This is a genomic window from Rossellomorea sp. FM04394 (genome assembly GCF_041889765.1).
Classification (GTDB): domain Bacteria; phylum Bacillota; class Bacilli; order Bacillales; family Bacillaceae_B; genus Rossellomorea; species Rossellomorea aquimaris_B.
The window spans coordinates 3,347,620-3,462,962 of sequence record NZ_CP168654.1; the positions used below are offsets into that span (position 1 = coordinate 3,347,620).

At 42.7% G+C, this 115,343-nt stretch carries 105 protein-coding genes and 2 other annotated features (2 of these 107 only partly in view); of the genes, 27 read left to right on the plus strand and 78 right to left on the minus strand.

The genetic code is table 11. The features are described 5' to 3' along the window. The 4 genes from ACCB35_RS16900 to ACCB35_RS16915 form a co-directional block, all read right to left on the minus strand. Nucleotides 1-221, minus strand: partial view of a carbohydrate ABC transporter permease gene (locus ACCB35_RS16900; protein WP_374054597.1) — the 5' portion only. It extends 589 nt beyond the left edge of the window; only the first 221 of its 810 coding nucleotides appear in the window; it begins with the start codon at nucleotides 219-221; the stop codon falls past the left edge of the window. 15 nt (nucleotides 222-236) lie between these two features. Then, the gene (locus ACCB35_RS16905; protein ID WP_374054598.1) at nucleotides 237-1,127 is read right to left on the minus strand and encodes a carbohydrate ABC transporter permease; all 891 of its coding nucleotides are present in this window, start codon (nucleotides 1,125-1,127) and stop codon (nucleotides 237-239) included. A gap of 92 nt (nucleotides 1,128-1,219) precedes the next feature. Then, on the minus strand, nucleotides 1,220-2,500 hold the full coding sequence (locus ACCB35_RS16910; protein WP_044339472.1) for an ABC transporter substrate-binding protein: 1,281 nt from the start codon (nucleotides 2,498-2,500) through the stop codon (nucleotides 1,220-1,222). 396 nt (nucleotides 2,501-2,896) lie between these two features. Beyond that, entirely contained in the window at nucleotides 2,897-3,475 is a 579-nt protein-coding gene (locus tag ACCB35_RS16915) for a GNAT family N-acetyltransferase (protein ID WP_374054599.1), read from the minus strand. A 262-nt stretch (nucleotides 3,476-3,737) separates the two neighbouring features. Here ACCB35_RS16915 and ACCB35_RS16920 point away from each other — a divergent pair, with 262 nt between their 5' ends. Then, entirely contained in the window at nucleotides 3,738-4,484 is a 747-nt protein-coding gene (locus tag ACCB35_RS16920; protein WP_374054600.1) for a DUF2087 domain-containing protein, read from the plus strand. A gap of 23 nt (nucleotides 4,485-4,507) precedes the next feature. After that, on the plus strand, nucleotides 4,508-4,858 hold the full coding sequence (locus tag ACCB35_RS16925) for a GIY-YIG nuclease family protein (protein WP_374054601.1): 351 nt from the start codon (nucleotides 4,508-4,510) through the stop codon (nucleotides 4,856-4,858). A gap of 111 nt (nucleotides 4,859-4,969) precedes the next feature. Here the strand turns inward: ACCB35_RS16925 and ileS are convergent, their stop codons facing one another. From ileS to ACCB35_RS16940, 3 genes are all read right to left on the minus strand, one after another. After that, nucleotides 4,970-8,062: an isoleucine--tRNA ligase gene (ileS, locus tag ACCB35_RS16930; protein ID WP_374054602.1), complete on the minus strand. Its 3,093-nt coding sequence runs from the start codon at nucleotides 8,060-8,062 to the stop codon at nucleotides 4,970-4,972. Nucleotides 8,063-8,111: 49 nt separating this feature from the next. Beyond that, nucleotides 8,112-8,368: a binding site (T-box leader), on the minus strand. Nucleotides 8,369-8,645: 277 nt separating this feature from the next. After that, nucleotides 8,646-8,735, minus strand: a complete 90-nt coding sequence (locus ACCB35_RS16935) for a putative holin-like toxin (protein WP_219927342.1) — start codon at nucleotides 8,733-8,735, stop codon at nucleotides 8,646-8,648. Between the two features lie 331 nt (nucleotides 8,736-9,066). Next, entirely contained in the window at nucleotides 9,067-9,549 is a 483-nt protein-coding gene (locus ACCB35_RS16940) for an Lrp/AsnC family transcriptional regulator (RefSeq protein WP_374054603.1), read from the minus strand. Between the two features lie 211 nt (nucleotides 9,550-9,760). Between ACCB35_RS16940 and ACCB35_RS16945 the strand changes: the two genes are divergently transcribed. Then, entirely contained in the window at nucleotides 9,761-10,699 is a 939-nt protein-coding gene (locus ACCB35_RS16945) for a DMT family transporter (RefSeq protein ID WP_374054604.1), read from the plus strand. A 159-nt stretch (nucleotides 10,700-10,858) separates the two neighbouring features. On the opposite strand, the gene ACCB35_RS16950 is transcribed toward ACCB35_RS16945, so the two are convergent. The 10 genes from ACCB35_RS16950 to ACCB35_RS16995 form a co-directional block, all read right to left on the minus strand. Next, nucleotides 10,859-11,590 (minus strand): class I SAM-dependent methyltransferase, encoded by a 732-nt coding sequence (locus ACCB35_RS16950; protein WP_374054605.1) that lies wholly within the window; start codon nucleotides 11,588-11,590, stop codon nucleotides 10,859-10,861. A gap of 193 nt (nucleotides 11,591-11,783) precedes the next feature. Beyond that, a complete protein-coding gene (locus tag ACCB35_RS16955; RefSeq protein ID WP_374054606.1) occupies nucleotides 11,784-12,038 on the minus strand; it encodes a zinc ribbon domain-containing protein in 255 nt (84 codons plus the stop codon). A gap of 25 nt (nucleotides 12,039-12,063) precedes the next feature. Further along, nucleotides 12,064-12,690 carry a hypothetical protein gene (locus ACCB35_RS16960; protein ID WP_374054607.1) on the minus strand — a complete coding sequence of 209 codons (627 nt, stop codon included), beginning with the start codon at nucleotides 12,688-12,690 and terminating at the stop codon, nucleotides 12,064-12,066. A gap of 78 nt (nucleotides 12,691-12,768) precedes the next feature. Then, nucleotides 12,769-13,677, minus strand: coding sequence for a helix-turn-helix transcriptional regulator (locus ACCB35_RS16965; RefSeq protein WP_374054608.1), 909 nt, complete (start codon nucleotides 13,675-13,677; stop codon nucleotides 12,769-12,771). 71 nt (nucleotides 13,678-13,748) lie between these two features. Beyond that, entirely contained in the window at nucleotides 13,749-14,579 is an 831-nt protein-coding gene (locus ACCB35_RS16970; RefSeq protein WP_374054609.1) for a sugar nucleotide-binding protein, read from the minus strand. Between the two features lie 434 nt (nucleotides 14,580-15,013). Beyond that, nucleotides 15,014-15,604, minus strand: coding sequence for a YdeI family protein (locus tag ACCB35_RS16975; RefSeq protein ID WP_374054610.1), 591 nt, complete (start codon nucleotides 15,602-15,604; stop codon nucleotides 15,014-15,016). Between the two features lie 38 nt (nucleotides 15,605-15,642). Then, a complete protein-coding gene (locus ACCB35_RS16980) occupies nucleotides 15,643-16,014 on the minus strand; it encodes an iron chaperone (RefSeq protein ID WP_374054611.1) in 372 nt (123 codons plus the stop codon). A gap of 97 nt (nucleotides 16,015-16,111) precedes the next feature. Further along, complete coding sequence (locus tag ACCB35_RS16985; RefSeq protein WP_374054612.1) at nucleotides 16,112-16,654, minus strand: GNAT family N-acetyltransferase; 543 nt, start codon at nucleotides 16,652-16,654, stop codon at nucleotides 16,112-16,114. 211 nt (nucleotides 16,655-16,865) lie between these two features. Continuing rightward, a complete protein-coding gene (locus tag ACCB35_RS16990; protein ID WP_374054613.1) occupies nucleotides 16,866-18,656 on the minus strand; it encodes a YhgE/Pip domain-containing protein in 1,791 nt (596 codons plus the stop codon). 2 nt (nucleotides 18,657-18,658) lie between these two features. Continuing rightward, entirely contained in the window at nucleotides 18,659-20,716 is a 2,058-nt protein-coding gene (locus tag ACCB35_RS16995; protein WP_374054614.1) for an RND family transporter, read from the minus strand. A 171-nt stretch (nucleotides 20,717-20,887) separates the two neighbouring features. Between ACCB35_RS16995 and ACCB35_RS17000 the strand changes: the two genes are divergently transcribed. Further along, nucleotides 20,888-21,442: a TetR/AcrR family transcriptional regulator gene (locus ACCB35_RS17000; RefSeq protein WP_374054615.1), complete on the plus strand. Its 555-nt coding sequence runs from the start codon at nucleotides 20,888-20,890 to the stop codon at nucleotides 21,440-21,442. A 266-nt stretch (nucleotides 21,443-21,708) separates the two neighbouring features. Here ACCB35_RS17000 and ACCB35_RS17005 read toward each other — a convergent pair whose 3' ends face one another. The 3 genes from ACCB35_RS17005 to ACCB35_RS17015 all read right to left on the minus strand — a co-directional run bounded on the left by ACCB35_RS17005 (nucleotide 21,709) and on the right by ACCB35_RS17015 (nucleotide 23,761). Further along, nucleotides 21,709-22,035 (minus strand): MazG nucleotide pyrophosphohydrolase domain-containing protein, encoded by a 327-nt coding sequence (locus ACCB35_RS17005; RefSeq protein WP_374054616.1) that lies wholly within the window; start codon nucleotides 22,033-22,035, stop codon nucleotides 21,709-21,711. Between the two features lie 364 nt (nucleotides 22,036-22,399). Beyond that, a complete protein-coding gene (locus ACCB35_RS17010; RefSeq protein ID WP_374054617.1) occupies nucleotides 22,400-23,476 on the minus strand; it encodes a flavin monoamine oxidase family protein in 1,077 nt (358 codons plus the stop codon). A 132-nt stretch (nucleotides 23,477-23,608) separates the two neighbouring features. Next, entirely contained in the window at nucleotides 23,609-23,761 is a 153-nt protein-coding gene (locus tag ACCB35_RS17015; protein ID WP_172655772.1) for a hypothetical protein, read from the minus strand. A 108-nt stretch (nucleotides 23,762-23,869) separates the two neighbouring features. Between ACCB35_RS17015 and ACCB35_RS17020 the strand changes: the two genes are divergently transcribed. Further along, complete coding sequence (locus tag ACCB35_RS17020) at nucleotides 23,870-24,322, plus strand: universal stress protein (RefSeq protein ID WP_044339418.1); 453 nt, start codon at nucleotides 23,870-23,872, stop codon at nucleotides 24,320-24,322. A 65-nt stretch (nucleotides 24,323-24,387) separates the two neighbouring features. Here ACCB35_RS17020 and argH read toward each other — a convergent pair whose 3' ends face one another. Beyond that, nucleotides 24,388-25,782, minus strand: coding sequence for an argininosuccinate lyase (gene argH / locus ACCB35_RS17025; protein ID WP_374054618.1), 1,395 nt, complete (start codon nucleotides 25,780-25,782; stop codon nucleotides 24,388-24,390). After that, nucleotides 25,779-26,990, minus strand: a complete 1,212-nt coding sequence (locus tag ACCB35_RS17030; RefSeq protein WP_374054619.1) for an argininosuccinate synthase — start codon at nucleotides 26,988-26,990, stop codon at nucleotides 25,779-25,781. Before ACCB35_RS17030 ends, argH begins: the two co-directional genes overlap by 4 nt. Nucleotides 26,991-27,199: 209 nt before the next feature. Here ACCB35_RS17030 and ACCB35_RS17035 point away from each other — a divergent pair, with 209 nt between their 5' ends. Further along, nucleotides 27,200-27,517 (plus strand): hypothetical protein, encoded by a 318-nt coding sequence (locus ACCB35_RS17035; protein WP_374054620.1) that lies wholly within the window; start codon nucleotides 27,200-27,202, stop codon nucleotides 27,515-27,517. 22 nt (nucleotides 27,518-27,539) lie between these two features. On the opposite strand, the gene ACCB35_RS17040 is transcribed toward ACCB35_RS17035, so the two are convergent. From ACCB35_RS17040 to sppA, 8 genes are all read right to left on the minus strand, one after another. Further along, nucleotides 27,540-28,376 carry an EcsC family protein gene (locus ACCB35_RS17040; RefSeq protein WP_374054621.1) on the minus strand — a complete coding sequence of 279 codons (837 nt, stop codon included), beginning with the start codon at nucleotides 28,374-28,376 and terminating at the stop codon, nucleotides 27,540-27,542. Between the two features lie 803 nt (nucleotides 28,377-29,179). Further along, nucleotides 29,180-30,373 carry an acetate kinase gene (locus ACCB35_RS17045; protein WP_374054622.1) on the minus strand — a complete coding sequence of 398 codons (1,194 nt, stop codon included), beginning with the start codon at nucleotides 30,371-30,373 and terminating at the stop codon, nucleotides 29,180-29,182. 488 nt (nucleotides 30,374-30,861) lie between these two features. Next, nucleotides 30,862-31,851, minus strand: a complete 990-nt coding sequence (locus ACCB35_RS17050; protein ID WP_374054623.1) for a class I SAM-dependent methyltransferase — start codon at nucleotides 31,849-31,851, stop codon at nucleotides 30,862-30,864. Between the two features lie 131 nt (nucleotides 31,852-31,982). Continuing rightward, entirely contained in the window at nucleotides 31,983-32,483 is a 501-nt protein-coding gene (tpx, locus tag ACCB35_RS17055; protein ID WP_374054624.1) for a thiol peroxidase, read from the minus strand. Nucleotides 32,484-32,612: 129 nt separating this feature from the next. Continuing rightward, complete coding sequence (ytfJ, locus tag ACCB35_RS17060) at nucleotides 32,613-33,092, minus strand: GerW family sporulation protein (protein WP_044339424.1); 480 nt, start codon at nucleotides 33,090-33,092, stop codon at nucleotides 32,613-32,615. A 15-nt stretch (nucleotides 33,093-33,107) separates the two neighbouring features. Then, the gene (locus ACCB35_RS17065; RefSeq protein WP_044339425.1) at nucleotides 33,108-33,818 is read right to left on the minus strand and encodes a DUF2953 domain-containing protein; all 711 of its coding nucleotides are present in this window, start codon (nucleotides 33,816-33,818) and stop codon (nucleotides 33,108-33,110) included. A gap of 397 nt (nucleotides 33,819-34,215) precedes the next feature. After that, entirely contained in the window at nucleotides 34,216-34,701 is a 486-nt protein-coding gene (locus ACCB35_RS17070; protein ID WP_374057056.1) for an RDD family protein, read from the minus strand. A gap of 65 nt (nucleotides 34,702-34,766) precedes the next feature. Beyond that, a complete protein-coding gene (gene sppA / locus ACCB35_RS17075) occupies nucleotides 34,767-35,777 on the minus strand; it encodes a signal peptide peptidase SppA (protein ID WP_374054625.1) in 1,011 nt (336 codons plus the stop codon). 157 nt (nucleotides 35,778-35,934) lie between these two features. On the opposite strand from sppA, the gene ACCB35_RS17080 reads away from it, so the two are divergent. Then, a complete protein-coding gene (locus tag ACCB35_RS17080; RefSeq protein ID WP_374054626.1) occupies nucleotides 35,935-36,735 on the plus strand; it encodes an NAD kinase in 801 nt (266 codons plus the stop codon). Between the two features lie 201 nt (nucleotides 36,736-36,936). Here the strand turns inward: ACCB35_RS17080 and rarD are convergent, their stop codons facing one another. The 6 genes from rarD to ACCB35_RS17110 form a co-directional block, all read right to left on the minus strand. Next, nucleotides 36,937-37,854 (minus strand): EamA family transporter RarD, encoded by a 918-nt coding sequence (gene rarD, locus ACCB35_RS17085; RefSeq protein ID WP_374054627.1) that lies wholly within the window; start codon nucleotides 37,852-37,854, stop codon nucleotides 36,937-36,939. 72 nt (nucleotides 37,855-37,926) lie between these two features. Next, nucleotides 37,927-39,528, minus strand: coding sequence for an amidohydrolase (locus ACCB35_RS17090; RefSeq protein ID WP_374054628.1), 1,602 nt, complete (start codon nucleotides 39,526-39,528; stop codon nucleotides 37,927-37,929). Between the two features lie 651 nt (nucleotides 39,529-40,179). Continuing rightward, on the minus strand, nucleotides 40,180-41,763 hold the full coding sequence (gene mbcS, locus ACCB35_RS17095) for an acyl-CoA synthetase MbcS (RefSeq protein WP_374054629.1): 1,584 nt from the start codon (nucleotides 41,761-41,763) through the stop codon (nucleotides 40,180-40,182). 907 nt (nucleotides 41,764-42,670) lie between these two features. After that, nucleotides 42,671-42,874 (minus strand): alpha/beta-type small acid-soluble spore protein, encoded by a 204-nt coding sequence (locus tag ACCB35_RS17100; protein WP_044339433.1) that lies wholly within the window; start codon nucleotides 42,872-42,874, stop codon nucleotides 42,671-42,673. Between the two features lie 84 nt (nucleotides 42,875-42,958). Beyond that, entirely contained in the window at nucleotides 42,959-44,170 is a 1,212-nt protein-coding gene (gene thiI / locus ACCB35_RS17105; RefSeq protein WP_044339434.1) for a tRNA uracil 4-sulfurtransferase ThiI, read from the minus strand. Beyond that, on the minus strand, nucleotides 44,167-45,318 hold the full coding sequence (locus ACCB35_RS17110; protein ID WP_374054630.1) for a cysteine desulfurase family protein: 1,152 nt from the start codon (nucleotides 45,316-45,318) through the stop codon (nucleotides 44,167-44,169). Before ACCB35_RS17110 ends, thiI begins: the two co-directional genes overlap by 4 nt. Nucleotides 45,319-45,658: 340 nt before the next feature. On the opposite strand from ACCB35_RS17110, the gene brnQ reads away from it, so the two are divergent. Beyond that, entirely contained in the window at nucleotides 45,659-46,999 is a 1,341-nt protein-coding gene (gene brnQ / locus ACCB35_RS17115; RefSeq protein ID WP_374054631.1) for a branched-chain amino acid transport system II carrier protein, read from the plus strand. Between the two features lie 88 nt (nucleotides 47,000-47,087). On the opposite strand, the gene ezrA is transcribed toward brnQ, so the two are convergent. After that, the gene (gene ezrA / locus ACCB35_RS17120; protein ID WP_374054632.1) at nucleotides 47,088-48,782 is read right to left on the minus strand and encodes a septation ring formation regulator EzrA; all 1,695 of its coding nucleotides are present in this window, start codon (nucleotides 48,780-48,782) and stop codon (nucleotides 47,088-47,090) included. Nucleotides 48,783-49,070: 288 nt separating this feature from the next. Between ezrA and hisJ the strand changes: the two genes are divergently transcribed. Then, a complete protein-coding gene (hisJ, locus tag ACCB35_RS17125; protein ID WP_374057057.1) occupies nucleotides 49,071-49,862 on the plus strand; it encodes a histidinol-phosphatase HisJ in 792 nt (263 codons plus the stop codon). 54 nt (nucleotides 49,863-49,916) lie between these two features. On the opposite strand, the gene refZ is transcribed toward hisJ, so the two are convergent. Continuing rightward, entirely contained in the window at nucleotides 49,917-50,570 is a 654-nt protein-coding gene (gene refZ, locus ACCB35_RS17130; protein WP_044339438.1) for a forespore capture DNA-binding protein RefZ, read from the minus strand. 284 nt (nucleotides 50,571-50,854) lie between these two features. Here refZ and ACCB35_RS17135 point away from each other — a divergent pair, with 284 nt between their 5' ends. After that, nucleotides 50,855-51,340, plus strand: a complete 486-nt coding sequence (locus ACCB35_RS17135; RefSeq protein WP_374054633.1) for a GAF domain-containing protein — start codon at nucleotides 50,855-50,857, stop codon at nucleotides 51,338-51,340. A 222-nt stretch (nucleotides 51,341-51,562) separates the two neighbouring features. Beyond that, entirely contained in the window at nucleotides 51,563-52,204 is a 642-nt protein-coding gene (locus ACCB35_RS17140) for a phosphatase PAP2 family protein (RefSeq protein ID WP_374054634.1), read from the plus strand. Nucleotides 52,205-52,263: 59 nt separating this feature from the next. Here the strand turns inward: ACCB35_RS17140 and megL are convergent, their stop codons facing one another. The 3 genes from megL to ACCB35_RS17155 all read right to left on the minus strand — a co-directional run bounded on the left by megL (nucleotide 52,264) and on the right by ACCB35_RS17155 (nucleotide 56,098). Then, nucleotides 52,264-53,445, minus strand: coding sequence for a methionine gamma-lyase (gene megL, locus ACCB35_RS17145; RefSeq protein WP_374054635.1), 1,182 nt, complete (start codon nucleotides 53,443-53,445; stop codon nucleotides 52,264-52,266). Nucleotides 53,446-53,616: 171 nt separating this feature from the next. Then, nucleotides 53,617-55,428, minus strand: a complete 1,812-nt coding sequence (locus tag ACCB35_RS17150; RefSeq protein ID WP_374054636.1) for a diguanylate cyclase domain-containing protein — start codon at nucleotides 55,426-55,428, stop codon at nucleotides 53,617-53,619. 61 nt (nucleotides 55,429-55,489) lie between these two features. Next, nucleotides 55,490-56,098, minus strand: coding sequence for a hypothetical protein (locus tag ACCB35_RS17155; protein ID WP_374054637.1), 609 nt, complete (start codon nucleotides 56,096-56,098; stop codon nucleotides 55,490-55,492). A gap of 338 nt (nucleotides 56,099-56,436) precedes the next feature. Here ACCB35_RS17155 and rpsD point away from each other — a divergent pair, with 338 nt between their 5' ends. Further along, nucleotides 56,437-57,039: a 30S ribosomal protein S4 gene (gene rpsD, locus ACCB35_RS17160; protein ID WP_034765742.1), complete on the plus strand. Its 603-nt coding sequence runs from the start codon at nucleotides 56,437-56,439 to the stop codon at nucleotides 57,037-57,039. 338 nt (nucleotides 57,040-57,377) lie between these two features. On the opposite strand, the gene tyrS is transcribed toward rpsD, so the two are convergent. After that, on the minus strand, nucleotides 57,378-58,640 hold the full coding sequence (gene tyrS / locus ACCB35_RS17165; RefSeq protein WP_374054638.1) for a tyrosine--tRNA ligase: 1,263 nt from the start codon (nucleotides 58,638-58,640) through the stop codon (nucleotides 57,378-57,380). Nucleotides 58,641-58,713: 73 nt separating this feature from the next. Beyond that, nucleotides 58,714-58,923, minus strand: a binding site (T-box leader). Between the two features lie 185 nt (nucleotides 58,924-59,108). Here tyrS and ACCB35_RS17170 point away from each other — a divergent pair. Then, complete coding sequence (locus tag ACCB35_RS17170) at nucleotides 59,109-62,072, plus strand: transglycosylase domain-containing protein (RefSeq protein WP_374054639.1); 2,964 nt, start codon at nucleotides 59,109-59,111, stop codon at nucleotides 62,070-62,072. A 307-nt stretch (nucleotides 62,073-62,379) separates the two neighbouring features. Here the strand turns inward: ACCB35_RS17170 and acsA are convergent, their stop codons facing one another. Beyond that, on the minus strand, nucleotides 62,380-64,098 hold the full coding sequence (gene acsA, locus ACCB35_RS17175) for an acetate--CoA ligase (RefSeq protein WP_374054640.1): 1,719 nt from the start codon (nucleotides 64,096-64,098) through the stop codon (nucleotides 62,380-62,382). A gap of 253 nt (nucleotides 64,099-64,351) precedes the next feature. Here acsA and ACCB35_RS17180 point away from each other — a divergent pair, with 253 nt between their 5' ends. From ACCB35_RS17180 to ACCB35_RS17190, 3 genes are read left to right on the plus strand one after another with little or no spacing between them, the layout of a single operon-like run. Then, on the plus strand, nucleotides 64,352-64,984 hold the full coding sequence (locus ACCB35_RS17180; protein WP_044339447.1) for a GNAT family N-acetyltransferase: 633 nt from the start codon (nucleotides 64,352-64,354) through the stop codon (nucleotides 64,982-64,984). Nucleotides 64,985-65,020: 36 nt separating this feature from the next. Continuing rightward, nucleotides 65,021-65,668: an acetoin utilization AcuB family protein gene (locus ACCB35_RS17185; protein ID WP_044339448.1), complete on the plus strand. Its 648-nt coding sequence runs from the start codon at nucleotides 65,021-65,023 to the stop codon at nucleotides 65,666-65,668. Then, nucleotides 65,665-66,840 carry an acetoin utilization protein AcuC gene (locus ACCB35_RS17190; protein ID WP_374057058.1) on the plus strand — a complete coding sequence of 392 codons (1,176 nt, stop codon included), beginning with the start codon at nucleotides 65,665-65,667 and terminating at the stop codon, nucleotides 66,838-66,840. Before ACCB35_RS17185 ends, ACCB35_RS17190 begins: the two co-directional genes overlap by 4 nt. A gap of 46 nt (nucleotides 66,841-66,886) precedes the next feature. Here ACCB35_RS17190 and motS read toward each other — a convergent pair whose 3' ends face one another. The 4 genes from motS to ACCB35_RS17210 form a co-directional block, all read right to left on the minus strand. Further along, nucleotides 66,887-67,624, minus strand: a complete 738-nt coding sequence (gene motS, locus ACCB35_RS17195) for a flagellar motor protein MotS (protein WP_374054641.1) — start codon at nucleotides 67,622-67,624, stop codon at nucleotides 66,887-66,889. Next, entirely contained in the window at nucleotides 67,614-68,429 is an 816-nt protein-coding gene (gene motP, locus ACCB35_RS17200; RefSeq protein ID WP_044339450.1) for a flagellar motor protein MotP, read from the minus strand. The genes motS and motP overlap by 11 nt, the downstream gene beginning before the upstream one ends. A 60-nt stretch (nucleotides 68,430-68,489) precedes the next feature. Further along, nucleotides 68,490-69,488 (minus strand): catabolite control protein A, encoded by a 999-nt coding sequence (ccpA, locus tag ACCB35_RS17205; RefSeq protein WP_044339451.1) that lies wholly within the window; start codon nucleotides 69,486-69,488, stop codon nucleotides 68,490-68,492. Nucleotides 69,489-70,169: 681 nt separating this feature from the next. Then, a complete protein-coding gene (locus ACCB35_RS17210; protein WP_044339452.1) occupies nucleotides 70,170-71,246 on the minus strand; it encodes a bifunctional 3-deoxy-7-phosphoheptulonate synthase/chorismate mutase in 1,077 nt (358 codons plus the stop codon). A 205-nt stretch (nucleotides 71,247-71,451) separates the two neighbouring features. Here ACCB35_RS17210 and ACCB35_RS17215 point away from each other — a divergent pair, with 205 nt between their 5' ends. Then, nucleotides 71,452-73,608 carry a cell division protein FtsA gene (locus tag ACCB35_RS17215; RefSeq protein WP_374054642.1) on the plus strand — a complete coding sequence of 719 codons (2,157 nt, stop codon included), beginning with the start codon at nucleotides 71,452-71,454 and terminating at the stop codon, nucleotides 73,606-73,608. Nucleotides 73,609-73,653: 45 nt separating this feature from the next. Here the strand turns inward: ACCB35_RS17215 and ACCB35_RS17220 are convergent, their stop codons facing one another. The 4 genes from ACCB35_RS17220 to ACCB35_RS17235 form a co-directional block, all read right to left on the minus strand. Beyond that, nucleotides 73,654-74,235 carry a YtxH domain-containing protein gene (locus ACCB35_RS17220; protein ID WP_374054643.1) on the minus strand — a complete coding sequence of 194 codons (582 nt, stop codon included), beginning with the start codon at nucleotides 74,233-74,235 and terminating at the stop codon, nucleotides 73,654-73,656. A gap of 175 nt (nucleotides 74,236-74,410) precedes the next feature. Next, on the minus strand, nucleotides 74,411-74,725 hold the full coding sequence (gene ytxJ / locus ACCB35_RS17225; protein WP_044339481.1) for a bacillithiol system redox-active protein YtxJ: 315 nt from the start codon (nucleotides 74,723-74,725) through the stop codon (nucleotides 74,411-74,413). A gap of 121 nt (nucleotides 74,726-74,846) precedes the next feature. Beyond that, complete coding sequence (locus ACCB35_RS17230; protein ID WP_374054644.1) at nucleotides 74,847-75,329, minus strand: YtxH domain-containing protein; 483 nt, start codon at nucleotides 75,327-75,329, stop codon at nucleotides 74,847-74,849. 16 nt (nucleotides 75,330-75,345) lie between these two features. After that, nucleotides 75,346-75,858 (minus strand): DUF948 domain-containing protein, encoded by a 513-nt coding sequence (locus tag ACCB35_RS17235; RefSeq protein WP_374054645.1) that lies wholly within the window; start codon nucleotides 75,856-75,858, stop codon nucleotides 75,346-75,348. A 206-nt stretch (nucleotides 75,859-76,064) separates the two neighbouring features. On the opposite strand from ACCB35_RS17235, the gene ACCB35_RS17240 reads away from it, so the two are divergent. Continuing rightward, nucleotides 76,065-77,180: an aminopeptidase gene (locus ACCB35_RS17240; protein ID WP_044339457.1), complete on the plus strand. Its 1,116-nt coding sequence runs from the start codon at nucleotides 76,065-76,067 to the stop codon at nucleotides 77,178-77,180. A 417-nt stretch (nucleotides 77,181-77,597) separates the two neighbouring features. Here ACCB35_RS17240 and murC read toward each other — a convergent pair whose 3' ends face one another. The 9 genes from murC to ACCB35_RS17285 form a co-directional block, all read right to left on the minus strand. Next, nucleotides 77,598-78,914: a UDP-N-acetylmuramate--L-alanine ligase gene (gene murC / locus ACCB35_RS17245; RefSeq protein WP_374054646.1), complete on the minus strand. Its 1,317-nt coding sequence runs from the start codon at nucleotides 78,912-78,914 to the stop codon at nucleotides 77,598-77,600. Between the two features lie 157 nt (nucleotides 78,915-79,071). Next, on the minus strand, nucleotides 79,072-79,740 hold the full coding sequence (locus tag ACCB35_RS17250) for a hypothetical protein (protein WP_374054647.1): 669 nt from the start codon (nucleotides 79,738-79,740) through the stop codon (nucleotides 79,072-79,074). An 8-nt stretch (nucleotides 79,741-79,748) separates the two neighbouring features. Beyond that, complete coding sequence (locus ACCB35_RS17255) at nucleotides 79,749-80,852, minus strand: nicotinate phosphoribosyltransferase (protein ID WP_044340696.1); 1,104 nt, start codon at nucleotides 80,850-80,852, stop codon at nucleotides 79,749-79,751. Nucleotides 80,853-80,960: 108 nt separating this feature from the next. Next, complete coding sequence (locus tag ACCB35_RS17260) at nucleotides 80,961-83,750, minus strand: DNA translocase FtsK (protein WP_374054648.1); 2,790 nt, start codon at nucleotides 83,748-83,750, stop codon at nucleotides 80,961-80,963. Between the two features lie 457 nt (nucleotides 83,751-84,207). Further along, nucleotides 84,208-84,813, minus strand: a complete 606-nt coding sequence (gene ytpR, locus ACCB35_RS17265; RefSeq protein WP_374054649.1) for a YtpR family tRNA-binding protein — start codon at nucleotides 84,811-84,813, stop codon at nucleotides 84,208-84,210. Further along, the gene (locus ACCB35_RS17270; RefSeq protein WP_374054650.1) at nucleotides 84,813-85,622 is read right to left on the minus strand and encodes a DUF1444 domain-containing protein; all 810 of its coding nucleotides are present in this window, start codon (nucleotides 85,620-85,622) and stop codon (nucleotides 84,813-84,815) included. The genes ytpR and ACCB35_RS17270 overlap by 1 nt, the downstream gene beginning before the upstream one ends. Before the next feature lie 176 nt (nucleotides 85,623-85,798). Continuing rightward, nucleotides 85,799-86,116 carry a thioredoxin family protein gene (locus ACCB35_RS17275; protein WP_374054651.1) on the minus strand — a complete coding sequence of 106 codons (318 nt, stop codon included), beginning with the start codon at nucleotides 86,114-86,116 and terminating at the stop codon, nucleotides 85,799-85,801. A gap of 1 nt (nucleotide 86,117) precedes the next feature. Continuing rightward, on the minus strand, nucleotides 86,118-87,149 hold the full coding sequence (locus tag ACCB35_RS17280; protein WP_044340700.1) for a PTS transporter subunit IIC: 1,032 nt from the start codon (nucleotides 87,147-87,149) through the stop codon (nucleotides 86,118-86,120). A gap of 183 nt (nucleotides 87,150-87,332) precedes the next feature. Continuing rightward, on the minus strand, nucleotides 87,333-87,839 hold the full coding sequence (locus ACCB35_RS17285; protein ID WP_044340701.1) for a hypothetical protein: 507 nt from the start codon (nucleotides 87,837-87,839) through the stop codon (nucleotides 87,333-87,335). A 173-nt stretch (nucleotides 87,840-88,012) separates the two neighbouring features. Between ACCB35_RS17285 and ACCB35_RS17290 the strand changes: the two genes are divergently transcribed. Continuing rightward, nucleotides 88,013-88,459: a YtoQ family protein gene (locus tag ACCB35_RS17290; RefSeq protein WP_374054652.1), complete on the plus strand. Its 447-nt coding sequence runs from the start codon at nucleotides 88,013-88,015 to the stop codon at nucleotides 88,457-88,459. A 218-nt stretch (nucleotides 88,460-88,677) separates the two neighbouring features. After that, complete coding sequence (locus ACCB35_RS17295) at nucleotides 88,678-90,171, plus strand: peptide MFS transporter (protein ID WP_374054653.1); 1,494 nt, start codon at nucleotides 88,678-88,680, stop codon at nucleotides 90,169-90,171. 182 nt (nucleotides 90,172-90,353) lie between these two features. Here the strand turns inward: ACCB35_RS17295 and ACCB35_RS17300 are convergent, their stop codons facing one another. The 3 genes from ACCB35_RS17300 to ACCB35_RS17310 all read right to left on the minus strand — a co-directional run bounded on the left by ACCB35_RS17300 (nucleotide 90,354) and on the right by ACCB35_RS17310 (nucleotide 92,392). Continuing rightward, nucleotides 90,354-90,524 carry a hypothetical protein gene (locus ACCB35_RS17300; protein ID WP_374054654.1) on the minus strand — a complete coding sequence of 57 codons (171 nt, stop codon included), beginning with the start codon at nucleotides 90,522-90,524 and terminating at the stop codon, nucleotides 90,354-90,356. A gap of 118 nt (nucleotides 90,525-90,642) precedes the next feature. Beyond that, on the minus strand, nucleotides 90,643-91,194 hold the full coding sequence (locus ACCB35_RS17305) for a DUF84 family protein (RefSeq protein ID WP_374054655.1): 552 nt from the start codon (nucleotides 91,192-91,194) through the stop codon (nucleotides 90,643-90,645). 124 nt (nucleotides 91,195-91,318) lie between these two features. Next, nucleotides 91,319-92,392 (minus strand): M42 family metallopeptidase, encoded by a 1,074-nt coding sequence (locus ACCB35_RS17310; protein WP_044340295.1) that lies wholly within the window; start codon nucleotides 92,390-92,392, stop codon nucleotides 91,319-91,321. Nucleotides 92,393-92,654: 262 nt separating this feature from the next. On the opposite strand from ACCB35_RS17310, the gene ACCB35_RS17315 reads away from it, so the two are divergent. Then, nucleotides 92,655-92,969, plus strand: coding sequence for a PepSY domain-containing protein (locus tag ACCB35_RS17315; protein WP_374054656.1), 315 nt, complete (start codon nucleotides 92,655-92,657; stop codon nucleotides 92,967-92,969). A 90-nt stretch (nucleotides 92,970-93,059) separates the two neighbouring features. On the opposite strand, the gene ACCB35_RS17320 is transcribed toward ACCB35_RS17315, so the two are convergent. Continuing rightward, on the minus strand, nucleotides 93,060-93,902 hold the full coding sequence (locus tag ACCB35_RS17320; RefSeq protein ID WP_374054657.1) for an MBL fold metallo-hydrolase: 843 nt from the start codon (nucleotides 93,900-93,902) through the stop codon (nucleotides 93,060-93,062). 268 nt (nucleotides 93,903-94,170) lie between these two features. Beyond that, nucleotides 94,171-94,815: a tRNA (guanosine(46)-N7)-methyltransferase TrmB gene (gene trmB, locus ACCB35_RS17325; RefSeq protein ID WP_374054658.1), complete on the minus strand. Its 645-nt coding sequence runs from the start codon at nucleotides 94,813-94,815 to the stop codon at nucleotides 94,171-94,173. Between the two features lie 241 nt (nucleotides 94,816-95,056). Here trmB and ACCB35_RS17330 point away from each other — a divergent pair, with 241 nt between their 5' ends. Beyond that, nucleotides 95,057-95,335, plus strand: coding sequence for a YtzH-like family protein (locus tag ACCB35_RS17330; protein ID WP_044340299.1), 279 nt, complete (start codon nucleotides 95,057-95,059; stop codon nucleotides 95,333-95,335). Between the two features lie 4 nt (nucleotides 95,336-95,339). Here the strand turns inward: ACCB35_RS17330 and ACCB35_RS17335 are convergent, their stop codons facing one another. From ACCB35_RS17335 to thpR, 5 genes are all read right to left on the minus strand, one after another. Beyond that, nucleotides 95,340-96,113, minus strand: coding sequence for a phosphotransferase family protein (locus ACCB35_RS17335; protein WP_044340300.1), 774 nt, complete (start codon nucleotides 96,111-96,113; stop codon nucleotides 95,340-95,342). A gap of 187 nt (nucleotides 96,114-96,300) precedes the next feature. Beyond that, a complete protein-coding gene (pulA, locus tag ACCB35_RS17340; RefSeq protein WP_374057059.1) occupies nucleotides 96,301-98,445 on the minus strand; it encodes a type I pullulanase in 2,145 nt (714 codons plus the stop codon). After that, complete coding sequence (locus ACCB35_RS17345; RefSeq protein ID WP_374054659.1) at nucleotides 98,439-99,392, minus strand: diacylglycerol kinase family protein; 954 nt, start codon at nucleotides 99,390-99,392, stop codon at nucleotides 98,439-98,441. The genes pulA and ACCB35_RS17345 overlap by 7 nt, the downstream gene beginning before the upstream one ends. After that, a complete protein-coding gene (locus tag ACCB35_RS17350) occupies nucleotides 99,389-100,357 on the minus strand; it encodes a nuclease-related domain-containing protein (RefSeq protein WP_374054660.1) in 969 nt (322 codons plus the stop codon). Before ACCB35_RS17350 ends, ACCB35_RS17345 begins: the two co-directional genes overlap by 4 nt. Before the next feature lie 14 nt (nucleotides 100,358-100,371). Then, a complete protein-coding gene (gene thpR / locus ACCB35_RS17355; RefSeq protein WP_374054661.1) occupies nucleotides 100,372-100,932 on the minus strand; it encodes an RNA 2',3'-cyclic phosphodiesterase in 561 nt (186 codons plus the stop codon). Nucleotides 100,933-101,098: 166 nt separating this feature from the next. Here thpR and cysK point away from each other — a divergent pair, with 166 nt between their 5' ends. Continuing rightward, nucleotides 101,099-102,028, plus strand: a complete 930-nt coding sequence (gene cysK, locus ACCB35_RS17360) for a cysteine synthase A (protein ID WP_044340305.1) — start codon at nucleotides 101,099-101,101, stop codon at nucleotides 102,026-102,028. Nucleotides 102,029-102,104: 76 nt separating this feature from the next. Here cysK and ACCB35_RS17365 read toward each other — a convergent pair whose 3' ends face one another. The 3 genes from ACCB35_RS17365 to pepV are packed head-to-tail and all read right to left on the minus strand — an operon-like array spanning nucleotide 102,105 to nucleotide 104,679. Beyond that, entirely contained in the window at nucleotides 102,105-102,383 is a 279-nt protein-coding gene (locus tag ACCB35_RS17365) for a hypothetical protein (protein WP_044340306.1), read from the minus strand. A gap of 13 nt (nucleotides 102,384-102,396) precedes the next feature. Further along, nucleotides 102,397-103,251, minus strand: a complete 855-nt coding sequence (gene dat, locus ACCB35_RS17370) for a D-amino-acid transaminase (protein ID WP_374054662.1) — start codon at nucleotides 103,249-103,251, stop codon at nucleotides 102,397-102,399. A gap of 21 nt (nucleotides 103,252-103,272) precedes the next feature. Continuing rightward, nucleotides 103,273-104,679 (minus strand): dipeptidase PepV, encoded by a 1,407-nt coding sequence (gene pepV / locus ACCB35_RS17375; RefSeq protein ID WP_374054663.1) that lies wholly within the window; start codon nucleotides 104,677-104,679, stop codon nucleotides 103,273-103,275. A 736-nt stretch (nucleotides 104,680-105,415) separates the two neighbouring features. Here pepV and ACCB35_RS17380 point away from each other — a divergent pair. Next, nucleotides 105,416-105,637 (plus strand): DeoR family transcriptional regulator, encoded by a 222-nt coding sequence (locus ACCB35_RS17380; protein ID WP_206851743.1) that lies wholly within the window; start codon nucleotides 105,416-105,418, stop codon nucleotides 105,635-105,637. A 333-nt stretch (nucleotides 105,638-105,970) separates the two neighbouring features. Here the strand turns inward: ACCB35_RS17380 and ACCB35_RS17385 are convergent, their stop codons facing one another. After that, entirely contained in the window at nucleotides 105,971-106,675 is a 705-nt protein-coding gene (locus tag ACCB35_RS17385; protein WP_374057060.1) for a pseudouridine synthase, read from the minus strand. A 171-nt stretch (nucleotides 106,676-106,846) separates the two neighbouring features. On the opposite strand from ACCB35_RS17385, the gene ACCB35_RS17390 reads away from it, so the two are divergent. Then, the gene (locus ACCB35_RS17390) at nucleotides 106,847-107,074 is read left to right on the plus strand and encodes a hypothetical protein (protein ID WP_374054664.1); all 228 of its coding nucleotides are present in this window, start codon (nucleotides 106,847-106,849) and stop codon (nucleotides 107,072-107,074) included. 138 nt (nucleotides 107,075-107,212) lie between these two features. On the opposite strand, the gene ACCB35_RS17395 is transcribed toward ACCB35_RS17390, so the two are convergent. Further along, nucleotides 107,213-108,832, minus strand: coding sequence for an oligosaccharide flippase family protein (locus tag ACCB35_RS17395; protein WP_374054665.1), 1,620 nt, complete (start codon nucleotides 108,830-108,832; stop codon nucleotides 107,213-107,215). Nucleotides 108,833-109,031: 199 nt separating this feature from the next. On the opposite strand from ACCB35_RS17395, the gene ACCB35_RS17400 reads away from it, so the two are divergent. Next, nucleotides 109,032-110,294, plus strand: coding sequence for an NAD(P)/FAD-dependent oxidoreductase (locus tag ACCB35_RS17400; protein ID WP_374054666.1), 1,263 nt, complete (start codon nucleotides 109,032-109,034; stop codon nucleotides 110,292-110,294). Nucleotides 110,295-110,342: 48 nt separating this feature from the next. On the opposite strand, the gene ACCB35_RS17405 is transcribed toward ACCB35_RS17400, so the two are convergent. Next, nucleotides 110,343-110,525: a sporulation protein Cse60 gene (locus ACCB35_RS17405; protein WP_044340313.1), complete on the minus strand. Its 183-nt coding sequence runs from the start codon at nucleotides 110,523-110,525 to the stop codon at nucleotides 110,343-110,345. Nucleotides 110,526-111,040: 515 nt separating this feature from the next. Here ACCB35_RS17405 and dacB point away from each other — a divergent pair. Next, nucleotides 111,041-112,549 (plus strand): D-alanyl-D-alanine carboxypeptidase/D-alanyl-D-alanine-endopeptidase, encoded by a 1,509-nt coding sequence (gene dacB, locus ACCB35_RS17410; protein WP_374054667.1) that lies wholly within the window; start codon nucleotides 111,041-111,043, stop codon nucleotides 112,547-112,549. A 60-nt stretch (nucleotides 112,550-112,609) separates the two neighbouring features. Here the strand turns inward: dacB and ACCB35_RS17415 are convergent, their stop codons facing one another. Then, complete coding sequence (locus tag ACCB35_RS17415) at nucleotides 112,610-112,924, minus strand: rhodanese-like domain-containing protein (protein ID WP_044340314.1); 315 nt, start codon at nucleotides 112,922-112,924, stop codon at nucleotides 112,610-112,612. A 193-nt stretch (nucleotides 112,925-113,117) separates the two neighbouring features. Then, nucleotides 113,118-115,343 carry the 3' portion of a leucine--tRNA ligase gene (gene leuS, locus ACCB35_RS17420; protein WP_374054668.1) on the minus strand. Its footprint extends 189 nt past the window's final position, so 2,226 of the gene's 2,415 nt are visible here — the last part of the coding sequence; the start codon falls outside the window, past its right edge; its stop codon occupies nucleotides 113,118-113,120.

A 115,343-nucleotide genomic window follows, 5' to 3' on the forward strand; every position in this document is an offset into this window, starting at 1 on the left:
ACCCCAAAAACGATGACGAATGTATTGAAGTAATACTGCAAAAATGGTGCAGTCTTCCACGCGTTGACATAGTTTTCAACCGTTGGATTCGAGACCCAGAACGGAAAGCCTCCATTGATCACTTGATTCCCGGGAGAGAAAGAGGTGATGATGACCCAAAGGAGGGGGATGAATGAAAGTATTCCTAAAAAAATGATGATGCCATAGTTCAATTTTTTCATCGAATCTTCCCCTCCTTAATAATGGATTTTCCGATCAAGGTACAAATAGTTGAATGCTGTGATACCAAGCATGATGACAATCAAAATCACGGTCAGCACCGCTGCTTTACCTAGATCCCAATTCGTGAATGCCGCTTCATAGATATGGTAGAGTAATAGATTGCTGGCGTTATCCGGTCCACCCTTGGTCATTATGTACAGGTGGTCGACGTTTTTGAATGAATTCGTAATCGCCACGATCATGACGAACAGCGTCGTCGGCATCAGCAGTGGGAAGGTGATATGACGGAACATCTGGAACGGTTTCGCCCCTTCCATCTCAGCCGCTTCATACACGTCCCTCGGTAGATTCTGCAAACCTGCCAGATAAAAAATCATGAAGAAACCGGCATCTTTCCATATGATCATGACAATCATCGCGATCATGACGGTATTCGGATCCCCCAGCCAGTTCGTGTCTCCCCTGCCGAACATATGCAGAAAGTTATCGAGCAGTCCATACTGCGGCGTGTAAATGAAAAGCCAAATATTTGCCACCGCAATCAACGGAACGATCGTCGGGTAGAAAAATGACGTACGAAGCAAAGAGCTACCGGCCATTTTTTTATTCAACCAGATGGCAAGATACATCGCCAGGAACAAACTTGTCGGTACTGTACCGATCATGAAGAGGATGTTATTCAGAATGACCTTCCGGAATATCTCATCCTCCAACACTCCTTTATATTGTTCAAGCCCCGAAAATTGCAGCCTGGTCATCGGGCCGCTGTAGAAGCTTAACTGGATCGATTTGAGCGTCGGGTAAAACGTAAATAAACTCAAAAATATGAAAGAAGGAAACAGCAGCCCGTAGGCAAACAGATTATTTCTCGCCCCGGTACTGAGCTTTCTTTGCTTCGTTGTCATCTATCGGCCCCACCTTTCTTGTGAAGCAGGAGCTCAAGTCAGCACAAAGCCCACCTGAGCCTCACTCCATTCACTCTTCGGTCACTATCTTATTACTGAAAAGGCTCCAATACTTTTTCCGCTTTCTTCTGTGCATTGTCCAACCCTTCATCAACCGGGCTTTGACCCGTCAAGATCGATTGTATATGATCATTGAAGATTTTCTGCACTTCACCATTTTGATAGGTTGCGAGTTCACTTTCTGCATACTCGAGCTGCTCGCGGGCAACCAGTGCAGGAGGGAATTCCTCTACATACTTCTTCAACAAGTCTGTCTCATAAGCTGATTCGGTTGTGGCTACATATCCTGTATCGATCGACCACTGGGCAACACGCTCAGGCTCCGTAAGAAATTTCATAAACTTAATGGCCGCTTCCTTATTCTCTTTTGGAAGATCTTTGAACAAGTAGATGTTTCCTCCTCCAGTAGGGGAACCATACTCATTGTTCGCCGGCAGGAAGGACACACCGAAATCAAAATCCGCATTGTTCTTCACGTTCGTCAGATTACCAGTCGTATGGTACATCATCGCCGTTTTTCCACTCAGGAAGTCAGAAGGAACCGTCGCCCATTCAATGACACCCTCCGGCATGATTTTATGTTCCTTTCCAAGGGATAACCAGAAATCCATCGCTTCTTTCGAATATGGTGCATTGAAATGTACTTCCTTACCATCTTGAGACATGATGTTGTCTCCGGTCTGAAGCGCTAAAGCCTGGAACATCCAGTACTGGTAGCCGGTGCTCGGAATTTCTAGTCCCCACTGATCTTTGCCTCCATTTTTCGTCAGCTTCTTCCCATATTCCACCAACTGATCCCAGTTTTCAGGTGGTGCTTCCGGATCCAATCCCGCTTCCTTGAAGGCGTCCTTGTTATAGTAAAGGACGATGGTACTGCGCTGGAATGGCAGGCTGTACACCTTATCATCGATGGAAGAGTTCGCCATGAATCCATCATAAAAATCATTCAAATACTCTTTCTCGAACATCGGCGTCAATTCCTCGATCAAGTCGTTCTCAAGCAACGTGAACAGATCGATGGAGAATAACACAGCAAGCTCAGGTGAATTTCCCGCCTGGGCCGATGCCATGACCTGGGTCATCGTCTCAGCATAACTGCCCCCGTATTTTGCGTTCACTTTGATGTCGGGATTCTCTTTTTCAAAATCAGCCACAAACCCATCAACGATCTTCGCTACATCCCCGCCAACCGCTACCGGAAACCAGAAATCGATTTCCGTCGTCTCACCCCCGGCGGTATCACTGCTGCCACATCCGGCAAGAACAACCATCAACACTAAAACGAATGATAAAACCTTGTTTTTCATGCCCATTCCTCCCCTTTTTTTCATAAAAAAACCCATGAACAATAAACTGCAGCACAAAAATGTGGCATGCATTTTATTGGTCACAGGGATTCTCCGCATCTCTACCCTTAGACTAAAACCTGTCTAATATATATGTCTGATTATTCACAATAATACAATATTAACTAAAAGTTGGCAATGGGATTTCATTTTTTTTACAAAACAATAATATCCAAAATCCCTTTATCGATTGAAATTCCCATAAAAAGATACAGCTGCGATAGCTGTATTGAGAGACGCCTGGCTACTGCCTTATTCGTTTAATAATCTATTTCTAACAAAATTTCAAAACTTAATTCTTCTCTCATTACTCATTCTACTGAAAATACAGCAACAAAAGCGTATCCTTCCAACCCGGATACCCTAAGATGTCATTCCAAACACGCCTCTTTTCCGGACAGTCTTGAACCCTATACGTTCATAAAGTTTTATGGCTCCCGGATTGTTTTGATTCACGTGGAGGGTGACGGATTTCATTCCATCTTGTCGGAGGTCTTCTAAGCATTTGCAAGTCAATACAGCAGCGATCCCTTTTCCCTGCCACTCCGGAATCACACCCACTTGAATGATGTACCCGATAGTATCAGTTTCCTGATCGGTAGCAATGAAACCTAACGTCTGTTCATTGACAGTCGCGATATAGGACCGTTCCGGTAGAAAATCAGTACCGGACGATATCCACTCCACCCACTTTTCCCTGGGCCACCCTGGAAAACCGGGACGTTCCTTAAATGAAGCCTCATAAACGTCATAAAATCGCTCTTTCAATGATGGTGACCAACTTTTGAAAATCAATGGGAATGGTTTTTCGATTCTGGGGATGTCCGTTAAGGAGTGTTCCATCACATATTCCTGGAATACCAACTCATAGCCCTTTTGTTGGTATTCCTGAATGATATCATCTGTTATGTTTTCACATTTAATCTTCTTCACGTCGTTCATCCATTTCGGCCTCCGTTCCATTCACTTTATAGATTTACATACCTTAATAATCTGAAGATACCACGCCCTTTGCATCTGGTCTACGCTTTTAGGTAATCTGCTGATTGATCTATTTGGAGACTGGGATCATTGGTTGGTCATTAACATTTCATTTGAAAAATAACAAACATTTTCATATTATGTTTATAAAATAACAAACACATTTAGATTATGTTTATATATTAATTTTACAAAAGATAAAAAGAATAGGACGTGTTAAGGAATGCAGCTTTCCAACTCGTTTTGGAGTGCCTCTTTGGAAGAAATGAAAAGAGGTTTTATAGAAGAAGAAGATTCCTTTATTTGTCTTATGTGCGGAGAGAACATTGAAAAAGGCATGGTCTATCCTTACAAAGATAAATTTTACCTCGCTGAAAAATATATGGGTGTTCATATTGAGCGTACGCACCTATCGGTATTCGATTATTTAATTGGAATGGATAAAAAGCTTACGGGTCTTACCGATCACCAAAAACGTTTATTAACCCTCTTTTATCAAGAGAAAAATGACAAAGAAATCAAGGAAGAATTGGATATCGGAAGTGCTTCCACTATCCGGCATCACCGGTTTGCCTTAAAAGAAAAGGAGCGTCAGGCCAAGACCTTCCTGACGATGATGGAATTGCTGAAAGAAAAAGACGATAATGCCCCGACGTTTGTCCCTGTTCATAAGACAGCCACCATGGTGGACGAACGGTACAATATTACACAGAACGAACAGGATCAAATCGTGAAGAAGTACTTCTCTGACGGGGCATTGACAAAATTCCCCCCAAAGGAAAAGCAAAGGCTGGTCATTCTTCGTGAGATTTCGAAACAGTTGAAGAAAGACGATATGTACGATGAAAAAGAATTAAATCACGTATTAAAAGGCATTTATGACGATTATGTGCTCATCAGAAGATATCTCATTGAATATGGGTTTATAGACCGTAAACCCGACGGAAGCAAGTACTGGTTAAAAAAGTAACGAACTAACAGGAGGTCTAAAACATGGATCGTAAAAGAGAGTTAAAACAACAGTATAAAGAAACACCGGTTGAAGCAGGTGTCTTTCAAATCTTAAATAAGCAAAACAATAAAATCTATATTGGTAGCACAAAAAACTTGAAGACCCTGAACGGAATCAAGTTCATGCTCGAAAACAATGGCTTCACCACCAGCAAAGGGTTACAAACCGAATGGAACCAGTACGGGAAAGACGCTTTTACATTCGAGCTATTGGAAAAACTAAAAAAGAATGATGATCCATTTGTGACTGAAAAAGAAGCTCTGGAGGAGTTGGAAGAAAAGTGGTTGGAGAAACTGCAACCATATGGAGAACGAGGGTATAATCAGAAGTAGACAAGGTGATCACCATACAATACCTCAGACTTTTTTTCTCTGAGCATTCACATCTCAAGACAAAATAAGGGCTTACCCAAACTCGGATAAGCCCTAAAACGGTTATGTGAATCACACTCCTACAAATATCCCTATGCTGTCACCATCAATCTCGACTGTCTTCATGCTTTCTCTTTTCTCAAACATCATGCTCTTAATTAAGAGACTGCTCTGCAGTAATTCTTCAAATTGCTCCACTACCTCTTTCATTGAATCATTGACATCCAGCACAAGATTCACACGCTCTTCCACAGGCAGGTTCAGTTCTTTTCTGTATTGCTGGACGGCGCGAACAAGCTCTCGGGCTTTTCCTTCTTTCCGCAGATCCTCTGTGATGGTTGTATCCAGGAAAACACTGAAGGTTGAGTTTGAAGACATTTCCAACCCTTTATGTGTTTTTTTATGAACGATGAGATCATCTTTCTCGACTGATACCTTTTCTCCAGTTGGAGACTCAAAGTCAAGATAGCCTTGTTCTACAACTTTGCTTGCTTCTTCATGATCTAATGATTGTAAATGTTTCTGCACAAGGCCCACGAGCTTACCGAGTTTCGGGCCGGCAGTAGGGAAGTTCAGCTTTAATTCATATTGCACGGAATCTCCTGCTTGGTCCTGCAATTCTACATTCTTTACATTGATTTCATCTTGAATGATGTATTCATACTTCTTAAGTAATTCCGTATCATCCTTCGCTCCCACTACCGTAAGCCTGGATAAAGGCTGCTTTGTTTTAATATTCGTCGTATTACGGGCAGACCGGGCAAGTTCGACTACTTGTAAGACGCGATCCATTTCCATTTCCAATGCTGAATTGATGTCTTCTTGATTTACTTTAGGGAAATCAGCCAGATGGACGCTCACATTGGTTAAGTTCATGTGGATATCTTCCGCGATAAACGGCGTGAATGGTGCCAGCAACCGGCTAACATTCACTAATACCTTGTTTAATGTATGGTAAGCAGCCAGTTTATCTTCATTCAGCCCTTCGCTCCAGAAGCGTTCACGCGATCTGCGGATATACCAATTGCTTACTTGATCAACCAAGATGGATAGTTCCCTTGCCCCAGCGGTAAAGTCATATTGATCTAAATGGTCCGTTACGTTTTTGATAACCGAGTTCAGTCGTGATAACATCCACTGATCGAGTAGAGATGGAGTTCCAGCCTCGTGTTGATCAGGGTCGAACCCATCGATCACTGCATACAGGGTGTAAAAGGAATGAACGTTATTCAGGGTGTCGACCAGTTTCGATTTTGCCTGGCTGACGACGTTTTCTGAGAAGCGTTTATTATTCCAAGGGGCACTATCTGCAAGCAACGCCCATCTGAGAGCATCTGCCCCAAACTTCTCAACGAGATCCATTGGATTGATGACATTCCCTTTACTTTTAGACATTTTACGTCCGTCTTCATCCAGTATGTGCCCGAGTGATAAAACACGCCTATATGGAGCTTTTCCTGTGAAGAGGGAGGAAACCGTCAACAGGCTGTAGAACCAGCCCCTCGTTTGGTCCACTCCTTCGGCAATCACATCCGCCGGGAATTGTTGATGAAATAACTCTTCATTCTCAAATGGATAATGATACTGTGCAAACGGCATCGAACCACTGTCAAACCAGACATCGATGACTTCCTTCGTCCTCATCATCTCATGTGAGCATGACGGACATTCCACGGTCACTTCGTCGACATATGGTTTATGAAGCTCAAGATTGTCACTCCAGCCACTTTTCGCATGGTCTTTCAGCTCTTGAACGCTTCCGGGGACGAACTGATGGTCACAGCCCCCGCAAACCCAGACGTTCAGTGGTGTTCCCCAATAGCGGTTCCTTCCCAGATTCCAATCCACCATATTTTCAAGGAATTTCCCAAATCTTCCTTCTTTCATATGATCAGGATACCACTCGACGGATTGGTTGTTCTTTAAGATGGTCTCTTTGATGGCCGTTGTCTTGATGAACCAGCCTTCCATTGCGTAATAGAGGAGCGGTGAGTCACAACGCCAGCAGTGGGGATAGCTGTGTTCATACTTCTCCTTGGAAAAGAGAAGATTACTATCCGCGAGCATCTTGATGATCTTCACGTCGCTGTCCTTTGTGAATTCTCCTGCAAGAGGCTCGAATTCGTTGGTATAACAGCCTTTTTCATCGACAATATTGACAAAATCCAATCCGCTTTCCATGATTGCATTGTAATCATCTTCACCGTGAGCAGGAGCCAGATGGACAATCCCGGTTCCGCTGTCGTCGGTCACAAACGATGCCGCAATCACTTCGTGCCCCCGGTCAAGCGTGAGATTGTTGAATGGCGGCTGATACGAAACCCCTACAAATTCGTGCCCTTTATGCTCACTGACCCATTCGAAGTCGTCTCCCAACACATTGGTCACCAGGTTCTTTGCCAGGATATACGTCTCTTCCCCCCGTTTGGCTTTCACATAATCCACGTCTTTATGGACGGCAAGGGCCACATTGGCAGGAAGCGTCCAAGGTGTTGTCGTCCACCCCAGAAAGTATTCATGCTCTTTTCCTTCCACCTTAAATTTAGCCGTCGCGGATAAATCTTTTACATCCTTATATCCTTGAGCCACCTCATGGGAACTGAGGGAGGTTTGGCAGCTCGGGCAATAAGGAGCGACCCGATGCCCTTGATAGAGCAACCCTTTCTCATGGATCTTCGAAAGAATGTGCCAGACACTTTCGATATAATCATTCTGAAGGGTGACATAGGGATCATCCATATCCACCCAGTATCCGATTGCCTCCGTAAAGGTCCTCCACTGCCTCTCATAATCGAAAACACTCTTTTTACATTCTTCAATGAATTTCTCAACACCGTATTCCTCGATTTCTTGTTTACCGGACACGCCGATTTTCTTTTCGACGCCCAATTCCACCGGGAGACCGTGTGTGTCCCAGCCTGCCTTACGTTTGACCTGATATCCTCGCATAGTCTGATACCTCGCGACAAAATCTTTGATCACACGCCCCAGAACGTGACCGGCATGCGGCAGCCCATTGGCAGTCGGAGGCCCCTCATAGAAGACAAATGCCTTTTGCCCTTCACGGTTTGTCACTGACTTTTCAAAAATATGATTCGAATTCCAGAAATCCTGGATCCGCTGCTCTCTTTCGACCGATTTTTCGTTTACATTCACCTTTTTCATGTCATCACACCTTCTTTTAGATAAATAAAAAAACCCGCCCCTAACCAATGTTAGGGACGAGTTTGTAACCCGCGATACCACCCTGATTCTGTCCATAAACTGTATTTCAAGTTTACATGACAGCGCTCATGCAACGTACAATCATACGCGTTCCTTGTAACGGCGGAAACCCGTCAAAGCTTAAAGTACCTTCAGCTTTGCTTCTCGGAGAGGATATTCAATATGATCTGAACGTTGACTTCCACCAAATCGCCAACTCTCTGTAGAACAGATTCCATACCTACTCGTTCTCGTCATGGAATGTAAGTGATCCAATATATGTTAGAACAAATGTAAATGATACAGGTTGAATTTGTCAATTTATTTATTTTATTATAGACGGCGCTGCATCCATTTATTCACTATTCTTTACTAACGTATTACCTTATGTATATAATAAAAGTAGTTAAGTACACTAAAAAAGGAGCCTGACGGCAATCAGGACCCTCCACAACATAAACTGCATCGAAAGTGCAGCGGCTCACTTTAGAGTCAATCGAAATGAAGTAATCATCAATGATCCTCAGAGCGGTGGGGACGATGGTTACTTCTTTTTTTGTGTAACCGCGACAATTGCTACAATCAATGTTCCAAAGGCAATCATGATTTGTAATACATCTCCTACAGCAATCATTAGCGTATCACCTCCCTTCACTCGGGAGTGTGAGCCGCTACCCCATCTTCCGTATTATGTTGTGTGCTTCCATTATATCACAGGCATTCGATTGATTACGCCCTTCCGATTGGACCAGTCCGGAAATTTGGAAGGGGGGCGATGCTCGTCCTCTATTCTTTTTATAAAGGTAATAGGACAGAACGACAAAGAAATCGGTAGATCGGAATGAGTGGAGAAGCTGCAAAAAGATATATGTAGATCCAACCTCATCATAAACAGCCGGGTCTGCCCCACAGCATTCCGCCAATGGGCTTTGGGGCAGACCCGTAACCATTACCCCGCCGGATTTTTAGTTTTCCTCCTGTATCGGCAACACCGTAGAATCCTTGATTTCCCTCAACGCCAAGCTCGTTTGAATCTTTGTGATCCCCATTTCATTGAGCCTTCTGATGAAGAGCTCCAGCCCCTTGCGATCCTTGCAGGCCACCTTTAAGAGATAATCATATTCCCCGGTCAAGCAATGACATTCCAGGACTTCTTCCATGGATTCCAATGTCTCCTCCACTGCTTCCAGTTTTTCTGTACGGTGTTCATTGGTGCTCATAAACACGAAGCATAATAAATCAAATCCGAGTTTTTCGTGATTCAGAATGGCTACCTGTTTCTTGATATACCCTTCCGTCTCCAGCCGCTTGATTCGTGCGTGTACGGCCGGTGCCGATAAATTGACCCGCTTCGATAATTCAAGATTGCTCAGCTGCCCGTCCTTTTGCAGCAAATCCAATAGCTTGAGATCCATTTGGTCCAAAACCCTGCTGACAATCGATTCCATTCTAGCCCCACCCTTTTCAATTGTTCCAAAAACCACTGATAAAACGATGTTGAAATGAATTAATACAATCTAAAACTCTACTACACTTTCAATTATTTCGATTATTTACCATTATACAATATGTTCTTTTGTATTTTCAGTAAAATGTTAAAATTATTCTTATAGACAATGTCATTGTGCACAGTGGCTCTTTGAAAAGGGGCTGAATGACGTGAAATATTATTATCTATTGTTACTGACAAGTCTTCTCTGGGGAGGCAATTTCATTGTGGGGAAAACACTTGTGGAACACGCATCCCCGGGAACGTTGACCATATTAAGATGGGCGATCGCCATCGTATGCCTGTTCCCGATTGTCTGGTGGAAAGAAAAAAAGCTGGTTCCACCCGTTCAATCGATCCTGCCGTTATTTTTGATGGGCCTGACAGGGGTAGCCCTTTTTCAGGCACTGCAATTCATGGCTTTGGAAAAGACATCCGCCACCAATGTCGGCCTGATCTCCACGTTAAATATGTTCTCCATCGCCGGAATCTCTTTTATTTTTCTGAAGGAAAAGATTAACGCATTTCAACTGTCAACCATGTTCATCTCGCTCTTTGGCGTGTTGCTTGTCCTGTCCAAAGGGAACGTGGAGATGATCTATTCCCTTCAATTTAATGAAGGGGATCTCTATATGCTGGCTGCTGTTGCGATGTGGGGAATCTATTCCGTTTGCAGTAAGTGGGCAATGAAGACCGTCACTCCCATGATGTCCATTTTATACTCAGGTATATTTGGCCTTCTCATCCTCCTTCCTTTTAATCTTTCTACTTTCCGGGTGACCGATGTTGACGCTTCTTTCGTGCAGTCAATCTTATATACCGGCATTATTTCCACGGTTGTCTGCATGGTCTTATGGAATATCGGAGTGAATAACCTGGGACCGAGTACTTCAGGGTTGTTCTTGAATTTCAACCCTGTATTCACAGCCTTATTGGCCTTCGTCTTTTTGGGAGAAAAGATGAATGGACTACAAGCTGTCGGCAGTATCATTGTTATAGCAGGATGTGTCTTGTTCTCTCTTTTCAAGTCTAAGCCTCGTCTCATCAAAGAAAAGGGGATCGAAGTCCCTTCAAAGTTGTTAGCAAGTCAACCTGTAAAGACTTCATAAAAAGAAGCAGTGCCGATTATATATGAAAAGAAGACTCGTCAATTGACGAGTCTTCTGCCATGTTTAAAGATAAGGGACCTTGCATACCGCCTTGCGCTCATAGTCCCTTTAGTGGATGGCGAAAATCGCCCCCACATTTTGTAAGAGTGATGATACGCATTACTTTTCAGCTGAAATGATCAAGAACATAGGTCTGCGGAGTTCGTCTTTCATTTCAGGCGCACTTTCTACCATTTCGTCAGAGGGAATCGGTTCTTTAATCTTCCTTATATTAAAGCCTGCATGTAGTAAGTCATTGACATATGTGGAAAATGTACGGTGATATTTTACAACATTTTCGGTCAGGAACGTTGTTTCACGTAGACCTTCTAATTGGTAATGGTCAACCGGCCAATGTAACCGATTCCCTTGGTCATCACAATACCAATCTTGTTCCTTTCGGGAAGTGAACATTGGATGTTCAACTGAAAATATAAAAGAACCTCCAGGCTGTAAACTATCATAGATCTTTTTACAGATTGCTTCAAAGGACTCAATATAGTGAAAAGCCAATGAACTGATCACAACATCAAATTGGGAATCAGAAAAATCAATGTCTTCGATTGGCATCTTAATGTAAGAAATGAAAGGATCATTCGTCATTTCACGGGCTTGTTGAAGCATCTTTTCAGATATATCTACTCCGATAACAGACTTTGCTTGCTGTTCCCGAGCATAGCGACAATGCCAGCCAAAACCGCATCCCAAATCAAGGACACTCTTATTTCGGAGTTCGGGTAAAAGCTCTTTTAATACGTGCCATTCTCCCGCACTTTCAAGACCTTTAACGGAACGTTCCATATTTTTATATTCAGAAAAAAAATTCACATCATCATACTTATTTTGCTTCATAATATTTCCAACTCCTACTTGATTAGTTAGCCTCCAAAATTTAATACAAATCAAATTGAGGAGGCAATCTATATTCTTCTAACCATCTCTTTCACCTCGTTTAGTTACTCCAACTAAAAAGACAGCCGGTTATATTTAAACACATTAGAGACGCTGCTCCCTCTAACATCCTCTTTACATGAGTGTATAATGACTATTGCCACCTGTACAATTTATGAAGGTTTTTTACATACATCCCTGCCATAAACTTCGGTAAACCCATTTCGATACATTTATTCTTTACAAATTGTTTCATTTCTTCTACTGTGATGTCTTTTTGGGTGAATTCCCCTTCTTGATAACAATGCTTACAATACAGCGAACTTCTTTCTGAATTCTTCTCAGTACCGCGGTCTTCCATTTTCTTTAAGGGCATGGCACAGCTCTGACATTTTTTATATTCTTTCATTTCTCCACCTCACTATTTAACCTCATTACGCTTCCAAAGTTTTGTAGATTTTTTTTACTCTTTTTAATTGAGGCGCCGTTAGATAGGGTTCTCTTTTTCGTAACACATTCAGAAACCCCTCTCTATTTTCATCTGTAACAGCTACCATTGTGCTTTCAGAGTGCTGAGGCACTTCTTTTGTTCTACAATTCTCAAGGTGCTGGAGTAAGAATGGAAAAATCGCGTCATTATTTTCCTTACTAACCGCCGCGAGCTTCGCAAGAGTTAGAACACCTTTATCAATTGTAATGACCGAACCAAATTTCATGGCACTCTTAATTGTCTGAAGATGAGCCATGATCGTTTCTGAAGATTCCTCTGTAATTGTTGATAATGCTGTCATTCCACCCCATACTAAACGATTATTACGGCTTTTCAGCAACTCTATAAAGGTCAGCCCATACTTACTTATTAGTTCTGGTTTAACTTGTCCGATTTCATACGCTACTTTGATACAGTCATGTTGAACTTTTTTATCCTTGCTAGACAGGTTTTCAATAATTTCTTCTATACCTGCATGATTTTCTTCAATAGCTAACGTGTGTGCCAGCTCAATATTTGGCTCTTCGTCATTTCGATTGAGTCGGGAAGCTAATTGATTCACTGCTGACATGTTGATCCCTCCATTTATCAGAATTGATTGATATAGATACCGTATCACACGTAAGCCGACACCATTATGTCGTATTTCTTAATATTTATCATAAATTTTCTTTGCTCTTTCCTTCATAATCTCCCTAATATGTTCTGGCTCAAGAACTTCTATTTCGGAGCCGAGACTTAAGATCATACGATAGACCCATTCATCTTCCGGGAATGATTCAGTCAGATAAACCCACCCGTCATCACCGAATTCTACAGAATCTAAATCGAAATAATCCTCCAACTCATTTAAGGCATGTTGAGTGAACTTTAGTTTGATGGTAACCATTTCACGATCGTGCTGGTAAAAGCTTTCATGTTCGCTTCGTTCTCTTTGCTCAATTGGTTTAGATGTACGTTTCATGTTTTGCATTCTTCCTAATTTAAACAACCGATATTCATTTCTTAGTTTACAAAAAGCATACACATACCATTTATTGATCTTTAGAATCAACGTAACAGGTTCAATTTCTCTTTCTGTATAGCTTCCATTAATATCAATATATTGAAAAGCAATGACTTTATTGGATTCAATCGATTGTTTGATCATATTTATTTTTTCTTTCCTTTTTTCAGTCGGTCCCCAGCCACCGAAATCTAACCAAACGGGCGAAGTTTGATGAATGTTCCCATTTGACTTTATGGATGTCAGCTTTTCAATAATCTGTTTTAATTGCCTATCATCATAGGTTTTATAGACACCATTTAATGCAGTGAGCAGCAATTCATATTCTATATCATTAAATAATCCTGTACTGATTTTGTATTCTTCAAGAATTCCATAGCCGCCGTTCGAACCTTTATATGAAATAATCGGAATACCCGCGAGGTTAATTGATTCGATATCCCTTTGAATCGTTCGTACAGAGACCTCGAACTCTTCGGCAAGAATTTTTGCCGTTATTCTATTGGTATTTAATAACTTGATGATAATCGCCAGTAATCGTTCTACTTTCATGTTTCATTGCTCCATTTATTTATGATTATATTTTATTCTCAGGTCACAAAATTCTTATCCATTCTGATAATTCATAGTGGAGCATCCGGACTAACTATATCGTCTATCATTTCCCTATTCGTCTTCAACAAACTCCCAGGAAGATCGTTTCGAATGCTCTTCAATCCAAAATAATATGTATCTGGTATATCTTGAAGCAAACGATAATGATATTTTATTTCTTTGTCTGTAAGGCTGCTGACTAATTTTTCAATAAAAATATCCTGTGTCATCATGTCTATAGCACCCAAGTGAAAAACTCCTGTAAGTTTTTGGAGGATGATGTATTTCAGCTGTTTTGCAAGGAGTTCATCCGTTAGATGATTACACTCCAGATTGCTGTATACATCGAGCGAGTTATTCTCAATTCCACTTCTGATTTGATCCAACCTCGGAGACTTCTTCCCCCAAATTTGCGGTATTCGTATCATAACCGCACGTTCCTTTAATACTTCCTGCAACATATTTTCACACTCAATTTTGAACTGTCCATAAGGGGATGCAGCGTTAGGAGTGTCTTTCTCTGAATGATGCTTCGTGAAATCCCCATCGAACACATTTGCCGTGGAAAAATAATAGAGTACGCTTTCTGTGTTTTCGATTTCCAATGAGAGCTCCCTATGAAATTCAAGCTGTTGATTGAAATCACCTCTTAGACATGAAACGATTCTATCAGGTTTGATGGACTGAACGATTTCTTTCATCTTATCCATATCGCTGATTTCTAATTGAAATTGTTTTTCTACAGGGAGATCTACTGGTCTGGTTGCATAGGTCCCAAATACATCAAAGGAGTTTTTGCACTCTTCCACCAACGCTTTCCCCACTAATCCACTTGCACCGAACACGAGCAGTTTCCTCATGTGAAATCCCTCCACTCTCAGAAATTGTATCCTCACTTTTCATATTCTACTAAACTCCTTTGAAAACCCTTTAAATGCCCAATAAAAAAAACGCAATCTTATTAATTGCGTTTTCCTTGAGGATCGTCACCTTTTCAAATATAGGAACATAATCAGGAAGATGATTAGTCCAATAAATAAAAGATAGCCCATCCCCATGCTATACACGAAGTATACCTTAACATGAAGGATGATCCGGATGATGTGAAACATAAGGATGCAAACGAGCGATAAAATGACGATATTCACAAGTCTATCTCTATTTCTGTTTCGATACATAGAATCAGCCCCAATCCAGAGCTCAGTACAAGATGGAACTTGTACCATCAGTCTTTCTATATACCTATTTTGCTTTCGTCCTTATTATTCATGTGGGACGAGGGGACAGGTCCCTATTAATCATTCAATCCCTTACCATCAAGAATATGCTCCATATATTTTTCAATCCTCGACTCGCGGGTTTTGGATTGTTTGGCTTTAGAGAAATAAAGAATGTAGGCTCGTTGCCTTCCCGGCGTCAATTCTTCAAATGCCGTCTTCAAGGCAGGGACTTCCCTGAATTTAGTTTGAAGTTCTTCAGGGATGCTGTATTCTTCCGTCTTTTTTAATTCCACTTGCAAACCGGCCTTTTCCACTTCAATGGCTTCTTGGATATACGCTTTCAAGATTGGCTTCATTTCGATGATTTCTTGAACATTCGTGAACCGGATCTGGCGGGCAGCCTGTACATTCTCCGTTTGTTGGATGAGAATCCCGTCGTGGTCCTTCAACAGAGCCCCTTTATGAAACAGAAGTGCACAATAATCTTTAAACCCGTGCATTAATACAATGTTTTTACCCTCTAGCGTGTAACAAGGATGCATCCACTTGATTTCTTCATTCAGCTCCTCAAAGCCAAGAAGAATACTTCTCAACCTCTCAAATTCTTCCTTCCACGTCTTGGTTTTTTTAATAAATCCATCAACCTTACGATTCGGCTTTATCATCTTGGAACACTCCTTCTTATATGAACTCTAAGTGTTGGCTACTTCCGCCAAAAGGCCGTGTATTCTGCTTTATCCTGAATATTATATGTAATCATATCCTCAAGCAATGTGTAATCCACAGTGTCTTTCCATTTAATTCGAAACAAGCCCTTGGTGGCACTATAGCCGGCTTGTTCTATCCTATCGGCAAACTCCGTCATGGTTACCGCTTCTGGTGCAACGCTTACATGATGCTTCGCTGCGTCAATACCGATGATAAATGTGCCGTGATCGGTAAACATAGGGGTATTCCATTTCATCACTGGTTCCATTTGCGGGAATTTCTCCGTAACCCACGACAGGATTTCCTCCAAACGATTACGGTGATCGGGATTATCAATACCTGCTAAATATGGTGCAAAAACGTCCATTTTGTTCCCTCCTACTATAAAGGATGCCTTTCAAGATAAACCTTATCTGATTTCACTATATATTTTCCAAGGGGTATAGTCAAAAACTCCCCTAACCTCAGCGTTGACTTCGTAAAACCGTGATAAATCCGTCCAGGATATCATGAGAAATCGAGAACCCTTTCCGCTGGTAGAATTCCAACGCCTCTTGATTCCCATTCGATGTGAACACAAAATAATCCTCCACATCCTCGTAGGTTTTCAACCAAGCCATAGACATGTTAAAAAGCTTGGACCCTACACCAAATTGCCGATACCCCTCTTTAATATAAAATTGAGATAGACAACCTACGTTCTCTTTCTTAACCGATGAAAGATCGAAAAACGTGGCAAAATCATTCGAGTACGCTTCTTTAGGAGAAATATTGGTATATACATAGGCTACAATTTCATCATTCTTATCATGATCTTTCACTACCACAATGTAATTATGTAAGGCACTTTTGATGGATGACAGCATCCTGCTATCAAAATTCATGCTGTCAAACCGTTTAGGTGTAATAGATGCCTTTGATTGTTGAAAGTCCATCAGTTCATTGCATAAATCACGACAGCATTCTGCCTGTTCTTCTGGAATCACTTCATATTGTAGATTCATCATTACGTCCCCCATATAATCAATGAATGTCCCGCTGACTCTAGTATGGAAACTATTAATACTACTCTATTACATTTTAGCTTGAACTTAGATTGTAAGGAAAGCTATTACAAAATAAAAATTTTGAAAATGAAACACAAAAAATGACACAGAAGTAAGATTGGTTACTAAAACCAGCCACCTTTGTGTCATTCATTCATCAAATACTTTCAGGTCACTTAAACAAATCCATCAGCAGCTCCCAAAATCCTTTTTCTTTCTTCGGCTCTGCTTTCTTCGTTTCTTGTTCTTCTTTTTCAATGCTTTCTGTCTTGATCACAAATTGCACAGAAGATACTTTTTCGTTCTTGGAGGAAACGAAGGAGACCGGTTTGAAATCGGACTTATCATATTCAGCCAACATCTTATTGATTTCCTCTTGCATTTTGTCAGGAAGGTTTTTCGTTTCCTGGTGCAATTCGCTCGTTCCGCTGTGAAGGTCTGCGACTCCTCCGTCTAATTCGTTTGTTCCTCCAGCAAGTTCAGCAATACCGGAATGAAGCTTCCCGTACGAAGTGGATAACTGACCCACACCTTCTGTATAGCGGACCAGTCCGGAGTGGAAGTCGCCGTAGTTGGCGGACAGTTCACCCAGTCCTTTTTGCAGCTGAGCAAATCCGCTCATATCCGTTTCCTTCAATGATACAGACAAATTATTCGAGATGGAAGTCAGCTGTCCGCTCATTTCATTCACGGAACCACTCACCTGATTCAAGGTCGGTTCCACTGCAGCGAAGGCTTCCTTGACGCTTGCATAGGTCCCCTTCACTTTTTGCGCAGCTTGATGGGACTCGACCAGTTTATCCACTACCTGGGGATCCGCTCCACTTTCGTATAATGCGGCAATCTCTTGTTCCGAAAGATCGGAAGCAGGGATTCCCGCCATCGCACCGTCCAATGCAGCATATGCCTGTGTATAGTTCTGCTGCAGGGTCGATAACCCATTCGCCGCTTGTGTCAGGCCATCAGCCAATTGGGTCAAACCAGCCGGCAGCTCATTCAAAGCTGATAAATCCACTTCAGCAGGACTTGCAGCCAGTGACTGATTGATTGTCCGCAGTGCATCGCCGATGGAATTCGAGGCTCCGACAATTTGAGACGAAGAACCGTTCAATTCACTGATGCCATTTTTATATTGAGCCGAACCATCGCGCAGGTTCGCTGCCCCGTCGTTCAATTCGGAAACACCACTTTTCAGGTCGGCCACCCCTGCGTTTAACTTGCCGATCGCACCTGACAGCTCCGACATATCATCCGTCATATTTTCAGTTCCCGTCGTATCGATTGGGAGTGTGGAAGGGACTGCGGCGATTTGAACTCCATCGAACTCAAAGTTCGCTACATCCGCTTCCACGCTTAGTTTTTTCTCTTTTCCAGGCATGACGGTAAAGGTGATTTGCTTATTCTTCCCAGCATTCGCCACCATCCCGTCTGCCGCTTCGATGTTCTCATACGTATTCGGCAGGTTCAGGGAAACCTGCAATAAATAATTCTCATAAAATACAGTACCTGCATTCTTATTTTCAGCAGTATCGATGTTGATTTCTAGATGTCCGCTTTTCCCCGCAAGTTGTGATGGATCGATTTTCTTTCCATCCAAGCTATACGATACCGTCACATCCCATGGTAACTTTGTATCTTTTTTCATGTTTCCTTGATACGTGAACTTTCCTTCAGGGGCATCCATTTCAACCTTCTGCCCCTCCAGCTCAAGCTTCTTCAGATCCGTCAGATTCTTGACGCTGCTGAATTCCCCGTAATCGAGGACCTTTCCGGCACGAGCTACCTCGAAGGTATTCACGACATAGATTGAATCCAGGTCTCCAGCTGCATTCAGTGTCGCGTACACGACTTCATCCTTCGAAGTGACCTTTCCTTCCGTTGCCGCCTGAGCAGGTACACTAAGAAATGAAGGCAAGAATAGCATCAATGCGAGTGCAGAGTAACGTAATTGTTTTTTTCTCATCATCATTTCTCCTCATAATAATTTGCTTTATACGTTGTTTTCTTAATGACTTTATCGAATACCAGGAGCATCGCCGGCAGGACCAAGAGGACCATGATAAAGGCAAGTAGCGCACCCCTGCCCATCAATAGACCGATGGATCCAACGATCGGATTGGACGAGGTGATCCACAAAATAAAGCCGACACTCGAAAGGATCGCTGCCGAAATCGAAATCGAGAATGTCTTCTCATCCAGGGTTCTAACCATTGCTTCTTTAGCAGGCATTTCCTTGCGATAATGGGTATAGGCCTCTGTGAATAAAATCCCATAATCGACCGTCGCGGCAAGCTGTACCGTACTTATAATCAAGTACCCGACAAACACGAGCGGGGTATTCGTGAAATATGGAATCGATAAATTGATCCAGACCGCCGCTTCAATCGTGATGAGCAGCACCACTGGAATCGTAATCGATTTAAAGCTGAACAGAAGCACAAGGGCAATCGTCACAACCGTCAGTACATTCACGACCACATTATCCTTGTTGACGGTATTCTTGATGTCATAAAGCGTCACGCTCTCCCCAAGTGCCAGAGCTTTATCTCCATAGTAATCCGCCGCCGCTTTTTCCACCTTCTCTACAATGGAAAAAGGAACGTCTCCTTCCGTACCCTGATTCGTGTTAATGACGATCCGGCTGTAATTTTCAGAGTAGAATTCATCCGTGATCGATTTATCCAGATACTCAGGCGGGATCTCAGAACCAACCTGATTCACATACGCCATGACTCCTGTCACATAATCAAGGGACTCGATATTCTCGACGAGCTCCTTTTCTTTTGCCATATCTCCTTTAGGTACTAACAGAACGATGGGCGTCGTTTCTCCAAATGTCTCTTCCACCTTATTGAAGTCACTCCCGACACGGGTGTTTTCCGGTTGCTCACCTGTTCCGTAAATGAAAGAAGTATTCGTTTGCCCCAGGAAGGCAGGTACCAGAATCGCAAATACAAAGATCAGGCTCGGTACCTTCAGTTTCAGTACCTTGTTCCCGATCCCCGTAAAGCTCGGAACAAAGCTCTTATGCTTCGTCTTATCCATCCATTTATAGAAAACAAGAGTCAGTGCAGGCAGGAACACCATCACACTGATAAAGCTCAGGACGATCCCCTTCACGAGATTCACCCCGAGATCAGAACCGATCTGGAACTCCATGAACGTAAGGGCGATAAATCCGAAGAACGTCGTTGCCGCACTTGCCGTGATTGCAGGAAACGACTTCTTCATTGCAAGCTTCATAGCTTCTTCAGGATCATCCGTCACTTTCCGGTAATCGGAAAAGCTGTGAAGCAGGAACACCGCGTAATCCAGCGACACTGCCAGCTGCAGGATCGGCGCAACCGACTGGGTGACGAAGGAAACTTCCCCTAGGAAGATATTCGTTCCCAGGTTGATCAGAACCGACACCCCGATCGCCGTCAGGAAGAAAAGTGGTTCAACCCATGAAGTCGTCGAGATGACCAGAATCAGGATGATGAGGGGTACCAGTAACATCCCTGCATACATCGATTCACTACCCGCCATTTTCTGAGAACTGGCCGTATTGGCCGCATCACCGGCAATCGCACCGTCACTGCCAATCAGCTCATAGATCTCATCGGTGATGCGGACCTCATCGCCGGTACGGACACTGATGGAAAACAGCGCATTCCGATCACTATAATAATTCTCGACCGTCTCCTCGTCCGCCACTTCCAAAGGCGTCTTCAGATCGACCATATCATCCAGCCACATCACGTCCGAAACACCGTCTATAGCTTCCAGCTTTTCTTTATAGGCGAGTGCCTCCTGTATCGACACATCGGTCACCATGACCCGCGTATCGGGAACGTCACCCGTGAACTCCTTTTCCATGATGTCCATCGCCTGTGTCGACTGGGCATCATCGGGCAAATAATCGACCATATTATAATTGACCTTCACAAAAAACTGCGCTACCGTCGACAGAAGCGTCACCAATATAAACGTCATCAATACAGCCTTCTTATGCTTTATGATCCATGCTGCTATACTTATCATTTCTCAACCTCACTTGTATCTCTCACATTTTCACCTTATCATTATAATAAACACCGTGTTGGATATTCAACGGACAGTTGCATAAGGAATGTTCAATACTCAACACATCACTCACGTGTGTTGGATAACTCAGAAAAAGCAGGAAAGGAACGCTGATCGTTGAACTCAAAAATGGACAGACGAAAAAAATATACACGCATGGTTTTAAAGGACAGCCTGTTAAAACTACTGCAGGATAAATCAATTTCAAGCATCACCATCAAAGAAATATGCGAAACGGCGGACATCAATCGATCCACTTATTATGCCCACTATTCAAACCAGTACGAACTGCTCGAAGCAATCGAAGAAGAATTCATCGAGGACCTGACCATCACACTTGGTCAGTACAACTTCTCAAAAGAAGAAGAAGCCTTGCAAATGACCGAAAAACTATTCGAATACATCGCCGACAAAAGCGACATCTGCGAGGCCCTTCTCAGCGAGAACAGCGATATGTATTTCCTCAAAAAAGGCATGATCATCACCCACGAATTCATCTTCAAAAACTGGATCACCGATAGCCGGATGGACCAAGAAACCTATGAATACATCAATATGTTCATGGTGAGCGGAAGTATTCATGTCATCAAAAATTGGGTGGAGAATGGGATGGATAAGACACCTGAAGAGATGGCGGGAATCTTGCACCGGTTTATTAATCGGGGGTTGTCGGGGGTGAGGTAGGTTTCCAAAACAAGGTTATGACCTGGATCGTAAAGTGCATGGGTTGAAACTTCTAATCAGCCAACAACGGTTCAATCGTTCAACCAAAAAGGGTCGTGAATCCTCCTTGGATTCACGACCCTTTTTATGAAATAAGATAAGCTATTCATTTCCTACCAGTGTACTTGAAGTTTATTACCATTGGGGTCATAAAAGTGGAAAAAAGCGTGCCCGATATACTTCAATTGGGCTTATGCTCTCCCCCATGAAAGTTACAGAACAAGTTGTTATCTGTGTTGTGCTAATATAAATTCTTCTAAATTTGGAGATTGATTATATTTCATTGCTGCTTGTGTATCCTTGTTAAAAATGGCCTCTGTTAAGTCAATATCGTTTATACTCGCAATGGCCACTACGTAATGTATAACATCCACTAACTCTTTTTCCAAAGACGTATTCCCTGAATTTGCTTTTCTCCCTTCTAATTGGTTTAGTACTTCTGCCACCTCTCCAATTTCTTCTACCAGTTTCATAAATAAAGCAGATGAATTTCGTCCTTCTTTGTATTTTAGTGCCAGATAGCTCTGTAATTCATGGAATGTTAGTTGTTTCATAAGAATCCTCGCTTTAAATTAAATAGATTTATGATGAACTTTCTTTGTTGAAAAATACATTACAATATACATATCACTACCAATTATTTCAAAAAAACTGTTGTTTAACAATCCCCTTATTCTTTGAAAAGGACTTTAAGAAGAGTTCAATTCCTCAATACCCCCCACCTAGTTTGTTCATTTTAAAAGTCCAAAAAGTGCTCTTGGCTCCTAAAAAGTCATACTCAACTTTGTGCAGGAAGACTCTTATTTTCCAGCAGCTAAGATTGCCCTAGCTTTATTAAAAATGGAGACGTTAAGGTTATGTACGAAGAGGCATAACAGAAAAAGAGCCATCACCGTGCTTCGGTGATGGCTCTTACTTTCATTTGTCGGGGTTACCGGTCAATTTTGAAACCGCACGTTCTGCTGAGAGGAGCGCTCCTTCAAGGTGACCGCCATTTTCTGCAGCAGTTTCGGTTCCGGCAAATAGGATTTTCTGTTCCCATAGACCTCCATGCCTCGGCGGACCATATTCAGGAAAGCTTGTCAACGGGACGGCATCCTCCTCCACCGCCGTATGGGGTTCAACAGACCAATCCTTGTACAACATTGATACTGGCCTACCCGCCTGTACACCGAACAGGCGGGTCAGCTGTTCCCCGACAAGACGTAATACTTTATCCTCCCCGAGCTCCCTCCGAACAGCAGCGGGCATTCCGAAGAATCCAAAAAGGGCACCTGCTCCTTTAAATGGGGACGCGTCATGGATTTCCTGAAGCGGCCCGGCCCAGCTCGTTACCTGGCCGGACAGCCCTTCCTCTCGCCAGAAAGGCCGTTCATAAACGGCCACTGCTTTTGCCTGTCCTGCCATCCACGTTGGCTTCCGGAGGAGACTTTTCATTAGTTCTTCGGGTAGCGATGGTGAGAATTCAAGACGCTGTGCCACGAGCCTCGGTGGCATGGCGAGGATGATGGCTCCCGTCTTCCATGCCTTTTTTCCTCCAGGATGATCCGCTTCAACCGTGACTTCCCCTTCTTTATCCATCCGGATGGCCTTTACGGTTGTATTCAACTGAACGGTCCCGGAAGGAAGAGTGTCATAGACGGCGTCAATGAGTGAGTTCACTCCGCCAAACAGCCTGAAAGATTTTTGCACGGCCCCTTGGGGCAAGATATGCCGTTCTGGAGGAGCGTTTTCTGACTGCTCATATAAAAGGGCTCCTTCCGTATGCTGATGGAACGTTTGTAAACCGAGTCCCTTTACAAGGCTCGTAATGGCTGGTTCATGATCCGGCCAGAACCACGTTGGCCCGAGGTCCGTCCCTCCCACGGTCAGCACTCTTCCCCCGATTCTTTCCCGGGCTTCAAGTACCAGGCAATCAACACCTTTCGAGTGGAGAAGAGATGCGGCCCTGAGACCGCTCAGACCAGCTCCGACAATGATCACAGGTTTCTTCATGCAGTGACCTCCTATCCTCTTCACATAGAAAATTGTAGCAGAAGGGACGGACCATTTCATGCAGGAGAGTTTCTACAATAAAATAAAAAAAGCTTGTGGAACCTTCCCGTCCCTACAAGCTCCATCATCTACCTACTTCTCATACTCTTCATTCTCATACGTGCCATAATGACCATTTTCCGTATCAATGACTCCGCTCGTATAAGAATCCATGATCTGCTGGCTTACCTGCTCGTTTGCCTGCTCATCATATGTGAACTGCTCTTTCGGATCTCTTTTCTTCATGTCGATTCCCCCTTATAAATAAGTAGTCGTTTCCCTTTTATTGTTCGAAAATTAGATACAGATATGAGTGGAAAAATATAGTATGATAAGGGTAAGGAGGGGATAACAATGAGTTTAAAATATCAGAACATATTAATAGCCGTTGATGGATCCAAGGAAGCAGAATGGGCGTTCAAAAAAGGGATTGCCATCGCTAAACGCAATGATGCAACATTATCATTGATACATGTCATCGATACCCGTTCCTTCGCGGCGATCGAATCCTACGATCGCACGGTAGGAGAAAGAGCTATCAAGTATGCTGAAGAATTGTTAGACGAGTACAAAGCAGATGCTGCAGAAGCAGGGTTAACAAAAGTGAAAACCTATGTCGAGTACGGTTCCCCGAAAGTGATCATCCCAAGAGAAGCAACCAAGAACGTCAAAGCAGACCTTATCATATGCGGCGCAACCGGACTTAACGCCGTCGAACGATTCCTCATTGGAAGTGTGTCAGAGCATATCACAAGAGCTGCCCATTGTGATGTTCTCGTTGTCAGAACAGAAGAATTGGATGAGTAATGATTTTATAAACCAAAAGAGCCGTTGAATGTAGATAAACTCTACGTTCAACGGCTCCTTTTTATCTAGACTGATTGAGCAGTAAATTTTTTCAATTGAGATTTCCCCTTCTCAATCTGCACCTTCACCTGCTCAAACCCTGTACCACCATAAGACTTTCTTCTTTCAACAGCGGAATACGGAGTCAATATCGAATAAATGTCCTCCTCTATCAATGAAGAAAACTCACCATACTCTTCCAATGTAATATCCTTCAGATAGCAGCCCTTTTCAATACAATAGAGAACCAGCTTCCCGACGATTTCATGGGCTTGTCTGAACGGAACCCCCTTCGTCGCCAAGTAGTCAGCAAGTTCCGTCGCATTGGAGAAATCATTCCCTACCGCTTCCTCCATTTGTTTCGTGTTCACCGTCATCGTAGAAATCATACCCGTGAAGATTTTCAGGGATCCCACTACGGTTTTAACGGTGTCAAACATGCCTTCCTTGTCTTCCTGCATGTCCTTGTTGTACGCAAGGGGCAAGCCCTTTAAGACTGTAAGAAGAGAGATAAGATTTCCATTCACTCTCCCCGTTTTCCCTCTCACAAGCTCCGCCATATCAGGATTCTTCTTTTGTGGCATGATGCTGCTTCCAGTCGTGAAGCTGTCATCGAGCTCGATGAATCGAAACTCCTCCGTGGACCAGAGGATCATCTCTTCCGCCAAGCGAGAAAGATGGGTCATCATAATTGAGCTATTGCTCAGGAATTCCAGGATGAAATCACGATCACTTACGGCGTCCAGGCTGTTTTCGTAGCATGAGTTGAACCCAAGCAGTTCAGCTGAATATTCCCGGTCAATCGGGAATGTAGTACCAGCCAGTGCCCCGGCGCCTAATGGGGATATGTCGATTCTTTTAAGAGAGTCAACGAGTCGTTCCTTATCCCGGTTGATCATCCAGAAATAACACATAAGATGATGGGCGAAGGAAATCGGCTGGGCACGCTGAAGATGAGTATACCCAGGAATGATCGTTTCAACATTTTCTTCCGCCTGAACAATGATTGCCTGCTGAAGATCCTCAACGAGTGTGACGATTTCCTCCACTCGTCTCTTTAGAAACAGATGCATGTCTGTTGCGATCTGGTCATTGCGGCTTCTGCCTGTATGAAGTTTACCGCCGACCTCACCGATTAAATCAATCAGCTGCTTCTCCAAATTCAAGTGGATATCTTCATACTCGACAGAAAACTGAAGTTCATTCTTTTCAGCCTTTCCGTAAAGAACATGAAGTCCTTCAAGAATTTGATCTGCTTCGCCTACAGTGAGGATACCGCATTTTTTTAACATTGTTACATGGGCGATGCTGCCTTCTATATCCTCAAGGACCAGTTCCTGATCGAAGGAGATGGATGCGTTGAATTCATCCACCCACTCTTCCGGTTTTTTTGTAAAACGTCCTCCCCAGAGCTTGCTCATAGAGTCACTTTCTCCTTCTTTTCAGCGTTGACCATTGCTGAAACCTTTGTCGGCAGACCCCATAATTGAATGAATCCAACGGCAGCATCATGATCGAATTCATCCGCTTTTGTGTAAGTCGCAAGTTTCTCATCATATAAGGAATTAGGCGATTTTCTTCCTTCCACGATGGCATGCCCCTTGAATAATTTCACGCGGACGACACCATTCACATACACCTGCGTTTGATCAAGGAATGCCTTCAGCGCTTTATTCAGCGGTGAGAACCATAAGCCTTCATAAATCAATTCCGTCATTTTCTTCTCGATCACAGGTTTAAAATGAGCAAGCTCTTTCACAAGCGTAAGATCTTCCAGTTCCTTATGTGCCTTTAACAGCGTGACGGCGGCTGGACACTCATACACTTCACGTGACTTGATCCCGACCAGACGATTCTCCACATGATCGATACGTCCGACCCCATGTTTACCAGCAATGATATTCAGCTTGGAAATGATTTCATCGAGTGGATGGGCAACGTGATCCAATTCAACAGGCACACCATTAGAGAATGTAATCTCGACCACATCAGCTTCGTCCGGTGATGCTTCAATGCTCGACGTCAAGTCGTATGCATCCTCTGGAGGAGCAGCCCATGGATCTTCAAGTACACCACATTCATTGCTTCTTCCCCATAGGTTCTGGTCGATGCTATAAGGGGAATCGAGGTTGATGGGGATAGGGATCCCTTTATCCTTCGCATATTCAATCTCTTCTTCACGTGACCATTTCCATTCGCGAACCGGCGCGATCACTTCTAAAGAAGGATTCAATGCGGCGATGGATACTTCAAATCTCACCTGGTCATTCCCTTTTCCCGTACATCCGTGGGCGACCGCTGTAGCATTTTCCTGTTCAGCGATTTCCACAAGTTTTTTAGCAATCAAAGGTCTTGATAAAGCAGAAACCAGTGGATATTTCCCTTCATACAGGGCGTGACTTTGTAAGGCAAGAAGGGCATAATCATTCGCAAATTCTTCTTTCGCATCGATGACATAGCTTTTGGAAGCTCCGACCTTCAACGCTTTTGCTTGAACGAAATCCAGATCCTTCCCCTCTCCAACATCCAGGCAACATGCAATCACTTCATATCCTTTTTCCTTTAACCATTGAACCGCAACCGACGTATCTAAACCACCTGAGTAGGCTAATACCACTTTTTTATTCATCCGTATCTCCTCCTGTTAATCTATATATATTGAATATTTATTCCTTAAGATGAATTTATATTAGCAGTTTATCAGAGAATCATCAATACAAATTCATGAATTTGTATAAATATTTTATCAATGGATTGTGAGATTAGCTTAGTACTGGGCTTGTCGGTTCATTTATTGTAGGATGAAAGAAGAACGAAACGTAAGGAGCGTCCATAGAAATGAAGAACGAATTTTTCTCATATAATTCAAGGCTCGGAATCCACCTTCCCCGGTTCTCGAAGGAATGGCACTCTTATTCTTCTGAGGAACAGGAATTGATTCTTCTTGAATGGGAGCGCGTGCGGGGAATGATTCCTGACCGGATACAGGAAGTTGAAGTGGAGATCGAGCGGCTGCAAGGGGAATTAGCTCAGGAAGAGAACTTTGAGAGATCCTGCATGATCAATGGAGAGATTTCAGAGAGGGCTTCAGAAATCAATGATTTATGGATCTGGTACCGGACCAATCCGGAAAAAACACAAAGGGGAATCATGTGAGTACATCATCCCCCTTTGTTTATTAATCATTTTTCTTTTCACGCAAATAGCGGTACTGATAATATTTTTCGGCAAAATCAGTGATTTTCCTGGAAAGCTGATAATTGGATCCTGCTCCGATGGCAATGCTGACAAGGGGCAGACCGGACCACTTCTTCCCTTTGAACATGGTGATGGCCATTGCTTTCAGCGCCTGCTTCATGGAGCCTTCCAGCCACGTATAGTCCGTCAGTTGCTCCGATCCATCATAGAAGTAATTGGAATCCTTCTTATTTAAATCCTCCATCAGATCTTCCCAGGCAAGTGCCCGAAGCCTTGCCGGCAGCGTGGCTGCATGGAACACCTTCAGAGACGTCATCATTTCAAATGGCGTCTGAACATCAAATCCATAGGTGATGGCAATGAGCTGCACCGAACGAAGATTGATGACAAGCATGGCAGGAAGATCTGAACCGATCGCCACCAGGCCGCCTGTCCCCGTCACCCCTCCTTGTATTAAAGAGTAGATGCGATGACGTCCCGCATGTTGTTCCGCTATGTAATGAAGCTGATCGATCGTTAAATAATGAAGATCCTCAACCGTCTGAATATCTTGATTAAAAGCTCTTGCCGTCACAAGGATGCGCTCACGTGCATCGTTTTGCATCTGTGAGCCTTGGATAAGAGAATGCATGTGAAACAACCAGCCATCAAGACGCTGGAAAAATTGAGCCTGAACATCTTCCGGGATCGATTCAAAGGCGTAATCCAACCATTTGACATATGTATGCTCCAAATCATTCGCTTCGTATTCAAATAATTCATCTCTCCACGTCTTGATCGACTGCCATACCTGCTTATCTCGTTCTGACCAATTCACTTCTCCCACTCCTTACATTCCGTCATTTACGTCTAGTATACCATATATATAAACGACAATTCTGGAAAGTCTTTTGAATACTCTGAGATTTATTCCCCTCATATAAAAAGCCCTTTTCGCAAAGATTGTTGCTACTGTAGAGAAGAAAGTACTAGTTGATTTCCGCTCCAGGATGCTCGCTTTCCGCGGGGCTGGCGGTGAGCCTCCTCGGCTGCGCCTCCGGGGTCTCACTTATCCAGCTACGGGGCTTAGGGGCTCGAGGTCATAAGCCAAGTCTGCCAAAAAGGCAAAGTGCGCCTTTCCGGCAGACTCGTCTTATGCTTGTCGCCCCTGAGCTAAGCCCCTCCGCTTTTCGTACTGTCCAGCTATTCCCGCAGGAGTTGATCATCCTACAGCGAGAATCAACTTTCTGAGCATGTATCCTTAATGGAAATCAATAAAAATAAGAGTTTTAGCAAACAACCTTACTTAAGTGTAGAGATTGACTTCCCTTTTATAAAAGTAGAATTATTTTTTCTAGTTATATGGTTTTATTGCGTATGTTGAAGCTCTGTCACAGAAATTCTGTTAAAGATGGTGAGGGGAACTGCGTAGACTCCGGCGGATTTTGGAAGTGCCGAGACCCCGTTCGGCTAAGCTGAGGAGGCTCGGCCGAACGCTAGCTGCAAGCGGAGCAGTTTCCCTCTCCATCTAGCACGCACTAATTGACAGAGCCTTGCAGAAATTATGTTAAAAACAACAAACTTTGAAAAAAGAACTTATAAAAAAACAGGATCACCGTCAAGGCAATCCTGTTTGCGTTATTAGATATTTCCTTTTTCCACTACATCACGTGCAATCATTACTTCTTCGTTCGTCGGGATGATCATGACTTTTACAGGTGAATGCGGATAGTTAACGAATGCTTCCTTACCGCGGACCTGGTTGCGTGCCGGATCCCAGTATACGCCCATGAATTCCAGACCTTGAAGGACTCTTTCACGGATAAGCGTACTGTTTTCACCGATACCCGCTGTGAAGACGATGGCGTCTACACCGTACATGCGGGATGCATAGGAACCAATATACTTGTGGATACGATTTGCGAACACTTCAAGAGCCAGTTCCGCACGCTCGTTCCCTTCAGATGCCTGCTGTTCAATATCACGAAGGTCACTTGAGAACCCGGATACACCAAGCATACCGGACTTCTTGTTCAGGATGTTCAATACTTCATCAGCCGTTGATCCTGTTTTTTCCATGATGAACGGGATAAGGGCAGGGTCGATATTACCAGAACGTGTTCCCATGGCAACCCCTGCTAAAGGAGTGAAGCCCATTGACGTATCGATCGACTTACCGCCTTCGATCGCCGCGATACTTGCACCATTACCTAAGTGACAAGAAATCAGGCGAACTTGCTCTTTCGGACGGCCAAGCATTTCCGCTGCACGCTCTGATACATACTTGTGGGAAGTACCGTGGAAACCATACTTACGGATTCCATAATCTTCATAATACTCGTAAGGAAGGCTGTATAAGAACGAACTTTCCGGCATGGATTGGTGGAACGCTGTATCAAAGACAGCAACCGCTGGCACATTAGGCAATACGTTTTGGAATGCCTTGATACCAGTAAGGTTGGCTGGGTTATGAAGTGGAGCCAGATCAGAAAGTTCTTCAATCTTAGACACTACGTCTTCCGTAATCAGAACGGAATCATTGAACACCTCGCCACCGTGTACGACACGATGTCCGATCCCATCGATTTCATCAAGTGAATCGATGATGCCGTAGCCTGTCAGCTTTTCAAGCAGCATTTTAACCGCTACTTCATGGTTCGGGATATCTGTTACTTCTTCACGTTTCTCATCATTCACCGTTATATTAAATACCGCATCGTTCAGTCCGATACGTTCAATAAGACCTTTTGTAATAACCGTTTCTTCAGGCATATCAAAAAGCTGAAACTTTAAAGAAGAGCTTCCAGCATTAATTGCAATCACTTTTTTTGCCACGTTGTATCGCTCCTTTTGTTTTCGATCTCTTGACTCTTATTTATTCTGTTCATTGAATCATTTTTTATCTCTCAATTCCCCATTAAATCACTGACTCCCACCTATTTCAAGAAAAAGCTTGAAATGACATCGTTTTCATGTTAAATTAAATATTTTCGCAAAAATTAGAATTCTAAGCAATAAGAGTGGTTACGGTAGAAGTTGGACTTCGCGGGCGGGCGGCGAATTTCGTCGAATTGTGCAGAACGGTCGGTATAGTGAAAGTTTGGTTGATAAAATGAAAAAACGGTTGATATATTTTTTTAACGGTCGATAAATCAAAATAACGGTCGATATATACTTTTAACGGTCGATAAATCAAAATAACGGTCGATATATACTTTTAACGGTCGATAAATCAAAATCGAACCCCTCTTTCCTTCATACCCCCAACAAAAGGAGAGTAAAACACAAAAAAACAAGACCACCATAGGCAGTCCTGTTAAACACTATTGTTTATTCTGTGCAAGCCACTGATCGATCTTGGACATGATGTCCTGCAGGGCACGTTGATTTGATAAGCTTGGCAGCTGAGCAAGCAATACTTCCTTAGGAGGCTTAAGACCTTCTTTTTTCTTTTGAAGGATCAGGATGCTCTTTGCTGAGTTCTTATTTTTGAATAATGACAGGGGCAGCTGTAAGAAGCCTTGGATGTCGGCCTTTTCTTTCAAATACGTTTGCAGCTGTGCACTGTATGGAGATTCGAAAAGTCCATTTGGCACGATGAAGAAAAGGTATCCTCCTTCTTTCGTGTGCTTCAGGCTCTGTTCCATAAACAGATGGTGGGCATATGAATGACCTTCTTCTGCTTTCAACTCATAATCCTGTGCTCGTAGATCGTTCGGGTAATAACCGATTGGCAGGTCACATAACACAAGGTCTACAGGGTCGATGAACAGGGGTTCGATTGAATCCTGATTAAAGAGCTGCAATGGATGTTTTTGAAGATCGGCTCCTACGTAGGCGAGTTTGATCAATACTTCATCGATTTCAACCCCGATGGATTGCGTTTCTTTTCCCGGCATCTGATTGAGGACCGTCGTCAGGAGGTTCCCTGTCCCGATCGCCGGATCCAGGATGGTGAGCTTGTCCATGCCCTTGGTGAATTTATTGACCAGGTAGCTAATAAATAAACCAAGAGAGTCCGGTGTCATTTGATGGTTCGGCTGAACGTTTTCTTTCATTCCTTTTAAAATCGCAAATTGAAAGGCTTTACGGATATTTTCATTCTCAAGTTGAGAAAGGTTCACTACATCGTACTTTTTGTTCAAACGTTTCTTGGTCAGTTCACTTACTTCCTCTTGCAGGACGTCACCCTGAAAAAGGTTTTCCCCTGTTTCGGCTACAGCCTCTAAATAGCTGCATGCTAATTCCTCTTGCAGCAGTGTAGCCGTTTCATCGATTATTCCAAATAATGATTCGACTGGCGAATTAATCATCGGCATTCATTCCTTTATCACAATTTCATTCATCTATTTTACCTCTGTCCATACCGTTTGTAAAAAAAACAATGCTGACCATGGGTAAGTAAGGTCAGCATGTCTTGAAGAATATTCTGGTTTAGACAGGATTATTTCGCGTTTTTCACTGCTTCAACGGCAGCGTCATAGTCCGGGTGATCAGTCGCTTCGCTTACATATTCCACATACGTCACTTCATCATTGCTGTTTACGACGAATACCGCACGTGCAAGCAGACGAAGCTCCTGGATGTGTACGCCGAATGCTTCCCCGAAAGAAAGGTCGCGGTGATCGGAAAGCGTCTGCACATTTTCAATTCCGTTCGCTCCGCACCAGCGCTTTTGCGCGAATGGAAGATCCACGGAAACGGTCAATACTTCTACATTATCAAATTTCGTTGCTTCTTCATTGAACTTGCGTGTTTGTGCATCACAAACACCTGTATCGATGGAAGGAACGACACTGATCAAACGCACCTTGCCTTTGGAATCATTCAGTGTGACTTCCGACAGATCATTAGCTAATACTGTGAAGTTGGGAGCTTTGTCCCCTACTTTTACCTCATTACCTAATAGAGTGACAGGGTTTTTCTTAAATGTAATGTTTGCCATTATTTGTTCCTCCTCCATAATAATATGTACATGTTTATAGTACAGAAAAACGATGCGGTAAAGCAAATCATAGGGATTGTTTTCAAAAAAAAGATGAGCTCACTCATACTCGAGTAAGCTCTCCATCTCTTACAGATCAAGTTTTTGATTATGATTACCCTGACTGTTATTGTCCTGCTTGTTATCGTCCTTTTTCATCATACCCTGAATCTTCTCGATGGCACCCGGAGCCAAGTCCAGCAGGCGATCGATCAGATGAGTGCTTTCATCTAAATGGAGCATCTTGATTCCTTTTGAGCTGACGATCAGGAATGCGATCGGCGTAATGGAGACACCGCCCCCGCTACCTCCACCGAATGGCTGCTGTTTAGGGGATGACTTGTCACTTCCGCCGTCTCCGCCTTTTCCTCCACCATCCTCTTTTCCTTTGCCATCAATGATGAATTCACTTCCACCTGCAGCAAATCCAAAGCCAACCTTCGATACTGTCAGGATGACACTTCCATCGGGTGTTTCAACGGGATCACCGATAATCGTATTCACATCGATCATTTCTTTTAAATTTTCCATTGCCGTGGTCATTAGACCTTCAATAGGATGTTCTGACATATAAAGACCTCCTTATTAAACTGAATGTTTTTCTCCAGAAATTGTGGAAAGGGGTTTTGTCTTGAACTTAGCCATACCGCCTCGCCAGTACCGAAGTATCTTGAAACCTACTAGGATAGCATTCCCTATCCGAAACTGGATAATACATGAAAATTGCGTTTGGATCACAGCATGCTGGAATGTCGGAGTCACCTCTATGACGGGCATGGATTGTAGGCGCATATAACCGCTCAGAATGCCGATGATGCTCCCTTTCATCCCCCAGATCGTCCCTGTTAACGTCCCTGTTGATGCTGCATCCCCAGTGCCGAATAACGTCTTCCAATGCACATGATCCAGTTTGACTTTCTTGAGAAACGACCTGATGATTCTGTGAAGTGACTGGACATGGATGATGATCTCCTTCGTATCATTCAAACTATCTATAAAATCATTTGGAGTAATTTTCTTTTTAGAAGTCTTTTTATTTGATGGATTGCTTTCATTGCCTCTTTTTTGTTCTTCCTCAAACACGATATTCGGACCATCGTCATCGAGTTTGACTAACGGAATATCGATTGTATATTTTAGCAAGCCAAACCATGCCCTAAGCTTCACCTTGAAATGGTCATTGTCATTCCCGTGGTACAAAGATAGAGTAACGGTCAGCTTCGTTATAATAAGAAGAAATAATATTAACAAGATAAGTGCCATAACGATCAATAAAGTCCAAATCCACCAGCTCATATTTTCACACCCTTCAACCTCTTATTATGGCCTTTGCCCGGGAAAATAAACGAAGGAGGAGAGATTTTGTGCAAGGAGGGGCCTGTTTAACGGGAAAAAGGAGTATTATTCGCAGAATATACTTGCGATAGTGAATTTTTTTCCGGTCTCTGAATGATTATTCGGTCAGTGGAGGTCGATGCGCGCGCCTGCTTTTTAATAATTGCGTCGTTTCCCTCTGGATTTGCGTCTTATTTTAATTAATTGCGTCATTTGTAACCGTAATTGCGTCTTTTTTCAATTATTTGCGTCCTTTTTAACGGTTATTGCGTCTAATTACAATTAATGTAAATACAAAATCCTTCTCTCAATAGAAAAACCAAACCCATATAAACAGGTTTGGTTTCTAAACAATCATTTAAAGCGCAGGCTTAAACTCCAGCTTCTTCTTTTCCTGAACCACCGTCGTATCGGCGAACAAATCATGTATTCCTTGTTTTTTATTCGTAAAGGCTACAACCACGTATAGAATGAAGATCGTGGTAGAGATAAAACGACCGATCAATTCTCTGAAGATAATCGTTCCCCACGAAGGCTTCTTCCCTTTTAAATCGATGACCTTAATGCCGAATACCATTTTACCGATTGTTTGGCTGAAGTATTTTGTCATTAATATAAAGTATCCATAAAAAACAATACTCGTTAATATCGAAATAGGAGCAAACATGGAGCCTTCCGATAGTGAAATATCCAATAGTTTAAAAATTGGATTGACGACTAATCGTGTAATGCTACCAATCACGATAAGGTCCAGTAAATATGCCCAAAACCTTATCCAAAATCCTGCTAAGTAATATCCATCGCCCAGCCCCGATTGATGCGGAGATGGCGAATGAATTTCGATACGCTCCCGCTCTTCATCATGTAGTACAGAACGATCTTGTGTGTCACTCACGTCATTCACCTTCCTTATTCAGAGTATAGATACATTAATCGTGGAGAATTTGGTTTGGATAGCAGCTTCATCAATGCCACAGCTTCCATGTCCTGCCCGATCATTTTCTTAGCACCCATACTGAAGAATTCAGAGAAAGGATCGCCTGCAGTGTATTCAAATACTTGAGCACCTTTTAACTTATGGTCTTTTTTCATGGCTTCGATGGTATCTTCTACATAGCCGAATTCGTCAATCAGATTGGCTTCTTTGGCCTGGATTCCGTCGTATACTCTTCCATCTGCAATTTTCTTGACCTCTGCTTCGGACATATCGCGGCCACTCGCAATGACATCCACGAAACCTTCATAGGAATTGTCGATCATGGATTGAAGGATCTTTCTCTCTTCATCCGTCATTTCACGGGTCGGACTCATGATATCTTTATATGGTCCGCTCTTGATGGTCACGAAATCGACCCCATATTTTTCTGCTAATTCAGAGTAGTTGATGCTTTGCATGATGACACCGAGTGAACCCGTCAGTGTTTCTTTGCTGGCGAATATCTTCGTAGCCGGTGCAGATATGTAGTAACCTCCGGAAGCTGCAGTCCCCCCCATTGATACATAAATCGGCTTCTTCGTTTTTTCCATGATTTCAACAAGCTTCGAATGGATCTGAGCACTCTCCACTACGCCTCCACCTGGGGAATTCACTTTCAAGATAATCCCTTTAACCGATTTATCTTCTTGAACCGCATCCAGCTTTTTCATAAAGAGTTCATGATTGTATCCAGGGCTTTCGAATACGGATGTAGCCCCGCCCGTATCCTGAATGACGCCTTCCACTTCTAAAACAGCGATTCGTTTCTGTGCATTTCCTTCTTCAATCACTTCTTCACCGAAAGCATTCTCCATCCCGCCAAACATATCTTCAAATGCTTTATCAAAATCACTGGTTGCCGCAGATGTAGCGAAATTGACTACGACAGAAACAAAAAATAACCCAACAGCAATACCTAATGCCGTCCATCTTTTTGCATTCATTTTGTATATTCCTCCCTTGTTTACCCTATCTTATGTAAGGATATGAATATCATTCTCACGTGAAAACATGATAGAATATTCACTAAGTTAGATTCTAGCAAAATTTTAAGGAAATGGGAAAAATTATCTTATTTTTTATTCCAGGGAGGTACATACGATGAATAACCGTCGAAATATTTATTTCTATGCCCTACACGAAGAAGGGATGCAGGCAAAGCTCGACCGTTTATACGAGCTTGCCAAGCGCTATGATTTCAACATTGTCGATTCTCCAAAGACAGCGAATATCATCGTCAGTATCGGAGGTGATGGAACGTTCCTTCAAGCCGTCCGCCAAACGGGATTCAGACAGGATTGCTTGTATGCAGGCGTTTCAACAGGTGGCACCCTGAGTATGTATTGTGATTTCCATATTGACGATACGTCCAAAATGATTGAAGCGATGACAACCGAGCAAATCGAAGTTCGCAAATATCCGACCATAGAAGTAACCGTTGATAACCAAACTTCCTTCTATTGTCTGAATGAATTCAGCATCCGCTCCGGCATCATCAAAACCTTTGTCATGGACGTATTCATCGATGAAAACCATTTCGAAACGTTCCGGGGAGATGGCATGATCATTGCAACGCCGACAGGAAGTACGGCTTACAATAAATCCGTCAGCGGAGCAGTGGTGGATCCCATGCTGCCTTGTATTCAAGTGAGCGAGATGGCGTCCCTGAATAATAATCGCTATCGTACCCTCGGGTCTTCCTTCATTCTCAGTGATAAGCGCCGTTTGGTCCTTAAGATTGTCCAGGACGGTAATGACTACCCTGCAATGGGGATGGACAATGAGGCTCTCAGTATTCAACACGTGGAAAAAGTCGAAGCGAAATTAAGCGATAAAATCATTAAAACGGTAAAATTAAAAGATAATTCGTTCTGGGAAAAAGTGAAGCGTTCGTTCTTATAAAAAAATGGGGTTCTGAATGGGTATCAGAACCCCATTTTCCTGTCTGTTGTGCCAAAACCAGGCCAACTTGTGCCACTTTGATCGGTTGTTGTGCCAAATTGTGAACAAGTGCAAGTTCCGTCCCTCTATTACCAGTGAACAAAACCAAGGTCCGTCCCTATAAAAAACGCTCCAGCACATGCTGGAGCGTTTCGCATTTCATCACGCAGACAATCTCGCTTCCCTTCTTCGCTTTCGGGCGTACTGCACTCTTGAAGCTGTGAAGATGGTTAAGGCGAGCCATATGAACATAAACGAAATGAGATGGGTGAATGAGAATGTTTCGTTATAGACCCATATGCCAAGTATCAATGTGAGGGTCGGTGCAATGTATTGCAGGAACCCGACCATGTAAAGCGGGATTTGCTGAGCACCCTTTGAAAAGAATAATAAAGGGATGGCGGTTACCGCCCCGGCACCCATTAATAAGAGGTCCGTCCCTAACGATACATGGAATAGAGACATGGAACCTTCATTGTACATATAGCCTAGGTAAAGTAAGGACACTGGAGCGATGGTCATGGTTTCCAGGGTCAGGCCGATGGATGATTCGACCTGAATGAGCTTTTTGGCTAATCCGTATAATCCGAAAGAGAATGCAAGACCTATGGCGATCCATGGGAAGTCACCGTAGGATATCGTTAGGATCAGAACCCCGACCGCGGCCAATCCAAAGGAGACGATTTGAGCCTTTGACAAGCTTTCCTTCAGGATGAATACCCCTAACAATACGCTTACCAAGGGGTTGATATAATAACCCAGGCTCGCTTCCACCATTTGATTTGTATTCACGGCCCAGATATAAATGAACCAGTTCATGCTGATCAATAAAGAAGCCAGTAGTAGCGCAAACAGCTGCTTCTTTTTCGTAAGCGATGTTTTTATATATGCCTGAAAGTCCTGCCAGCGTTTACTGACGAATAAAAAAAAGAGCATAAACCAAAAGGACCAAAAAATGCGGTTAGCGAGAATTTCATAGGCGGAAACATGACTTAACCATTTCCAATAGATCGGGAGGATTCCCCATAAAAAATATGAAAAAGCTGTGTAGATGATTCCAGCTTGGTCGTTCTGCTTCATAAAAACACCCCAAAACTATTTCTATTTCCGAAATATCTCCATTATATCCATGAAAAGTTTTGGGGGCAATGATTATTTATTTTTTTTATAAACGATAGACTCGTCCACAATCGTCATATCTACCACTTTGTCTAACAAGAGATCGGCATCCTCTTTGAAGGGATCAATGTCTAAAACGGTAAAGTCCGCTGTAAAACCTTCGCGTATCACGCCTCTGTCATGTTCATGATGACAGGCATAGGCACTTCCTTTTGTAAAAAGGGATATGGCTTCATACATTGTCAGTTTTTCTTCCGGGCGATACTCAGTTTTATCAGGATCCAATGGATTCGTTCTCGTAACCGCCGCATGGATCCCCAATAGCGGATTAATCGGTTCGATCGGCGCATCAGATCCACCGGCACATGGAATGCCTTCTTCAAGCAGGGTTTTCCACGCATAGTTATACTGCATGTTTTCCTCGCCAAGTCTCTCGACTACCCAAGGAAAATCTGACGCAACAAATCTTGGTTGAATATCAAGGATCAACGGAAGATCCTTTATTTTCTCGATCAGTTCTTTCCGCAGGATTTGTGCATGGATGAGTCGATCCCGTCTTTCAAAGTGAGATGGCTCTTCGATGATGGCATCCACTACATTTTCAAAAGCCTGATCCCCGATGGTATGGACGGCAATGGGAAGATCATACTTTCTTGCCTTTTTCACAAGTTCAAGAAGCCTTTCGTTTGTATGGATGCTGACACCGGTCGTACTTGGATCATCGGCGTATGGATAGCTTAACAGGGCTGTCCTTCCGCCTAAAGCGCCATCAGCAAAGATCTTCATGGCACCGAATTCAATGAATTGATCGCCACTCTGGAAGTGATGTCCATCTTCCTTCCAATCCTCAATCACTTCATGATGGACCAGCAGGTGAGACCTGAATTTTTTCTTGCCTTCGGTAATGGTTTTGACAAATGCATCATACGTTTTCTTAAAGTTTCCATAATAGCTTAAATCCTCTGTATGACCACCGACCAGTCCATTCTCCCAGCAGCTTTCGATCCCCTTTGTCAGGGCCTCTACCAGATACTCGGATGAGATCGGGGGTAATGCATCGATCATCAGATCCTGGGCCTTATCCTTTAAGAGGCCGTTTAGGGCACCACTTGCGTCCTTCTCAATTAACCCTCCGCCAGGATTTGGAGTCCCTTCATCAATACCGGCATTTTTTAAGGCGAGTGTATTCACCACCATGGCATGACGGCAAATGCGTTTTAATAGAACAGGATGTTCCGGTACGACTTCATCAATTTCCTGCTTTGTTAAAACCTCCGCATCACTCCAGAGGTTTTCGTTCCAGCCTTCACCGATGACCCATTGACCTTTCTCCAGGTCCTGTGCCTTTTCTTTGATTGCCTCTAACACTTCCTGCTTGCTATTCATACTGGAAAGATCCAGCCTCATTAACGTTTCGCCGTGACCGATCAGATGCATGTGACTATCTACAAACCCCGGGAACATCACTTTCTGCCCAAGATCTACTTCGGACTCGATCGTGAACTGATCATTCTTTTCCAATTCGTAGGATGAACCGAGCCCTTTGATGACTCCGTTTTCCGTGTAGACTGCTTCAACATGATGTCCTTCGTTTTCCATTGTGTAAATGATTCCGTTTTTCCATAAAGTACCCATGATGTTTACCCCTTCTTTGTAAAAAAATTCTGTTTTTCAAATGTACCATATTATAGGAGGAATCTGAAAGGGAGAACTATTTTTTATAACGCTCTTTTCACAAAGAACTTTTTAAAAATAAGTTCTGCAAGGCTCTGTCAATTGGTGTGTGCTGGATGGTGAGGGGAACTGCTCCGCTTTCCGCGGACGTTCGGCCGAGCCTCCTCAGCTTCGCTTCCGGGGTCTCGGCACGCACGTACTTCCGCAGGAGTCTGCGCAGTTCCCCTCACCATCTTTAATAGTTTTTTCGTGACAGAGCTTCAAGGTGTACCAGAAAACATAATAACTAGTAAAATAATTCTTCTTCCTTAAGACAATCAGTCTCTACTTACCTTATATGAGATCGTTTGCTAAAAAGCTTGTTTTAATTGTTTTCGATTAAGGATACATGCTCAGAAAGTTGATTCTCGCTGCAGGATGCTCGACTCCTGCGGGAATAGCTGGACAGATGAGACCCCGGAGGCGCAGCCGAGGAGGCTCACCGCCAGCCCCGCGGAAAGCGAGCTTCCTGGAGCGGAAATCAACTAGTACTTTCTTATCTACAATAGCAACAAACTTTACTGAAAGAGCCCTTCACAAAAATAGAGAGCCCTATAGGCTCCCTATCCCAGATTAGTTTTTAACTGAACTCATTTCTTTTTGTCTTAGCTCGATTCTTCTGATTTTGCCTGAAGTTGTTTTCGGCAATTCATTCACGAATTCAATCTTACGAGGATATTTGTAAGGTGCGGTTAAGTCTTTAACATGCTGCTGAAGGGCAGGAATCAATTCCGGATCCTGTTGATCCACATCACCACGCAGGACGACAAAGGCTTTCACGATCAGTCCCCTTACTTCATCGGGACTTCCTACAACGGCACATTCCTGGACGGATGGGTGCTTGACCAGTGCATCTTCCACTTCGAAAGGTCCAATGGTATAGCCGGAGCTGATGATGATATCGTCACCGCGGCCCTCAAACCAGAAGTAGCCGTCTTCATCCTTTTTCGCTTTATCACCCGTAATGTAGTAATCTCCTCTGAATTGCATCGCAGTCCTTTCAGGATCTTTATAATAATTTTTGAACAGTGCAGGTGTTTCTACATGAACCGCGATGTCTCCCACTTCACCGACTTCACATGGGTACCCTTCTTCGTTGATGATTTCGACCCTGTTCCCGGGAGTCGGTTTTCCCATGGAGCCCGGTTTCAGCTCCATGCCTTTCATGATGCCGACGAGGAGCGTATTTTCTGTTTGGCCATAGCCATCACGGACTTCAATATTGAAGTGTCTCTTGAAGGCATCGATGACTTCCCTGTTTAATGGTTCCCCTGCCGATACCGCACTATGTAATTGATCCAGTTTATAAGATCCGAGATTATCCACTTTTGCCATCAAGCGATATTCTGTCGGTGTGCAGCACAGAACATTTACCCGATTGTCCTGAAGCATTTGGAGATATTTATTGGGGTCGAATTTCCCTTGATAAACGAGTCCTGTAGCTCCAGACCCCAGTACAGATAGGAACGGACTCCAAATCCACTTTTGCCAACCCGGACCTGCCGTTGCCCAGACCGTATCTCCTTCTTCGATGCATAGCCATTCACGGGCAGCTGTCTTTAAGTGAGCATATGCCCAGCCATGAGTGTGTACTACTCCTTTAGGATTTCCTGTCGTACCTGACGTATAGGAAAGGAACGCCATATCGTCACGCTTTGTGTCAGCGAATGATAATTCTTCAGACGCTGTCTTCATTTCTTCTTCGATTGCAATCCAGCCGTCCTGCTTTTCTCCCACTACGAACTTCTTAAGGTCCTCCATTCCCCTTACGTTTTCAAACTGCTCAACAAATGGAGAATACGCCACGATTCCTTTTACATCCCCGTGATCGATACGATATTCCAGATCTTTTGTCCGCAGCATTTCCGAGCTTGGAATCACAACAAGGCCGGACTTAAGGGCTGCAAGATACACGGCGTACGCTTCAATTAAGCGTGGAACCATGACCAGGATGACATCCCCCTTTTCAAGGTTCGAACCGGAGAAAACGTTTCCAATTTTATTTACATTTTTTAATAATTGTGAGTATGTAATTTCTTCCTTTGTTCCTTCTTCGTTTTCCCACTTGATCGCAAGCTTTTCCTGATCACTTGCAAACTTCTCTACTTCCTCTACCAAATTGTACTTTTCCGGTGCGATCAATTCTTCCCTCTTCATTCTGACTCCCCCTTGTTTGTCGATACTACTTCTTCATTATACAAAAAAATTTAAATTTTTTAAATTGTTTGTTTATATTTCGTTTATAGTCAAATTGTGAGGATTTTCGACAAACGACTCATAAATCAGGGTATGATTTTCAACATCCAATCAAAAAAAACATCATCTTGAAAGAAAAAGGCCCTTTTCTTAAAGTTTTTAGCTCTCTTAAAGAAGAATGTAATTGTTGATTTCCGCAACAGGCTCTTCGTTTTTCGCGGGGCTGGAGATGCGCCTCCGGGGTCTCGTTCACCGGCTTTTAAAACTTAATGTATCTTTTGTATGAGTTGTAGGGCGAAACCTTAGACCGTTCTTTTTCGCTCCAGGCACAAAATTCCCCGGGGAGGAAGTCGAGCCTCCGCTGACTTTGTGGTCTCGACCTTTCCTCTATCTCCCCCAAGAGTCAAGTGCCTTCCGCTACAATCCACTCTGTGCTTCTATGTAGCAACGAAATATCTCGATAATTATCTTGCTTGGTTCCAAGTGCTGGAGAATATCCATCATAAATTTATTGATTTTTAACAGATTTGTTCGTGTTTATTATTTAATTTCGGTACATTTGATTTTAGCTATTTCCAGCGGTTGATTGGAGTGCAAGACGAAGACTCCTGCGGGAAAAGTAGCTTATGTGAGACCCCGCAGGCTTGCCGAGGAGGCTCACGGGCTACCCGCGGAAAGCGTAGTCTTGCACGGAAATCATTAGCGGTATTGAGAATACACTTCTATTGTTCATCTTTACATCGTGGTTTTTTAGTTTTATCCCATCCTCTTTCATCATAGTAAAAAACAACATTAGACTTTAACAGAGCCAAAAAGAAAAAATAAAAAGGAGCGAGAGAATCTCGCTCCTTGTAGCCATTGTATTTAATTATTTTGCGTATCCGCCACCGATTTGTTGTTCAGCCATTTGAACTAAACGTTTAGTGATTTCACCACCTACAGAACCGTTAGCGCGTGCTGTTGCATCTGGACCAAGTTGAACTCCGAATTCTGAAGCGATTTCGTATTTCATTTGGTCGATTGCTTGTTGAGCTCCTGGAGCTACTAATTGATTTGAACTTCTGTTTGCCATGTGTTTTCACCTCCTTGTGAATATAGATTGTGCGAAAACACATGGCTTCATGCAAAGAAAATAGTTGGTAAATAATCCTAAATTTTAGAGTAGTTCGTCAAATGCTTTTTCTGTATTCAAACCTGTCGATCCATCGATGGTGATGGTTTCTGTTTCGTCCACTGCGTCTTTAATCAGGGTGTCGAAATCAACGAAGCTTTCATAATACTCCACTTTTTCTTTTTTAGGTCTTGTTTTAGGTGCTGGAGGAGTGAAAATCGTACAGCAATCCTCGTAAGGAAGAATTGAAATGTCATGTGTATCGATTTTTTGAGCGATATCAATGATTTCTAACTTGTCCATAGCGATGAGTGGTCGCAACACCGGTGTGTTGGTGACATCATTGATGGCTTGCATGCTCTCTAAAGTCTGACTCGCCACTTGTCCGAGGCTTTCCCCGGTCACAAGTGCCAATCCTTCGTTCTTATGGCGAATCTGGTCTGCAATCCGGAGCATCATCCGTCGCGTTGAAGTCATGGTGTAATTTTCAGGAACCTGATCATGAATCGTTTGCTGAATTTTCGTGAACGGCACGATATGCAACTTCACCTTCCCGCTGAATGCAGACAGCTTCTTCGAGAGATCGACTACTTTTTGCTTGGCCCTTTCACTTGTAAATGGCGGGCTATGGAAATGAACGGCCTCCACCTCGACGCCTCTTTTCATCGTTAAATAACCTGCAACCGGACTATCGATCCCTCCTGAGAGCATCAGCATCGCTTTCCCGCTTGCCCCTACAGGCATCCCGGTTGAGCCTTGATAGATTTCAGAGGAGAGATAGACACCTTCTTTTCTCACTTCTACGTTTAATTTAATATCGGGATTTTTCACATCGACCTTTAAACCGTCCATATTGCGGAGGATGTAGGATCCCACTTCGTAATTCAATTCATTGGTGTCCATGGAAAACTTTTTATCCGCTCTGCGGGCAGATACCTTAAACGTTTTTCCAGGCTCGAAATTCTTCTGAACGAGCGCTAATCCTGCTTTGCTTATTTCCTCAATATCCTGGGCTACCTTTACAACCGGGCTGAATGATTGGATCCCGAATATCTTTTCCAATCTTGGGATAATCTCCTCTCCGTTCTCGTCACCTAACTGAATATGCAGTCGGTCGCGGCTTGCTGAAACCGAGATCGTCGGAAAATCCTTCAATGCTTCCAAGATGTTTTCCCGTAACTTAGCAGTAAATTGCTTTCTGTTCCTACCTTTGGTTGAAATCTCACCGTATCTTACTAGTATGCGATTATAATTCATCGTGATCTCCTCATTGTCTTTTGTAATAGAGCTATTTCCTTTGTTAATAACTGTATGAATTGCCGGCATTCTTCGATTGTATTGTGAAAAGATAAGCTGATTCGGATCGAGCTGTTCGCCAGATTCTCTGATACACCCATGGATAGAAGCGTTTGACTTGGCTTACTTTGCTTGGAGGAACAGGCACTTGTTGTCGACACATACACCTCATGCCGATCTAATGCATGAACGACCACTTCACCTTTGAAATCCTGTATAGAAAAGTTAAGGATGTGAGGGGCATGATGTGAGAGTGGTGTATGAACGGTCACACCTTCCATCCTTTCCAATTCTCTCCTTAAATACCTTTGGTTTTCTTCCATTAAAGGAAGCTTCTGTATACTTTCCGCCAGGTGCATTCTTAATGCTTTTGCAAATGATACGATTCCCCCTGTATTTTCCGTACCGCTTCTGAGATTACCTTCCTGCTCCCCGCCGGATATGATAGGCGAAAGCTCAAGTCCGTCCCTCACGAATAGCATTCCTGTTCCTTTGATCCCATGAATTTTATGAGAGGAAATGCTGCATAAATCAATGAGCTTCTCATTTAAAATAAGAGGGACCTTTCCGCACGCCTGAACGGCATCGACATGAAAAAGGATCTTTGGATAGTCCTTCAGCATCATCCCTATTTCCCGGATTGGCTGGACACTTCCGATTTCGTTGTTCACTTGCATGACAGATACAAGAATGGTGTCATCCTGAATCGCTTCTTTTACTTTTTCAGGCCGGATTCTGCCTTGATCATTAACATCAAGATACGTCACAGAATACCCGAGCCCCTCTAATTGCTTTACGGCATTCTGGACGGAAGGATGTTCTATTTTGGTCGTAATGATATGTTTCCCTCTGTGACCGTATTGCAAAGCCGTCCCTTTTATCGCCAGATTATTTGATTCTGTTCCGCCGGAAGTGAAATACACTTCTTTCTTTTTTATCTCTAATAAAGAAGCCACTTGTTCCCTGGACTGCTGTATTAATTTCTCTATTTGCCCTCCAAAAGAATGGATGGATGAAGGATTGGCATAATAACTTTCGTTCACTTTAATAAATGTATTCAGTACTTCCTTATATGGCTTGGTTGTAGCGCTATTATCTAAGTAAATCAAGATTCCACCCTCTTTTACTGTGGTGACCTGCGAAGCTAGCAGATATATTCAATCACTAATCTTACCATAAATCATCCCGAACCCAAATGATATTCATGATGCCGGGGAAGATATTATTGTAGTAATACTAATTCACTATGCTATTTCGATAATTTTTTGCAATTTCCAAAAATAATCATTGAAAAATGACAGAATTTTTGCGAGAATCATAAAGGAAATAACCACAAAAGTTATTTAAATATACTAAATTGTAAGATTATTTAGTTTTTCGACATTTTTCTACAATCTTATGATAAGATATTTTTTGCTTATGTTAACGATTACAAACGGAGGGGTATATATGAAAGAGAAAGCGCTATCATTTAGCCAAATCTTTACGATAGGATTAATGCTTTTTGCTCTTTTCCTCGGAGCAGGTAATATGATCTTCCCGCCATTTTTAGGGCAGCAAGCCGGAGAACATGTGTGGACAGGTATTATCGGCTTTCTCATAACTGGAGTGGGACTTCCTTTATTGGGCGTTATCGCCATCGCCAAATCTGGAGGAGATCTTCAGACACTTGCAAATCGAGTTCATCCTTTATATGGACTAGTATTTACGATTGTGATGTACTTGGCCATTGGACCATTTTTCGGGATTCCGAGAACCGGTACGGTTGCTTATGAAATCGGAGTGATTCCATTTTTACCTGGAGATGTTGCAAAATACGGAACTCCTTTATTCATTTATACGATCATCTTTTTTGGATTAACCGCATGGCTTGCGATGAACCCTTCAAAGCTCGTAGACAGAATCGGAAAGATTTTAACACCTTCCCTGATTGTGATCCTTACAATCTTAGTGGTCAAGAGTATCGTAACTCCTATGGGAGATTTCGGGGCACCGAACCCCGCTTATCAGGATGGACCTTTATTCAAAGGATTCATTGAAGGGTATCTGACAATGGATACTATCGCTGCTTTAGTGTTTGGGATTGTGGTGATCAATTCGATTAAAGACCGTGGTGTGACGAGTAAAGCAAACCTGACCCGCATTACGATCATTGCAGGGGTCATCGCTGCCATCGGTTTAGCACTTGTTTATTTATCTTTAAGTTACATTGGAGCTACAAGTACAGATTCCATCGGTACTCAAGCTAACGGTGGTGCCATTCTATCAGCGGCAGCGAGTCATTTATTCGGTTCTTTAGGAACAGTCATCCTGGGACTGGCGATCACGTTTGCATGCATCACTACATCAGTCGGACTCGTTTCTGCATGTTCACAATATTTCGCGAAGATTCTTCCTGTATCTTATCCGAAGCTAGTGATCATCATGTCTGCATTTAGTATGATTATTGCCAATATTGGGTTGACTCAGCTGATTGCGGTATCATTACCCGTACTCATCTTCATTTATCCATTGGCCATCGTATTAATCTTACTGTCATTCATGCACAATGGATTCAACGGCTATTCTCTCGTCTACGTGGGAGCCCTGATTCCAACAGGTTTAATCAGCTTAATTGATGGCATTAAAACCGCTGGAGTAGACGTGACAGCCATCAGTCAATCACTTGAATTTCTTCCTTTCTACACACAAGGGATCGGCTGGTTAGTACCGGCGATGGTCGGTGCAATCATCGGCTTCGTGATTGCCGCACTTGCAGGGCAGACGAAGCGCACGATTGAAGCCAGTTAAGACCAATCCCGGGGTTGGATGGTAAACATGAAAAAGGACTGATTTAGAATCAAGATTCTAAATCAGTCCTTTTAATTTGTGAGGATTATCATTTTCCCTCAAGATCCATCATTTTCTCTATTTTCTTAAGAGCACCCGGCTCTACTTTTTCAATCGTTGTTGCGGCTTCCTCTAATGCTTTTCGGTAATCATAATCACGGAAGGCTTCTTCGGCAGACTGAAGACCATCTCTGACTGAACTATACTTACTGCGATAGCGATTTCCGTATTGAATGATTTTCTCCGATAGAAGGACATTATCGATTAAATCTCCCGTCTTCGTATAGAAATGATCGACAGTGTCTTCAGCCCCCAGTAATGTTTCTTGTACAAACTTCATGTTTAAAGGCTTCTCCGTTAAACTGGCATTCACTTGCTCAATCTTCAGATGGACTTCATCAAGAAGATCTTTGTAATCTGCAGGCAGGCCTGGAACATTACTCTTTGAGATCATTCTGCTGGCTTCAGCCACCTTCTTCTTCAGCTCCTGAATTTTCTCACGGGTTGCCAGTTCATCCTTACGCAAGTTCTGTAAGTAGATGGTAAACTCACTTTGCTCCCGATTCAGTTCTTCCAGCCCATTTCTGATTTCCTTCAATTCATCACTTAAAGTGGAATAGGCTGTGCCATTCGATTCTTCTTTATTCATCAACATTTCGTGGCGCTTTGAAAGGTGAATGATTTTCTTTTCGATTTCGCTAGGTGTTCCAAGGTCTGCATCATGTAGATGGTAGCCTTGTTTCACTAAGCTTACTTCAGATTGGATGTCTTCATTATCTTCCTTGGCCTTGATCAATCCTTCAGTCGTCTGATCTTTATACTGTTGGACAAAGTGCTTGGCATGAACTTCTTTTTCCAGCAAGTCGTATAGGGTCTCGACTTTCACCTTGATTTCCTGGATACCTTCTTCTACTTCTTCTACATGAAGCTCTTCAAGATTTTTATTGAAATGGAGGAGGGTTTCCTTCAGGGATGAGACCTCTTTTCCAACTTCAATATGATCAAGCATGTATCCTTGGTCCTTCATCTCCACGTAACCAGCTTCAAGCTCCGATAACTGAGATGGTAAAACATTTTCACAATCGGTGATCAGCTTAGGGATCGTCTCCATTTTGTAGGAAACATCTTTCATTTCCTGTGCCAGGCTAAGCACGATTTCTCTCGCATCCAAATAATTCCCCTGCTCTGTCAATTCATTGAATCGGTTCATTTGTTCAGCGAGCTTATCCAAGGTATTCTCTATGTACTTAGCTGTTTGACCATATGTATGACGATACGCAAGTAACTGTTTTTTACTGTTTCTATATTCTTCCTGAAGGGATTGGATTTCTTCACGGTTCTTCTCTTCACTGCCAATTAATTCATTTAATTCTGATAGTATTTCCTTAATTTTCTCTTCAGTTTCCGTAAGAACCTTGTCGATCAAGGATAGTGTCTCTTTTGTTTTCGAAAAACGAAATTTATCGGTGTACTCTTCTGCATCGAATAGTAGTTCTTCAACATCAGGAAGCTGCACAGCAACAATCTCATCCCATCCCTGTCTCCAACCGTCGAACAATTCCTCTGTTTGCCCAGTCATATTCAATTGTTTCACTTTGGAGAGTTCATCTGAAACCGGCTTGTTCATAATTTCGATTTTCCAAGCTTCATAACGATCGATTTCAGCATAATATTTTTTTCTAGAGATAAAACCAATAAGGAATATGATTAAGATAAGTATTATTCCACCGATGACGTATTGCATCTTAAGCCCCCTGTTCAACTATTCAGTAGACATCTATATCAATTTGAATGTTTCATTGTTTCATTAATAAATTCTCATTGCTATAATGATACCATGTTAACGACAATTTTTGACTATTAATTTCTAATTTTTCAGTGATAAAAAGTCATTTTCAGTAATATCAAGGGGAAATTGACTTTTTTATATGTATTTTTGATATTACTTTTCATTGCATATGCGAAAGTGAAGGCGGCAATTTGATTTCACAGTGCTTTTTCATACTAAAAAACAAGGAAGTGAAGACTTTTGGTGAAAGTGGACGGACATATCCATACCCCTTTTTGTCCTCATGGCAGTGAGGATTCATTTGAAATGTATATTGAAAGAGCGATCTCCTTAAACTATTCTGCTATAACATTTACGGAGCATGCGCCACTTCCCCAGGGCTTTGAAGATACAACACCGGACAAGGATAGCGGAATGGATCCATCACATCTTTTAGAATATTTTCAAACTCTGGATATCCTTAAGGAGAAATATAAAGATAGAATCACGATCCGTTCAGGATTAGAGGTAGATTACATTGCTGGATTTGAAAAAGAAACAGCAGAATTTTTAAATGCTTACGGGCCTCGATTGGATGATAGCATTCTATCCGTCCATTTTTTACAGCACGAGGGAAGATGGGATTGTCTGGACTTCAGCCCTGAAGTATTCCAATCTATGATTGAGCATTACGGATCCGTCGATGCGATTTACGAACGCTATTATGATACGGTATTAAAGTCGATCAGAGCTGACTTGGGACCCTATAAGCCTAAGCGGATCGGTCATATGACCCTCGTAAAGAAATTTCAACAGCTCTATCCCGCTTCCCATACTTTTGCAGATAAAACTTCCATGATATTAAAAGAGATGGAATCGGGAAATCTGGAAATGGATTATAATGGCGCAGGCCTGGTTAAACCCTATTGTGGTGAGTCCTATCCGCCAACAGATATCATCCGACAAGCTCTTTCCTTAGGAATCAAAACCGTTTACGGGTCTGATGCCCATACAGCTGCCGGTATTGAACAAGGCAGGGCAGTGATGAAACTCTGAAAGACAAAGAACTCTTCTCCTAGACGAGAAGAGTTCTTTTTGAATTATACCTGCTTAGATAATAAGCTCTTTCTTCATGACTTCCTTTGCTTCAGAAACGAGTAGCAAATCAATCCATTGATCGATGTTCTTGTAGTATTGATCGATAAAATAATATTCCTGAGGAAACATTTGCCATACTTCCCTTAGTTGTTGGCTATTGAGGAACGGCATGGTCAGCATGGACTTAAGCTGAATCACCAAAAAGCTGACAGGCTGCTTCTTCAATGCATGATCCTTCATCCCTTGTTCAAATAACCGCTTCATATAATGTCGCTCTTTCATTAAATAGGAAGAAATGATTTCACGCACAACCTGCGAATCAATCGACACTTCCCTCCAGATAAATCTGGCTAATTGATGATTTTCACTTTGAAATTTCAAGATTTTGTACACTGCCCGTTTTAAGCATAAATCAGCACTTACATAGTTCAAGGCTTCCACTTCTTCCTGAAGAAAGCGCAGATACTGTTCAAAGAAATGAGTGAAGCACGCTTCCAACACTCCCTGCTTCCCTTTAAAGTAATAGGAGATGGTAGCAGGATTTACATTCGCTCTTTTTGCTATATCCCGGACTGAGGTCCCATCAAAACCATGATCATAAAACAAATACACGGCTGCTTGAAAAATAGCTTCTTTCGTCGGTATGGAGGTATCTAGTTTTTTCATATTTCCCCTTCTTTCAAATATGATAGGCTTATGAAAAAAACAGTGACGAGGATTCAATCTATTAAAAATCTTTTGATGAAAAAATCTTAATCATTGAAGGTTAGGATGAAATATGCTAAAAATGGTTCAATAGATGTTTCTATTATAGTTTGTTTACACAAAGAATTCGTGTTTTCATGTGGATTTCCTTTAAGTATTTCTCGACAGGATTTGTTACCTTGAGGGCTTAAGGGAACGAACAGACGTGAAATAGCGCATATTATGTAGAATTGGGGGAGTTGTTGGTGTTTAAAGTAGAAAAATATCAAGGTACAAAGGAACAGGGCTTTGGTCTTGTAACAAAACAACTGAAAGCTTTATTAGAAGGCGAACCAAATCAAATGGCGAATTTAAGCAATGCTTCTGCCCTTTTAAATCAATTTATGGACCGCATTAACTGGGTAGGCTTTTATTTATATGAAGAAGAAAGCAATCAATTGGTATTAGGACCATTCCAAGGACTGCCTGCATGCGTAAGGATTCCATTAGGAAGAGGCGTTTGCGGTACATCTGCAAGTGAACAAAAAACGCTTCGGATCGATGATGTCCACCAATTCCCGGGGCACATCGCATGTGATGCAGCCTCTCAATCTGAAATTGTCGTCCCTCTCGTGAAAGAAGGAAAACTGATCGGGGTACTGGATATTGATAGTCCGGAAAAAGCTAGATTTGACGAAGAGGATCAGAAGTACTTGGAGATTTTTGTGGAAGAACTTTTAAAACATCTTTAATACGGGATCAGAATTGGATAAGACCCTGCCGAATATGCATTTTCATATTCGGCAGGGTCTTTTTTGATCACAATGAAAGTTTGAAGTTGTCAAAACTGTAAATGGTAAAAAGTTTACGTTTTTCTATCGTACAAATAGGGAAGTTAGTAACGGAAATGAGAACTTTAAACTGGACCATTCCATACAATATCCAGAAGGAATTCCAGGTAAGAGGGGTGTCATATGAGCGATAAGAAAAAAGACTTACCCTATTTATTATGTTTGCTGGTGATGCCGGCATTAGGGTTGTTATACACACTATTGAATACGGATACCCGTGAAGCGGTCATCCTTTCTACAACACTAGATGAATGGATCCCATTCGTGCCTGTTTTCATTGTGCCCTATATTTTCTGGTACGCGTTTATTTTAGGGTACCTTTTTTACTTTTGGTATAAAGACGTCCATATCTTCATGAAAGCACTGAGCATTATTGTCATCGGTGAGTTGATTTGTTTCGTCATTTACTTTTTTTTCCAAACTACCGTACCTCGTCCGGAACTTACGGGAGACGGAATGTTTATCCAATTGGTAGGGATGATCTATAGTCATGACCGGCCGTATAATGCATTTCCAAGCATCCATGTTTTAACGACATTTTCAATCATTCTTGCCAATATCAACATTAAAAATAAACACTCGTTCCACTCTGTCTTTGTGCCGATAATGGGCTCGTTGATTATCGTCTCAACCCTTTTTGTTAAACAACATTATGTTCTCGACATGGTTGGCTCGATCTTTTTAACGGTGTTCATCTATGGCATTATTTTTGAGCTTTATGGAGTAAGTACAAAGAAATCAAATCAAGCCTATTTAAAAGAGTAAAAATCATCACCATACAAAACAGGAAGAAACCAGTCAACCTGGTTCCTTCCTGTTTTCCTTTATGCCTTATCCAACGCCTGCGATAAATCACTCCATATATCCTCCGACGCTTCCAATCCTACAGAAAGCCTTAGGAGTGTGTCACTGATCCCCATGCTTTTTCTTGACTCTTCGGGTACGACTGCATGAGTCATGGTCGCCGGATGCTGGATCAATGTTTCTGCATCCCCCAGACTGACGGCGATCTTGATCATTTCGAGATCATCCATGAACTTCTGGGCTTCTTCCTTAGAGCCTTTCAGCGTAAAGGAAATCATCCCGCCAGGTTTTTTCATTTGTTTCTTCATGACAGCGTGCTGAGGGTGATTTGCATGTCCAGGGTAAATAACCGTTTCGACAGCCGGATGCCCTGCTAATAAATCGGCAATTTTTTCAGCACTTTCACAGTGACGATCCATTCGCACGGCCAATGTTTTTAACCCGCGCAGCAATAACCATGCATCAAAGGGAGAAATGATTCCTCCAATATCCTTCTGAGTCGTCATCCGGATTTCAGCCATCTTCTCCTGTGATCCAATAACGAGTCCGGCGACCACATCTCCGTGACCGCCGATGTACTTTGTCGCGCTATGAATGACAATATCGCATCCCAGTTCCAATGGTCGTTGTAAATAAGGAGAGCAGAATGTATTATCTACCACTACAGGAATCCCTTTTTCACGGGCGACCTTCACCACAAGCTCAAGATCAATTAATTGCATCGTCGGATTGATCGGGGTTTCTACATAGATACAGCTCGTTTGTTCTGTGATTTTCCCTCGGATTTCTTCCTCTGAATCCATGGAAGAAAAATCATGCCCAATCGCAAATTTCTCTTGAAGCAGCTCAAGTAAACCGAACGTACAGCCATACACCCCTTGAGAGCATAGGATATGATCCCCTGATTTTGTTAACGAAAACAGCACCGCGCTCACTGCCGCCATACCGGAACCAAAGGCAAGGGCTGCCTCTCCCCCTTCCAGTGACGCCATCCTGTCTTCCAAAATCGATACCGTCGGATTTCCAAGTCTTGAATATATATAGCCTTCCTCTTCACCAGCAAATCGATTTTCCCCTTGTTTCGCATTTGCAAAGGTATAGGTAGAAGTTTGGTATAAAGGTGGCGCTAAACTATCAAAATGCTGAGATGATGCATACCCCTCATGAATCACCCTTGTTTCAAAACGCTTCTCTTCTTTCATACGTATTCCTCCCAGTAATCCCTTTAAGTCTAAGTAACTACTATTCTAGAATATGATAACCCCGTCAAAAAAGAAAGCGGTTACACTAAAGTGATAAAGAAAAATTGTCTGATTTCCCCCATAAAAGTAGAGGCCGGAAGAGACATGTCGATTCCGGCTTCTTGAAGAACATTATTCCATGATGATTCCATCACAATCTTTCACAACCTGGTTCTTACCATTATTCTTTGCATGATAGAGTGCTTCATCTGCTTTCTTTACTAATTCCTTCACAGACTTAGGGCATTGGTCGTCCCATCTTCTCCATGTGGATAATCCACAGGACAGGGTCACGGCAGGATCTGTTTTTATAGGAACCTGCTCGACGATGCGCTGAGCAATTCCCCATCCATCCTCATGATCAAGAGAAGGTAAATAGACCGCTAATTCTTCTCCACCCCACCTGGCAACAAATCCATCATGACTTACGATCCCTTTAATCAGGTTCGACACCCGGATGATTACTTCATCACCAATTTGATGACCGTAGTTATCATTGATCGCTTTAAAATCATCGATATCAATTAACAGCAAGGTACCCAATGAATCCTTACTCATGGAAGATTCCATCTCATCATCGAGATAATTCCGCGCGAATAGTTTGGTCATATGATCGGTAATGACCATATGTTCGAGCTTCTCACGAAGGATTGCATTGGTTATTGCAAGGGTCGAGTGATGAATGAAGGACTGAAGTAGCTTGTACATATCAAATGAAAACATGTAAGGTTCTTTATGTAACACTACGCAAAACCCTAACAGGGCTTCATTCTGGATCATGGGCACGGCCATGACCGATGGAAAGGCCGCCCCTCGATCAAATCGATCGCTCACATCTCCCATAAAGATTGCATCCCGTTCCTTCTCGATTCTCGCCTTTACATAGGAGATGTACTTTTCACCTTCTTCTTCAAAAAAAACAGAAGAGCTTTCTTCCAGGATTCTATATTCCCCGTTTTGATGTAGAACAAATCCGATGGCGGATGCTTGAAAGGAACGTTTAATTTGCTTCTTTAAAAACATAACCGTATCCGTCAAACGCAAATTCAGGTTTAATTGGTGGGAGGTTTCATTAATAAGCTGCAAATCGGTGATGAGCCTTTTGGATTGTTCGTAGAGCTTGGCATTTTCAAGGGCACTCCCGGCCGTATAGGCAAGCAGGCGAATGAACTCGATCTTCTGGTCCGTAAAGGTTGAATGGGATTTTGACCTCACCTCAAGCACCCCATAGATTCCCTGCTTTCCTTTTAAAGGCGCATACAGGACATTCTGTTCCCCGACTTCAATATTCCCATTGACAAATGCCTGCATGGCAGACTCATCGGCATGATCAAAGTCAAAGTTTTTAATGGGAAGTGTCCCGAATTCATATCGGTCGTTAGACAATAACAAGTGGAATTCATCGATTGGAAACACCTGCTTCAACGTTTCAATGATCTCCACGAGAAGCGTATGCACATCCCTGGTCGAGTGAAAGATCTCCGTTACTTTAAATAATTCCCTGTACCGTTTCTCATCTTCACGTACGGTCTGGATTCCACCTGTATGCTGTAAAAATTGATTGCTTGCTTCCCAAAAAGAATGGAGCCAGCTATCGTCTGCCTCCTCTTTACGTTCATCCCTCTTTACTAGAAGAATGGCTGAAGGACTGCCGTCTTTATTCGTAAAGTGAAAACGGATAGTGAAATCATTCTCTTCCTCCACCATAACAGGACGAAGAATGTATTCCTCCCTTGTTTCCGCAAGCGTGAGGGGAACATCCTCATTGTCACTGGGATGATATAAGAAATAGGTAGACTCGCTATAAAAATATAAAAATGCCCGATCAATATCAAGGCAGTCTTTAATGATCGTCAGCCACTTTTGCAGATGAGCAGAATGACCTGACTCGGCTGACAATTCTTCATATATTAAATCAAACAGCTTTGACTTATATTCAAGCAAAGAATTATGAATTATATACATTTTCTCACCCACACCTAAAAGGTTTGTGAAACTATTATCATCATTGACCCTGAGCCAGTACCAGATCTTCTCGAAATACAACGAGCCATAACGACTGATCGACGGATAAGGGATGGACTTCCACTGGTTCCGCTTTTCGATCAGACAAATCCAGTTCAATCGGGTCTTTGTTTCCCCTTAAGGAAATGCCGATCATCTGATCCTGTTCATCATATTCAAAGGGTTGTTGACTGGAAATGACCCGAGAAGGTGCATCCTTCTCCTCTTGCAAAACCTCTAAAGAATCCGAAAATAACACCCACTGTTTGTTATCTAATTGGACCCAGATCCCATTTTTCTCTTTAGTGATCCCTACCTTTTTCACGGTTTTCTTTAAAGACACACTATGTAATACCTTAAAATAATACTGATTGCTTCTATCAAGTTCATATATAATAAGGACAGGCTGATCTTGAACCATCTTCGCAACTGCAATGACGGGATTCCGTTCTCCGTTTCCTGCAGATAATACTTCCGCATGGATCGATTGTTCAGGCACATCCGCTTGTTCAGAGGAGGTAGAGGAATAAACAAACCCTCCTAAAACAATCAATAAGCAAAGGCCGATCAATACAAGTCGAAGGGTTTTTTCTCTAATTGATTCTTTCAATGGTACTCACCTATTTAACATATTTTCCAAGTTTTATTATATCACAAGAAATGACTTATGGACTATTTTGTTTAGCCCATCACCTTTGCATAAATCTATGAATACTAAAATACTTCCTTGACTTCTATTCTCTCGCGTCATATAATATTCTTTGTGTAAAATAATGCAGCTTCAGTGAAGTCCTTTATGATCGTATTTTGTTCCTCTACATCTTGAGGTGTATCTTGTAACCCTCTGCTGCTAGGGCGAAGGTACATGAAAACAAAATACACATAATTGTTTATTCACAGGTGTTTTTATTTTACAACAAAATAAAAACAATAAAGGAGGAGTCATTCATGGCTCGATATACTGGCCCAAGCTGGAAATTATCTCGTCGTCTTGGAATCTCTCTAAGCGGTACGGGTAAAGAATTAGAAAAGCGTCCTTACGCTCCTGGACAACATGGTCCAAACCAACGTAAAAAAATCTCTGAGTACGGTTTACAACTTCAAGAGAAGCAAAAACTTCGTCACATGTACGGAGTAACTGAGCGTCAATTCCGTAACCTATTTGACCAAGCTGGCAAATTACAAGGTAAGCACGGTGAAAACTTCATGGCGCTACTTGAGTGCCGCCTGGATAACGTTGTTTATCGTCTAGGTCTTGCTCGTACTCGCCGTCAAGCACGTCAACTTGTTAACCACGGTCACGTAACAGTGAACGGATCTCGCGTAGACATCCCTTCATTCCGCGTTCTTCCTGGTCAAACAATTTCAGTTCGTGAAAAATCACGCAACCTTGACATCATCAAAGAAGCGATGGAAGTGAACAGCTTTGTTCCTGAATTCCTAACTTTCGATGCTGACAAATTAGAAGGTACTTTCACACGCGTTCCTGAGCGTTCTGAATTACCAGCTGAAATTAACGAAGCTCTTATCGTTGAGTTCTACTCTCGTTAATCTTTGTGAGAAAAACACTGTCCATTTTTTGGGCAGTGTTTTTTTTGATTTCTTTAATAGATTAAGTCATTGTCTGAACATTTATTAGTAAAATTTGTAGAGTTCACGATATTTTACGTATGTGATGGAATTATGAGAAGCGTTTCTTATGAAGTATTTGAGATATATTTTCAAAAATGGACCGTTTATTTTCAATTTCCAAGATATATTTTCAAAATGGCACTTTTATTTTCAATTAATACGATATATTTTCAAATCCCCCTTCCGCACATAAAAAAGCACGGTACCCGCTCCACAAAAGAGTAACGGATACCGCACTGTCAGATTCGATAATAGTATTATACGTACTGAATTCTAAAATATTTCTTCTTTCCGCGGCGAATGATGGTAAATTGTCCTTCAATCATATCTTTCTCATCCATCACATGCTGAAGATCTGTTACACGTTCCCCGTTAATGTAAATCGCTCCATTCCCGACATCTTCACGGGCTTGTCGCTTAGATGGTGAGATTTTTGCATTTACGAGAAGATCGATCAATCCAATGGTATCTCCTTTAGGCTGTTCGAAGGAAGGGACATCTTTGAATCCTTCCAGAATTTCAGAAGCCGATAATGTCTTAATTTCACCACTGAATAATGCTTGTGTGATGCGGATGGCTTGATCAAGTGCTTCTTCGCCATGAATCAATTTTGTCATTTCTTCAGCCAGCGCCTTTTGCGCCTTGCGAAGGTGAGGCTCCGTTTCAACGGACCCAGCCAATGCATCGATTTCTTCGTGTGAAAGGAATGTAAAGTATTTCAGGTATTTCACGACATCTGCATCAGCCGCATTGATCCAGAACTGGTAGAACTCGTAAGGAGATGTCTTCTTCGGATCCAACCAAATGGCTCCACTTTCGGTTTTACCAAATTTAGTTCCGTCTGCCTTTGTCACGAGTGGAATCGTGAAACCAAACGCTTTCGTTTCTTCCTCATGAGTACGTCTGATCAATTCAAGGCCGGTCGTGATATTTCCCCACTGGTCACTGCCGCCGATTTGAAGCTTACAATTGTAGTTGTCGTATAGATGATTGAAGTCCAGTGCTTGAAGAATGGTATACGTAAATTCAGTGAACGAAATACCTGATTCCAGGCGAGATGAAATCGTATCTTTTGCCAGCATGTAATTTACGCCCACATGCTTACCGAAATCACGAAGGAATGTTACAACATCCATTGCTCCGATCCAGTCATAGTTATTCACCATTACTGCACCATTTTCCCCTTCGAAATCAAAGATGCTCTCCAGCTGTACTTTAATGCTCGCCACATTCCCCTGAATCGCTTCAATTGTCTGCAGTTTACGCTCTTCATTTTTACCACTCGGGTCTCCGATCAATCCGGTTGCCCCTCCCACTAGCACAAGTGGACGATGCCCTTGATTCTGGAAGCGTCTCAATGTTAAAAATGGGAGCAGATGCCCGATATGCATACTGTCTGCTGTCGGATCGATCCCGCAGTAAATCGAAATGCTTTCTTTATTCAACAGGTCCTTCAACCCTTCAGCGTCCGTTTGCTGATACGTTATTCCACGCCATTCCAAATCTTTTATCAAATCCATGTTTTTTCCTCCTTTTTTTGTAAAACACACACGGCAATACCCAAAAAAGACAACAAAAAAGTCCCTGCATATATGCAGGGACGCTGTCGCGCGGTACCACCCAATTTAAGGAATTATATCCTTCACTCATTAAAGATAACGGCTTTAACCGTTTGCTGCTACTAAAGGTTCACAGCAAAAGCTCCAGGATGTAATTCATCGGCCATTTGTGTCAGTTTACAGCAACCACTGACTCTCTAATTAACAGGGAAGGCAGACTACTTATTCCTCTCATTGCGATCACAAATCATTTTTGTAAGTAAATCCGACTTTATGCCGGATCTTCATTCATTTAGCTATATAAGGTTTTTACCACATTCTAAAATATTAGTCAACTAAACACATGATAAAAGACCATTTTATGTGACTTTTTCCGACAGCTCTCCTGTAAATATGCTATAATGGGAATGTTCTGGGGGGAATGCTTATATGAAGGAAAAATGGAACAAATTACTCGAAAAATTAGACCCTGCAATCAGGTTCTTTTCAAATACTGGAGTTCAAAAACGAGCTAGAATTACATACGGAGTATTTTGGAATCTGTCCCTGATACTTGTCGTTCTATTTGTATTAGGTTTTGCATTTGCAGGAGGAGTCGGAGCGGGTTATTTCGCTTCTCTCGTGAAGGAAGAACCGATTCGTCCTTATGACCAAATGAAAAAGGACATTTACAACTATGAAGAAACATCTCAGCTTTACTTCGCAGATAACGTCTATCTCGGAAAACTGCGGACTGATCTTGAGCGCGAAGAAGTAAAGCTTATAGATGTCTCCGAAGACCTGCGAAATGCTGTAATTGCAACGGAAGATGAATACTTCAAAGATCACAACGGTGTCGTACCTAAAGCAATCATGCGTGCCGTACTTCAGGAATTCACCAATTCCTCTACCCAATCAGGTGGAAGTACACTCACTCAACAGCTGATCAAAAACCAAATTCTGACGAATGAAGTATCCTTTGAACGAAAAGCCAAGGAAATTCTCCTCGCCCTTCGCTTGGAACGTTTCTTTGAAAAGGACGAAATCCTTGAAGCGTACCTGAATGTAGCTACACTTGGACGTAATTCCTCCGGCCGGAATATCGCCGGTGTCCAATCGGCTGCCCAAGGGATATTCGGAGTGGACGCCAAGGACTTAACCCTGCCTCAATCCGCGTTCATTGCAGGACTTCCACAAGCTCCTTTCTCTTACACTCCATTTACGAATAACGGAGAATTGAAAGAGAATCTGGAAGCTGGAATGAGCCGCAAAAACACTGTACTCTACAGAATGCACCGGGAAGGTTACATTACGAAGAAAGAGTACAATGATGCTGTTGCTTACGACCTATCGAAAGATTTCATCAAGCCTAAACCATCACCGAGCGAACAATATCCATGGCTGACAGCTGAACTGGAAAGCAGAGCAGTGGATATCATGACGGATGTACTGGCTGAGAAAGACGGATATTCAAAACAAGATCTTGAAAACAATGATGAACTTGAAGAGAAATACCGAACGCTCGCTGACCGTAACGTACGTCAAAGCGGTTACGAAATTCACTCAACCATCAATAAAAAAATCTATGATCAAATGCAGAAAACCAAAGATGCTTACGAAATGTATGGTCCTTCTAAATTTGTACCGGCAACGGATCCTGAGACAGGAGAAGAAGTGGAAGTGCAGGAGCCGGTTCAGGTCGGGGCGATCATGATCGAGAACAAAACCGGTCGCATCATCAGTTTCATCGGGGGCCGTGATTTCAAAACGGAACAAATCAATCATGCCACCCAGTCACTGAGATCGAACGGTTCCACCATGAAGCCATTACTTGCTTATGCCCCGGCACTGGAATACGGATATATTTCACCTGGATCCCCTATTCCTGACGTAGGTGTGAACATCAATGGATGGCAGCCTGAAAACTACTCTCTTAATGAACGGGGACTTTTCCCTGCGAGATATGCACTGGCAGAATCATTGAACCTACCTGTTGTAAGGACGTATGCCAATATCTATAACCGGAATCCCTTTAAAGAGTTCCTTCTGAAAATGGGCTTTTCATCACTAAACAGCCGCTACGACAATAATCTGTCCCTTGCATTGGGGGCCACGACAAGTGGTGTAACAGTGGAAGAAAACGTGAATGCCTACACTACCTTTGCAAACGGCGGAAAATTCATTGATGCCTATATGATTGATAAAATTGTCGATCAAGAAGGGAATGTGGTTTACGAGCATAAAGTAGAACCGGTGGATGTATTTAGTCCGCAGACTGCTTACCTCACCATCGATATGATGAGAGATACCCTTGATCACTCTCTGGGTACGGGACGTTATGCGAAGAAGTTCCTGAACTTTGGTTCAGATTGGGCCGGGAAATCCGGAACGAGTCAGGACTACAAGGATCACTGGTTTGTCGCATCCAATCCGAGCATCACATTCGGAACCTGGTTCGGATATGACACGCCTTCTTCATTAAATACACCGGGGTCCCGGGCACAGTATGGACATTATGGATTACGTAATATCCGCTTATGGTCATATTTATTGAATGATACGAGGGACCTGGCTCCTAAGCTGATTGATCCCGATGCTTCGTTTACAGCACCGGAGGGCATCGTAAGAAGATCCTTCTGCTCGATCTCAGGATTACTGCCATCAGAAGCCTGCAGTCAAGCCGGCTTAGTGAAAAGTGATTTATTTAACGCTAAGTACGTACCAACCAAAACAGACGACAGCTTACTCATGAGCCGTTATGTGATGGTAAACGGCAAAAAGTATTTAGCACTGCCTAGTACGCCTGCAGAATTTTCACAACCGGGAGTGATCTTGAATCCTGACTTTGTGAAGAATGTATTTGGTTCTGTACCTGGAGATCCAAATAAACTTATTCCAGAAGGTGACAATCGATTTAAAAATGTTCTGATCGCAGAAAATAAAATTTCTGACGACGGATCAGCTCCTGGTACGGTAAAAGCAAGTGCGAATGGAAATACCATCACTTGGACGTCGTCCGCAAGCAGTGATGTCGTCGGATATCGTGTATATAGTAAATCCGGCGGAAAGGTCGGGAGTATCAAGTCTGGCGGGAGTTATTCAGTATCCGTCGGAAATGGTGATTTCTTTGTGGTTGCCGTTGACGTAGCAGGAAGACAATCTGCCCCTTCCAACACTGTACAAATTGGAAGACCGGAGCCTGAGCCAAAGCCTGAAAAACCGGCTACGGACCCGAAACCGCCTGGTGATAAACCAGCCGACCCCCCTCCTAAACCAGACAAGCCTGAGCCACCACCGCCACCTCCATCTGATGATGGCGGCGGTGATGGCGGAGGCGGTGACGGCGGAGGCGGTGACGATGGCGGAGGAACCGAACCACCGGCTGAACCGGAACCACCTGCTGAGGAGAACTAGATAACAAGTTGGAAAACGAGCGAAAAGTGTTTACCTTTCGCTCGTTTTTTTGTTTTGGGTTAGGGGGATGGAATATTGACTGGGACTGGCCTTTGATGTTTCATGCCACTTTGGACGTTTGTCTGCCATATACTTATTTTATCTGCCGTTTTTTCAATTTACCTGCCAAATCCTATTTTTATCTGCCATTTTTTATAATCCGACAAACTTCGCACCCCCCCATCCCTTACCTCCCCAATCATCAACCTCAACCAAAACAGTAACCACAAAAGAACCCCCGCTCAACGAGCGGGGGTTCTTCCATCTATTAATCTTCCATTGTACTTAAATCACCCGTAGGGAGGTCTAACTCCCATGCCTTCAACACGCGACGCATGATTTTTCCGCTTCGGGTCTTTGGCAGTTTGTCACGGAATTCTATTTCTCTCGGAGCCGCATGGGCAGCCAATCCTTTTTTCACGAATTGACGAATCTCTTCTTTCAGATCATCCGTCACTTCATATCCGTCGCGAAGAGCGATGAACGCTTTGATGATTTCGCCACGGACCGGATCCGGCTTTCCAATGACACCCGCTTCTGCAACCGCAGGATGTTCTACAAGCTTGCTTTCAACCTCGAAAGGTCCAACTCGTTCTCCAGACGTCATGATGACATCATCGATTCGGCCCTGGAACCAGAAGTATCCGTCCTCATCCATATAAGCTGAATCTCCTGAAACATACCAGTCACCAGGCATAAAGTATGATTCATACTTCTGGGGATTATTCCAGATCTGGTTCATCATGGATGGCCAGCCTTTTTTGATCGCCAAGTTCCCCATACGGTAAGGAGGCACTTCGTTTCCTTGATCATCCACAATCGCTGCTTTCACTCCCGGGAATGGTTTACCCATGGAGCCGGGTTTGATTTCCATGCTTGGATAGTTACAAATCAGTTGTCCGCCTGTTTCCGTCATCCACCAAGTATCATGGATGCGCAGGTTGAATACTTTCATCCCCCAACGGACAACCTCAGGATTCAAGGGCTCTCCTACGCTCAGGATATGGCGAAGCGAGCCTAAGTCGAACTGCTTTACGACTTCATCCCCGGCACCCATCAACATTCTGAAGGCCGTTGGGGCACTGTACCAAACAGTCACTCCATAATCCTCGATCGTTTTATACCAGTTTTCCGGCTTGAAGCGTCCCCCTACAATGACGTTCGAAGCACCTGTCAGCCATGGACCGAAGATCCCATACGAAGTCCCTGTGACCCAGCCTGGATCCGCTGTGCACCAGTACACGTCCTCTTCCTGCAAATCAAGCACCCATTTGGACGTTTGATAATGCTGGATCATAGCGTTATGAACATGCAGGACCCCTTTTGGCTTTCCAGTGGAACCCGACGTATAGTGAAGGATCAACCCATCATTCCGGTCTACCCACTCTACCGCCAGTTTATCACTCGCTTCAGCAAATTTAGTCATGAAGTCAATATGGACATCGTCCTCCTCTACATCCTCTCCGACTAAGAACACATGCTTTAAGTTTGGAAGTTCACTTACCGGGACCCTCTTTAAAAGTTCAGGAGTCGTGATCAGCACCTTTGCTTCACTATCCTCTAAACGATCACGGACAGCTCCCTCCATGAATGCCTCAAACAGAGGACCTACGATGGCACCCAGTTTGATCGCACCTAATACGGAGAAATACAATTCCGGTGATCTAGGCATGAAGATGAAGACACGATCCCCTTTTTCAACATCCCCAAAACGCTTCAATACATTTCCAGCTTTGTTCGACATCTTCTTCATTTCAGAGTACGTATATTTTTCATCACGTTCTGCATCTCGGTAATAAAGAGCGACTTTATTTTTCCTGAAAGATACTGCATGTCGGTCAATCGCTTCATGTGCCAGATTGACGCGACCTGTTTCCGCCCATGAAAATTCTTTTTCGACATCTTTCCAATCGAATGATTGGTACGTATTTTCATAGCTTTCAAGATTATAGTTTCCCTTCGTCACTGGTAGCGCTTCCACTTTCATATACCGCATCCCCCTTATGTAAGAAATTACAATCTTATTATAGTATAAATTTAATATTTTCTCAATTTTTTAAAAAATCTGCCACAATGTACCCATTGCTGTATTTATTATAAAAACTCTTCAAACCCTAGTCCTGGATAGGTATTGCAGAATAACTTCCCTGCTGCAAAGGTCTGAAAATTTTGTGAAAGCGCTATACATTTTTTAATTTCATGTATAATGTACTTGAGGAATATCTTTAGGTGGTGTCCAGATGAAATTGAAAAAAACCTATAATGCAACAGAATTAAAGACAACAAAAGGGAATCTCATCATTGAAGGTCCGATTTCCGCTGAGGAATTGGCCCGGCTTGATTTTCACGAAGACTTGGTCGCTTTCAGACCTCCCGCTCAACAGCATAAAGCCCTTGTTGAGATTGCCAGTTTACCAGAAGGACGAATCCTGATTGCAAGAGACAATCATACGATCGTTGGATATGTTACATATTTATATCCTGACCCCCTTGAACGCTGGTCCCAAGGGAAAATGGATAATCTTATCGAGCTTGGGGCAATCGAGGTCATCCCTAAATTCCGGGGGGCTTCAGTCGGGAAACACCTTTTAAGAGTTTCCATGATGGATGATCATATGGAAGATTTCATTGTGATTACGACTGAATACTATTGGCATTGGGACCTTAAAGGAACGGGCTTGAACGTATGGGAATATCGTAAGGTGATGGAAAAGATGATGAACGCCGGCGGTTTGGAATATTACGCAACTGATGACCCTGAAATCAGCTCCCATCCAGCCAATTGTTTAATGGCGAGAATCGGTAAAAGAGTGGATTCAGATTCCATCCAACGATTTGATCAACTGAGATTTATGAATCGTTTTATGTATTAATGGAGTTCTGACAAGTTTTCTAAAGGGGTGGAGAACGTGATTGTAGAAGAAATCATGAAAACGAAAGTCGAAACATTAAAGGCAGACGATACAATTGAAACAGCCATAAAATTAATGCGGGAGAAGAAAATCAAGCATATCCCGATTACGAATGATGCGATGGAAGTGATCGGAATCGTGAGTGACCGTGATGTAAAAGACGGTACCCCATCTATTTTTCATGATGAGTCCTCTACCAGTGAGTTACAGAATCCTCTTAAGTTGATCATGAAAAAAGATGTGATCACAGGTCATCCTTTGGACTTCGTCGAAGAGGTCGCCGCTCTCTTTTATGAGCACCGAATCAGCTGCCTGCCTATCTTGAAGGAAAATAAGCTCGTAGGAATCATAACTGAAACAGACCTGTTGTACACCCTCATTCAACTGACGGGAGCCCACCAGCCCGGCTCTCAAATTGAAGTGAAAGTCCCACATAAAGCCGGCATCCTCTATGAAGTGGCCGGTATCATCAGAAGAAACAACTCTAATATTCAAAGTGTCCTCGTGTATCCGGATAAGAAGGACGAAAAATTTAAAATACTAGTGTTCCGCGTAAGAACGATGAATCCGATGAATGTGATCGATGATCTCAAGAAAGAAGGATATGACGTGTTATGGCCAAACATGCCAGGAATCTCATCATGACCAAAGATGCTGTCTTCATTTATTCAGATGAACTTCTTGGGTATCGGTTCTCTGATGAGCATCCTTTTAATCAAACCCGATTGACCTTGACGATGGACTTACTCAAAGAAGCAAACGCTCTTCAATCAGATGAAATCGTCCCCCCACGAATGGCTACCGACGAAGAGCTATTTCTTAATCATGATCCCAACTATGTAAACGCCGTCAAACGAGCGAGTGTCGGCCAACTCTCTCAAGATCAGGCGGAAGGGTTTGGTATTGGTACAGAAGATACCCCGATGTTCAAAGGAATGCATGAAGCGAGTGCATATTTAGTGGGCGGAACGTTAACGGCAGTTGATTATGTCATGACGGGAAAAGCCAAGCATGCCCTCCATCTCGGCGGTGGTCTCCATCACGGCTTCAAAGGGAAGGCATCCGGCTTCTGTATTTATAATGACAGTTCAGTGGCGATTCGCTATTTGCAGGAAAAGTACGGGTCGCGGGTACTGTACGTAGATACAGATGCCCATCACGGAGATGGCGTCCAGTGGTCCTTTTACGATGATCCGGACGTCTGTACACTGTCCATCCATGAGACGGGCCGCTACCTCTTCCCGGGAACAGGTAATATCAATGAGCGAGGTCACGGAAAAGGATATGGGTATTCATTCAATATACCTTTAGATGCCTTTACAGAAGATGAATCGTGGCTCGAAGCTTACGAAACGTCCTTTCGTGAGGTGATTGAATTCTTCAAGCCCGACGTCATATTGACTCAAAACGGGGCAGATGCCCATTATTATGATCCTCTTACCCACCTTTCAGCTACTATGAATATATACAGGGAAATCCCTCGTATCGCCCATGAGCTTGCCCATGAGTATTGCGATGGTAAATGGATTGCCGTTGGTGGCGGGGGCTACGATATTTGGAGAGTGGTTCCAAGAGCATGGAGCCTGATCTGGCTGGAGATGACTGGGCGTAAGGACCTTGCCTCTTCCTTCCCTGGAAAATGGACGGAACGCTGGCAGAGTAAAGCAGGTGTCATGTTACCCGCTGAATGGATGGATGAACCGGACATCTACAAACCGATTCCAAGAAAAGGGGAAATCACCGAAAAGAACAAGCAGACCGTTGATAAAGCCCTCTACTCCATTCGCCAGCAACTGCGACAGAAGCCGTCAAGCTAACAAAAAACCAAGGACCTCTCATCACCTCCCGAGAAGTCCTTGGTTTTTATTGTTCTTGGTAAGCAGGATCTGTTATGATCACTTCGACCCGCCTGTTTTTTTGGAGATTTTCCCTGGTATCATTGGGTGCAATTGGCCGTGTGTCCCCATATCCGACGGCGATAAAGCGCTTTGGATCCAGGTTCTCCGTTTGAATGATGTATCGAATCACACTGCTTGCCCTTGCAGAGGAGAGCTCCCAGTTTGATGGAAATCGATATGTATTGATTGGACGATTATCTGTATGTCCTTCTACCTTCACGAAGTTTGGGATCCTGGATATGAGATCCCCCACTTTATTCAGGAACGGATAAGCTTCCTCGAGGACCGTTGCTTCACCTGAGGCAAATAGAGCTTGCTCCTGAAGAACCAGTACGACGCCTCGCTCGGTTCTTGTGGCAACTATAACATCGCTTAATTTGTTTTCATTTAAATAGCTCTGAATATCCGCTAAAAGTTGTTTTAGCTCCTTGTCGGCTTGTTCACTGCTTTGAGTCTGCATTTTCTCCATTTCCACTTCAGGTTCAGCAGAAGGATTCTCGAATGGAATAACAGATGGGTAAAACTCAAGTATTTGACGCTGTTGAAAGGAATCAGCGATGGCCCTGAATTTCACGATATCTATTTGTGACATAGAAAACAATAAAATAAAGAATACGAGAATAAGAGTGATGAGGTCAGAAAAGGTTACCATCCATTTTGGAGCACCCGTGGGCTGAGACGCTTGTTTTCGTCTACGCTTCATCGAATGAAGCCTCCGCTTGTTTCCTGCTCAAGTACGTCTCCAGTTCCTCATTAGATAAGAACACCCTTAGTTTCTCTTCTAATATTTTTGGATTTTGACCGGATTGGACTCCCACAACACCTTCAATCACGATTTGTTTCATGAACACTTCTTTCTCTGTTTTCATCGCTAATTTGGATGCCATAGGCAGGAAGACAAGGTTTGCAAGGATCGATCCATATAAAGTCGTCAATAAGGCAATGGCCATATTCGGTCCCAATGTTGTTGGATCATTCAAATTCTTTAACATCAGTACGAGACCAATCAAGGTCCCGATCATACCCCAGGCAGGTGCATACTCCCCCGCCTTGTCCAGTAAACTTTTATTTTTGCGATGTCGCTCTTCTAAAGCGATGATTTCAGCATTCATAATATCTACGATCACATCTTGCTCAATGCCATCCACTGCCAACAGGACACCTTTTCGAATAAAAGGGTCCTCAACTTCTTCCACTTCCGCCTCTAATGCGAGAAGGCCTTCACGTCTGGCTTTTTCTGAAAGTGTCACAAACGTACGAATGAGGCCATGAAGGTCGTATTCCTCGTCACGAAAGGATTCTTTCATCACTTTCCCCAATTGCTTCAATTCCTTGATAGAGAAGCTGACCAGCATGGCAGCGATCAACCCGCCTATCACAACGAACATGGAAGGCAGATCTAAGAAAGAACTGAAGCCTGTAACACCTGCGTTCGTAATGATGGCGAAAGCGACGAATAGAAACCCAACTACAACCCCGATTGGTGTAAGAACATCAAGCTTTTTCATTTTGACTCTCCCTACAAAAATAAGATCTGTTTGTCTTTATCTTTTATATCGACAAACTTCTTATTTTGTTGAGTTACGATGTTCAAGTCGATGAGGAAGAACAACAGTGGATTCTTCTACCGTTTCCTTGTTCATATATTTCGTTAATAATCTCATCGCTACAGCCCCGATATCATATAAAGGCTGCACAACGGAAGTTAACTGTGGTCTGACCATAAGCGCCAGTCTCGTGTTATCGAAGCTGATCACTTCAACTTCTTCAGGAATGGACACATTTTGGTCCTGGGCGCCATGAACGACTCCAAGGGCCGTCTCATCATTGCCCACGAACACAGCAGTCGGCTTGTCCGCAAGCTCAGAAAACTTCTGCCATGCCTCTAGTCCTGAATCATATGTGTACTCACCTTCAACAACCAGGTCGTCACTATATTCCACCCCTGCCTTGGCAAGGGCCTCTCGATACCCTTCCAATTTAAACTTCATGTTGATCGTATCGTGGAAAGGACCACTTACAAATCCGATCCGTTTATGTCCTTTTTCTAATAATTCCGTAACAGCATCGTAAGAAGCCGCTTTGTAATCGATATTAACAGATGGGACCTTGTTTGTTTCTTCCACTGCCCCAGCTAACACGATAGGTACCGGGGAACGTTCGAATTCCTGAACATGCTCTTCGGAAATGTGACCTCCAAGAAACAGGATTCCATCTACTTGTTTTCCAAGCATCGTGTTAAGAAGATGAAGTTCCTTCTCGGCATTTTGATCCGAGTTACTCAAGATGATATTGTATTTGTACATCGTTGCGATATCTTCAATCCCACGTGCCAATTCAGCATAGAAAATATTAGAGATATCGGGAATGATGACTCCGACCGTTGTCGTCTTCTTACTTGCAAGTCCCCTTGCTACAGCATTCGGACGGTATCCAAGGCGGTCAATGACCTCCAGTACTTTCTTCCTTGTTGCCGGTTTTACATTGGGATTTCCATTGACTACACGTGAAACGGTCGCCATGGAAACATTTGCTTCTCTTGCTACATCATATATTGTAACGTTCATCATTAACTCTCCTTTACTCTTCTACTCATTTATTTATCTTATTTTACACTAAATAAACCTAAAGAAAAAAGCGATTACAATAGTTTGTTAAAAAATGCACATATTTATATTCAACTTAGTGTTTTTTCAATGTATATAGGTTATTTATCTGCAATTACCTAGATAATCATACGATAGTCTCTATATTCCTGCAACGACTCAGCCTTATCTTAACAAAAAGTTTATTATAGCATACAGAAGCGGGGGCGGGTTTAGTGGAGAAAAAGGCATAAGACTGCACTTTCAGAGGGTATTTTGGCGGGGCGTTGGCTGGGGGTTTGCTGATATTTTCGGGATTCCGCTGATAAAATGAAGGGTTCGCTGATAAAATGAGGGGTTCGCTGATAAAAATCTGAATTCCACCGTAATAATCGAATTTCGCCGTTAAATTTGGAATTTCGCCGTTAAAATTAAGATTTCGCCGATAAATTCAGAATTTCACCGTTAAAATGAAATTTTCGCCGATATCCCTAATAAAGATCGGATGTTCCAACTAAAATTACTGCTCCAAAACAATGAATTGGACCCTTAAAAGGACATTTCTTAAAAAAATGCCCAAATTGACCGTAAAAACTCGTATGTTTCTTCCAAAAAACAAAGGGTTGAACCCCAAAATAGGATCCAACCCTTCTCTTATATACATTACACTTCGATCGTTCTTCCTTTTAATAGCTCCTGATAGAAATGATCAAATTGATCTAGATCCATTTGCTGAGCTGAATCCGATAGGGCGACGGCAGGATCCGGATGAACCTCGGCCATTACTCCATCTGCACCGATGGCAAGTGCTGCTTTTGCCGTTGGGAGCAATAGATCTCTGCGTCCAGTCGAATGTGTTACATCCACGAATACCGGCAGATGCGTTTCTTGCTTAAGGATTGGGACAGCTGAAATGTCCAATGTGTTTCTTGTTGCTTTTTCATACGTACGGATTCCACGTTCACAAAGGATGATGTCTCCATTTCCTTGTGAGATGATGTATTCGGCAGCGTTGATGAACTCATCGATCGTTGCAGCTAAACCACGTTTAAGCAATACGGGCTTTTTGACTGCCCCTGCTGCTTTTAACAGCTCGAAGTTTTGCATATTTCTCGCACCGATTTGAATCACGTCAATGTATTCCAGTGCAGGCTCGATATCGGCTGGATTAACGATTTCACTCACGACAGCCAAATCATATTCATCCGCCACTTTTTTAAGGATTTTCAAGCCTTCGATCCCGAGGCCCTGGAAATCATAAGGTGAAGTCCTAGGTTTAAATGCTCCGCCTCGAAGCAATTTAAGTCCTTTTGCTTTAACGGCTTTCGCCACTTCAGCCACTTGTTCGTAGGATTCAACGGCACATGGACCGAAAATGAAATGAGGCTTTCCGTCCCCGATGGAATCTCCGTTAATATTGACAATCGTATCATCCGGTTTCTTTTTACGGGAAACAAGCAATGCTTTCCGGTGATCGTCTTTTTGCAACTCTAAACCAGCTTTGAAGATCTCTTTAAAAATATGTTCAATGGTAGAATGTTCAAATGGACCATTGTTATTTTCTTTAATCAGATCTAGCATGCCTCTTTCACGAACAGGATCATAGCGGTATACTCCTTGAGTCTCCTTGACACGCCCGATTTCCTGAACTAGTTTAGCACGTTCATTGATGGTGTCTAATAGTTTTAGGTTCATCTCGTCGACTTGTTTTCGTAATTGATCGAGCTCTTGATTACTCACAATACAGCACCCTTTCTTTTTTTATCCTGTTCATACGTAAAAACTGTTATAGTTTTAAGAAAGTATGATACATTTTTGATATTGAAACTTATTATAATAGAACATATCTAAAATGTCACGATAAAATTCTTTATTAATTAGACGCTTTTAAGTACTAAAGTATTTTAGTATTGTATGAGAATAGGCTAAAGTGGGTGAACACTAATTGAAAAATAAGCAAAAAATTTTTGCGTTAGACATCGGCACCCGATCGGTCGTCGGGATTATTTTAGAAGAAATAGACGGAATATTTCAAGTTTCAGATATTTTAGTAGAAGAGCATAAAAAGAGAGCCATGCTGGATGGTCAGATTCATGACGTTCCTGCTGTAGCAGAAGTCATCTGCTCCATTAAAGAACAATTGGAAAAGAAGCATGGTGCCCTTCATAAAGTGTGTGTCGCAGCTGCCGGGAGAGCTCTAAAAACGGAAATAGCATCTTGCACATCTAATATAAAAGGCAAACCCCTTCTTCAAAAAAACGATATCCTCCACCTGGAGTTAAGTGCTGTCCAGCAGGCTCAAGCATTAGCTGCAGAAAACGAACATGATACGAAGGACTACCACTATTACTGTGTTGGTTATTCTGTCCTATTTTACCGTTTGGATGGTGAGGAAATCGGGAGCCTCATCGATCAGCAAGGAGATGTAGCCACCGTTGAGATTATCGCGACTTTCCTCCCACGTGTCGTAGTGGAATCCTTGATCGCGGCACTCAATCGCGCCGGACTTGAAATGGATGCTTTGACATTAGAGCCCATCGCTGCCATTAATGTGCTGATTCCAGAGTCAATGAGACGACTCAATGTAGCCCTCGTTGATATCGGAGCGGGAACATCCGATATCGCGATTACCAATATGGGGACTGTCATTGCCTATGGGATGGTCCCCACTGCCGGGGATGAAATAACGGAAGCCCTCAGCAATGAATTATTGCTGGATTTCCCATTAGCGGAACAGGCAAAGAGGGAGCTTCAGACCAGAGAAGAAATCACGGTTACCGATATTCTTGGCTTTGAAACGAGTTACCCTGCACATGAGGTCGTGGAGAAAATCACACCGGCTGTGAATCGGTTGGCGGAAGAGATTTCAAAGGAGATTCTCCGTTTGAACAATGAAAAGCCCCCTCAAGCTGTCATGCTTGTAGGAGGAGGCAGCTTAACACCTGCACTTCCCACCCGATTAGGAGCATCCCTGCAGCTTCCTCACAATCGGGTCGCTGTAAGAGGCGTAGAGGCTATTCAGAACATAGCCATACTGGAAGAAGTAACGAAAGGCCCTGACCTCGTCACCCCGATTGGAATCGCCATTGCTGCTAAACAAGCCCCTGTTCAATACGTCACCGCTCACGTGAACAAACAACCGGTCCGATTGTTTGAAGTAAAGGACTTAACGGTCGGCGACTGCCTGTTAGCTGCAGGGTTAAAGCTGAGTAAATGGCACGGGGTTCCGGGAAGTGGTTTCTTTGTATCAGTCAATGGTCAAGATATATCTTTGCCGGGAGGTCACGGTTACCCGCCAGTTATTGAAAAAAATGGTCTGCCTAGTTCACTTGACGAAAACATTAAAAATAACGATATGATTTCTGTTCATAGAGGAGTAGACGGGACCCCACCACGGGTGACCATCGGTGATCTAATAGACGCTTCCTCTTCTAAACAGATCGTCATTGGCGATAAGGATTATGTAGTAACCCCACTCGTCTACAGAAACAATCAGACGGCATCCCTTGACGAAACCATTCAGGACCGTGATTCTATTCGTATCGAATTAATGGAATCACTCTTCGACGTGTTAAAGCATTTTGGGTATGAGGAATGGATAAAAAGCACAAAGCCCTATCGTATTTCCATCAATGGAAAAGAAACGTTCTTTCCTGCCTATAGCGGAAAGCTATTCATAAACGGTTTTGAGGCGAAACTTTCATCAAAGATTCAGCAGAATGATATCGTTTCATTCAAACCTGGTTCCACTCCAACGGTAAAGGAGCTTCTCGCCAAGAAACAGCTCACCGCCGGCTCCACTATCCTGATTGCATTCAACGGCAAGAAAGTCGAGCTTATGAAAGAGAGCAGCCGGGTTTATCGCAATGGTACTCATCTTAAAATGGAAGATCGCTTATCATCAGGTGATACGATTGAAATAGAAGCACAACAAATGAGTTCATTTATATTCCAGGACTTGTTTAATTCAGTTGAAGTCAATATGCCTGCACATGCGAATGGTAGCTTCATCCTCCTTAAAAATGGGGAGGAAACCACTTTTTATGAGGAGATTCAACAAGGGGATGAACTCGAAATCGTCTGGCCTAAGGTGACACGCTGAAAAGCAGAAAACAAAAAAAACTGGCATTTACGCCAGTTTTTTTGTTTATGATCCAACTTGGCCAGGTACACTGCTCGTACGGTTAGTCGGATGGATATTGTTATCATGTGTAGAAGTAGAGCTCGTTGAAGGCTGAGTGCTATTGACAGAAGAGGTCGAGTCGCCTGTCACTTCTTCACCTGCTTCTTTCACTTTTCCACCAATTTCCTTCAATTCTTCTGCTGCTTCTTTTGTAGTGGCTATAATTTCAGAAGAGTCTTCTTTTACTTGATTCACTTGATCAATCACATCATCATTCACCTTTTCATAAAGGCTCTGTGCATCGTTGATCGCTTCCTTTAATACGGTAGAAGCCGTTTTGAGGCGATCTTGCCAGTCGTTCATGATTCCCGATGGATTTTCCCTTACCTTTGCCACCATGCCCATCGTAGAGTCCTTCACGTTAGATGTTCTCGAAGATACTCTCTTTCTTGTAGTTTTATCAAGCATAGCCACTGCACCGCCTACTACAGCTCCCACAACCATGCCTTTAAGTAACTTACTATTCTTCTCTCCGGAAGTGCCGTTCATCCTATTCGCATTAGCCGTATTACTTGTTTGAGTGTTATAAGGTACTGTCTGTGCCATGAATCGTTCCTCCTAATTTACTTTAAATAATTTTTAATCTTATAGAGTAGATTCCCTGTATGATAGAAAATAAACACATGGGAGGGAATTACCAAAAATTATTAGAAAACCCAAACGAAATCATCAGGCAATACAAATAAAATAAAAAGACCCTGTCAAAACAGAGTCCTTTCCCCTACAGCTTATTTAATTCATTCTCCGTAATATGCCAATGGGAAGCATTCCAGCCTGGTTTTCCTTCGATAAATAGGAAGGCTTGAGGCGATTCATGCTTGATGCCATATTTTTCGGCAATATGGTTGGACAGCTCCCTTGATTCTTGAACGGCTAAATAGTAGCCGTCTTCTTCTTCATGCTTGTTTAAGAAAGCTTGGTATTCGTTGAAAGCATTAGAGCTTACCGGGCAGGTTAAGCTGTGCTTCATGAAAAAGAAGCGGGAATTTGTTTCAGAAAGCTTTTCAAACTCTTGAACGGTTTCAATCTTTTGCATGACATTCATACTTCCTTTCCTACATGTACTTTAAGAGACAAGCAGGTGCCTCTTGGCAATCTTATTCCAACAAAAAAACGGTGAAGTAATCATATCACTTCACCGCCCTTGGAATCAATTATTATTGATTGTATGTTTTTTCAGTTTCTTCAAATGCCTTTTTTGTTTCTTCGAGCTTCTGATTCACATCTTCTGTTTCTTCAACAGGTGTTGTTTCTCCTACTGACACAGCTTGAAGCTCATCATTAGTTTCTTGAAGCTCTTTATTATTGGAGCGGTATGTTTTCAGCTTCCCAACGACATTGTTGGATTGCTCTTGTACTGATTTTGTTAGGGCAGAAGATTTTTCTTTCGCCACTGCTGCAAGTTCATTGCTCTTTTCTACAGCCGTGTCTTTCCACTGGCCTGTCTTTTCTTTCAGGACGCCCGCCTGTTCGTTAATATCATGACGAAGATCTTTACCGGATTTAGGGGCAAGTAGTAAAGCAGTAGCCGCTCCTACGATACCTCCGATAAGTGTTCCGATCATGAAGTCCTTTGAGTTGATGTTGTTGTTGTCATTTGTCTGGTTTTGGTTCTGGTTTTGATTGTACTGTTGTGTCATTTTAAAATTCCCCTCTCTAATTGTTATAAGATCTTGCTCTTTTTATCAATTTTTCTTGGGATCGAACTTCTTTAGATGCTTGGTTATGAACAGCTGCATCAGATTGACTTGGCTGTTTTTCCTGTTTTTGTTTCCATTTGTCCTTTAACTCAATGAAAGCATTTCCCCACTGGACCACCTGTGAAATTTTACCTTGGTTGCGTTCCAATTCGGTAGAAATGGATGTACTTACTTTCTTAACCGAGTTATTAAGGTTTTGGATGGAATGCCCTACATCTCTTACTGCATAAACAACTGTGTTCAGATCCTCAGATTTCTTCTGGATATCCTCGGCTAATAGGTTTGTTTTATGTAGTAATTCTGTAGACTCTTTTGTTACTCCTTGAAGCTGCCCCTCAAGGCCGGTCATTGTAGTTGAAACACTGTCTAATGTAGAGCTGAGGGACTTCAATGTCTTCATTAAACTCATAACTAAAATAAAAAATGCAACAGCTATTACAGCCACGCTTAGATAAAGAATGATTTCCATATGCCACACCTCCATGTATAGAAATTCTTTACCCTTATCATAAACAAATAAACATTATACTAGTATTTCTTCCTCCCCCCTGCATTCTCCTGCATGAAAAAATAAAAAATATTTCTTGTTTTAGCATTTCTCATCTTTTTTCTCTCATCCATTAATAAATGTTTTAGGGTACAATAAAATGGACTACATACAAGGGGGAAGATCCAATGAAAGATCCGCGGATTGAAAAACTGGCAAAAAATTTAATTCAGTACTCTGTACAGTTACAGCCTGGTGAGAAAGTATTGATCGAAAACTTCGGATTGCAGCGGGAACTGGTGACGGCACTCGTTAAAGAAGCATATGAAGCCGGTGGATATCCTTTCGTATCCATTAAAGATCACGCAGTTGACCGTGCATTATTAATGGGGGCTAAGGATGAACAATACAATATGATGGCAAGCTTCGAGGCGAATGTCATGGACCAGATGGATGCATATATCGGTTTGCGTGCAGGTGATAACATCAGTGAACAATCGGATGTACCTGATGAAAAGATGAAGATCCACGGTAATACGATCGGGAAAAAAGTACATAGAGAAATCCGTGTTCCTAAGAAAAAATGGGTCGTACTACGTTATCCGACTTCATCCATGGCACAGCTTGCCAACATGAGTACAGAAGGGTTCGAAGACTTCTACTTCGATGTCTGCAACCTGGACTACAGCAAAATGGACAAAGCCATGGACAACCTGGTTGAGCTCATGAACAATACGGATAAAGTCCGCCTTGTCGGGGAAGGGACGGACCTTACATTTTCAATCAAGGACATTCCTGCAGTAAAATGTGCGGGACGCCTGAACATTCCTGATGGTGAAGTATATAGTGCACCTGTAAAGGATTCGGTTAACGGCGTCATTTCCTACAATACACCGTCACCTTACAATGGATTTACCTTTGAAAATGTGAAATTGACATTCAAAGAAGGTAAGATTGTAGAAGCCACTGCCAATGATACAGACCGAATCAACAAAATCTTTGATACGGATGAAGGGGCAAGATACGTGGGTGAATTCGCAATCGGTGTGAATCCTTACATCCAGCATCCGATGCAGGACATCTTGTTTGACGAGAAGATTGATGGCAGCTTCCACTTTACACCGGGTGAATGCTATGAAGAAGCGTATAACGGAAACCACTCGAACATTCACTGGGATATGGTGATGATCCAGCGTCCTGAATATGGTGGAGGCGAGATCTATTTCGATGATGTATTGATCCGAAAAGATGGTCGATTTGTCATTGAAGAACTTGAAGTGCTGAATCCGGAGAATTTGAAATAAGATTGTTGAAGCCACCGTCGGGAAATATGACGGTGGCTTTTTTCGTAGTGTGTGAATGGTTTAATGATGTATCGGTTTGGGATGTTGGATTTCTTGCAGATCTTTATATTTGACTGTTGAATTGATGGATTGTTTACATGTTGAATTTCAGCGATTGTTTGCCTGCTGAATTTAAGCAATTATTCGCCTGTTGAATCTCATCAATTATTTGCCTGTTGAATTAAAGCATTTATTCACCTGTTAAATCTCATCGAATCTTCGCCTGTTAAATTCTAACTATTATTTACCTGTCAAAAATACCGATTTTTTCAACAGTTAAATTTCCCCCACCATTTCAACTGTCAAACCCAAACCACCACAACTACCCTCCTGTTAAAACAGAAAAAACCGGCTCACATAAGAACCGGTTTTTTCACATTAATTTTCTGCTACCTGTTCCTCCAGCGTTTTTTCATACGCTTGTTGGAACTTTTGTACGTCTCCTGCTCCCATGAAAATCAGCACTGCGTTTTCATGTTTGAGTAAGGCAGTCGTATCTTGTTCATCTATAATTCCGCATCCTTCAATTTTGCTTCCAAGATCGTTGATCGAAAGTTTTCCATGATTTTCCCTTGCGGAACCGAAGATTTCACATAAGTACACTTTGTCTGCGAGACTCAGGGTTTCTGCAAACTCTGAAAGGAAGGTTTGCGTACGTGTAAATGTGTGAGGCTGGAAGACAGCAATGATTTCTTTTTCTGGATATTTCTGTCTTGCAGAGTCCACGGTCGCTTTGATTTCAGTCGGGTGATGAGCATAATCATCAATCAGGATTTGAGTGCCTACTTCTTTTTCAGAAAAGCGGCGTTTTACTCCTTTAAATGAGCTTAATCTCTCTTGAACGATGGCTGTATCCAGCTCTTCGTAATGACAGATGGCAATGACGGATAAAGCATTCAAGATATTATGATCCCCGAAGGTAGGGATTTTAAATGTTGCATAAAATTCATTACGCACAAACACATCGAATGTTGTTCCGCTTCTGTCCCGTGATACGTTTCTCGCCTGGAAGTCATTCTCCTCAGCGAAGCCGTAAAATACGACTGGTACTTGAGCCTGGATTTTCTGTAGCTGTTCGTCATCTCCACATGCGATGATTCCTTTTTTCACTTGCATCGCCATCTCCTGGAAGGCAGAGAAAACGTCATCCACATTGGCAAAATAATCGGGATGATCGAAGTCAATGTTCGTCATGATGGCATAGTCAGGGAAATAAGACAGGAAGTGGCGGCGATATTCGCACGCTTCAAAAACAAAGTATTGAGCATCCACTTCCCCTTTCCCAGTTCCATCCCCGATCAGGAAGGATGTTGGCTTTGCGCCACTGATGACATGTGCCAACAATCCTGTTGTAGACGTTTTTCCGTGTGCACCGGTTACCGCTACACTTGTAAATTTCTGCATGAAGTCTCCAAGAAATTTATGATATCTAGTGAGGGGTAACCCTTGCTCGACAGCTGCCTGAATTTCTTCATGTGTATCAGGAAAGGCATTTCCTGCGATCACATGCATATCCCCTCCAATGTTTTCTTTTTGGAAAGGAAGAATTTTTATATTTGATTCATCCAGTGCCTTCTGAGTAAAGAAATATTTATCTACGTCAGATCCTTGGACCTCGTAGTCCATATCGTGGAGTATTTGGGCTAATGCACTCATGCCCGACCCCTTAATTCCTACGAAATGATATATAGTCATAATAGAACCTCCAACAATCGTCTATCTAAAAGCATTATATGAAATGAATATTATTTTGCTATCGGTCTTAAGCTTTTGATATTGAGTATAGAAGAAAGCGAACTTTCTTCAACTTGAAACATTATATCATTTTTTAAAATCCCTGACCATGCACAAGCTACGAAAGACTGTGTAGAATGAAGTTCGGTGCTTCTTCTTTTAAATACGTTCTCCATAATACCCCAGTTTTTTGATTCATTTGACCATAATGATTTTTCATATCTGATAAAATCCCCTCTGATTTGACGGGGAAAACGGGACCTAAGATCCATTGGTGAGTCACTAACGGGACTTTCCTCATGAAATAGACACCATTCTCAACAATTCCCATTTCTTCACAATTTAGGCTTGTTTTAACAGAACTTTTTTCATCCTGAATGAGATTGTGACATGTAAAAGTAGCTTCTTCACCCTTCGTATCGATTTTCCCAATGGTGACGGGTTCCCACGCTGCTGTCAGCATGATGGCACCAAGCAGTTTTACGGATTCATGCAGTGAATGGGACTGAAGAAATTGCAAAAACAGGGTTTGCCCCTTGATGGTTTTGTAATCAAACAAAAACCATTCTTGAAAGAGCTTATTGGTTTCTTTATCCAAACGAGCCTCATCATGCAAAAGAAAACGTTTAGAGAAAATCATCTTGGCCCGTACCTTTTCTCTAATATTCGTTTCTTTCAAAGCGTACTCGCATGCTGTTCTATAGAGGTCTTTTATATGGTCCTCGGCCATTCGCTGCTTTTTTTGTCTGTATTGCTCTAGATTTAAAAGGCTATCTGGTTCTTGCATCCTCTCACCTATTCGAATTCTACTTTTTCCAGGCGGGGGTTTGGACGGAGTTTTCTGCCTGCTTTGGCTTCAGGAGAACCATCGATCACCACATTATCTCCTGTAAAACCGACATGGATTTTCAGAAGACTGCTTCCCACTCCATACATATCGACCGGAACCTGATTTTCCTCAAACTGGCGAATACGATCTTCGTTAAATCCACCTGACACCACAATCTTGACGTGATGGTACCCCTCTTCATCCAATGCCTGTCTTAATGCATTAATGAGCTGCATGTTTACTCCCCGCGGGTCAAATGTGCCGAGCACATGTTGGTTACGGAGGAAGTATTTATCGATCATCATTCGTGATGTATCTACCCTTACCCCTTTTAATTCAGGGCCAAACTCCCGTGCTACCTTTAATGAGTCTGTGATGGCATCATTATTATAGTCTACAAGAGCGATGAGCTCGTCTTCAGGAAATGTTTCCTGATAAGCTTTAGTGGCTTCTACGATATCCCCATTGAATAATTGGATGAGGGCATGCGGCATCGTCCCCATCCCCTTCTTTCCCCACCATTCGTTCATGGCATGGGTAGCCTGGGCTGTAGATCCACCAATGAAGGCTGCATAACCATCACCTGCTTGTTGAGTAAAGTGATCATCCCGATCACCCATGAAGATGACAGGTTTTTGTTTACCTGAAATAGAGGCGGCTTTCATTACATTATAGACACTCGTCGCCACTGATGTTCTTCTTGCCAGGATACCATCTATTATCCCTTCTAAATAGCCAAAATCCTGGTAGCGACCCTTGATTGTCAGGACCGTTTCAAACGGTGAGATTTGATCCCCGTCTTTTAAAGAGTGAATCTCAAGATTTTGAGGATTATCAGCGAAACTATGTAGAAGTGCAATGACTTCATCCGTTCCACAAATAACGGCATGATTCTTTTGGAAGAATTGCATGGTGACAACGGCATCCGGTTTATACTTTTTGGCAATTTCCTTCGTTTTCAAAAAATAAACCGCTGAAAACCAGCCATCCTTGATTCTTTCATCAAACTTAAATGTATGATTGGTCAATCTGTTGAGTTTTCCTTGAAGTTTCAATTCTATTTCTTTCATCATTAAAGCTCCTTATGGCTTTTCCTACATAAAAATAGGTATTCTGTTTACTGAATCCTAAAAGGACACATATAAACAGAATACCATGTATTAAATGATTCTACTAGTCTATGCCAATGTCTCCAATTCACTTTCAGAAATCAGGACATCCCTTGGTTTACTGCCTCTGGACTCTGAAATGATTCCATTACTCTCCATCATTTCCATCAATCTCGCCGCCCGGTTATAGCCGATTCTGAATCTGCGCTGCAAGCCCGATGCAGAGGCCCCGCCCTGGTCGACGACAAATTCACATGCTTCTAAAAACAATTCATCTTCTTCCTCGGTAACCTGCGCTTTCTTGATTAATTCATCCTGTTGGAAGAGGTAATCCGGTTCTCTTTGCTCTCTTACATGATTGATGATGTCATCGATTTCGTCGTCGGACACGAAGGTTCCCTGCAGGCGGACCGGCTTCGATGAACCATTTTCCAGGAAGAGCATATCTCCTTTACCCAGTAGCCGCTCAGCACCGCTCCCATCAATGATCGTTCTCGAATCGACGCTTGATGAAACGGAAAACGCAACCCGTGTCGGTACGTTGGCTTTAATCAAGCCTGTAATGACGTCGACTGAAGGCCGTTGAGTCGCGATGATCAGATGAATCCCGCAGGCACGTGCCTTTTGGGCAATCCGGCATATGGCTTCTTCAACATCTGCCGGCGACATCATCATCAAGTCAGCTAACTCATCAATGACAATGACCAGATATGGAAGCATATCGCTGTATTGTTTATTCCGTTTAGCCAGTTCATTAAAGCGTTTAATATCCCGTACACCTGTATGAGCAAATAATTCGTATCTTCTTTCCATTTCCTCGACAGCCCATTTAAGAGCTGCAGTAGCCGCCTTCACATCTGTTATGACCGGACTGACAAGGTGAGGAATCCGGTTATAGGGAGCAAGCTCCACCATTTTCGGATCGATGAGGAGCATCTTTAATTCATCCGGTGATGCTTTGTACAAAAGACTCACGAGTATCGAGTTGATACATACGCTTTTACCCGATCCGGTTGCACCGGCAATGAGTCCGTGTGGCATTTTGCTTAAATCAGTCACGATCGGCTGACCGGAAATATCCAGTCCAAGAGCAGCGGTCAAAGGAGAAGATGGCTCTTGAAAAGCCGGACTCGCGATCACTTCACTAATGCAGACCGGCCGGCTTTCCCGGTTAGGCACTTCGATACCAATCGTATGCTTACCTGGAATAGGGGCCTCCATCCGGATATCTCTAGCAGCCAGGCTAAGCTTGATATCATCTGACAGATTGGTAATTTTATTCACCTTCACGCCAGGTTCCGGCTGAACCTCGAACCTCGTGACAGACGGGCCTTGTGTGACATTCACTACTTTGGCCCTTACGTTAAAATTATGAAGGGTCTCGTCCAGTAAAATCCGTTGCGAATCAAGCCATTCTTCGCTCATTTCCTTCGATACAGGAGGCATCAGATAATCCATTTCAGGAAAGACGTAGTCTCTTGTCCTTTTAGAAGAAGAGCTTAATTCGCTATAGCTCTTTACCGCTTCTTCTCCTTGAACAGGGCCGGATTGAGATGGTTTCTCTTCCGGATGCTGAATGGGTGCTGCTTCAGTCGCCATTTCTTGATTTTCTGCCTTTACAGGCTGTTCCATCTTCTCTTCTTCTCCTGCTCTCTGAGTTAAGGTTTGACGTTCACTTTCCTTGCTGGGAGTCGCTTCACTTCGGCCTTTGCGTTTATTCAACTGTCTCTTATCTTGGTTTAGCATCAATACGTTAAAAGGAAGATGAGATCTCTTTCTAGGACGGGGCTCTTCCTCCCTTGGTGCTTGTGGAGGAGATGTCGATTCCGACTCTTCCCCTGCCTGGTTCTCCTCTGTCGGAGGCTCATTTTGTACAACGGGTTCCTGAGCTGGTATCTCATTAACAGCTTGAGCGGGTTCCACCCCTTGTTCTTCCCGTGCAGAATAGACAGGCTGGTGGACTGGCTCTTCTTCTTGCACAGAGTCGTTAAGCCCCTGCTTTATTTGTTGCTCTTTGGGTTCTTGCTCCGTTTCAGATATAAGTGGAATACGTTCATTTGATCTCTGTGAAACTTCTTCAGTAGGCTCCACTTTTTGATCTGTTTCCTTCACCGGCGTTGTTTCATCGATCGTTTCATCTTCTACCATTAAAATATCTTCAGTCTGATCTTCTTCAAGATGTTCGTCTTCTACATTCGTCATGACTTCGACTGGTTCATTGTGTAATGGTTTTTCTGAATTCACAACAGGTGCCCCTGTTTCGACGATTGCTGGTGATTCTTTTCCAATCGGGATTGAATCCTCTGCAACAGTTAGGGCTTCATGATCAATTACTACTTCTTTGTTCTCTCCGTCATTATGTAAAAATTTCTTAAGTTCGAATTCAACTTGCTCTTCTTTCTTCACTGGTCTTCCTCTGAAACCATAAATAGGTGACGGAATTTCCGTTGGGGTAAAGGGCCTGCTATTTCCTTTTTCTACTTTAGGCGTTTTCTTCATTTTGACAGTAGCCGTTGGTTTTTCTTCTTTCCACTTTGTAGTTTTAGAAGGATGGTTAAGGCTCTTATTCTTTTGTTCCTTGACCGGCGCTTCCTTCTCCTGACTTCTACGGTTCCTATTCGTTCGTGGACGGTCCATATTTTCTCCATCCGATATGAGGGGAAAGCGAAAATTCCCTTTAGGATATTGATACGTCATCCTTGCTTCTACATCACGTGAATGATTGGGCCCTACTATATTTTTACGTTCAGTCTTTTTACGTTCCACATGCTGAACTTCATCATTTTTTTCATCATAATACTCTTCAAATTGTTCATCATTATCTGATAATTTTCCAAACATTTTTTTAATCCAGCTCACAAACATCACTCTTTCTTTCATACTTATTTTTATTTTATCAGTTAAAGAGAAAAATTCGAGTCATTTCGATAGAATAAGAGAATTGTTAAGGGATTGTGTCGAAATAAACATAGGTGTAAAGAGAATGTAATACGTTTTGGAAGGTTATTTTTGGAAATTTATTACTGAGCGAGCAGTGGTTGATTTCCACTCCAGGTGCTCGCTTTCCGCGGGGCGGGCGGTGAGCCTCCTCAGCTTCGCTTCCGGGGTCTCACCTGTCCCGCTTCTCCCGCAGGAGTCGAGCACCTTCCGCTCCAATCAACTTATGAATGATCTGTACATATTCCCAGAACTCGGTAATAAATCTAATTAAAATAACTTACCATATACAAGTTTCTATTTATCCCAATCGTACGAACTTTAACATTAATAAAAACAAAAATACCTGAGCCCACACTCCGGACTCAGGTATACATTTTTAAGCTGTGAATGGTTGACCTACTTGGTAAGTATCTTCAAGTACGAGAATTCCTTTTTCTTGTGGAGCATCTGGAAGCGCAAGCTCCTTGGCAGAACAGATCATGCCTGATGATGCCACTCCGCGAAGCTCTGCATCCTTGATGACCATTCCACTTGGCATGACAGCGCCAACTTTCGCAACAACGACTTTTTGCCCTTTGTCAACGTTAGGGGCACCGCACACAATTTGCAGGGTTTGATCGCCAACGTCCACTGTACAAATATTCAGCTTGTCAGCATTCGGATGCTTTTCTTTTTCAGAAACGTAACCTACCACAAACTTTGGCGAAAAATCTGCTTCCAATACCTCATCGAAACCGTTCTTCTTGATGGCTTCATTGATCAATTGGAGCTTCTCATCATTCATTTCGACCGGTCCCACTTCACTTAAATCCATATAGTTTGATGCATGGAATAGGTTATAGCCAAGTGTCTTCCCTGTTTTCTCATCAAACAAACGTGCAGCATCTTCTTTTCTTTCATGCTGAACTTCTCCTTCAAACCCTGGATCCATAGTAACGATGAGGGTATCACCAATACCTTCTAAGTTATAAAATACGTTCATTATTTCTTCTCCCTTTCCTTTTTACGATTTTTTGCCAGAATGAATATCGGCTCCAGTTCTCCCTCTTCATATACAAAGGAAAGTGCAGTAATTGGTACATTTCCTGTTGTAAAGAAGCTCATAGTTAGTTGAGCCAGGACATCATAGCCTGTTTCATTGCGAATATCCCCGATGACCAGCACATCCTGATGAGGTACTGATACGGTCATTTCACCCTGAACATCATTGCTAACTTGTTTTAAGAAAGCGTCATTCAAAATTCGACTTGCATCATATCCATCATTATTGTTCAGAAAATAGAAGATGTTTCCTGCTACTTCATCCTTTTTCATTTCTGTCGGCAAGCTTCTTACATTGAATAAGGCGGTTTCCTTCATTTGCTCGTGAGTCCATCCTTCAGCCTTTAGCATATTTTCATCTAATAGGCGGTACGTTTTTCCCAGGTCAACAGCATAATAGATACGTGTTTCAGCTGTATGATCATCTGTAACGAGTGCAACCCCTTCATTGGATTCGGTCGCAAATGAAGTGGAACGGATCACTGGAAACACTTTTTTCTCTTTGTTCCCAAGATCTGATCCAGTACCCATTACATTTAAAGCTTCTTCCACGTAATACACCACTTCATCGATAATGGACTTATTGTTTTCTTTCCACTTGGATACGATCGGTGGCAGGGCGACGTTAATACCCTTTTTCGTATCGGTGTTCTCAATTCTCAATGAATCCTTATCTCGATCATATGTAAACGTACGATTCGGTTTCTCTAATCGTTCTTGGAGTATACCTTTTAGCTTTTTTATGTCCAAATCTGATCCTCCTTTGGTGGTACTATTATAATAGAAAGTATCCATTCAAAACTTTCATCGTTGAATCATTCACTTATAACATTTTACATGAAAATGCTTAGAATACAAAAGGAACCTGTTTTATTTCAGGCAAAAGAAAAGGGATCCCAAAATAAGGTGATCCCTGTTTCATCCTTTTATGAAGATAATGTGTTCATGAAGTTCTCGATTTGTTCTTTTGTTTTACGGTCCTTATTGACAAATCGTCCAAGTTCACGGCCGTCTCCGTAAGCCAGAAAGCTTGGGATTCCGAAGATATCCAATTCAATGCACAGATCAATAAATTGATCCCGGTCTACATATAGGAATGTGTACTCTGAATATTGGCTCTCGATTTCCGGTAGGAACGGCTCGATGACCCGGCAATCCGGACACCAGTCCGCTGAAAACATAAATACATGCTTCCCATTTTCTTTCAACTGGTGAAACTCTTCCACTGATTCAAGCTTACGCATTTTATTTTCCCCCTGTTTCAATCGTCATTTGATTAGGTTTGATCCAACCTAGTTTACGCATATATTCAGATATTAACAGGCTTATGAATGCAGGTCCAACAAAATGCAACAGAAGGACCTTCATGGTTACATCCCAGCTGAATCCCATTGTTTTAAACGTCATGATTTGACCAACAAAGCCACTTGTCCCCATTCCGGCTCCGGCTGCATTGTTTTCCATTAACCAAATCGTGGTTCCTATGGGTGCCAATATCATGCCTGCAACGGTCGGGGGAATAAGGATTCTGGGGTTTCGGATAATATTGGGCACTTGCAGCATGGAAGTCCCGATTCCTTGTGCAATCAATCCACCCACCTTATTCTCCCTATAGCTGATGACAGCAAAGCCTACCATTTGAGCAGCACACCCAATCGTGGCAGCACCGGCAGCCACCCCGTTCAACTCAAGCATAAGGGCGATCGCTGCGCTTGAGATTGGGGCCGTCAATGCAAGACCCATGAGGGCGGCAACCAAAATTCCCATGATGATCGGTCTTTGCTCTGTCGCCCAGCTGATCCAGCTTCCGAACATGCTCATAAAATCGGCGATTCCCGGTCCGATAAAATAAGCGGTTGTGAATCCGGCCAGGATGGTGGCGAATGGAGTGACGATGATATCCACTTTCGTCGTTTTGCTGACAAGCTTGCCGATTTCCGTGGATATGACAGCTGCTACATAAGCTCCCGCTGGTCCACCTAAGCTGGCTCCCGCTGCTCCCGTTACCACGGCAGCAAACAGGACAAGGGGTGGAGCCCCGAGACCAAAGGCAATCGCCACTCCAATGGCAGGACCCATCAAGCTGATTGCCAGACCGCCCATCTCAATGAAAAATTCACTTAATCCTGGGGAAATTGGAAACTGTTCCCCAATCGTCTTAATGATTAATCCGATGATCAACGAACTGAACAGCCCTAAAGCCATATAACTTAACGCATCTATGAAATAAACCTTTGCGGATAATGAAATGCCTTTTCGCTTTAAGAATTCTCTCACTATGAGTCCTCTCCTCTGTGTTAATGAATCTACTTTTACTAGTGTAAAGACACTTGTTTGTTTTGTCTATATATATTACTTTAATTGCTCATGGAATTTCCTGTTGTTATTGTGATAGCTTACCCAGTATAAAAAAATAAAAAAAACCGATTTTCCACCTAAGTAGAAAATCGGTCTGTATCGTTATGATTCATGTTTAACTGAAGCTGCCATTTTCATCATCATTTCTGCATGATCTGCTAAATCATCCATCCCCGCTTGCGTTGTTACCTTCGTTCCACCCACTCCAACAATCAGTTCGTATTCTTCCGTATCGGGCAGGTCCTTAATGACATAGTATCCTAAGCGATTGTTCTCTTTAAAAGTCCCATGTTTCACGAGATTCTTGTTGTCACTAATGGCCATTTTATATAGAAGTTCACTATCCTTCTGTTCTTGAGGGTTAGTAAAAAGTATAAAAGTATCAGAGCTTTTTGAAATAATGATATTATTGGGAGATTCTTTTTCTATTTTTGCTCCAAATGGGAGATAAAAGCGAATGTTTCCAGCCTCTTCTTTGGCTGACTCTTTTGAGCTCAAGGTGTTCTCCACCACTTTGGCTGTTTGTTCTTTTTCTTTATCGATTGTCGTGTTGCATCCGGCTAAAATAAGCACAAGGATAAAGAAAATGACTGAGTGTATGATTTTCATCCTATACTTATCCTCCCTTTCATGCTTAGGACCTACGCTTATGATACCCTCACAAAGTACCACCTGACAACCCTTCCAACAAGAAAGGCAGCCTTTTTAATGGGAAAACAGGTTATTTTTAACTCACATAGGGTATTTATGATAAAATGACTAAAAACAGGAGGCTGAAAACCATGGAATTCACAGTTTACCTAGCAGGAGAAATACATAGTTCCTGGAGAAACGATCTTAAAGAGAAAGCAGATAAGCTTCATCTCCCTCTATCTTTCGTAGGACCGATGGAAAATCACGAACGTTCCGATGCGATCGGAGAAGAAATTCTTGGTGAACAACCAAATAAAATACTCCGCGATGAGGCAGCTTCGAGTATTAACAATCTTCGAACAGAGTTATTGATGAAAAAGGCCGATGTAGTGATTGCCTTGTTTGGAGAAAAATACAAACAGTGGAATACCGCAATGGATGCGAGCACCGCCATCACACTTGGAAAGCCCCTTATCCTTATTCGTCCTGAAGGACTGCATCATCCGCTAAAAGAGCTTTCCAATAAGGCAAGTGTTACCGTGACAAACATAGATCAAGCGATAAAGACGTTATCGTATATTTTTGAAACCGAATAAACACATCAAGTAAGCAATAGAAGGCTTGCAGTCCACCTTGGACTGCAAGCCTTTTATCCTGTCACAGTTTCTACATAACAGAACTTTTTTACTATTTAAAAATAACTTAATATTGGAAATCTAAAGACATTTTATGTTACTATTAACAATTTATAAACTTTTTTTGACTTTATGAAAATATTAAAATATTATAGTAAAAGAATAAGGGAGGTAGTAACATGTCATCAATGAATAAACAGAAAATTGTGGATAGTGTCCCTCAAAAAGGTTTCTTTGGACATCCAAAGGGATTATTCACTTTATTCTTCACCGAATTTTGGGAGCGCTTTTCCTATTACGGAATGCGTGCCATCCTCGTATTCTACATGTACTATGAGGTTTCAAAAGGCGGACTGGGCCTTGAGCAAAACACAGCTTTAGCAATCATGTCGATTTATGGTTCACTTGTATATATGTCCGGAGTAATCGGAGGCTGGCTGGCAGATAGAATATTCGGAACTTCGAAAGCCGTCTTCTACGGTGGAATATTCATCATGTTTGGTCATATTGCTTTATCATTTCCAGGAAGTTTAGCCATGTTCTTTGTTTCGATGGTATTGATTGTTATCGGAACAGGGTTATTAAAACCGAACGTATCAACGGTTGTCGGTGAAATGTATAGCGAAAGTGATACTCGACGCGATGCAGCTTTCAGTATTTTCTATATGGGTATCAACCTGGGTGCATTCATTGCTCCACTGATTGTCGGTAAGCTTATGGAAACAAAAGGATTCCATTGGGGATTCGCGGTTGCAGCCATCGGTATGTTCTTAGGTCTTGTTGTCTTTATGGCGACAAAGAAAAAGAATCTTGGTCTTGCGGGTACGTATGTTCCAAATCCACTTGCACCGGCTGAAAAGAAAAAGTATGGTTTAATCGTAGGTTTAGTCGTTGTCGGTCTTGCCATCATTTTAGGTGTTACGATTCCAGCAGGCCTATTTACATTAAACGTATTCATCAATTTAGTAGGGATCTTCGGTATCGTCGTACCAACCATTTACTTCATCGTGATGTATTATAGTCCGAAAACAACAGAAACTGAACGTTCAAGAGTCATCGCTTATATTCCATTATTCATTGCAGCGGTTATGTTCTGGGCGATTCAAGAACAAGGGTCAACCATCCTTGCAGTTTACGCTGATAAGAGAACCGACCTTGAATTCATGGGAATCAGCATTTCACCAGCCTGGTTCCAATCATTGAATCCGTTATTTATTATTCTATTAGCTCCAGTATTTGCATGGATGTGGGTGAAACTCGGTGATCGTCAACCATCGATTCCGAAGAAATTTTCATTCGGGCTATTGTTTGCCGGTTTATCATTCTTAGTGATTCTATTACCTGCATACTTCGGAGGAGAAGATTCACTAGTAAGTCCATTATGGCTCGTGCTTAGCTACCTCATCGTTGTACTTGGTGAGCTATGCTTATCACCAGTCGGTCTTTCTGCCACAACGAAGCTTGCTCCTGAAGCCTTCTCTGCTCAAACAATGAGCCTTTGGTTCTTGGCTTCTGCTGCTGCACAGGCATTGAATGCACAGCTTGTACGTTTCTATACACCTGAAACAGAAACGCTTTACTTCGGCGCAATCGGAGGTATGGCAATCGTATTGAGTATTGCACTATTCCTGCTCTCACCTAAGATTCAGGCATATATGAAAGGTGTAAAATAATTGACTTTAACCCTCTGAATGGTTTCAGAGGGTTTTTTGTATCGTTTAAAGCTTGTATCGTACCAAAGATATTGATGAAATAAAAAAGGAACTCCGCTTCAACACGGAGTCCCGTTTCAACTATTAGAAAAAGTCACAGCCACATTTTCTTTTACGTCTTCTTCTGCGGTTATCTTCAGCCCCTAAAACATCGTCGTCTCTTCTTCTGCGACATCTTCTACGACGATTATCGTCGTCTCCAAATAGGTTGCATCTTCTTCTGTCACCAAATAAGAAATTATCCCAGTCACAGCATCTTCTGTCATCACGACGGTCATCGCGACGGTCATCGCGACGTCCTCCGACTCGGTCATTGCAATAATGGCATCCCATAAATTCTAACCTCCTTAGAAAGAATTTATCAGATAGAATAAAGTCTGATATACTCCATACTATGAGGGGGTGATAGATTTGGTATGGGCCAAGTACCCTTTATAGGTAAAAGTATGATGGATTATTTCCCTGCACCTTATTTCTGAACTGCCACTGACCTATCAACAGCTGAACAACATGAAGGAACATAGCCTCTCTTGTAATAAGGCCATTAGTAAATACTCCCATTGCACCTTCTTTTTTCCTCGTTCCAGACTTTTGGGTATACTCGTCCATTAAGGGTCCCAGCTCTTTCCCAGCCTTTAACTGGCTGCTGATTTCTTTAGGCAAGGAGATCCTGGCACCTCCCCCGATGATTTCGTTTCCACTGCGATCCACAAGAGCACCCCAATTACAGACAAACATTCCATATAGTGATTCCGTCACCCCTCCTTCAAGACCAATTCCAATCTCACTATCTGATGCACGTAAGACGTTCTTCGCCCGATTGAGTGCACCTTCGATCGTCTCTTGATCAGAAAAAGGCTGTTCGCTTACATGAGACTCTGTTTTGAGACATTCGAACATTACGTCCCCGTATTGTTCGTTGAATGCCTTTTGAATGGCTTGTACCTTTGCAGGATTGGTTGTTCCTATTGCTACTTTTAACAAATTAATACCTCATTTCTATATAAGAGACACCGTGATGATGCACTCTTTTTCTCTCTATAAAAAGACTGTCTCAAGAAGTACCTGAATGAGACAGCCTTTTTGTATATTTTTTTAGAAGGGTTACTTATGAATTCGATTTGATCGATTCGATTGTAGAACGATCACATTGCTTCACTAATTTTACAATCAGTTCTTTCGCAGCGGCGTAATCATCTACATGAATCATGGATGCATGAGTGTGAATATATCTTGAGCAGATACCAACAACTGCACTTGGGACCCCTTCATTCGACATATGGACTCTTCCTGCATCTGTTCCACCCTGTGAAACAAAATACTGATAAGGAATATCATTTGATTCAGCTGTATCGAGGACGAATTCCCTAATGCCTCTGTGTGTTACCATTGAACGGTCAAGGATGCGAAGGAGTGCGCCTTTTCCTAATTGGCCGAATTCATTTTTGTCCCCAGACATATCATTTGCGGGACTCGCATCCAGGGCAAAAAAGATATCGGGATTAATCATATTGGCCGCTGTCTGAGCACCGCGCAATCCTACTTCTTCTTGAACGGTAGCTCCGGAATAAAGCGTGTTTGGAAGAGATACTCCCTGAAGCTCCTTTAATAACTCAATGGACAATCCACACCCATAACGGTTATCCCAGGCTTTCGCAAGAATCTTTTTCTCATTCGCCATAGGGGTAAATGGACAAATCGGAACAATTTGCTGCCCTGGCTTAATCCCGATTTCAAGTGCATCATCCCGGTCATCGGCACCGATATCAATGAGCATATTCTTGATATCCATTGGCTTTCTGCGTTGTTCTTCTCCCAGCAAGTGAGGGGGAATACTTCCGATCACACCCGTAATAGGGCCGTTAGCCGTAATGATTTGAACACGCTGGGCAAGCAGTACCTGACTCCACCAGCCGCCAAGGGTTTGAAAACGGATCATTCCATTATCCGTAATGGACGTGACCATAAAACCTACTTCATCCATATGTCCCGCAACCATGACAACAGGGTCCTGGCCGTTGCCTTTTTTCACTCCAAACACTCCACCCAAACGATCCTGCACAATATCATCTGAGTACCTGGATAATTGTTCTTTCATAAACTTACGTACCGCATGCTCATTACCAGGTGCTCCAGGCAATTCAGTCAATGTTTTAAATAGTTCCAACGTATCTTGTTTCATGTCATATGCCCCTTTTATATAAAATCTACTTTATGTATAATCTTATTTTACAGAACTTTCGAACGTCTTACCACCAATTGAGAAGAAAAGCAGTTCTCTTTTTTATTATTTCTTTGATAGAATGTACCTATAGATGGAAAATAATCGAGAATGGCAAAGGGTGGCGCAGATCCCCTGAGAACGGATGGGATGTTTGATCAACCCCCCCTTACCTTGTCAGAGAAACATTTCAAATACTCAATGTTTGTGGAGGGAATAAACGATGAACTGGAAATCTTTCATGATTGGAATCGGAATCGGAGCAGTTGGCGGATACTTCATTAAAGAAAAATTGGATGACTCAAGCTTCGTTTCTGCAGAAAAAGTATTAAAGGACGTTAAACTATCTTTTAAAAAAGAAGGGAACATCGATGGCTCCTGGATCGGGATGAAGCCTGAAGATTATCAAAAGCACTCCCTCACCACGAAGGTCTATAAAGGTGGCGTATCCAGAAGAAAAGACGGGGAGCTTGAGCAATATGAGTTTTTAGCCGATGCGTATACAGGGACGGTTATCGATGTTTATCCTTTAGGATAGATAAGCCGAGCCGCCTGGTAAGAACGAACGGTTAATATAAAAGAATGATCCCGAAACTTACTTACAGTCCCGGGATCATTCTTTTTGCGTTTATTTTCCCCTCAGCACCTTGTCGATGACTTCTCCATCACGATTCCACTTTATCCCTCTATACACCGCATCATGATAGAAAAGGAACCAGTATTGTCCTTCAATCGCTTGATTGATCCACTTTTCTTTGGCATCAATGGACGTCATCGGATAGTCATCGTAAGCGAGTACCCAGAGTGGATTTTTGTGTGCGTGAGTAGGCATGATATCAGCCATATGAATGAACTTCTCTCCGTCTTTCTCTAAAAGGATGATCGAATGCCCGTCACTGTGACCTCCTGTATGCACCATTGTGATTCCAGGAAGGACTTCCTTTTCTCCCTGGAACGTCTCAACTTGAGATTGAATGCTTTCCCAATTTTCTTTCCAATATGTATTTTGGGAACGGATATTAGGATTTCTCATTTCATCCCATTCCACCTGGGAGGTGTGAATGATTGCATTAGGGAACACAGATACAAGCTCATCCCCCTCATATTTCGTTAATCCGCATGCGTGATCGAAATGCATGTGAGTCATCAGCACCACATCAATATCATCCGGCGTCAAGCCCAGAGCTTCCAGGGAGGCTTCGATATCCGACTCTTCGTGCACTCCATAGTTGCGCTTTTGTTTATCATTCAGCTTCCCTTTACCAATACCGGATTCAATTAATACGTTCTTGCCTGCCCATTGGAAAAAGAGGGGATCGGTTCGTAATTCGATTTGATTCAAATCATTCACAGCATATTTTTTTGACCAAAGAGGCTTCGGAACCACTCCAAACATAGCTCCCCCATCCATGTGAGTGACGCCGCCATTCAGCCAGTGTATCGTTAGATCTCCAACTTTCATCGTTTCCATTATGACTCCTCCTTTGTTCATACCCTTTTATTTTATCAGAATTTATGGACAACTTATAGGTGGATGGCCTGAGTCTCACCATCTGGAATTGTAAAGCTTTCAAAAAAGTGAATTTGAGTTTTAAACATGGACCGTTCCTTTCCGCTCCACTCTATGCTTCTATATTCTGACTGCCGAATCACGGATAGACAAACATAAAAAGACTCCTAGAAAAGAGCCTAATATAAAAAACAGCCCTGCGAGATCGCAAAGCTGTTTTAGCATTGAATTATTCATTTTGATATTGTGCTTCAACCCGGTAGATTCTTTGTCCTTTGGCTGAGAACTTTTCTTCGTATTCTGTCATGATATTGCCTTCGAACTCACTGTTGTGAAGGTCCAGGCTCAAGAAATTCAGATGCAGGCCGTACCATGAGAAGCTCTTTAATGAGTACTCGAATAGGCCTTGGTTATCTGTCTTAAAGTGGATTTCTCCGCCCTTGATCAACACATCTTCATAGAGCTTCAAAAAGTCCTTATACGTCAATCGGCGTTTTTCATGACGGTTTTTAGGCCATGGATCAGAGAAGTTCAAGTACACTCTGCTTACTTCTTCTGATGCGAAGTATTCAGTCAGATTCTTTGCATCGACATTTAACAGCTTTACGTTTGGAAGCTCAGCTTCGATTAAACGATCAAGAGCTGTTACAATGACGCTTTCATATAATTCGATTCCAATATAGTTAACGTCCGGATTGGCTCTGGCCATTTCCGTGACAAATTGACCTTTTCCTGTTCCTACCTCGATGTGGATAGGATTTTCATTACCGAACTCTTTATTCCATTGACCTTTTATCTCTTGGGGTTCTGCCACCACATACTGTGGATGGTCACTGATTTTCTCAGAAGCCCACGGTTTATTACGTAAACGCATGTAGACACCTCTTTTTTTATTGTCGAAAAAAACATACCATGACTATCCGTCCTGTGCAAGAGCCAAAATAGAGCAAATCACCACACCTTCAGAGGTCCGTCCCTCAAAAAGTGCGCATAATTGAAAAAGGAATTCACACACTATTAGTGAATTCCTTTTTCGGGTCTGGTCATTTTGAAGGGCTGAAAAAGTACGTGTTTTCTTTAAATCTTTGAGAGACGAAAATGAAAGGGTGTACTCTATGCCTTTAAATTCACAGAATCAAATGCAGTTATTATCAGATATTTTAAGCAATCACAGTGCGGATTGCTGCGGTTCGGTTTCTGAATGTGAGCAAGTTGAACGATTAGTGAAGTCATTGATGGTTAACGCTGATATTCATGAAAACGTAAAACCTGTCCTGCAGGAAATTTATCAGTACAGTCAAAGCGGGATATCCTCACCCGACTTATCGAACCATATTACGACCAATCAAGAAAACTTGTCCCAATGGGTTACGGATATGAATAGCTACTCTTAATAAATCAGATCACCTTGTGCAGGTATTCAATCCAATGATTCATCTCGTGGAATCGAGCTTTTCCTTTATGCCACTGAATGGATAAAATCGTTTGTGCCACCACGTACCATTTCATTCGCAACTTTAAGTTATCGGTTAACTCAACGCCGTATTGAGTTAACCAGCCTTCCCACTGGTCCTCAGGGATATACCAGTATAATAACAGACCTACGTCAAAGGCCGGGTCTGCAATCATGGCCCCATCCCAATCAATTAAATACAACTGGTTGTAATCAGACAGCAGCCAGTTGTTATGATTAACATCTCCGTGGCAGACTACATACTCCTCTTGTTGAACATCCAAAAGCTCTTTTTGAAGAAACAGGAGCGCCTCTCTGATAACTGGTAATGAAAGAAGATCGAATTCTAAGCCTGTTTCCACTTCCGTGAGCATATGCTCGGGTTGAAACGGCTCTTTCCCCAAGCGTTCAAGCATTGTTGAAAGCGGCTTAGAGGAATGAATCTTATTGAGGAGCCTGGCCACTCTTTCATCCTTCATCTCTTCAGGCTTTAGTTCTCTCCCATTTAACCAGTGCTGTGCCGTTATGACGTCCCCGTTTTCCATTCTTTTAGTCCAAACTAGCTTAGGCACAATTCCTTCTGCTGATAATACAGCTACAAAGGGAGAAGAATTACGTTTAAGAAATAATCTCTGCTCCTGATACTGAGCAAAGAACGCTTCTCCGGTTGCACCGCCTGCGGGGACTATTTCCCAATCTTGGTCAAATAAGTGTTCCAATATATTCACCTTCTATTGGTCCTTTGTCATGTTTATATGTTCATTAACGATATTTTTAAATTCAATTATTAACTGTAAAAAAGGTTTTATAAAATAAAAAAGACAGCTATTGGGCAATACAATCAATAGCCATCTGTTTAAGATTTTATCGTCATCTTGCGTTTTCGTCAAGCACTGGAATGAACTGTTACCTTACAAATACATAGGAAGAGACGGGTTCAAGGGTTATGGTTGGCACTTCTACCTCATAAAGACCCTTTACATTTGCCCGATTACCATCTGACAAACAAATCCAATCTTTTCCTTCGGGAAGAGAATACTCACATTTTTTCGTATCAGAATGAAAGACCATGAAGATCTCATTCCACGGACCATATGGGTGTACATTCCGATAATGAACGACGACAAGATTTTCAATGCTATGGGATACTTCCACATGCTCCCGGATCAAGCCGCTCTTATGGAAACGGAAGGCGCCGTGACTTTTACGGATTTGGATCAGCGCTTTAACGTATTGGACAACATCATCATATTCTTCTCTTCTAATCCAGTCTAGTTGATTGATTTCCACTGGAGAATTGTAGCTATTCTCAATGCCCTTTTTCGTTCGGTAGAACTCCTGTCCTGCATGAAGAAAAGGGATTCCCTGTGATAACAGCACCATCGTCGTTGACAATCTATGGCGATCCATAAGGGTTTCTTCATCTTCATTTAAACAAGCCTTCATTTTATCCCAAAGGGTGTGGTTATCATGTGATTCCACATAGTTGACCGATTGGGTCGGTTCTTTAAAGAGTCCTCTTTCTCCACTTTTCATCCCGACACTTCCCGTCAGGACGAGTTCTACCTTTTGTTCCAAATGACCGTGACCGAGGGCAAATCCTTTGTCATATAAGTTAAAGGTACTTCCTTTAATGGTGTCCCTGAACCAATCATTGAATTGACCGATTCCTTGAAGCTGATGGGCGTTACGCAGGTTCGCTTTTTGATGAGGGGGCAGAGGCGTATTCAGGTCCCAACCCTCCCCTATTAGAATCGCTCCCGGCAGAACCTTCTCCACTTCTTCACGGATTGTCGCCATGGTCTCAATATCAAGAATTCCCATGAGATCAAAACGGAAGCCGTCGACACCGTATTCTTCTATCCAATAAAGAATCGAATCAACGATGAATTTCCTGGCCATGAGGCGTTCTGACGCAAAGTCATTTCCCACTCCCGTGCCGTTTGACGGTAAGCCATTTTGATCATGACGGAAGAAATACCCTGGCACGAGCTTTTCGAAAGATGAATTCTCCCGAATGAAAACATGGTTATACACCACATCCAGTATGACCCTGATATTTTCTTCATGAAGGCTTCGAATCACGCTTTTCAGTTCATTGATTCGCTCATAGGGATCTTCAGGCTTTAAGCTGTAGCTTCCTTCTGGTGCGTTAAAAAACAAAGGATTGTATCCCCAATTGTAGCTTTTATCTTCAGGGTGATCCGTCACCCCATCGAAATCATTTACTGGAAGCAGTTCAACATGGGTGATCCCCAGTTCCTTCAGATACTGGATCCCACTGCTGAATCCTCTTGGAGTAGAAGTCCCTTTTTCTGTAAAAGCACGATACTTTCCCCTGTATTTCATGCCGCTTTCTTTTTGAGCTGAGAAATCCCGGATGTTCAGTTCATAAATGACTGCATCCGTAGGGGATGATAATGGCGGAAGAGAGGAAAGTGCCTCACGTTTATCCAGGTTTATCACACGTCCCCATTCACTATCGTATGAAACGGATTTAGCGTATGGATCGATTGATTCTTCCCACACTAAATTAATGCACGTTAGAATCGTATAATAATACCTATCTACATCCGTATTCACCTTGCATTCCCATACGCCGTTCTCGACTCTCGCAAAAGGATACTGGATTTCTTCATCATCAGGGGATTTCAGTTTTAATCTTACCTCTGTTGACGTCGGAGACCATACTTTAAACACGGTGCACCCTTCTTGGTATGTAACACCAAGGTCATCCCCGTCGTAATAATAGCGTTGATCAAATTCTTCTGTTCTAATGACCGCCCCGATCTGCAGGTCTGTCTTTGTGTTATGTTCATCTACCACTTCATACATTTCACCTAAGATTACCTTTTCACCCTGGATCGCCGTGACATATTTCATGGCATCATTCAAGGGAATCTTTTCTTCAATGTGAAGAGCTATTTTTTCACTTCCCTTCATCAGGGAGAAGTGACTGGAATTACCTTCATGATAATCGTACGGAAGAATCATTGTAATCGTATTGAATGTATCTAAAAACGCATCGTAATGCCTGCTAATGACTAACACTTCTGCCACCCACTTCTGTTTAACATTTTCCAACTCATTGGAAGAACATGCACCTTCAATTCATCAGCCTTCTTTAGTTCTTCAATTGTATCTCCGTCTGCGTGAACAGGTACATCCTGATTCGACTGAATTGTCATCCTTTTTCCCGAACACGTGCTGACTTCTTTGAAAGCCGTATGTTTTCCGAAGAATACGGATAAAAAGACCAAGAGTAATTTCCACCTCGATAACCCGTGGACGAGAGTCATATCGATGTATCCATCTCGAGGACAGGCCTGCGGGGCGATTTTCATACCTCCCCCAAAAAAAGGCTGATTCGAAATCGTCACAAACCATACCTTGTGGAACCGTTGTTCTTTTCCATCGACCGTTATCGAAAGAGTAAATGGTTTAAACGTAAACGCTTCCTTACAAAGAAGGATAGGATAGATCAGCTGCCCAAGGGACCATTTGTTCAACCATTTTTTAAAGGAAGAACGATTGGCCTTCCGGGCAATTTGGGCATCAAAGCCTATTCCTATATTATTCACGAAATGCCCTTTTGGTCCGCTGTTCATGGTATATTGCCCAGAATCCAGAAGCACGATATCCTCTTTTTGTAATCCTTGCTTTATTAAGGTATATGCTTGTTTTTGATTGTTAGGCCATTTATAGCCTCTTGCAAAATCATTACCACTTCCTGATGGAATATACCCTATAACGACCTTGTCAAAACCGATTGTTCCACTGACCACAGAGTTCATGGTGCCATCTCCACCGACTCCCACTACAAGGAGCAAGTCGTCAGGAAATTGGTTGACCTTACTTGCGACAATGCTCTTTACGTCCCCGGGCTGCTCCGTCACAAAAATTTCATGAGGGATGTCGATGGTGTGACTAAATCGATTCCAGGAAGATAAGGAATGATGATTCTTTGCAGAAGGGTTCACGATAAAAATCGTTTTCATTGTTGATTCTCATCTGATCCAACAGCCTGTTCTTCCCACTGAAGTCTTTTGAAAGAAGTAGTTTGGCAATACTCCATGATGGCTTGTGCCGCTTTTAGCTGCACACTCTTGATTGGAGAAGAGCTTGAGCGCTGCTGCTGGAACCATTCGTTGTGCAGCCGCTTGTCCAGAAACTGGATGCCCCCTGGAGCCTGTGGGTAATCTATGTATCCATTCCTGCTTATTACACCTTTATAGATAGGGAGCTCCACTCCTGCATATTGGATGATCTGATGGAGTATACTCTCCATCCTCCTGAGCCCGATTATAGGGTTTAATACCTTTGTCTCGACATCTCCCCATTTTTTCAACCAGAATCGATCGCCCGATCCTATATAGGCGGTTCCTTCCTCAAATTCAAGAAAGGTCAAACACCAGATTCCTGTCGGCGTGATCAGAATGGTTTCGAGTTCTACTGGTGCATGTTTAATTTTCAGAACCGGGTTGTACATCACGAATATGTTATCCGGGAAGCGCTGAAGCAAATAGCGTAACCGCTCGTCATAATGATAGCTGTTATCCACATAGGACTTCTCCATAAGCGTGGAGCTTGCCCACCTCAACTGAAAATCAAAAACAAGGTCCAGGAAGGAAACCTTTAATTCTTCCTCTGTAGAGATATCTTGGTGTGAATCCATTTCAATTTCAATTTCATCATCATACCCCTCAGTAGAAATTGGCTGCTCCTCTTCTCCAGCATCTTTCTTTATAAAGAGTGAAAAGAGCTTCTCCTTCATGGAATTCCTTTCCCCTTCTTGCACTTCATCCTTAATGATTGGCGTAACCGGGGGATGATCGCCATTTTCCCAATGTTGTTTCATTTTTTCCCATTGCTGCTTTTTTAATCGGACAAATTGGGAAGGATATCTATATAAATCCATTTCGTACCTGGAAACGTAATCTTGAAGTTTAATCAGCTGTGCCATATGAATCTATCCTTTCATGACGGTCGATTTGCCTGTAATGATTTCGTGTAAATGGCTTCATACTTTGGGAGTCTATCTAAGTGAGTTTGATATAACACAATTTCTACTGCTGTAAAGGAGTGGGTATGCGTCGGCTGAAACGCATTTAACCATTCGGTTGTAAACGGGAAAGCTTTATTCCACTTTCGCCCTACTGTGATATGCGGAGAAAAAGGTCTCTTATCTAATTGAAAGCCCGCTTCTTCACACGAATCATACACACGGTCCCGAACCCGTTGTAATGCTTCTGATGGCTGAATACCCATCCAAAGTATTCTGGGTGAATCACTTTTGCCAAAGATGCCGAAGTGGTCAAGGGTTAAAGGGAAAGCAGAACACTCGAGAGCCTCTACTTTATGGATCACGGGTTGAAGTTCATCCGCACTCCCCAAGAAGGCCAGTGTAAGGTGATAATCCTGTGGGTGCACCCAGTTCTTAAAGAAATTCTCATCCTTCATGGGCTGCGTCCACTTTTGAATATGGCGTTTCGTTTCTTGAGACAGTGAAAGTGCAAAGAAATAGTGAGCTTTCAACATATCACTCGTCCTTTCATTTGTTACTACCATTTTAGCAAAATGTGTCATGAGAGAGAATGACCAGGGAGAAATGCAATAAAAATGAAATACAAAGCGCATTTATTTGATAAGATTTATCTGAATTAGTACGATAGTATAAGAACGTTTTTCTGAAAGGAAGTTGAACATGAAAGTTGTACAAAATATTGCTGAATTGATCGGGGACACCCCCCTTGTCAAATTGAATCGCCTCAATCCTGCTGATGGGGCGGATGTGTATGTTAAATTGGAATTCTATAATCCGAGTAAAAGTGTGAAGGACCGTGCAGCCTTTCAAATGATCGTAGAAGCAGAAAAGGAAGGCTTATTAAAAGAAGGTTCAACCATCATAGAACCCACAAGTGGAAACACCGGTATCGGCCTTGCCATGAATGCAGCTGCAAGGGGATATCGCGCTATCCTGGTGATGCCCGATACAATGACTCAAGAGCGTATTAACTTGTTGAAGGCATATGGAGCTGAAGTAGTCCTGACACCTGGAGATGACAAAATGCCGGGTGCTATTGAAAAAGCGAAAGAATTAACAGAGAAAATCCCAAACAGCTTCATGCCGATGCAGTTTGAAAACGATGCGAACCCAGATGCCCACAGGAAAACGACGGCTCTCGAGATTGTCGAAGCCATGAAAGAAATCGGCAAGCCATTATCTGCATTTGTTGCGACTGCGGGAACCGGGGGCACCATTACAGGGACAGGTGAAGTGTTAAAAGAGCACTACCCCGATCTTGCCGTTCATGTGGTGGAGCCGGCGGGATCTCCGGTTCTTTCTGGAGGAAAGCCAGGGAAGCATAAATTAGTTGGGACGAGTCCCGGATTTGTTCCAGATATCCTAAATACGGAAGTGTATGATGAAATTCATAAAATCGAAGACGAGCATGCCTACGATATCGCCCGCAGAATGGCCAGTGAAGAAGGAATTCTTGTAGGACCCTCATCAGGAGCCGCTTGTTATGCAGCCATTGAAGTGGCAAAGAAATTATCACCCGAAGATGTAGTCGTGTGCATCGCCTGTGATACAGGAGAAAGATATCTTTCAAGCGACCTGTTTAGATTTTAATTACAAAAACTGCTCATCGAGCCGGACAATAACCAAAAGAGGCTGCGCCCATGACTGCGCAGCCTCTTTCTTATGATTATCTGACCTTATGATACTGGGTGATGAAATGTTCAGGAGAAGACTTTACAACGAACGTCCATACTCCTTCAATCGTGTGAAGATACAAGAAAGTATAGTAAGCTGACAAAGGCTTGCTTGTCACATCCATCACGTCCTTGATGGTGAAACTTTTCGTAGGAGTCTCGATTCGATCCACATATAAATAAAGATGCTCCTCCGTCTCTACCGTGAATTGCTGGTTATCTTCTATTCTTCGTTCTGTCTTCATAAATGGTTGTGAACAAATCAATCTCATGTAAAGCCTCCAACTATTTTACCGGGCTTTGCTCCCTTTTTCTTTCACTAAAGAGTGCCTGCAGCCTTTTCGTTACAGGACCGGGTTTTCCATCGCCGATCGTCTGCTCATCAATCTTAATGACGGGCATTACTTCTGAAGTCGTGCTTGCAATGAATACTTCATCCGCTTCGAGAAGCTCACGTACAAGAAACGCCTCTTCTTGAAAAGAGATCGTATTTTCCCTGCATAAACCTTCAATGACTCTTCTCGTAATACCATTGAGAATCAAGTTTGTCGCGGGATGTGTGTAAATGACACCGTCTTTCACCATAAATGCATTTGAAGAAGAGCCTTCCGTTACCGTATCACCACGGTGCAGAATCGCTTCAAAATGCCCCTCAGAAGCAGCTTCCTCCTTTGCCAGCAGGTTTCCAAGAAGATTCAAGCTCTTAATATCACATCGGAGCCACCTGATATCCTCCAAAAGCTTTGCCGTTACACCAAGCTCCATTTGTTGAGAAGGAACTGGAAAATCCTTCGTATAGGCAACGACACTCCCTATTACATCTCCCGAAGGAAAATGGTGTTGACGGGCAGACACACCGCGAGTCACTTGTAAATAAACGATCCCGTCTTTCACTTGATTGGAATCGATGAGCTTCAGAAGATGCGCAGTCAGTTCTTCTTCTGGATATGGAATTTCAAGCTTCATCTTTTCAGCACTTTGGTAAAGTCGCACCATATGCTCCTTCATCGTGAACGTGTTTCCTCCGTACACGCGAATCACTTCATAGATCCCATCCCCGAATTGATACCCGCGATCCTCTATATCGATTTTTGCATTGGCACGATCCACAACTTCCCCATTAATAAATACTGAGTTCATACTACTCTCCCCTTGTCTCTCTTAAGATTCACATGCTAATTCATAGATGGCCTGAGCGTAAATTGCCGTTGCTTTAAGGAGATCCTCTATATACATATATTCATCCTTCTGATGTGCAATATCTTCACGGCCGGGGAACAATGCCCCGAAGGCTACACCCGCCTCTAAACTTCTGGCGTAAGTCCCTCCACCGATGCTTAATAACTCGCCTCTTTCACCGGTTTGATCCTCATATACTTTTTTCAGCGTCTGAACGAGTTCATCATCTTTAGACACATGATGAGGTTTACTATCCGAGAAGTTTTCGATTGAATAGCCTTCTACGTTCTCAATGATTGCCTTTCCTTTTTCCATCTCGAACGTTACAGGATAACGCATATTCAATCCTAATCGTCCGCCTTCAGCATCTGAATAGCGCAGCTTCCCTACGTTGATCGTTAGATCTCCTGTAATATCGTCCCGATAGCTCACGCCTAGCTGGATCCCTCTTGAATCTTTAAAGAAATGCTTTGTCGTGAACGTAAAGAACTCTTCGCCTTGAGATGATAGAGGCAGCTGAGATAAGTAAGCTGCTAAATAGAGGCCCGCATTCTTACCATTGTCAGGCTCCATTCCATGGGAAGACACACCTTCAACTTCAAAAACAAGCTCTCCGTTTTCAATGTAATAGTTGCCTTTGATATCTTCTTCCTTTGTGAAAATTTCAAAGTTTTGAACCCATTTTGTATGGTCCTCATCCACTAGAAGGACTGCCTTTGCATAGTCAGGAACCATATTGTAGCGGCGGCCCGACTCGAAGGACAGGACTTTTATGCCCGATTGGGACGCATCCGTCGGGATTGTTTGAACTAAATCATAGTCTGCAATCCCTTTTTCTGCATGGATGATGGGGAAATCGGCATCAGGGGCAAATCCCATTGTAGGCATTTCTTCTTTTTTGAAATAGTGCTCTACACATCTCCAGTCACTTTCCTCATCTGTTCCGATGATCATTCGGATTCGCTTATTAAAGGCGGGATCAAGATCTTTTACGATTTTCATGGCATAGTAAGCAGCCATTGTAGGACCCTTGTCATCGATCGCTCCACGGGCATAAATCTTACCGTCTTTTATCTCACCGCCATAAGGTTCGACACTCCATCCATCCCCTTCCGGCACAACATCCACATGACAAAGGATACCGAGGAGATCCTTCCCTTCACCAAATTCTAAATGCCCTGCAAGATGGTCGACATTTTTAGGAGTGAATCCGTCTTTCTCCCCTAATGCTAACAGGTAGGTGAGAGCTTCCTTCACCCCTTTGCCAAGTGGCGCATCTTCAGTCGCATTCTCTTCATCCAGCACACTTTTAATTTGCAGGAAATGTTGCAGATCCTTCAGCAAATCGTCTTTCCGCTTCTCCACTTCATTCGTCCAATTAATACTCATTCATTTCCACCTGCTCTATATGTATTTACTTCTCTTATCATTTTATACTGTTTCATGGGGAAATCCAAACAGAGAGAATCCGGTAGAATGACTATGTAAGTGCAGGGCTCAGTCAATCAGCGTGTGCCTGATCGTGAAGTTAACTTGGTGCTCCTATGAAATAATTTGTTTTTGAAACAAACGCTCAACGTATCTACAAATTTTTTTATTTTTGTGTATTTTAGGCAGTCCGAATTCAGAAGCACAGAGTGGATTGTAGCGGAAGGCACTTGACTCCTGCGGGAAATAGAGGAAAGGTCGAGACCCCGCAGGGCAAAGCCCGAGGAGGCTTGACTTCCTCCCCGCGGAAAGCAAGTGCCTGGAGCGGAAAGGAACGGTCCACGTTTTTGTTCCTACACTTGTCCTCTAGCGCAAATCCACTACTTCCTTTCTCCTGTGAGATGGCAATAATCTATACGAATAGAACTTTATAAGATAAAAATACATATATTTAGCATTTTATTCATATCTTAGGAATACAACCAGGAGTTACTACGTAAATTGTTTGTAAATTTGGACAATATTCTAGAAATTTTGTCGGATTAGGGTTACAATGTAATTGTCTGACATCTTATGAGTAAACTTTATATGTAGAAAAGGGGTTGTCTAAAGCGCATAGTACATATGGTAGCACGTGAGGTGCACAAATGACGCATGTAGTCTTTGCCTTTCGGAAAAATGATGAGGGAGTGGTTCTTTGAAACCTTCAACCAATCGTATGCTCACTAGAATCAAAGCTGTATACATGTACATTAAACAGAAGGGTACTGTAACAACTCAAGATCTTGTAGACGAATTTGGCATTACTCCTCGCACCATACAAAGAGATCTCAACGTGTTAGCCTATAATGACCTGGTCCAGAGCCCGAGTCGGGGGCAGTGGACAACTACGCAGAAAAAAGTAAAGATGACTTCATAAACGAAAAGCGGAAGGGCTTTGCCCAGAGGCGACAAGCATAAGACGAACCTGCCGAAAAGGCGGGTTTTTGCCTTTTTGGCAGGTTTGGCTTATGACCTCGAGACTCTAAGCCCTGGAGCTGGACACATAGAAATGTGGAGGCGGCTCATTCAGGCCCGACAAGCATAAGACGAGAACGCCGGAAAGGCGCCCTTTGCCTTTTTGGCGTTCTTGGCTTATGACCTCGAGGGACTAGCCGCCGGAGCTGAACAATAAGAATAGCGGACTAAAATGACTTTTAAACAATGAAACGGGGCAGCACCTTTACCAAAGGGTGCTGCCCCGTTTTTTTGTTTATTCCGGCTTGTATTCCTTAAGTAGCGTGACTTCCTCATCCGTCAGCTCACGGTATTCCCCAAGCTCCAGGTCTTTATCCAGTTCAAGTGGCCCCATCGTCAAACGCTTCAAATACATGACGCGCTTGCCTACGCTTTCGAACATCCTTTTCACCTGATGGAATTTTCCTTCTGTAATCGTCAATTCAATATCAGAGGTTATACCTGATTTTAAAATCGTTAATTTCCCCGGCTTTGTTTCGTAACCATCATCCAACGTTACTCCATTTTTGAAAGCTTCCACGTCCGCTTCCGTCACTTCCCCGTCAATCACGGCAAAATACGTTTTCGGAACGTGGCGCTTCGGAGAAAGGAGCTGATGAGATAATTGACCGTCATTCGTAATGAGAAGGAAACCTTCTGTATCCTTATCCAGTCGTCCAACCGGAAAAGGATTGAATATTTGATCTTCCAATTGAAGCAGATCAATGACGGTTTCATCCTGTCCATCTTCAGTTGCTGAGATGACACCAGGCGGCTTATTCATGAGAAGATAGATGAATTCACGATACTCGACCTGTTCTCCGTACAACATCACCGTATCCTTCTCCGTATTGATATGTACCTTTCCATCCTTAATGACCTCTCCATTGACCTGAAGACCGCCATCCTTTAATAATTTCTTTACTTCCTTCCGGCTGCCGTAACCCATATTGGCAAGCATTTTATCTATTCTCAAAATTAATCACGCTCCGTTTATGTTAATTTCTTTTTCTTCAATGCTGATTTTATTAGTGATTTGACCCTTCAATAGGCACTTACCCATTCATGTTTCTATTCTTAACATAGGCTACTAAAGGTAAGCAACTATGAAAAAATATTTGAGGTGAAGCATATGTATCCATATCGACAACAAGGTTCAGGTGGTCTATTGATCCCTATTCCACTCCCTGGAGGCGGCGGTCAAGGATATCCGGGTTTTCCCGGTCAAGGTTATGGCGGCGGCGTCAACGACCGGTTAGACCGGCTTGAAAGACAATATGAGCGTCTGGACCGTAGAGTCGACCGCTTAGAACGAAAAGTAGAGCGACTTGAAAGACAGCTTGGATATTATAACAATTAGTATTCGGATTTTTTAATGGTCCAACAATGTCGAAATCGACGCAATCATTTAAATAACGGGGGCAAATCAACCCTCCTGCTCCACTAAATAAACTCTCAATAAAAAAAGGGATGATCGGCATGTATCATCCCTTTTTCTTTACCCTATGCGAAGTTTACTGCGAATTCTCGTTACTTTATCTCCGAATAATCGATCTGCCAATTTACTTCTTAAGCTTAAGTAGAAGTAAACGAGTGCTCCCACTCCTCCACAGATCGCAACGAGAATAATCGATTGGAATCCGGACTCCGGATTAAGGAATTGGACCAGTACACTGTATAGCACCAATACCACCACTGCCATTATGGCATTCAAGGCTCCAATGAACATGGTTCTTCTCATAATCAATCGGAATTGATATCTCGCGTATTTTTTAATGATGTATAAATTGATTAGAATCGCTACCGCATACCCAATCACAGTAGCGATGACTGCACCTTGAGTTTCGAACAAGCGAATCAACGGAATGTTCAGGACAAGCTTGAGAAGTAAGCCGACAAGCAAGCTGAAAATGGTGAATTTCTGCTCGTCGATTCCTTGAAGAATCGCTGCCGTAACGGCAAATAAAGCAAAGAGTATCGCAACAGGTGCATACGATCTTAAAATAGACGTTCCTAATTCGTCGCTGTGATAGAACATTGTATACGTCGGCTCAGCTAAAAGCGCGATTCCCAAAGCTGCCGGAACTGTTAGAAACAATAGTATTTGAAACGTTTGGTCGATGTTTCTGCGCATTGTTTTCCGGTCACCGCTTGTATAAGATGTCGTAATTAAAGGAATTAGCGTCATGGAAAAGGCGGTTGCCAAGGACACCGGAATGATCACCAGCTTATGAGTATAGAAGTTTAACACGGCGAAGGCATGATCCGAGATTTTCGCGTTTCCGATATCCGCCATCGCTGTATTAAAGGTGATCTGATCGACCAGTTGAAACAATGGGTTGGCGAGCCCCACAAAAATGAACGGAATCGAATAGGCGATGATTTCCTTGTACATCGATCGTAATGAAATCTCTTCCTGACCGCGATCTTCCTCTAATAACTCATCTAAATGAGGCTTTCTTTTAAACCAATACCAAATCAAAGCACCAAGACTTGCCAGTCCACCGACAAATGCAGCAAATGTGGCTACGGCGATGGCGGTCGTCACTGATCCATCCATTATATTTAATACAACATAAATTCCTCCGAGTAAGAACACAATACGGACAATCTGTTCAATCACCTGGGAAACCGCCGTCGGGCCCATGGATTGATGCCCCTGGAAGAATCCCCGAATCAAACTCATAAACGGAATGATGATCAGTGCAAAGCTTACCGCACGTATGACCGTTGTTACCTGTGCAACTGAAATCACCTGCTCGTCACTTTTAATCGTCATTTCAGCAAAAACCGGTGCAAATGCATACATAATGAGGAATGATACAATCCCCGTCAACGTCATTAACACCAGGCCTGATTTAAATAACCTTCGCCCTACGGCATATTCCCCTATGGCATTATATTTTGAGACAAATTTCGAAACGGCCAGCGGCACTCCCGCAGTCGCCACAGTCAGAAAAATGGTATACGGTACATACCCATATTGATAAAGGGATGCCCCTTCTTCATGACCTTTTAACAAATCATCAAACGGTATAACATAAAAAAGACCTAAAAACTTAGAAATAAAGGTCCCTAACGTCAAGATAAACGTTCCTCTTATTAATTTAGATGACATAGTATCCCTCTCTATATATCTTGTTGCGCGTTAAACAAACAAAATAAAATCAAACTCAGAAATTTATACACTATCAGTAGTTTACTACTGTACGAATCGAATGACAATTTTTTTCGAATGTTGTATTTAAAACCTATCCCATTTAAAATAAGGTGAAACTTCTTAAATAAGAAGCGAATAGGTAAAGTTGGTGAAAATTATGGTAAAGAAATACGATGTCATCGTCATAGGCGGGGGACCATCCGGCCTTATGGCCAGTATCGCAGCCGGGGAATACGGCGCGAAAGTCCTTCTTGTAGATAAAGGAACCAAGCTTGGCAGAAAGCTCGCGATTTCAGGAGGCGGCCGCTGCAACGTGACCAATCGGCTCCCCGTTGAGGAAATCATCAAGCACATCCCGGGGAACGGACGTTTTTTATACAGCGCTTTTTCTGAGTTTAATAATGAAGATATCATCTCTTTCTTTGAGAAACTTGGTATTCAACTAAAAGAAGAAGATCACGGAAGAATGTTCCCGGTTTCGAACCGGGCCATGGATGTGGTCGAAGCGTTATTGACGCGCATGAAGGAATTGAAGATCGACACCCGGACAAGCACAAGTGTCGAGGAAGTGTTATATGAAAACGGAGAGACGGTCGGCATCCTCTTAAAAGATGGGAAAACGATCGCTGCAAATGCTGTCGTGATCGCGGTCGGTGGAAAATCCGTTCCCCATACCGGGTCCACTGGGGACGGATATCCATGGGCGACGAAAGCCGGTCATACGATCACGGATCTGTTTCCGACAGAAGTTCCCCTTACGTCGGACGAACCTTTTATTAAAAAGAAAGAGCTTCAGGGCCTTTCTTTAAGGAGCGTCGATTTAAGCGTATTGAACCCTAAGGGGAAGAAAATCATCACGCATAAAATGGATATGATTTTTACTCATTTAGGGATTTCCGGACCGGCTGTGCTCCGATGCAGTCAATACGTGGTGAAGGCCATGAAAAAATGGAACCTGACACACGTCGCCATGCAGATCGATTCCATGCCTGATCAAAATGAAGAGCAGCTCTTCCAATCTATCCACAAGCAGGTAAAGGAAGAAGGGAAGAAAGCGGCGAAAAATATCTTCAAAGGTCTCGTCCCTGAGCGATATCTGCTGTTCTTACTGGATCGTGCAGAAATCGATCACGATGAAAAAGGGGATCACATCTCTTCAGAGAAAATCCGCCATTTCGCAAAGCTCTTAAAACAATTCACTTTCAATGTGAACGGGACACTATCCATCGATAAAGCCTTTGTGACAGGCGGAGGGGTTTCCATCAAAGAAATCGAGCCGAAAACGATGGCTTCTAAAAAGATGAATGGCCTTTTCTTCTGCGGGGAAGTGCTTGATATCCATGGATACACAGGTGGCTATAACATCACTTCCGCCCTCGTAACCGGACGGCTTGCGGGGTTGAATGCGGCGAAGGTATGATAGTAAAAAAAGAAAGGTTGATCCGCACATTCAGAGCGATCAACCTTTTTATTTTCTATACACGACCATGGCCGAAAAACAATAGATCTGGTCCTCCACTTCCTCCGACATCGCCGCTACGTGATATTTAATATCGACGATTTTTTTATCATCCATTTTACTGAGAAATTGGTTCATATCTTTCTCTAAATCTTTTTCATGCTCGTAGTCGAATACCTTTACCTGGATCATGGAATCCCCTCCCGGATCGTTTTTGGTATTAGTATTGTCAGAATAGTGAGTTTTCAAACGATTCAGTAGAAATATTTTGGGAGGGTGAGGGCGGATTTGTTACGGGTAGTGTGGTGTTTTTTGATTTCGCTGATAAAATGAAAATTTCGCTGATATATCCCGGATTTCGCTGATAAAATAAAAATTCCGCTGATATACCTCCGATTTCGCTGATAAAATACCTTACATTCACAATTCATCAGGTTCAGGATTCTAAAGATTGTCTAATTTCAGCTGAAACACTTAATAGTGTCTTGATTGTTATCAAATCTCTCCACTATCAACAAAAAAAGCCCCCCAACCTCCTTCACTGCGACTTACAAGAGTCCCACTAAGAGAAAGGATACATATTCCATCCCATTTAAGTAGCGTAAAATATGACAATATATTCATTTTTTGTATAAATACTGCAAATTTATTATAATTTTCTCAATTTTCATTTAATATAAGTACATTAGCCATTTAGGAGGGATTTAATGAATCAATTACAACTAAGCAAGAATCGTATACTAGCAATTTTATTTCTTTTCACCCTCATCTTGACCCCCTTGCACTCAACTGAGACTCCTACATCAGTAAACGCATCAATTGATCATGCAGATTTAGAGCAGCAAATTCACGATATACTTGCAGACGAACGCTTAGATGGCGCTATAGGTTCTGTCAGTGTGCGTGATGCTGAAAGTGGTGAAATTATTCTTGATCGCTTAGGGGATATACGTTTGAAAACTGCCTCTAATATGAAGCTATTGACTGCAGCTGCTGCCCTTCATACACTTGGGCCCGATTACACATTCAAAACAGAAATATTAACCGATGGACAGATTGTGGGAAATGTCTTGAAAGGGAACCTATATCTAAAAGGAAAAGGTGACCCTACCCTTTTAAAAGATGATTTTGATAAAATGGCAGCATTCTTAAAGTCCAATCATATCGAAACGATCCAAGGGAATATCATTGCAGATGACAGTTGGTATAACTCGGTAAGGCTTTCTGAAGATATGATCTGGAATGATGAATCGTATTATTACGGTGCTCAAATCTCAGCTCTTACAGCTTCACCTGATACAGATTATGATGCTGGTACCGTCATCGTTGAAACTACCCCTACACAAGCCGGGCAGCCAGCAGACATTAAACTTTCTCCTGAGACAAGCTATCCGACCGTCACTAACAAAACGAAAACCATCGAAAGCGGAACACGGTCGATCAGCGTTTCCCGAGAACACGGGTCCAACAATATTGTGGTAGAAGGTTCTATACCGGTCGATAGTTCAACTGCCCGGTCTTGGGTGACGCTTTGGGAACCTACTGGTTATGCACTGGACTTATTTAAGAAATCACTTGTACAATCAGGAGTCCATGTCAAACAACACCAGGGTGACTATGGAGAAACCCCAGCAGATGCTGAAGTCCTGTTCACAAAAGAGTCCCTGCCACTCTCTGATTTATTGGTTCCCTTCATGAAGCTAAGTAACAATACGATTGCGGAAACATTGGTGAAAGAAATGGGACGGGTCGTTCATCATGATGGTAGTTGGGAAAAAGGGCTTGAAGTGCTTGAAGACTACGTTTCAATTCGTGGATTAAATACAGATACCATGAGAATTCGAGATGGCTCTGGTATATCTCATGTCACGAATATTCCAGCAAATGAATTGTCAAAGTTACTTTACTCAGTTCAACAAGAGGAATGGTATCCGATTTATCTGAACGCTCTTCCAGTTGCAGGTGCAAGTAACCGGTTGGAGGGAGGAACCTTGAGAAACCGCATGAAAGGAACCCTCGCTGAAGGAAATGTAAAAGCCAAGACAGGAACGATTACGGGGGCTACCTCACTTTCCGGCTACGTGACGACTAAAGATGGAAAAGATCTTGTATTCTCCATCATCTTAAATAACTTTATGGCTAGTAACTTAAGGGATATTGAAGATAAAATTGCTGTTGCACTGGCTGAGTATGATACAAGTAAAGAACATGATTAATATAGGTTAAATTAAAAAGCACGTTCCCTTAAAAAAGGAACGTGCTCCACATAAAACCCATTATTTCTTCTCTGCTGTCTCACCGGCCCAGTTCATCATGCCGCCTTCCATGTTCACCACTTTATATCCTTGCTCCTGCATGTAGTGAGCGACATTTCCACTGCGGTTTCCTGAACGGCAGATGAAGATATACTCTTTGTCTTTATCAAACTGATCCAGTGACTCAGGAATTTCGCCCATCTTGATATGCTTCGCTCCCGGGATCACCCCTTCTGCCACTTCTTCATCTTCACGAACATCCACTAAAAGCAGATCTTCCCCATTCTTCAACTTCTTTTCCAACTCATCAGTCGTAATCGTTTTAATCGTTTCCAATGTCATCTTCCTTTCATCATTCACTCACCATAATTATACCAAAGCCCGTCTCCCAAACAAAAATATCAGATCGAAAACAGTGAATAGAGGGACGGACCTTGGTGAAATACAGAATCCCCAATTGATAGCATTTCCTAACAATCAGATTCTGTTCAAGGTCCGTCCCTCAAATATATTGAAATATACTCAAATATTAGTTGGCTACGATGTTGACTAGTTTGCCAGGTACGGCGATGACTTTGCGGATGGTTTTGCCTTCGATTTGGCTTTTGATTTCATCGTTTTCCATGGCTGTTTTTTCAAGATCTTCTTTGTTCATATCACGAGGGATCATGACTTTTGCTTTCACTTTTCCGTTCACTTGAAGGACGATTTCGACTTCGTTGTCCACAAGCTTCGATTCATCGAAAGTCGGCCATGCCTCGTAGGAAATCGTTCCTTCGTGACCAAGCTTGCTCCAAAGTTCTTCCGTCATATGCGGAGCGATCGGAGAAAGAAGCTTGATGAATCCTTCTACATAGTTCTTAGGAAGTGTATCAGCCTTGTATGCATCATTGATGAACACCATCAGCTGGGAAATTCCTGTATTGAAACGAAGGCCTTCGTAATCTTCCGTCACTTTTTTAACAGTTTGGTTATACGTTTTGTCCAGAGCACTGTTCGGTGCATCCGTCACTTTAGAGGAAATTGAACCATCCTCTTCAACAAGCAGGCGCCATACACGGTCAAGGAAGCGACGTGCGCCGTCCAGGCCGTTCGTGCTCCACGCAATGGAAGCTTCCAGTGGTCCCATGAACATTTCGTAAAGACGAAGGGTATCTGCACCGTGAGATTCTACAACCTCATCCGGATTGACAACATTCCCTTTTGATTTACTCATTTTTTCATTGTTTTCACCCAGGATCATTCCCTGGTTGAATAGTTTTTGGAATGGCTCTTTCGTCGGAACTACGCCGATATCATAAAGGAACTTATGCCAGAAACGGGCATACAGCAAGTGTAGCACCGCATGCTCGGCTCCTCCGATATACGTATCCACAGGCAGCCACTCTTGCATTTTCTTCGCATCGGCAAGAGCTTCTTCGTTATGTGGATCGATATAACGGATATAGTACCAGCAGCTTCCCGCCCACTGTGGCATGGTGTTCGTTTCACGACGGCCTTTTTTGCCTGTTTCAGGGTCTTCAACGTTCACCCATTCACTGATGTTCGCAAGTGGCGATTCACCTGTTCCCGACGGTTTGATTTCAGTCGTCTTTGGAAGAACAAGAGGAAGCTCACTTTCAGGAACAGTCGTGGTCGTACCGTCTTCCCAATGAATAACAGGAATCGGCTCTCCCCAGTAACGTTGACGGCTGAATAGCCAGTCACGAAGTCGGTACGTGACTTTCTTCGTCCCGATGTTCTTCTCTTCCAGCCAGGAAATGGCTTTCGCAATCGCTTCTTCCTTCCCCAGTCCATCAAGGAAACCGGAATTGACATGATCTCCGTCACCTGTGTAAGCTTCTTTCTCAACATTTCCGCCAGCGACCACTTCCACGATTGGAAGATCGAACTCTTTCGCAAACTCATAATCTCGTTCGTCGTGGGCAGGAACGGCCATGATCGCACCTGAACCGTAGCTCATTAGAACGTAATCTGCGATCCAAATCGGCATTTTCTCACCGTTAGCCGGGTTGATCGCATAAGCGCCTGTGAATACACCCGTTTTTTCTTTTGCAAGATCGGTACGTTCAAGATCACTTTTCGATTTGATCGTATCGATGTATTCATTCACTTTCGAGCGTTGTTCGTCCGTTGTGATTTCTTCTACAAACGGATGCTCAGGAGCAAGAACCGCATATGTCGCACCAAAAATCGTATCAGGACGAGTCGTGAAGACATCGAATGATTTGTCATGACCATCGATGGTAAAGTTCACTTCCGCCCCTTCAGAACGGCCGATCCAGTTTCGCTGCATGTCTTTAATGCTTTCCGGCCAGTCAACCTCTTCAAGGTCTTCCACCAGACGATCCGCATAAGCCGTGATCTTCAGCATCCACTGCTTCATCGGACGGCGCTCTACAGGATGACCTCCTCGTTCACTCTTCCCATCGATGACTTCTTCATTGGCTAGTACTGTACCAAGGGCCGGACACCAGTTCACGGCAACCTCATCTACATAAGCCAAGCCTTTTTCATAAAGTTTCGTGAAGATCCATTGCGTCCATTTGTAATAGCCGGGATCTGTCGTATTGACTTCACGGTCCCAATCATACGAAAATCCTAGTGACTTGATTTGACGACGGAACGTATCGATATTTTTTTGAGTGAATTCTGCCGGATCATTCCCAGTATCAAGGGCATATTGCTCTGCAGGTAAACCGAATGCATCCCACCCCATCGGATGAAGGACATTGTATCCTTGCATACGCTTCAT

What these genes read in the sequence shown, in the direction of transcription:
- ACCB35_RS16905 (WP_374054598.1), bottom strand. Translation starts at nt 1,127, where the DNA reads ATGACAACGAAGCAAAGAAAGCTCAGTACCGGGGCGAGAAATAATCTG.
- ACCB35_RS16910 (WP_044339472.1), bottom strand. Translation starts at nt 2,500, where the DNA reads ATGGGCATGAAAAACAAGGTTTTATCATTCGTTTTAGTGTTGATGGTT.
- ACCB35_RS16915 (WP_374054599.1), bottom strand. Translation starts at nt 3,475, where the DNA reads ATGAACGACGTGAAGAAGATTAAATGTGAAAACATAACAGATGATATC.
- ACCB35_RS16920 (WP_374054600.1), top strand. Translation starts at nt 3,738, where the DNA reads ATGCAGCTTTCCAACTCGTTTTGGAGTGCCTCTTTGGAAGAAATGAAA.
- ACCB35_RS16925 (WP_374054601.1), top strand. Translation starts at nt 4,508, where the DNA reads ATGGATCGTAAAAGAGAGTTAAAACAACAGTATAAAGAAACACCGGTT.
- ileS (WP_374054602.1), bottom strand. Translation starts at nt 8,062, where the DNA reads ATGAAAAAGGTGAATGTAAACGAAAAATCGGTCGAAAGAGAGCAGCGG.
- ACCB35_RS16935 (WP_219927342.1), bottom strand. Translation starts at nt 8,735, where the DNA reads ATGATTGCTGTAGGAGATGTATTACAAATCATGATTGCCTTTGGAACA.
- ACCB35_RS16940 (WP_374054603.1), bottom strand. Translation starts at nt 9,549, where the DNA reads ATGGAATCGATTGTCAGCAGGGTTTTGGACCAAATGGATCTCAAGCTA.
- ACCB35_RS16950 (WP_374054605.1), bottom strand. Translation starts at nt 11,590, where the DNA reads ATGAAGCAAAATAAGTATGATGATGTGAATTTTTTTTCTGAATATAAA.
- ACCB35_RS16955 (WP_374054606.1), bottom strand. Translation starts at nt 12,038, where the DNA reads ATGAAAGAATATAAAAAATGTCAGAGCTGTGCCATGCCCTTAAAGAAA.
- ACCB35_RS16960 (WP_374054607.1), bottom strand. Translation starts at nt 12,690, where the DNA reads ATGTCAGCAGTGAATCAATTAGCTTCCCGACTCAATCGAAATGACGAA.
- ACCB35_RS16965 (WP_374054608.1), bottom strand. Translation starts at nt 13,677, where the DNA reads ATGAAAGTAGAACGATTACTGGCGATTATCATCAAGTTATTAAATACC.
- ACCB35_RS16970 (WP_374054609.1), bottom strand. Translation starts at nt 14,579, where the DNA reads ATGAGGAAACTGCTCGTGTTCGGTGCAAGTGGATTAGTGGGGAAAGCG.
- ACCB35_RS16975 (WP_374054610.1), bottom strand. Translation starts at nt 15,604, where the DNA reads ATGATAAAGCCGAATCGTAAGGTTGATGGATTTATTAAAAAAACCAAG.
- ACCB35_RS16980 (WP_374054611.1), bottom strand. Translation starts at nt 16,014, where the DNA reads ATGGACGTTTTTGCACCATATTTAGCAGGTATTGATAATCCCGATCAC.
- ACCB35_RS16985 (WP_374054612.1), bottom strand. Translation starts at nt 16,654, where the DNA reads ATGATGAATCTACAATATGAAGTGATTCCAGAAGAACAGGCAGAATGC.
- ACCB35_RS16990 (WP_374054613.1), bottom strand. Translation starts at nt 18,656, where the DNA reads ATGAGAAAAAAACAATTACGTTACTCTGCACTCGCATTGATGCTATTC.
- ACCB35_RS16995 (WP_374054614.1), bottom strand. Translation starts at nt 20,716, where the DNA reads ATGATAAGTATAGCAGCATGGATCATAAAGCATAAGAAGGCTGTATTG.
- ACCB35_RS17000 (WP_374054615.1), top strand. Translation starts at nt 20,888, where the DNA reads ATGGACAGACGAAAAAAATATACACGCATGGTTTTAAAGGACAGCCTG.
- ACCB35_RS17005 (WP_374054616.1), bottom strand. Translation starts at nt 22,035, where the DNA reads ATGAAACAACTAACATTCCATGAATTACAGAGCTATCTGGCACTAAAA.
- ACCB35_RS17010 (WP_374054617.1), bottom strand. Translation starts at nt 23,476, where the DNA reads ATGAAGAAACCTGTGATCATTGTCGGAGCTGGTCTGAGCGGTCTCAGG.
- ACCB35_RS17015 (WP_172655772.1), bottom strand. Translation starts at nt 23,761, where the DNA reads ATGAAGAAAAGAGATCCGAAAGAGCAGTTCACATATGATGAGCAGGCA.
- ACCB35_RS17020 (WP_044339418.1), top strand. Translation starts at nt 23,870, where the DNA reads ATGAGTTTAAAATATCAGAACATATTAATAGCCGTTGATGGATCCAAG.
- argH (WP_374054618.1), bottom strand. Translation starts at nt 25,782, where the DNA reads ATGAGCAAGCTCTGGGGAGGACGTTTTACAAAAAAACCGGAAGAGTGG.
- ACCB35_RS17030 (WP_374054619.1), bottom strand. Translation starts at nt 26,990, where the DNA reads ATGAATAAAAAAGTGGTATTAGCCTACTCAGGTGGTTTAGATACGTCG.
- ACCB35_RS17035 (WP_374054620.1), top strand. Translation starts at nt 27,200, where the DNA reads ATGAAGAACGAATTTTTCTCATATAATTCAAGGCTCGGAATCCACCTT.
- ACCB35_RS17050 (WP_374054623.1), bottom strand. Translation starts at nt 31,851, where the DNA reads ATGATTAATTCGCCAGTCGAATCATTATTTGGAATAATCGATGAAACG.
- tpx (WP_374054624.1), bottom strand. Translation starts at nt 32,483, where the DNA reads ATGGCAAACATTACATTTAAGAAAAACCCTGTCACTCTATTAGGTAAT.
- ytfJ (WP_044339424.1), bottom strand. Translation starts at nt 33,092, where the DNA reads ATGTCAGAACATCCTATTGAAGGTCTAATGACCACGGCAATGGAAAAT.
- ACCB35_RS17065 (WP_044339425.1), bottom strand. Translation starts at nt 33,818, where the DNA reads ATGAGCTGGTGGATTTGGACTTTATTGATCGTTATGGCACTTATCTTG.
- sppA (WP_374054625.1), bottom strand. Translation starts at nt 35,777, where the DNA reads ATGAATGCAAAAAGATGGACGGCATTAGGTATTGCTGTTGGGTTATTT.
- ACCB35_RS17080 (WP_374054626.1), top strand. Translation starts at nt 35,935, where the DNA reads ATGAATAACCGTCGAAATATTTATTTCTATGCCCTACACGAAGAAGGG.
- rarD (WP_374054627.1), bottom strand. Translation starts at nt 37,854, where the DNA reads ATGAAGCAGAACGACCAAGCTGGAATCATCTACACAGCTTTTTCATAT.
- ACCB35_RS17090 (WP_374054628.1), bottom strand. Translation starts at nt 39,528, where the DNA reads ATGGGTACTTTATGGAAAAACGGAATCATTTACACAATGGAAAACGAA.
- mbcS (WP_374054629.1), bottom strand. Translation starts at nt 41,763, where the DNA reads ATGAAGAGGGAAGAATTGATCGCACCGGAAAAGTACAATTTGGTAGAG.
- ACCB35_RS17100 (WP_044339433.1), bottom strand. Translation starts at nt 42,874, where the DNA reads ATGGCAAACAGAAGTTCAAATCAATTAGTAGCTCCAGGAGCTCAACAA.
- thiI (WP_044339434.1), bottom strand. Translation starts at nt 44,170, where the DNA reads ATGAATTATAATCGCATACTAGTAAGATACGGTGAGATTTCAACCAAA.
- brnQ (WP_374054631.1), top strand. Translation starts at nt 45,659, where the DNA reads ATGAAAGAGAAAGCGCTATCATTTAGCCAAATCTTTACGATAGGATTA.
- ezrA (WP_374054632.1), bottom strand. Translation starts at nt 48,782, where the DNA reads ATGCAATACGTCATCGGTGGAATAATACTTATCTTAATCATATTCCTT.
- refZ (WP_044339438.1), bottom strand. Translation starts at nt 50,570, where the DNA reads ATGAAAAAACTAGATACCTCCATACCGACGAAAGAAGCTATTTTTCAA.
- ACCB35_RS17140 (WP_374054634.1), top strand. Translation starts at nt 51,563, where the DNA reads ATGAGCGATAAGAAAAAAGACTTACCCTATTTATTATGTTTGCTGGTG.
- megL (WP_374054635.1), bottom strand. Translation starts at nt 53,445, where the DNA reads ATGAAAGAAGAGAAGCGTTTTGAAACAAGGGTGATTCATGAGGGGTAT.
- rpsD (WP_034765742.1), top strand. Translation starts at nt 56,437, where the DNA reads ATGGCTCGATATACTGGCCCAAGCTGGAAATTATCTCGTCGTCTTGGA.
- tyrS (WP_374054638.1), bottom strand. Translation starts at nt 58,640, where the DNA reads ATGGATTTGATAAAAGATTTGGAATGGCGTGGAATAACGTATCAGCAA.
- ACCB35_RS17170 (WP_374054639.1), top strand. Translation starts at nt 59,109, where the DNA reads ATGAAGGAAAAATGGAACAAATTACTCGAAAAATTAGACCCTGCAATC.
- acsA (WP_374054640.1), bottom strand. Translation starts at nt 64,098, where the DNA reads ATGAAAGTGGAAGCGCTACCAGTGACGAAGGGAAACTATAATCTTGAA.
- ACCB35_RS17180 (WP_044339447.1), top strand. Translation starts at nt 64,352, where the DNA reads ATGAAATTGAAAAAAACCTATAATGCAACAGAATTAAAGACAACAAAA.
- ACCB35_RS17190 (WP_374057058.1), top strand. Translation starts at nt 65,665, where the DNA reads ATGACCAAAGATGCTGTCTTCATTTATTCAGATGAACTTCTTGGGTAT.
- motS (WP_374054641.1), bottom strand. Translation starts at nt 67,624, where the DNA reads ATGAAGCGTAGACGAAAACAAGCGTCTCAGCCCACGGGTGCTCCAAAA.
- motP (WP_044339450.1), bottom strand. Translation starts at nt 68,429, where the DNA reads ATGAAAAAGCTTGATGTTCTTACACCAATCGGGGTTGTAGTTGGGTTT.
- ccpA (WP_044339451.1), bottom strand. Translation starts at nt 69,488, where the DNA reads ATGAACGTTACAATATATGATGTAGCAAGAGAAGCAAATGTTTCCATG.
- ACCB35_RS17220 (WP_374054643.1), bottom strand. Translation starts at nt 74,235, where the DNA reads ATGGCACAGACAGTACCTTATAACACTCAAACAAGTAATACGGCTAAT.
- ytxJ (WP_044339481.1), bottom strand. Translation starts at nt 74,725, where the DNA reads ATGCAAAAGATTGAAACCGTTCAAGAGTTTGAAAAGCTTTCTGAAACA.
- ACCB35_RS17230 (WP_374054644.1), bottom strand. Translation starts at nt 75,329, where the DNA reads ATGACACAACAGTACAATCAAAACCAGAACCAAAACCAGACAAATGAC.
- ACCB35_RS17235 (WP_374054645.1), bottom strand. Translation starts at nt 75,858, where the DNA reads ATGGAAATCATTCTTTATCTAAGCGTGGCTGTAATAGCTGTTGCATTT.
- ACCB35_RS17240 (WP_044339457.1), top strand. Translation starts at nt 76,065, where the DNA reads ATGAAAGATCCGCGGATTGAAAAACTGGCAAAAAATTTAATTCAGTAC.
- murC (WP_374054646.1), bottom strand. Translation starts at nt 78,914, where the DNA reads ATGACTATATATCATTTCGTAGGAATTAAGGGGTCGGGCATGAGTGCA.
- ACCB35_RS17250 (WP_374054647.1), bottom strand. Translation starts at nt 79,740, where the DNA reads ATGCAAGAACCAGATAGCCTTTTAAATCTAGAGCAATACAGACAAAAA.
- ACCB35_RS17255 (WP_044340696.1), bottom strand. Translation starts at nt 80,852, where the DNA reads ATGAAAGAAATAGAATTGAAACTTCAAGGAAAACTCAACAGATTGACC.
- ytpR (WP_374054649.1), bottom strand. Translation starts at nt 84,813, where the DNA reads ATGAACGTATTTTATAACTTAGAAGGTATTGGTGATACCCTCATCGTT.
- ACCB35_RS17275 (WP_374054651.1), bottom strand. Translation starts at nt 86,116, where the DNA reads ATGCGTAAGCTTGAATCAGTGGAAGAGTTTCACCAGTTGAAAGAAAAT.
- ACCB35_RS17285 (WP_044340701.1), bottom strand. Translation starts at nt 87,839, where the DNA reads ATGAAAATCATACACTCAGTCATTTTCTTTATCCTTGTGCTTATTTTA.
- ACCB35_RS17290 (WP_374054652.1), top strand. Translation starts at nt 88,013, where the DNA reads ATGGAATTCACAGTTTACCTAGCAGGAGAAATACATAGTTCCTGGAGA.
- ACCB35_RS17295 (WP_374054653.1), top strand. Translation starts at nt 88,678, where the DNA reads ATGTCATCAATGAATAAACAGAAAATTGTGGATAGTGTCCCTCAAAAA.
- ACCB35_RS17300 (WP_374054654.1), bottom strand. Translation starts at nt 90,524, where the DNA reads ATGACCGAGTCGGAGGACGTCGCGATGACCGTCGCGATGACCGTCGTG.
- ACCB35_RS17310 (WP_044340295.1), bottom strand. Translation starts at nt 92,392, where the DNA reads ATGAAACAAGATACGTTGGAACTATTTAAAACATTGACTGAATTGCCT.
- ACCB35_RS17315 (WP_374054656.1), top strand. Translation starts at nt 92,655, where the DNA reads ATGAACTGGAAATCTTTCATGATTGGAATCGGAATCGGAGCAGTTGGC.
- ACCB35_RS17320 (WP_374054657.1), bottom strand. Translation starts at nt 93,902, where the DNA reads ATGGAAACGATGAAAGTTGGAGATCTAACGATACACTGGCTGAATGGC.
- trmB (WP_374054658.1), bottom strand. Translation starts at nt 94,815, where the DNA reads ATGCGTTTACGTAATAAACCGTGGGCTTCTGAGAAAATCAGTGACCAT.
- ACCB35_RS17330 (WP_044340299.1), top strand. Translation starts at nt 95,057, where the DNA reads ATGCCTTTAAATTCACAGAATCAAATGCAGTTATTATCAGATATTTTA.
- ACCB35_RS17345 (WP_374054659.1), bottom strand. Translation starts at nt 99,392, where the DNA reads ATGAAAACGATTTTTATCGTGAACCCTTCTGCAAAGAATCATCATTCC.
- ACCB35_RS17350 (WP_374054660.1), bottom strand. Translation starts at nt 100,357, where the DNA reads ATGGCACAGCTGATTAAACTTCAAGATTACGTTTCCAGGTACGAAATG.
- thpR (WP_374054661.1), bottom strand. Translation starts at nt 100,932, where the DNA reads ATGTTGAAAGCTCACTATTTCTTTGCACTTTCACTGTCTCAAGAAACG.
- cysK (WP_044340305.1), top strand. Translation starts at nt 101,099, where the DNA reads ATGAAAGTTGTACAAAATATTGCTGAATTGATCGGGGACACCCCCCTT.
- ACCB35_RS17365 (WP_044340306.1), bottom strand. Translation starts at nt 102,383, where the DNA reads ATGAGATTGATTTGTTCACAACCATTTATGAAGACAGAACGAAGAATA.
- dat (WP_374054662.1), bottom strand. Translation starts at nt 103,251, where the DNA reads ATGAACTCAGTATTTATTAATGGGGAAGTTGTGGATCGTGCCAATGCA.
- pepV (WP_374054663.1), bottom strand. Translation starts at nt 104,679, where the DNA reads ATGAGTATTAATTGGACGAATGAAGTGGAGAAGCGGAAAGACGATTTG.
- ACCB35_RS17385 (WP_374057060.1), bottom strand. Translation starts at nt 106,675, where the DNA reads ATGCTTGCCAATATGGGTTACGGCAGCCGGAAGGAAGTAAAGAAATTA.
- ACCB35_RS17390 (WP_374054664.1), top strand. Translation starts at nt 106,847, where the DNA reads ATGTATCCATATCGACAACAAGGTTCAGGTGGTCTATTGATCCCTATT.
- ACCB35_RS17395 (WP_374054665.1), bottom strand. Translation starts at nt 108,832, where the DNA reads ATGTCATCTAAATTAATAAGAGGAACGTTTATCTTGACGTTAGGGACC.
- ACCB35_RS17400 (WP_374054666.1), top strand. Translation starts at nt 109,032, where the DNA reads ATGGTAAAGAAATACGATGTCATCGTCATAGGCGGGGGACCATCCGGC.
- ACCB35_RS17405 (WP_044340313.1), bottom strand. Translation starts at nt 110,525, where the DNA reads ATGATCCAGGTAAAGGTATTCGACTACGAGCATGAAAAAGATTTAGAG.
- dacB (WP_374054667.1), top strand. Translation starts at nt 111,041, where the DNA reads ATGAATCAATTACAACTAAGCAAGAATCGTATACTAGCAATTTTATTT.